This is a genomic window from Lysinibacillus sp. FW301-JW8, assembly GCF_058788755.1.
Genome location: NZ_JBYTBB010000003.1, coordinates 57,672 through 157,461, shown reverse-complemented (window position 1 = coordinate 157,461; position 99,790 = coordinate 57,672). Strand labels below are relative to the sequence as shown.

The 99,790-nt window shown below is 35.5% G+C and carries 97 protein-coding genes and 7 pseudogenes (1 of these 104 running past the window's edge); 80 read left to right on the top strand and 24 right to left on the bottom strand.

All coding sequences use genetic code 11. The annotated features are described in order from the left end of the window. Nucleotides 1-129: 129 nt before the first annotated feature. Entirely contained in the window at nt 130-1,068 is a 939-nt protein-coding gene (locus tag AC3WOM_RS02525) for a helix-turn-helix transcriptional regulator (protein WP_492444757.1), read from the bottom strand. A 118-nt stretch (nt 1,069-1,186) separates the two neighbouring features. Here AC3WOM_RS02525 and AC3WOM_RS02520 point away from each other — a divergent pair, with 118 nt between their 5' ends. Then, on the top strand, nt 1,187-1,636 hold the full coding sequence (locus tag AC3WOM_RS02520) for a VOC family protein (RefSeq protein ID WP_492444755.1): 450 nt from the start codon (nt 1,187-1,189) through the stop codon (nt 1,634-1,636). A 240-nt stretch (nt 1,637-1,876) separates the two neighbouring features. Here the strand turns inward: AC3WOM_RS02520 and AC3WOM_RS02515 are convergent, their stop codons facing one another. Continuing rightward, nucleotides 1,877-2,929: an NAD-dependent epimerase/dehydratase family protein gene (locus AC3WOM_RS02515; RefSeq protein ID WP_492444778.1), complete on the bottom strand. Its 1,053-nt coding sequence runs from the start codon at nt 2,927-2,929 to the stop codon at nt 1,877-1,879. A 907-nt stretch (nt 2,930-3,836) separates the two neighbouring features. Here AC3WOM_RS02515 and AC3WOM_RS02510 point away from each other — a divergent pair. From AC3WOM_RS02510 to AC3WOM_RS02435, 16 genes and pseudogenes are all read left to right on the top strand, one after another. After that, on the top strand, nt 3,837-4,346 hold the full coding sequence (locus AC3WOM_RS02510) for a GNAT family N-acetyltransferase (RefSeq protein ID WP_492444753.1): 510 nt from the start codon (nt 3,837-3,839) through the stop codon (nt 4,344-4,346). Nucleotides 4,347-4,373: 27 nt separating this feature from the next. After that, on the top strand, nt 4,374-5,174 hold the full coding sequence (locus tag AC3WOM_RS02505; RefSeq protein WP_492444752.1) for a MerR family transcriptional regulator: 801 nt from the start codon (nt 4,374-4,376) through the stop codon (nt 5,172-5,174). A 575-nt stretch (nt 5,175-5,749) separates the two neighbouring features. Then, nucleotides 5,750-6,796, top strand: a complete 1,047-nt coding sequence (locus AC3WOM_RS02500) for a serine hydrolase domain-containing protein (RefSeq protein ID WP_492444776.1) — start codon at nt 5,750-5,752, stop codon at nt 6,794-6,796. Between the two features lie 149 nt (nt 6,797-6,945). Next, nucleotides 6,946-7,207, top strand: a pseudogene (locus tag AC3WOM_RS02495) (GntR family transcriptional regulator); the annotation flags it as partial. Nucleotides 7,208-7,454: 247 nt separating this feature from the next. Then, complete coding sequence (locus tag AC3WOM_RS02490) at nt 7,455-8,834, top strand: alpha/beta hydrolase family protein (RefSeq protein ID WP_492444750.1); 1,380 nt, start codon at nt 7,455-7,457, stop codon at nt 8,832-8,834. 371 nt (nt 8,835-9,205) lie between these two features. After that, the gene (locus AC3WOM_RS02485) at nt 9,206-9,643 is read left to right on the top strand and encodes a GNAT family N-acetyltransferase (protein WP_427539008.1); all 438 of its coding nucleotides are present in this window, start codon (nt 9,206-9,208) and stop codon (nt 9,641-9,643) included. A 251-nt stretch (nt 9,644-9,894) separates the two neighbouring features. Next, nucleotides 9,895-10,323, top strand: a pseudogene (locus tag AC3WOM_RS02480) (agmatine deiminase family protein); the annotation flags it as partial. 49 nt (nt 10,324-10,372) lie between these two features. Further along, nucleotides 10,373-10,771 (top strand): cytidine deaminase family protein, encoded by a 399-nt coding sequence (locus AC3WOM_RS02475; RefSeq protein ID WP_492444749.1) that lies wholly within the window; start codon nt 10,373-10,375, stop codon nt 10,769-10,771. Between the two features lie 710 nt (nt 10,772-11,481). Beyond that, the gene (locus AC3WOM_RS02470; protein ID WP_427539003.1) at nt 11,482-11,868 is read left to right on the top strand and encodes an Rrf2 family transcriptional regulator; all 387 of its coding nucleotides are present in this window, start codon (nt 11,482-11,484) and stop codon (nt 11,866-11,868) included. 244 nt (nt 11,869-12,112) lie between these two features. Continuing rightward, nucleotides 12,113-13,009, top strand: coding sequence for an NAD(P)/FAD-dependent oxidoreductase (locus tag AC3WOM_RS02465; protein WP_492444747.1), 897 nt, complete (start codon nt 12,113-12,115; stop codon nt 13,007-13,009). A gap of 132 nt (nt 13,010-13,141) precedes the next feature. Continuing rightward, nucleotides 13,142-13,456: a thioredoxin family protein gene (locus AC3WOM_RS02460; RefSeq protein WP_492444745.1), complete on the top strand. Its 315-nt coding sequence runs from the start codon at nt 13,142-13,144 to the stop codon at nt 13,454-13,456. 27 nt (nt 13,457-13,483) lie between these two features. Further along, a complete protein-coding gene (locus tag AC3WOM_RS02455; protein ID WP_492444743.1) occupies nt 13,484-14,380 on the top strand; it encodes an NAD(P)/FAD-dependent oxidoreductase in 897 nt (298 codons plus the stop codon). Between the two features lie 612 nt (nt 14,381-14,992). Next, nucleotides 14,993-15,385, top strand: a complete 393-nt coding sequence (locus AC3WOM_RS02450) for an Rrf2 family transcriptional regulator (protein WP_492444741.1) — start codon at nt 14,993-14,995, stop codon at nt 15,383-15,385. Between the two features lie 137 nt (nt 15,386-15,522). Further along, entirely contained in the window at nt 15,523-16,467 is a 945-nt protein-coding gene (locus AC3WOM_RS02445) for a DMT family transporter (RefSeq protein WP_492444739.1), read from the top strand. A 385-nt stretch (nt 16,468-16,852) separates the two neighbouring features. After that, nucleotides 16,853-17,299, top strand: a complete 447-nt coding sequence (locus AC3WOM_RS02440; protein WP_492444737.1) for a GNAT family N-acetyltransferase — start codon at nt 16,853-16,855, stop codon at nt 17,297-17,299. Nucleotides 17,300-17,697: 398 nt separating this feature from the next. After that, a complete protein-coding gene (locus tag AC3WOM_RS02435) occupies nt 17,698-18,243 on the top strand; it encodes an NADPH-dependent FMN reductase (RefSeq protein WP_427538982.1) in 546 nt (181 codons plus the stop codon). Nucleotides 18,244-18,655: 412 nt separating this feature from the next. Here the strand turns inward: AC3WOM_RS02435 and AC3WOM_RS02430 are convergent, their stop codons facing one another. Continuing rightward, nucleotides 18,656-19,735 carry an MFS transporter gene (locus AC3WOM_RS02430; protein ID WP_492444735.1) on the bottom strand — a complete coding sequence of 360 codons (1,080 nt, stop codon included), beginning with the start codon at nt 19,733-19,735 and terminating at the stop codon, nt 18,656-18,658. Here AC3WOM_RS02430 and AC3WOM_RS02425 point away from each other — a divergent pair. Continuing rightward, nucleotides 19,677-20,156, top strand: coding sequence for an OsmC family protein (locus tag AC3WOM_RS02425; protein WP_492444734.1), 480 nt, complete (start codon nt 19,677-19,679; stop codon nt 20,154-20,156). The two genes, AC3WOM_RS02430 and AC3WOM_RS02425, sit on opposite strands and share 59 nt — an antisense overlap. 634 nt (nt 20,157-20,790) lie before the next feature. Here the strand turns inward: AC3WOM_RS02425 and AC3WOM_RS02420 are convergent. After that, nucleotides 20,791-21,126: a winged helix-turn-helix transcriptional regulator gene (locus AC3WOM_RS02420; protein ID WP_427538970.1), complete on the bottom strand. Its 336-nt coding sequence runs from the start codon at nt 21,124-21,126 to the stop codon at nt 20,791-20,793. Between the two features lie 170 nt (nt 21,127-21,296). Here AC3WOM_RS02420 and AC3WOM_RS02415 point away from each other — a divergent pair, with 170 nt between their 5' ends. The 6 genes and pseudogenes from AC3WOM_RS02415 to AC3WOM_RS02390 form a co-directional block, all read left to right on the top strand. Continuing rightward, nucleotides 21,297-21,920, top strand: a complete 624-nt coding sequence (locus AC3WOM_RS02415; RefSeq protein WP_492444733.1) for a flavin reductase family protein — start codon at nt 21,297-21,299, stop codon at nt 21,918-21,920. Between the two features lie 473 nt (nt 21,921-22,393). After that, complete coding sequence (locus tag AC3WOM_RS02410; protein WP_427538964.1) at nt 22,394-23,101, top strand: hypothetical protein; 708 nt, start codon at nt 22,394-22,396, stop codon at nt 23,099-23,101. Nucleotides 23,102-23,188: 87 nt separating this feature from the next. Next, nucleotides 23,189-23,554, top strand: a complete 366-nt coding sequence (locus AC3WOM_RS02405; protein ID WP_427538961.1) for a hypothetical protein — start codon at nt 23,189-23,191, stop codon at nt 23,552-23,554. Nucleotides 23,555-23,811: 257 nt separating this feature from the next. After that, a complete protein-coding gene (locus AC3WOM_RS02400; RefSeq protein ID WP_427538959.1) occupies nt 23,812-24,018 on the top strand; it encodes a hypothetical protein in 207 nt (68 codons plus the stop codon). 551 nt (nt 24,019-24,569) lie between these two features. Then, a pseudogene (locus AC3WOM_RS02395) lies at nt 24,570-25,201 on the top strand (transposase); the annotation flags it as partial. A 472-nt stretch (nt 25,202-25,673) separates the two neighbouring features. Continuing rightward, a pseudogene (locus AC3WOM_RS02390) lies at nt 25,674-26,009 on the top strand (transposase); the annotation flags it as partial. 181 nt (nt 26,010-26,190) lie between these two features. Here the strand turns inward: AC3WOM_RS02390 and AC3WOM_RS02385 are convergent. Continuing rightward, the gene (locus AC3WOM_RS02385) at nt 26,191-27,090 is read right to left on the bottom strand and encodes a PhzF family phenazine biosynthesis protein (RefSeq protein WP_492444730.1); all 900 of its coding nucleotides are present in this window, start codon (nt 27,088-27,090) and stop codon (nt 26,191-26,193) included. Between the two features lie 117 nt (nt 27,091-27,207). Here AC3WOM_RS02385 and AC3WOM_RS02380 point away from each other — a divergent pair, with 117 nt between their 5' ends. The 6 genes from AC3WOM_RS02380 (at nt 27,208) to AC3WOM_RS02355 (ending at nt 32,766) form a co-directional block, all read left to right on the top strand. After that, entirely contained in the window at nt 27,208-27,396 is a 189-nt protein-coding gene (locus AC3WOM_RS02380; RefSeq protein WP_492444728.1) for a LysR family transcriptional regulator, read from the top strand. 717 nt (nt 27,397-28,113) lie between these two features. After that, the gene (locus AC3WOM_RS02375; protein WP_492444726.1) at nt 28,114-28,500 is read left to right on the top strand and encodes an Rrf2 family transcriptional regulator; all 387 of its coding nucleotides are present in this window, start codon (nt 28,114-28,116) and stop codon (nt 28,498-28,500) included. Between the two features lie 410 nt (nt 28,501-28,910). After that, nucleotides 28,911-29,654 (top strand): GNAT family N-acetyltransferase, encoded by a 744-nt coding sequence (locus AC3WOM_RS02370; RefSeq protein WP_492444724.1) that lies wholly within the window; start codon nt 28,911-28,913, stop codon nt 29,652-29,654. A gap of 79 nt (nt 29,655-29,733) precedes the next feature. Next, on the top strand, nt 29,734-30,672 hold the full coding sequence (locus AC3WOM_RS02365) for a phosphotransferase enzyme family protein (RefSeq protein ID WP_492444723.1): 939 nt from the start codon (nt 29,734-29,736) through the stop codon (nt 30,670-30,672). Between the two features lie 537 nt (nt 30,673-31,209). Continuing rightward, nucleotides 31,210-31,674, top strand: a complete 465-nt coding sequence (locus tag AC3WOM_RS02360; protein ID WP_492444721.1) for a 2-thiouracil desulfurase family protein — start codon at nt 31,210-31,212, stop codon at nt 31,672-31,674. Nucleotides 31,675-32,169: 495 nt separating this feature from the next. Beyond that, the gene (locus AC3WOM_RS02355) at nt 32,170-32,766 is read left to right on the top strand and encodes a DJ-1/PfpI family protein (RefSeq protein ID WP_427538937.1); all 597 of its coding nucleotides are present in this window, start codon (nt 32,170-32,172) and stop codon (nt 32,764-32,766) included. 52 nt (nt 32,767-32,818) lie between these two features. Here AC3WOM_RS02355 and AC3WOM_RS02350 read toward each other — a convergent pair whose 3' ends face one another. Together AC3WOM_RS02350 and AC3WOM_RS02345 are read right to left on the bottom strand one after the other, a co-directional pair. Continuing rightward, nucleotides 32,819-32,986: a hypothetical protein gene (locus AC3WOM_RS02350; protein WP_492444720.1), complete on the bottom strand. Its 168-nt coding sequence runs from the start codon at nt 32,984-32,986 to the stop codon at nt 32,819-32,821. Nucleotides 32,987-33,161: 175 nt separating this feature from the next. Continuing rightward, nucleotides 33,162-33,293 carry a hypothetical protein gene (locus AC3WOM_RS02345; RefSeq protein WP_427538931.1) on the bottom strand — a complete coding sequence of 44 codons (132 nt, stop codon included), beginning with the start codon at nt 33,291-33,293 and terminating at the stop codon, nt 33,162-33,164. A 280-nt stretch (nt 33,294-33,573) separates the two neighbouring features. Between AC3WOM_RS02345 and AC3WOM_RS02340 the strand changes: the two genes are divergently transcribed. Further along, a complete protein-coding gene (locus AC3WOM_RS02340) occupies nt 33,574-34,965 on the top strand; it encodes a serine hydrolase (RefSeq protein WP_492444718.1) in 1,392 nt (463 codons plus the stop codon). A gap of 1,003 nt (nt 34,966-35,968) precedes the next feature. Continuing rightward, nucleotides 35,969-36,202 (top strand): hypothetical protein, encoded by a 234-nt coding sequence (locus tag AC3WOM_RS02335; protein ID WP_492444716.1) that lies wholly within the window; start codon nt 35,969-35,971, stop codon nt 36,200-36,202. A 988-nt stretch (nt 36,203-37,190) separates the two neighbouring features. Here the strand turns inward: AC3WOM_RS02335 and speD are convergent. Next, nucleotides 37,191-38,696 carry an adenosylmethionine decarboxylase gene (gene speD / locus AC3WOM_RS02330; RefSeq protein WP_492444714.1) on the bottom strand — a complete coding sequence of 502 codons (1,506 nt, stop codon included), beginning with the start codon at nt 38,694-38,696 and terminating at the stop codon, nt 37,191-37,193. A 349-nt stretch (nt 38,697-39,045) separates the two neighbouring features. Between speD and AC3WOM_RS02325 the strand changes: the two genes are divergently transcribed. Continuing rightward, a complete protein-coding gene (locus tag AC3WOM_RS02325) occupies nt 39,046-39,306 on the top strand; it encodes a hypothetical protein (protein ID WP_492444713.1) in 261 nt (86 codons plus the stop codon). Nucleotides 39,307-40,107: 801 nt separating this feature from the next. Here the strand turns inward: AC3WOM_RS02325 and AC3WOM_RS02320 are convergent. Further along, complete coding sequence (locus AC3WOM_RS02320) at nt 40,108-40,869, bottom strand: NAD-dependent epimerase/dehydratase family protein (RefSeq protein WP_492444711.1); 762 nt, start codon at nt 40,867-40,869, stop codon at nt 40,108-40,110. 119 nt (nt 40,870-40,988) lie between these two features. Between AC3WOM_RS02320 and AC3WOM_RS02315 the strand changes: the two genes are divergently transcribed. Next, nucleotides 40,989-41,870 carry a LysR family transcriptional regulator gene (locus AC3WOM_RS02315; RefSeq protein WP_492444710.1) on the top strand — a complete coding sequence of 294 codons (882 nt, stop codon included), beginning with the start codon at nt 40,989-40,991 and terminating at the stop codon, nt 41,868-41,870. Between the two features lie 430 nt (nt 41,871-42,300). Here the strand turns inward: AC3WOM_RS02315 and AC3WOM_RS02310 are convergent, their stop codons facing one another. From AC3WOM_RS02310 to AC3WOM_RS02300, 3 genes are all read right to left on the bottom strand, one after another. Then, the gene (locus AC3WOM_RS02310) at nt 42,301-42,417 is read right to left on the bottom strand and encodes an IS3 family transposase (RefSeq protein WP_492444775.1); all 117 of its coding nucleotides are present in this window, start codon (nt 42,415-42,417) and stop codon (nt 42,301-42,303) included. A gap of 446 nt (nt 42,418-42,863) precedes the next feature. Then, the gene (locus AC3WOM_RS02305) at nt 42,864-43,928 is read right to left on the bottom strand and encodes a C45 family autoproteolytic acyltransferase/hydrolase (RefSeq protein WP_492444709.1); all 1,065 of its coding nucleotides are present in this window, start codon (nt 43,926-43,928) and stop codon (nt 42,864-42,866) included. Between the two features lie 19 nt (nt 43,929-43,947). Continuing rightward, a complete protein-coding gene (locus AC3WOM_RS02300; protein WP_492444707.1) occupies nt 43,948-45,129 on the bottom strand; it encodes an MFS transporter in 1,182 nt (393 codons plus the stop codon). Nucleotides 45,130-45,498: 369 nt separating this feature from the next. Here AC3WOM_RS02300 and AC3WOM_RS02295 point away from each other — a divergent pair, with 369 nt between their 5' ends. The 6 genes from AC3WOM_RS02295 to AC3WOM_RS02270 all read left to right on the top strand — a co-directional run bounded on the left by AC3WOM_RS02295 (nt 45,499) and on the right by AC3WOM_RS02270 (nt 52,021). Next, entirely contained in the window at nt 45,499-46,794 is a 1,296-nt protein-coding gene (locus tag AC3WOM_RS02295; protein WP_427548455.1) for a hypothetical protein, read from the top strand. Between the two features lie 493 nt (nt 46,795-47,287). Beyond that, the gene (locus AC3WOM_RS02290) at nt 47,288-48,343 is read left to right on the top strand and encodes an LLM class flavin-dependent oxidoreductase (RefSeq protein ID WP_492444705.1); all 1,056 of its coding nucleotides are present in this window, start codon (nt 47,288-47,290) and stop codon (nt 48,341-48,343) included. 13 nt (nt 48,344-48,356) lie between these two features. Further along, on the top strand, nt 48,357-48,923 hold the full coding sequence (locus AC3WOM_RS02285) for an NADPH-dependent FMN reductase (protein WP_492444704.1): 567 nt from the start codon (nt 48,357-48,359) through the stop codon (nt 48,921-48,923). Between the two features lie 420 nt (nt 48,924-49,343). Continuing rightward, a complete protein-coding gene (locus tag AC3WOM_RS02280) occupies nt 49,344-50,663 on the top strand; it encodes a hypothetical protein (protein WP_492444703.1) in 1,320 nt (439 codons plus the stop codon). A 255-nt stretch (nt 50,664-50,918) separates the two neighbouring features. Beyond that, on the top strand, nt 50,919-51,722 hold the full coding sequence (locus AC3WOM_RS02275) for a hypothetical protein (RefSeq protein WP_427548449.1): 804 nt from the start codon (nt 50,919-50,921) through the stop codon (nt 51,720-51,722). A gap of 20 nt (nt 51,723-51,742) precedes the next feature. Further along, complete coding sequence (locus tag AC3WOM_RS02270) at nt 51,743-52,021, top strand: YuzB family protein (protein WP_427548447.1); 279 nt, start codon at nt 51,743-51,745, stop codon at nt 52,019-52,021. Between the two features lie 163 nt (nt 52,022-52,184). Here AC3WOM_RS02270 and namA read toward each other — a convergent pair whose 3' ends face one another. Together namA and proC are read right to left on the bottom strand one after the other, a co-directional pair. After that, nucleotides 52,185-53,195, bottom strand: coding sequence for an NADPH dehydrogenase NamA (namA, locus tag AC3WOM_RS02265; RefSeq protein ID WP_427548446.1), 1,011 nt, complete (start codon nt 53,193-53,195; stop codon nt 52,185-52,187). Nucleotides 53,196-53,241: 46 nt separating this feature from the next. After that, nucleotides 53,242-54,048: a pyrroline-5-carboxylate reductase gene (gene proC / locus AC3WOM_RS02260; protein WP_427548444.1), complete on the bottom strand. Its 807-nt coding sequence runs from the start codon at nt 54,046-54,048 to the stop codon at nt 53,242-53,244. A 345-nt stretch (nt 54,049-54,393) separates the two neighbouring features. Between proC and AC3WOM_RS02255 the strand changes: the two genes are divergently transcribed. The 4 genes from AC3WOM_RS02255 (at nt 54,394) to AC3WOM_RS02240 (ending at nt 59,838) form a co-directional block, all read left to right on the top strand. Continuing rightward, a complete protein-coding gene (locus AC3WOM_RS02255) occupies nt 54,394-55,383 on the top strand; it encodes an MBL fold metallo-hydrolase (RefSeq protein WP_427548443.1) in 990 nt (329 codons plus the stop codon). Between the two features lie 8 nt (nt 55,384-55,391). Further along, on the top strand, nt 55,392-56,144 hold the full coding sequence (locus AC3WOM_RS02250) for an SDR family NAD(P)-dependent oxidoreductase (RefSeq protein WP_427548442.1): 753 nt from the start codon (nt 55,392-55,394) through the stop codon (nt 56,142-56,144). Nucleotides 56,145-56,471: 327 nt separating this feature from the next. Next, nucleotides 56,472-58,625, top strand: coding sequence for an SEC-C metal-binding domain-containing protein (locus AC3WOM_RS02245; RefSeq protein ID WP_492444701.1), 2,154 nt, complete (start codon nt 56,472-56,474; stop codon nt 58,623-58,625). 418 nt (nt 58,626-59,043) lie between these two features. Next, complete coding sequence (locus AC3WOM_RS02240; RefSeq protein WP_492444773.1) at nt 59,044-59,838, top strand: MerR family transcriptional regulator; 795 nt, start codon at nt 59,044-59,046, stop codon at nt 59,836-59,838. A gap of 372 nt (nt 59,839-60,210) precedes the next feature. Here AC3WOM_RS02240 and AC3WOM_RS02235 read toward each other — a convergent pair. Next, nucleotides 60,211-60,639: pseudogene (locus AC3WOM_RS02235) on the bottom strand (HAD family hydrolase); the annotation flags it as partial. A 240-nt stretch (nt 60,640-60,879) separates the two neighbouring features. Continuing rightward, on the bottom strand, nt 60,880-61,068 hold the full coding sequence (locus tag AC3WOM_RS02230; protein ID WP_492444700.1) for an HAD hydrolase-like protein: 189 nt from the start codon (nt 61,066-61,068) through the stop codon (nt 60,880-60,882). A gap of 194 nt (nt 61,069-61,262) precedes the next feature. On the opposite strand from AC3WOM_RS02230, the gene AC3WOM_RS02225 reads away from it, so the two are divergent. From AC3WOM_RS02225 to AC3WOM_RS02175, 11 genes are all read left to right on the top strand, one after another. Beyond that, the gene (locus tag AC3WOM_RS02225) at nt 61,263-62,096 is read left to right on the top strand and encodes a CPBP family intramembrane glutamic endopeptidase (protein WP_492444699.1); all 834 of its coding nucleotides are present in this window, start codon (nt 61,263-61,265) and stop codon (nt 62,094-62,096) included. Between the two features lie 306 nt (nt 62,097-62,402). After that, the gene (locus tag AC3WOM_RS02220) at nt 62,403-62,858 is read left to right on the top strand and encodes a MarR family winged helix-turn-helix transcriptional regulator (RefSeq protein WP_427548432.1); all 456 of its coding nucleotides are present in this window, start codon (nt 62,403-62,405) and stop codon (nt 62,856-62,858) included. Continuing rightward, entirely contained in the window at nt 62,845-64,200 is a 1,356-nt protein-coding gene (locus AC3WOM_RS02215; RefSeq protein WP_492444697.1) for a serine hydrolase domain-containing protein, read from the top strand. Before AC3WOM_RS02220 ends, AC3WOM_RS02215 begins: the two co-directional genes overlap by 14 nt. 295 nt (nt 64,201-64,495) lie before the next feature. Further along, on the top strand, nt 64,496-65,689 hold the full coding sequence (locus AC3WOM_RS02210) for an argininosuccinate synthase (RefSeq protein WP_427548428.1): 1,194 nt from the start codon (nt 64,496-64,498) through the stop codon (nt 65,687-65,689). Between the two features lie 239 nt (nt 65,690-65,928). Then, nucleotides 65,929-67,302 (top strand): argininosuccinate lyase, encoded by a 1,374-nt coding sequence (gene argH / locus AC3WOM_RS02205; RefSeq protein WP_492444695.1) that lies wholly within the window; start codon nt 65,929-65,931, stop codon nt 67,300-67,302. A gap of 220 nt (nt 67,303-67,522) precedes the next feature. Next, nucleotides 67,523-67,900, top strand: a complete 378-nt coding sequence (locus tag AC3WOM_RS02200; RefSeq protein WP_492444693.1) for a carboxymuconolactone decarboxylase family protein — start codon at nt 67,523-67,525, stop codon at nt 67,898-67,900. A 405-nt stretch (nt 67,901-68,305) separates the two neighbouring features. After that, on the top strand, nt 68,306-68,683 hold the full coding sequence (locus tag AC3WOM_RS02195) for a GntR family transcriptional regulator (RefSeq protein WP_492444692.1): 378 nt from the start codon (nt 68,306-68,308) through the stop codon (nt 68,681-68,683). 7 nt (nt 68,684-68,690) lie between these two features. Further along, nucleotides 68,691-69,707 (top strand): DUF1648 domain-containing protein, encoded by a 1,017-nt coding sequence (locus AC3WOM_RS02190; RefSeq protein ID WP_492444690.1) that lies wholly within the window; start codon nt 68,691-68,693, stop codon nt 69,705-69,707. Beyond that, on the top strand, nt 69,679-69,768 hold the full coding sequence (locus tag AC3WOM_RS02185; RefSeq protein ID WP_492444771.1) for a hypothetical protein: 90 nt from the start codon (nt 69,679-69,681) through the stop codon (nt 69,766-69,768). The genes AC3WOM_RS02190 and AC3WOM_RS02185 overlap by 29 nt, the downstream gene beginning before the upstream one ends. 12 nt (nt 69,769-69,780) lie before the next feature. Then, nucleotides 69,781-71,073 carry an alpha/beta hydrolase gene (locus AC3WOM_RS02180; RefSeq protein WP_492444688.1) on the top strand — a complete coding sequence of 431 codons (1,293 nt, stop codon included), beginning with the start codon at nt 69,781-69,783 and terminating at the stop codon, nt 71,071-71,073. Nucleotides 71,074-71,202: 129 nt separating this feature from the next. Next, a complete protein-coding gene (locus AC3WOM_RS02175) occupies nt 71,203-73,176 on the top strand; it encodes an ABC transporter substrate-binding protein (RefSeq protein WP_492444686.1) in 1,974 nt (657 codons plus the stop codon). 76 nt (nt 73,177-73,252) lie between these two features. Here the strand turns inward: AC3WOM_RS02175 and AC3WOM_RS02170 are convergent, their stop codons facing one another. Next, nucleotides 73,253-73,741: a hypothetical protein gene (locus tag AC3WOM_RS02170; protein WP_492444685.1), complete on the bottom strand. Its 489-nt coding sequence runs from the start codon at nt 73,739-73,741 to the stop codon at nt 73,253-73,255. A gap of 243 nt (nt 73,742-73,984) precedes the next feature. Between AC3WOM_RS02170 and AC3WOM_RS02165 the strand changes: the two genes are divergently transcribed. From AC3WOM_RS02165 to AC3WOM_RS02115, 11 genes are all read left to right on the top strand, one after another. Beyond that, entirely contained in the window at nt 73,985-74,413 is a 429-nt protein-coding gene (locus AC3WOM_RS02165; RefSeq protein ID WP_492444683.1) for an SRPBCC family protein, read from the top strand. Next, a complete protein-coding gene (locus AC3WOM_RS02160; protein WP_427549726.1) occupies nt 74,410-74,856 on the top strand; it encodes an EVE domain-containing protein in 447 nt (148 codons plus the stop codon). The genes AC3WOM_RS02165 and AC3WOM_RS02160 overlap by 4 nt, the downstream gene beginning before the upstream one ends. Then, complete coding sequence (locus AC3WOM_RS02155) at nt 74,834-75,295, top strand: MarR family winged helix-turn-helix transcriptional regulator (protein WP_427549728.1); 462 nt, start codon at nt 74,834-74,836, stop codon at nt 75,293-75,295. Before AC3WOM_RS02160 ends, AC3WOM_RS02155 begins: the two co-directional genes overlap by 23 nt. A 175-nt stretch (nt 75,296-75,470) precedes the next feature. Beyond that, a complete protein-coding gene (locus AC3WOM_RS02150; RefSeq protein ID WP_427549730.1) occupies nt 75,471-75,830 on the top strand; it encodes a winged helix-turn-helix transcriptional regulator in 360 nt (119 codons plus the stop codon). Between the two features lie 97 nt (nt 75,831-75,927). Next, nucleotides 75,928-76,344 (top strand): pyridoxamine 5'-phosphate oxidase family protein, encoded by a 417-nt coding sequence (locus AC3WOM_RS02145; RefSeq protein ID WP_427549732.1) that lies wholly within the window; start codon nt 75,928-75,930, stop codon nt 76,342-76,344. 213 nt (nt 76,345-76,557) lie between these two features. Beyond that, complete coding sequence (locus tag AC3WOM_RS02140) at nt 76,558-77,280, top strand: ATP-binding cassette domain-containing protein (RefSeq protein WP_492444680.1); 723 nt, start codon at nt 76,558-76,560, stop codon at nt 77,278-77,280. Continuing rightward, the gene (locus tag AC3WOM_RS02135) at nt 77,277-78,026 is read left to right on the top strand and encodes an ABC transporter permease (protein WP_492444678.1); all 750 of its coding nucleotides are present in this window, start codon (nt 77,277-77,279) and stop codon (nt 78,024-78,026) included. The genes AC3WOM_RS02140 and AC3WOM_RS02135 overlap by 4 nt, the downstream gene beginning before the upstream one ends. An 8-nt stretch (nt 78,027-78,034) precedes the next feature. Then, a complete protein-coding gene (locus AC3WOM_RS02130) occupies nt 78,035-78,415 on the top strand; it encodes a group-specific protein (RefSeq protein WP_429990036.1) in 381 nt (126 codons plus the stop codon). Between the two features lie 7 nt (nt 78,416-78,422). Further along, nucleotides 78,423-78,926: an RNA polymerase sigma factor gene (locus tag AC3WOM_RS02125; RefSeq protein ID WP_492444769.1), complete on the top strand. Its 504-nt coding sequence runs from the start codon at nt 78,423-78,425 to the stop codon at nt 78,924-78,926. Further along, complete coding sequence (locus AC3WOM_RS02120) at nt 78,919-79,167, top strand: hypothetical protein (protein ID WP_427549742.1); 249 nt, start codon at nt 78,919-78,921, stop codon at nt 79,165-79,167. The genes AC3WOM_RS02125 and AC3WOM_RS02120 overlap by 8 nt, the downstream gene beginning before the upstream one ends. Before the next feature lie 110 nt (nt 79,168-79,277). Next, nucleotides 79,278-80,930, top strand: a complete 1,653-nt coding sequence (locus tag AC3WOM_RS02115; RefSeq protein ID WP_492444677.1) for a sensor domain-containing diguanylate cyclase — start codon at nt 79,278-79,280, stop codon at nt 80,928-80,930. A gap of 219 nt (nt 80,931-81,149) precedes the next feature. Here the strand turns inward: AC3WOM_RS02115 and AC3WOM_RS02110 are convergent. Further along, nucleotides 81,150-81,815: pseudogene (locus AC3WOM_RS02110) on the bottom strand (ABC transporter substrate-binding protein); the annotation flags it as partial. A 307-nt stretch (nt 81,816-82,122) separates the two neighbouring features. Between AC3WOM_RS02110 and AC3WOM_RS02105 the strand changes: the two are divergent. The 7 genes from AC3WOM_RS02105 (at nt 82,123) to AC3WOM_RS02075 (ending at nt 86,316) form a co-directional block, all read left to right on the top strand. Continuing rightward, complete coding sequence (locus AC3WOM_RS02105) at nt 82,123-82,773, top strand: SMI1/KNR4 family protein (protein ID WP_492444675.1); 651 nt, start codon at nt 82,123-82,125, stop codon at nt 82,771-82,773. A 152-nt stretch (nt 82,774-82,925) separates the two neighbouring features. After that, nucleotides 82,926-83,078: a YpzG family protein gene (locus tag AC3WOM_RS02100; protein WP_427549751.1), complete on the top strand. Its 153-nt coding sequence runs from the start codon at nt 82,926-82,928 to the stop codon at nt 83,076-83,078. A 244-nt stretch (nt 83,079-83,322) separates the two neighbouring features. Further along, nucleotides 83,323-83,988: a hypothetical protein gene (locus AC3WOM_RS02095; protein WP_492444673.1), complete on the top strand. Its 666-nt coding sequence runs from the start codon at nt 83,323-83,325 to the stop codon at nt 83,986-83,988. A 255-nt stretch (nt 83,989-84,243) separates the two neighbouring features. Beyond that, nucleotides 84,244-84,756, top strand: coding sequence for a GNAT family N-acetyltransferase (locus tag AC3WOM_RS02090; RefSeq protein ID WP_492444671.1), 513 nt, complete (start codon nt 84,244-84,246; stop codon nt 84,754-84,756). A 224-nt stretch (nt 84,757-84,980) separates the two neighbouring features. Next, entirely contained in the window at nt 84,981-85,517 is a 537-nt protein-coding gene (locus tag AC3WOM_RS02085; protein ID WP_492444670.1) for a hypothetical protein, read from the top strand. Between the two features lie 132 nt (nt 85,518-85,649). Beyond that, nucleotides 85,650-85,793, top strand: coding sequence for a hypothetical protein (locus AC3WOM_RS02080; protein ID WP_492444668.1), 144 nt, complete (start codon nt 85,650-85,652; stop codon nt 85,791-85,793). 184 nt (nt 85,794-85,977) lie between these two features. Continuing rightward, nucleotides 85,978-86,316, top strand: coding sequence for a cupin domain-containing protein (locus tag AC3WOM_RS02075; RefSeq protein WP_427550093.1), 339 nt, complete (start codon nt 85,978-85,980; stop codon nt 86,314-86,316). Here AC3WOM_RS02075 and AC3WOM_RS02070 read toward each other — a convergent pair. Beyond that, a pseudogene (locus AC3WOM_RS02070) lies at nt 86,317-86,532 on the bottom strand (GNAT family N-acetyltransferase); the annotation flags it as partial. A gap of 377 nt (nt 86,533-86,909) precedes the next feature. On the opposite strand from AC3WOM_RS02070, the gene AC3WOM_RS02065 reads away from it, so the two are divergent. Then, complete coding sequence (locus AC3WOM_RS02065) at nt 86,910-87,338, top strand: NUDIX hydrolase (protein ID WP_492444666.1); 429 nt, start codon at nt 86,910-86,912, stop codon at nt 87,336-87,338. 298 nt (nt 87,339-87,636) lie between these two features. On the opposite strand, the gene AC3WOM_RS02060 is transcribed toward AC3WOM_RS02065, so the two are convergent. The 3 genes from AC3WOM_RS02060 to mscL form a co-directional block, all read right to left on the bottom strand. Beyond that, nucleotides 87,637-88,797, bottom strand: a complete 1,161-nt coding sequence (locus AC3WOM_RS02060; protein ID WP_492444665.1) for an aminotransferase class I/II-fold pyridoxal phosphate-dependent enzyme — start codon at nt 88,795-88,797, stop codon at nt 87,637-87,639. A gap of 2 nt (nt 88,798-88,799) precedes the next feature. Beyond that, nucleotides 88,800-89,915: a methionine biosynthesis PLP-dependent protein gene (locus tag AC3WOM_RS02055; protein WP_492444663.1), complete on the bottom strand. Its 1,116-nt coding sequence runs from the start codon at nt 89,913-89,915 to the stop codon at nt 88,800-88,802. A 370-nt stretch (nt 89,916-90,285) separates the two neighbouring features. Next, complete coding sequence (gene mscL, locus AC3WOM_RS02050) at nt 90,286-90,675, bottom strand: large conductance mechanosensitive channel protein MscL (RefSeq protein ID WP_492444661.1); 390 nt, start codon at nt 90,673-90,675, stop codon at nt 90,286-90,288. 167 nt (nt 90,676-90,842) lie between these two features. Here mscL and AC3WOM_RS02045 point away from each other — a divergent pair, with 167 nt between their 5' ends. Beyond that, nucleotides 90,843-91,538: a lytic transglycosylase domain-containing protein gene (locus tag AC3WOM_RS02045; protein ID WP_492444767.1), complete on the top strand. Its 696-nt coding sequence runs from the start codon at nt 90,843-90,845 to the stop codon at nt 91,536-91,538. Between the two features lie 35 nt (nt 91,539-91,573). On the opposite strand, the gene AC3WOM_RS02040 is transcribed toward AC3WOM_RS02045, so the two are convergent. After that, nucleotides 91,574-91,831 (bottom strand): GlsB/YeaQ/YmgE family stress response membrane protein, encoded by a 258-nt coding sequence (locus AC3WOM_RS02040; RefSeq protein WP_054771849.1) that lies wholly within the window; start codon nt 91,829-91,831, stop codon nt 91,574-91,576. A 116-nt stretch (nt 91,832-91,947) separates the two neighbouring features. Then, complete coding sequence (locus AC3WOM_RS02035) at nt 91,948-92,496, bottom strand: cysteine hydrolase family protein (protein WP_427542704.1); 549 nt, start codon at nt 92,494-92,496, stop codon at nt 91,948-91,950. A 454-nt stretch (nt 92,497-92,950) separates the two neighbouring features. Between AC3WOM_RS02035 and AC3WOM_RS02030 the strand changes: the two genes are divergently transcribed. The 5 genes from AC3WOM_RS02030 to ilvN form a co-directional block, all read left to right on the top strand. After that, nucleotides 92,951-94,126, top strand: coding sequence for an amino acid deaminase/aldolase (locus AC3WOM_RS02030; protein ID WP_492444660.1), 1,176 nt, complete (start codon nt 92,951-92,953; stop codon nt 94,124-94,126). After that, nucleotides 94,114-95,436 (top strand): D-arabinono-1,4-lactone oxidase, encoded by a 1,323-nt coding sequence (locus AC3WOM_RS02025; protein WP_492444659.1) that lies wholly within the window; start codon nt 94,114-94,116, stop codon nt 95,434-95,436. The genes AC3WOM_RS02030 and AC3WOM_RS02025 overlap by 13 nt, the downstream gene beginning before the upstream one ends. 359 nt (nt 95,437-95,795) lie before the next feature. After that, nucleotides 95,796-97,466, top strand: a complete 1,671-nt coding sequence (ilvD, locus tag AC3WOM_RS02020; RefSeq protein WP_492444657.1) for a dihydroxy-acid dehydratase — start codon at nt 95,796-95,798, stop codon at nt 97,464-97,466. Nucleotides 97,467-97,940: 474 nt separating this feature from the next. Beyond that, nucleotides 97,941-99,707, top strand: a complete 1,767-nt coding sequence (gene ilvB / locus AC3WOM_RS02015) for a biosynthetic-type acetolactate synthase large subunit (protein ID WP_492444655.1) — start codon at nt 97,941-97,943, stop codon at nt 99,705-99,707. Further along, nucleotides 99,704-99,790: the 5' end (the start) of an acetolactate synthase small subunit gene (ilvN, locus tag AC3WOM_RS02010; RefSeq protein WP_427542719.1), read on the top strand. The gene runs 429 nt beyond the window's last position; the window shows 87 of its 516 coding nt (coding positions 1-87); it begins with the start codon at nt 99,704-99,706; the stop codon falls past the right edge of the window. Before ilvB ends, ilvN begins: the two co-directional genes overlap by 4 nt.

Below are 99,790 nucleotides of genomic sequence, written 5' to 3'. Positions count from 1 at the left end.
CTCGTTTTGAAAAAGGGCTATACTTTTTGATTTGTCACCTTGATGTCATTGACATAATAGTATTTCAACAACATGAGGAGAAAAACGTTTATTTTTTCTCCTTTTCTTTCTACTCTTTTTACCTTTAAGTTATAATTTTTCATAGTGTTTCAAAAGGTTTTGTATTTTATCTTGGATAATTTGTTTTAATGAATCAGGCTTAACAGTTTTAACATTATGACTGTATTTCAGAAAATAGTTGGCGATAAATTCCTCTTCACCAGGGTTATAAAATCCTTTAATGACTGTTCTACTACCAATTTCTATATTCATAGAAGGGTAGGGTTCTTTATAAAAAATATCCTTCGCCTGTGCTGAAATCTCAACTTCAAAGTCAGTACTTTTCTCCGATTGATAAATTTCTAATGAACGACTAATAAGGTCATCTATTGAAAAGTGAGAGTCTATATTTTGTTCTTCTATAAAGGTTATTTTATCACATCTAAAAATTCTATACTTATTCGTTTTGAACTCTATTCCTGTAACATACCATTGACCGAACCTGGCAGAAATTTTGAAAAATTGAACATGGTAACTTTTTTGCTCGTTATTTTTCAAATATTGAATCTTACAGGTGTTTTCATTAAGAATACTTTTTAAAATTTTATCTAAAAACTGACTAACATTATGATGTTGATTTACTTCAAATTGCAGAACTTTTTTCATTTGGTGAATGTGCTGTATTTGATTTTTAGACAGACAGTTTTCAAATTTTTCATTTAGTTTAGTAACACTTAAATGGAATGGTGTTGATTGATAAGATTCTAACGTTAGCATTGCAAAGTACAGAGCATACACTTCATCTAACGTAAAGATAATGGGGGATAACAGTCTATTTTTTAAGAGACCATAACGTCCATGCCTGCCATGCTCAGCAAAAATAGGCATACCTAATTGTTCTAATGAACTAATATCACGCAGAGCCGTACTTTTGGAAATATTGTATTTAGACATTAGATCAATTAAATTAAAGTACTCGCGATTATTCAAGTATCTAATCATGTCATTTAATCTTTCTGACTTCTTCATTATTATAACTCCTTAAAGGTTTCATGTTTTGATACCTTTACATCTTAAAATAGGGTCAAGGTAATATCAATTGATAAGATATTTACCTAAAATTATTATTTATAGGGAGATTGATACTATGAGTACAACACTAGAAGTAGCCATTTTTTTATCTATGAACGGAAAAGCAGAAGAAGCGGTCGAATTTTACAAAAAACATTTTAATGCAGAGGAATTGTTACTCGTTACCTATGAAGACATGGCAAAACGCGATAGCTCACTGCAACTTACAGAAGAGAATAAAAATTATATTTCTCACTCCGTCTTATCTATCGGATTAACAAAGGTAATGCTGGCAGAAGATACAATGGATGTTACAGAAAAATATGTAGTGGGGAACAACACTTCGCTGTGTATTCAAAGTGCGGACTTAGAAGAAATCAAACATTTTTATAAGAGCTTGACGGCAGATGAGAGAGTAAAAATCATTGTTCCATTGTCTAATAATGTTTTTAGCAAAGCATACGGTATAATTGAAGATCCTTTTGGTATTCAAATTCAATTAATGTTTGACGATAGATTACATTAACAAATGGTTGGGCAGTAAGAGTCCCTTAGCCAAAAAGTTAGATGGAGATACCTGTATGGAGATAACATCATGATTAACACAATAATCTTTAACTTTTAAGCATAACTATCAGAGGTGAAAAAATGCTGGGTATGGGAGTAATCTATACCCAGCTTATTTATTGCTTATCGTAAAGGATTGAGTCAGTAAAAAGTAGCAAACTTGATAATAATAGGTGGTTGCTGATTCTGGGTTTTTGACTTATAAATGTTGATCTGCACTAACTAATCCGGCTTTGCGCAATTCATTTAGCATCTCATCGTCCTTGTCATCAATATGATTAATTTCCTCAGGCAGATGAGTTAATTCCCAATCCAGTGTTTTTTTCAGGCCTTCCTTAAAAGAGTAAATTTCTCGATAACCTAGTTCCTCTCGAATTCGCTTGGATTCGACGATAATATTTTGTTCTGTACGCAAGGGAATACCTAACTCGTCTGGAAGGTGACCAGATGGAACTTGAATGATTTCACCTTGCCAATTCAATTGATTACCAATAGCTTGAATGAATTCCAACATTGTTCTCGTCTGAAGCTCTGCTATGTTGTATAGGCGTCCTGCTGCACGATCATTCGTAATCGCTAAAGCAATGCCATAAGCGACATCCTCCACATATCCGTGTGACCAAAGCCAATTTGCAAAACCTTCATCCAGTAAAATAAATGGTCGGTCATTATGCAATGGCTTTAATTTGAAAAAATGAAACAGTCTATGCTGCGGATCATTTGGTCCGTAAACCGCGGGCAGACGTACAATAGTTGCTGTAAAATAAGGGTCTTTCATGACTATCTCTTCTAGAGGGATTTTGTCATAACGATTGCACCAATCATCTGGATCCTTGGCTGGATCTTTGTAAGGGTAACGATTGTTTCTAACTGCAGAATCTTCCGAAATCGGTAACGGTTCTAACGGTCCATTGTCAGCTTGTCTGACTACACCATAGGCACGATAAACATCCTGACTACTGATCATCACAAGCCGTTTCGTAATGCCACGGAATGTATGCAATACGGGCTCGATATCTGTTTCAGTGAAGGCAATCATATCTACTACTACGTCGGGAGATAAAGATTGAAATGCCGCCCTATGTTGCTCCAAGTGCATTTTGTCCCCATATATGTGTTTTACGTTAGAAGGCAAGTCGACTTCAGTCTTGCCACGATGAAATAAGGTAATATCATCATAACCCATGGTATGAAGTTTGCGAATCACGTATGGTCCGATAAAATTGGTTCCTCCAATAATAAGAATTTTCATTCTGGACACCTCTACTTTCTATTGTTTGCCACTTATTATAATTTTGATTTCTAAGAGAAGGCAAGGACTAAGAATTGAACACATATTTTAGATATAGGAGAATAATCGAAAAGGAAGACTTTGGTACTAAGACCCTATATTTTCTCTTTATTGGGAAATTGATTACATTAGAAAACTATGGTGAAGAACTGCTCGGGCGCAAGATAAAAGTGATTAGGTTAGCTGAAGTAAAGTCTTGGGTCCTTTCTAATGAAAAAAACCTTGAGGTTAACACTGTGTGAAGCTTTATAATAACTTTAACGGGCAGTATGACTTCCGCCTATAAATCTAACAAAAACAGAGAAGGTAGGTAGGGTGGCCATAAAAGCCTAAGTAGTGAAAACTAATAATCATTGAAATGAAAAAAACACTGAATAAAGTTTCACCATAAAATGAATTACGCCAAGGTGAATATGATTTAGGGGATAGTATATGAGTATTAATTTCTTAGACAATTGATAAGCAAAAACTGGATTGAGAATTGGGGAAAGATGTATATATAATTAATGATGAATTAAAAACTAATTTACAACAATTATTAGTAAAGTGCTTTACAGAAGATCGAGTCTTTTAATAATGGGGGAACATGGTTAATAATAGACGATGAAAACAAACTACTTACTGAATAGGACATGAAAAATTAATGGACTTATGATTAAAGAAGTGAGCTACATAAAATTGGAACATGGCAGGAAAGACTTATTAGGATATCTTTATTTAGCGAATATTTTTGAAGCATAATAATTTTAGCTAATGTAATTGAAGTAATTGTTTTTAAAAAATCACAACTTTTTTTATTATTAAGTGGTAATGTAGTACCCCCATTACATTTTTATTTAAAGGTTTAAGATTAGGGAGATATGTGATTATGAATGAAAGAGAGTTTGATGAAATTTTTGCACTGATGGAAGTATCATTTCCAGAAAGTGAGCGAAGAACTTATGCAGGACAGAAAGGGTTGCTAGCCGAACCCTATTACCGTCTTATTACGGAAACGAATAACAACAACCAAATAGTTGCTTTTTTAGCAGCATGGGAATTTCCTTCGTTTCGGTTTGTAGAACATATTGCTGTCGATCCAATTTTGCGTGGGAGTGGAGTAGGTGGGAAAATGTTGACCGCTTATATGAAAGAGTCAAAAAAGCCCATTCTATTAGAGGTGGAGTATCCTGACACGGAATTGGCTCAGCGAAGAATAGGCTTTTATGAGCGATTAGGTTATCGCCTTAATTCCTTCGAATATGTACAGCCTCCTCTTCACAAGGGACAGGATGATTTACCACTAAAAATTATGAGCTATCCACAACTTTTAACGAACGAGGAGTTTATTTTATATAGAGAAATCTTGTATAGAAATGTATATAAGATAGTAGATTAACGTTGTGCTACCAAGGAGGTGTTTTGCTTGTATAAAATAGGGGAATTTTCGAGAATTAATAAAATATCTCAAAGAATGCTAAGATATTACGATGAGAAAGGTTTATTAAAGCCAGAAAAAGATGAAACGAATGGTTATCGATATTATACGAAAGAGGATATTGCTAAAGCGAATAAGATAAAATTATTGCGTAAATACCATTTCTCCATTGATGAAATAAAAAAAGTCTTGGAAATGGATACCTCAAGACTTAAAGAAAGTTATGAACAAAAGATTGCTGAATTGTACGAAAAAACAATTGAATATTATCAGCTTATTGAGGAGATGAAAACTTATATTGAACCGAAGAAGAAGATAACAAGGGTTAACACCTACGACGTTTTTCGGGGAGTTAGAAAATCATTTCATGCTATATGTATAAGAAAAAATGTTGATGAAAAAGGCTTGGAGTTGTTAATAGATCAACTTCTAATATCCATAAATAAAACGAATCCAATTTTGAGGGGCAAACATTTGGCAATTTTTTATTTAATGGAGGAGGGAGATTATTCGCAGTATGATGTAGAAGTATGCCAACCAATAATAGTAGAAGAGGAAGTAAAGGATACTAGAATAAAGTTTTTTGAGGAAGAAAATTATATCTATACAATACATATAGGTAATTATGACAGTATCAGTTATGCATATAGTGCCTTATATGATTGGGCAAATTTAAATGGATATCGTTTAGATGGACCATTTATTGAAATATATTATACAGATGCATTTATTACACTAGATAGAGCTGAATATGTCACAGAAGTTAGTATTGCTATAAAAAAACGCTAATTTGAAGAAGAGCCTTTGCATAGGGGTGTCGATCTGTTCGGAATGCAAACAGAGAGGAGCACAGTTTGCTATATACTTTAAAGATTTTTTTAATCTGATTATAGATATCACAAGTGTGCAATGTCTGTAAAGAGGGGAGAGTGTCATGCTTTAAGAATGCGCCATTATTGGTAAAAGGTCGGTTGGGTTGAATACTGCCTTTATATTTGGAAGATAATGGCGAGATGATTTATTGGAGCTGGTCATCCATTATTACCGTTTGTAGGAATATAGACCAAAATAATTATTATTATCATAAAATATGACTCTAAATTGGAAAAGTAAGATATGAATAGTCATGATTTAAGCGCAAAGAAATTAATATAAGGGAGTTTTTCACTATGAACCAAAAAAGTATTTTTACATCTACTGTGTCGCTCATGTTGTCATCTTCATTAATTTTAACAGCATGTTCCCCTTCTTCAGACAAAAAAACACAGGAGGATACAAATTCAAAGCCGATTGTTCAAAATTCTGAACAAAGTCACTCTTCTTCTAATTCAACGGAAAATGTAAATCAAAAGCCAAAAGGTACTGTGAATAGTACATACAATCCAACAACAGATGCTGCGATTAAACAATTATTTAATAAAATATCGATAGATCAACCCGGTTATGCTTATATTGCGAGCTTCGACGATGGGGCAACTTATAAAGGGGCGGTTGGTTTGGAATCGGTAGAGAAAAACCTGCCGATTACGACAAAAACGATTTTTAATATTGCTTCAGTCTCTAAACAATTCACAGCATTCTCCATTTTGCTATTGGAACAAGAGGGAAAACTGAGTCTAGACGATTCAATAATAAAGTACGTACCTTCCCTTGGTGCATATGCTGAACCTGTGACTTTGAGACATTTAATTCATCATACGGGTGGTTTAACAGATTATATGGAACTAGCTGTAAAAGAAGGGTTTTCAGATAAGGAAAAATTAACTGCTGAACAATCGCTAGAACATCTTGGAAATCATCAAATGGCAGATTTTCCGGTCGGAACAAAATTTGAGTATAGTAACACAGGATATTTTTTATTATCTTTAGTAGTTGAAAAAGTGAGTGGAAAATCTCTTCGCGAATTTTCGAAGGAGCGCATTTTTGAACCTTTAAATATGAATGACACAACAATCGTAGATAGCTATCCTACCAATATTCCAGTTGCTCGTGGGTATTTTAAGACTGAGCAAGGGGAATATGAAATTTATGAAAGTCCTTGGGAACATACTGGTGATGGAGCGGTTCATACAAATGTTGAGGACTTAGCAAAATGGGGACAAAACTTCACTACAGGTATTGTTGGTGGGAAGGAACTTGTAAAAAGAATGGGAGAGGTAGGACCAAAAACTACTCCAACTGGTGAGAACATTATTGATAATGAAGACTATGCTTTTGGCTTGTCTATTGGTGAAGATTTTAATAGTCATTACTTAGAGCATTCAGGAGGTTGGGCTGGATACCAATCGCAACTTATCCGTTTCTCAGGGGAGCGATTGACTATAGTGGTACTAAGTAATTATGAAGAATCTGAACCTTTAATATATGCTAATAAAATAGCAGAAATTGTTTTGGGAAAAAGTAATGATTGATTATTATACTTTTTTGAAGAATTCAGCGGACTGAGCATTGAAATTTTCTTAATCTGAAAATAGAAATTACTTCAATTCTTTGATACATGGGTAATGTATGTTGTATTACAAATATAACATGAATTATACAGAGAGGGGGGTGGATTCCTTTGATTATTCATTTAGAGTTTGAGTCTAAAACACCAATTTATATACAGCTTATCCATTGTATTATTGCGGGTATTGCAAAGTAGGAGCTTGTTCCAGGTGAACGATTACCATCTGTTCGTTCATTAGCAGCAGATATAGGAATCAATTTACACGGTGAACAAAGCGTATAAAGAGCTAGAACAAAAAGGATTTATTTTAAATCATCGTCAAAAAGGAGTTGTGGTTAATCCAGAGGGAGTTCCAAAGGCAGATGTATCTTTTCAGGAAGAAATGAAAGAACTTTTTCTCTTTTATAGTTTCTAGATTACAAATGGGCTGTTACATATATTGTGCCTGAAAACTTTCTTGATGAATTCACGCTATTAATAGTTAATAGAAAGAAAGACAAACAAGGAGTTTTGTCTTTTTTGAAAGCTTGAATCTGCCCCAACAGAAGAAGGTCTTATTTAATTTAGTAATTATGAGGAGGTCGGTAATAGAATCATGAGGTTTATTGAAATGTTACTAATTGTTTTCAATATTTTTTTTAGGATGGTTAATTTTCGCTAAAAACAAATCGCAGCGTCAGTTGCTTATTGGTTTTGGTATTTCCACCATCATTACATTGATGCATGGGGTTATTGAAGGTGTGCGTTGGCAAATGATTCCTGCCTATACGATGACAGTAGTCCCACTAGTAATTCTCGCCATCAGATTGAAATCCAAGCCTAAAGAGAGAGTAGCTAACAAGACCTCTACAAAGCTGATTACATTATCAGCGCTATCTGTGATTTATTCATCCATAGCAGTGGCTCTACCAATTATATTTCCAGTGTTCGCCTTTGAGAAGCCCACAGGTCCGTACAAAATTGGTACAGTTACCTATGATTGGCTGGATAGTCAGCGAGAAGAAACGCTGACACTCGAATCTGGCGACAAACGAGAGTTAATGGTACAAATCTGGTATCCTGCAGATGCAACGGTTAAAGGTGAGTCAGTTAAGTACCATTCTGATGGAGATGTATTTGCCGAGGCGTACAGTAAAGTGATGGATTTACCCAAACTTTTATTTACAACTTTGGGCTATGTCAAAACAAATGCCATTGAAAATGCGATGATATCCAATCAGGAATCCTCTTATCCTATACTTATTTTCTCACATGGTTTTAATGGACATAAAAATCAGAACATTTTTCAGATCGAACAATTAGTCAGTCATGGATATATTGTTGTAAGTATAGATCACACCTACAGTAGTGTAGTTTCTATTTTTTCAGATGGACGAGTAGCTAATTTTGTACCGCAAGATTCGGGATTAGTCACTTATTGGGATGAAGCTAATGAAGTTTGGGTAGAAGATGTAAAATTTGTACTGAGCCAAGTGAAAAAGTTGGCTAAAGCTGATCCAGACCATCGTTTTACGGCCCGTATTGATATGCAAAATATAGGCATGTTTGGTCATTCATTTGGTGGAGCAACAGCTACTCAGATGTTAATGAGGGATTCTAGAATTAAAGCAGCTATTAATATGGATGGTTTTCCATATGGTAAACGTCCAGTTACGGCAGCAGGGTTGAAGAAACCCTTTATGCTGATGAGTGCTGATGAAAGTAATGCTAATGAGGACTTTAGCGGACTTATAGAGTCCATTTTATCGAAGAATCAAGATGCTGCACTTCATAAAAATTATTGGCTTCAAATTAAAAATATGACACATATGGGTTTTACCGATTTTTACCTTTTTTTACCGTTATATGAAAAGATGGATGGAGTCAATATACGAAATGCTCACCACCTTATTAACGATTACTCACTAGATTTCTTCAATCACCATTTAAAAAAACAGCCATTTAAGTTATTAGAGCAAACCATTGGTGATTACCCAGAATATACTTTACAAACAAATTGATGAAAAATAGATATCCTAGAGCGCTTTACGGTATGTTCAACTGTTCAAAGCAGCTTATAAATACAGATGGATTTATGGACTTAGAATACAGCATAACGTATTGCACTGTTAGGGACGTTCGGTTGCAAACTACTTATAACCGACCAGAAAGTATTCTCTTTCAGTTAATTGCTTTGAATTAGCATATAATTTAGATTTGTAAAATTATATGGTTTTAGCTGAAAAGGAGGTTAGATAAGGAAGGGCGTGGTAAAAAACAGCAAAAATTATTTGGAAAAAGTGTAAAAAGAAATAATGATTATCTCTATGATAATACCTTTGTCTTTTCTGAGAAAGTGAGCTACTAACTATTCAAAAGGAGATTACATTAAATGAATATAACCCTTACCGATGTGGATAAGAATAATTATGAGGAAATTTGTGACCTATCTGTAGCTGAAAACCAGTATGATTATGTAGCAGAAAATATGTGGTCACTCGTTGAGTCAAAATTTAACCCATCTTATCAAACACGAGCAATTTGTTTAGAAGGTAAGCCTGTTGGATTTTTCATGTGGGTACCTGAAACAAAACAACGAATTTCAATTTGGCGATTTATGGTGGATCAAAATTATCAAAACAAAGGTATCGGGCGCAAAGCTTTGCTTCTAGCCCTTGATGAAATTAAACAAACAGATGGATTAGAAGAGATTGAAATCTGTTACGATTCAAATAATCCTGTAGCTAAAGACTTTTACGGAAGCTTCGGTTTCGTTGAAGCCGGCATGGATCCAGAGGGTCAAGATGTATTAGCTATTATAAAAATTTAGTTTCCTACCTATATAGGTGGGGGAATTAGAAAAGTTGTTAGACAAAGGAAATAGAGAATTTTTTCTCTACTTCCTTTTCTTTTTTATATCTTTTGAAAACCTCTTTTCGAATGGGTGTTTTTGCTTTGGTATAGGGGCAAATACTCCGCTAAAACTGAGGTTGAAAGCCATTGAAATGAAATCAAATAGACTTTGATTTGATCCTTGAGCTTGACACTGTGTGAAGCAATATAATGTAACCATACCCTAAGAACCAAGATATCAATATGAATATGATTGATTTTTTTATAGCTCCTACTGATGATGTGTGGTCAAGGGATAATGGTCCGATTTTTGTTTATGAACAACATAAGAATTTAAAAATTTGGGGGCCGAAATTTAATGGCTGGGGAGAGAAAACTCCTTTTGCAGAAGATGCTTTGATGAGTGAACGCATCAGTTGGGAATTAACCATTGGAAGAATTGTTATGGATGAATTTGTTATTGAAGGCGGAGCGATGGAGCTGGACGGAAACGGTACCTTTTTATCAACGAGAAGCTCTGTCGTCAACAAAAACAGAAATCCTGATTTATCTGAAGCGGAAATTAAAAAATATCTCAGTAGTCTTAACGTGACAAATTTTATTTGGTTAGACGGAGTCCCTGGTACAGATATTACTGATTTTCATATTGATGGATTTAATTTTTACCCAATCGATTTCATGTTTCTAGAAAAGGAGATTCACACTTATGAATCATAAAGAATTAAAAAAGATTGCAGCTGCAGTTACTTCACCTACAGAATTAAATGATTTTGTTCAGTATGGAAGTGTTGGTGCAGCCATTGAAACTGTAGATAGTAATATTTATACAGGAATTAGTATAGATACAGCTTGTTCCATGGGTTTTTGTGCGGAGCATGCAGCTGTTGCAGACATGTTAAAAAATGGCGAATATCAAATAAAGGCCTTTGTAGCAGTTGATTCGGAAGGAAATGCTGTTCCACCATGCGGACGGTGCCGGGAGTTAATCAGTCAGCTTTCAAAAGAAAACTTAGAGGCTGTTGTAGAAGTCGAAAATGACACGTTTGTTTTATTAAAAGAGATTTTGCCATATGACTGGAAAACCAATCGAGGAAGGGATTGGTAACTGGTTACTAAGTATTTATAAATATATTAATACAGAAAAAGGAAAGGTATAAATTCCCGATAGATACGGACCTCCAAGATTATCTTGAGCATATGGAACATCATATTCACAACCAAATCTTAATTGAAATTAAAGACTTATAATTCAAGCAAAGGGCGGAATTGTGGAATAACACTTAGATTATAGACGACTTTTTGTTATTGCGTATTTAAGCAATAACATCTTTGAATTTAAATTTTTAATTATTTAAAACGAGTGGAAGCGATAAAGGAGGCCGTGGAGTAGATCATTATGGGGAATCTTGATAAATTAACTAACGGAAATAATGTTGAAACAAATTAAATGATTATTTTATTGGTACACACACTTTATTTGAAAGTGGAGATAATTATGTTTTAATCACTTCTTTTTGAGAAGTTCAATCATATAATTAGAATGGATTGTCTACCTTTTTACAATTTAAAAATATGTATTCACTCAAGGTTATGTAGTTAAGATTTATAATCTGAAACAGAGCCTCGTCCCTCTTCAATCCACTTTTCAGTTTGTTACGCCCTTGCTCGTTTAGACATAAAATACACTGTCGGATGATCATATCAAACAGGGGAAAACCGTAATCTTTTTTCAACATGAGGGCATAAATATTGAAACAACTTAAATTCAGTGCTATTATGGATGTGTAAAGTCTTTTATTGGAGTGAATAATAGTAATGAAATATTCTAAGGCTACCAATTATGCACTACACACAATGCTTTTTCTTGCGAAGGAAACACCAAATAAACCAATGGGTGTCCAACAATTAGCTGAGATGCAAAATGTTTCTCCCACCTATTTATCTAAAATATTAACTAAGTTAGTAAAAGAGGGAATGATTAACTCCATATCGGGTGCTAATGGTGGATATACACTTCGTCACAATTGGGAAGCTATTTCATTTTTAGATATTATACATGCAATTGAAGGCAAATCTTCGTTGTTTGATTGTTGTTTATATAACGATCCTAATTGTGTAATAAAAGAAGTGATGCTTTCTGCAGAGGAAAAACTGGAGAATGAGTTAAGAAACAGAAAAATATCAGATCTTGTGAAAAAATAGTCGTGGATTTATAATCCACCATTATTTTTAAAATAATTAGGGATATGAAGAGTCCTTTAAGTCTGATTTAAAATCCTAACAACCCTATCTATTTCTTACTTTAAACAACTTTCGAGTGGTCATAGCTTAGAATCATTCTGTTTTTAAACTTTAATTTAAGCTAGAATGCATGTTGTAATGCTGAAATTGGCATTTTAACGAAGCAACATGTACTCTAAACAACTTATGGAGGAGATTCACACGGATGGAATTATTTGATTGTGCAGTTATAGGTGCAGGTGGCGCTGGTTTAAATGCAAGTTTGATTTTAGGGAGGTCCCGTAAAAAAGTCGCTTTATTTGATAATGGAACAAATCGGAATCGTGTGACGCAGGAATCACATGGGTTTCTAACACGTGATGGGATTAAACCAGCAGAGTTTAAAGAAATAGCTTTGAAAGATGTGAAAAAATATCCTTCAGTTCATTTTTATCAAAACACAGTTATGAATATAACAAAGCAATCTAACGGATTGTTTAAAATTGAGACGTTGGAAGAGGTAGAGATTGTTGCAGAGAGAATTATATTAGCAACAGGTGTTCAAGAGGGATTCCAAACGATTCCTGATATTAAAAATTATTATGGGAAAAGTTTATTTAGCTGCCCAACTTGTGATGGATGGGAATTAAGAGATCAACCCCTAATTATTATTTCAGAAAATGAAGAACATACTCTTTTTAAAGGGAAGCTTATTTATAACTGGTCAAAGGATTTAGTAATAGCGACAAATGGTTATGAAGTTTCTGCTCCGACATTGAATGAACTACAAAGAAAAAATATAACTGTTATTACTGAACCTATTCAAAGCTTAAATGGTGAGGACGGTTATTTAAACAAAGTAGTGTTTAGTTCAGGACTTGAAATCGAAAGAGTTGGAGGATTCATTGTACCTAATTTTGTGCGATCAAATCAATTTGCAGAGCAGCTGGGTTGTCAATTAAATGAAAATGGTAGCATTGTGACAGATGAGGCAGGGCGAACGTCGCAGGAAAATATTTATGCAGCGGGGGAGACAGCAAAATTAGGTCAATCTTCGTTAATAGTTGCTGCTGCAGAAGGATACAAAGCCGCGATGGCAGTTGTTTTCGATAGTACAATTTAAAAAATTTTAACAAAATTATCGATATTAAGGGTCCTTAATGTGTACTGGAAGGGGTGATAGTAGGTTTAAGTAAATAATACTAAAAGCATATCATATTTTTAAGATTTTTATTTCCATGAAGGAGGAAAAATTATGACAATAGCTCATGTAACAACAAAGCAAGAATTAGGAGAACACTTAAAAACTGAAAAAATGGTGTTAATAAATTTTTGGGCAGAGTGGTGTAGCCCATGTAAAATGTTCGGGATGGTTCTTAATCAACTTAATGAAGAATACAGTGATGAGGTGAAAATTTTAAGGGTGAACGTTGACAAAAGCCCAGATCTTGCAGCGGAGTACCAGGTGCTTGGGATTCCTCATTCCCGTTTGATTATTCATAATAAATTGCATGAACCAATTGTTGGATATATTCCTTTTGAAAATCTAAAGCAAATTATTGGAGTTTAATTCGTGATAAAAACTGGAGGAAAAAAGATGGAAATTTTTGAATGTGCAATTATTGGTGGAGGACCTGCAGGATTGAATGCTGCATTATTATTAGGTAGAGCGAATCGATTAGTAGCATTGTTTGATACAAATAATGATCACCTTGCATTCGAGCTTCAAGAAAGTATTTCAAGAAATGGAAATGCCGCTATTGAATTTATGCAAGCAGCAAAAGAAAAATTAAATCAATATCCTACTATTCATTCCATCGTTAGTCAAAACGTTAGGGCTATTAAACAATCAGACAATAAGCTTTTTAAAATTTATACAGAAGATGGTGAAAACTATCTTGCTGAGAAAATCCTTTTGACAGATGGTACTAAAATACAGACAGCTATCCCAAATATTAAGCAATACTATAATAAAAGTATTTTTACTTCTCCATATGGCTATGGTTGGGAATTAAAGGATAAAAAATTGATTTATATAAATGAAACAGGTGATGTTGCAAGAACTGCTAAAATAATTTTTAATTTATCAAATGATTTAGTTGTGGCAACAAACGGTCATGAAGTAAAGGAAAATGAAAAGAGAGAACTGGAAAATAAAGGGATAAATGTGATCACTGATAAGATTAAAGAAATGAAAGGACATAATGGGGTATTGAGTAGTGTCGCCTTTCAAGATGGGTTAGAAATTGAGCGGGAGGCAGGCTTTATTACCCCATCCATTTATACAACAAATTCCATTGGTCAAGGATTTTCTTGTGATTTAGATGAACATGGGTTAATCGTTGTTGATCATTTCGGAAGAACATCAGAAAAAAATGTGTATGCAGCTGGTGATGCTGCTCAGCCTGCACCAACAGAAATTGTTCTTTCAGAAGCAACGGGAATTCAAGTAGCAATAACAATTAATGCAGATATTTCAATTGAAAAATTTTAAAAAATTTAGACCTTTTTACTCAAAGGGTGGCCTTTACTCGGGATGGTTCGATGTGATAAAGATACCTGAGCACAAACAGTCACGATCATATTGTAGGGCTTGCCTCCATTTTTATCTTTCATGAACTGTGAGAATAAATTATCATCATTAGCATCTCCCATATTAAAAGGTGGTAAGATGAATCTGATTGTAATTCCAATTCAGTGGTTCTAAACACCTGCTAAAAGAAGGTAAAGCCTCTTGCTAATATGAACTAGTTATCATTGCAATGAACAATTGGGTGAAAGTTTTAATGAATTAGTGTTAACTGTAGGGGATTTTATAGGTTGGTATAACGAGAGGGTATTGGAATGAAAATAAATTCCATACTCTTTTGTCGATTTGAGGAAAATTCGGATGAGGTGCAAATGGGGATATTGGGGAAGCTCATGGGAAATTCTTTAGAAAAGAATTGAATGCATATTGGACAGGGATTTTCGGAAGATATACTTCTGTGTCTTGAAGTAATCAAGTAAAAGATGAACAATCGTTCAAGACCTATAATCGGACGCGTTTAAGGAATAAGAAAATTTTTTAGGTGGCAATCCCGCCACTGGAGGTGATTCAATCATTATGAAATTTTCAAAAGCTACAAATTATGCTCTTCACTCCATGCTTTTTCTTGCAATGGATACATCCAACAAGTTTGTTGGTGTACAGGAGCTAGCAGAAAAACAAAAAGTTTCTCCAACGTACCTCTCTAAAATATTGACTAAATTGGCTAAAGAAGGAATGATTATTTCTGCTTCAGGTGTCAATGGAGGTTATTCCATTAGCCGAAAATTGGAAGATATTTCGTTTTTGGACATCATATATGCTATTGAGGGTAAATCATCTTTATTTGATTGCTGTTTAGATTCTCTTTCAGTATGTGCTTTAAAAAAAATAATGCTTTCAGCAGAGAAAAAAATGGAGGAAGAATTAAAGAATCAGAAAATATCAGCTCTTGTTAAAAAAAATCTGTGAAAATAATCCACCTTAATTTTTTTGTTAATCAGGGATATAAAAAGTCTTTAAAGTCTTTAAATATAGTTTCAAATTAGTATAAAAAATATCAAATTTAATTAATACTTTTCAATTTTAAAAATAAAAGGGGTAAATTTATGCAAATCATCATACTTTACTTAATTATGGGGATAATTATAGGTATGCTTTTCCCTATTCAGGCATCTATTAGTGCTCGTTTAGGTTCTTATTCAAAAACACCTTTAACAGCTTCGTTCATCGCATTTTCTTTGGGATCAGTGATACTACTCATAATTAATTTAATAGTAAATCCTGCAGGAATCAGTGTTGGGATTGATTTTTCATATCCATTGTATGTTTTTATCGGTGGAGCAATAGCTGGTATTGGCTTTCATGTGGCTAATGTTATTCTTTTTTTAAAACTAGGTGCTTCAGTTACAACAATAATAACTGTAACTGGGCAAATGATTGTAGGAGTTTTAATTGATCACTTTGAGTGGTTTGGTGTATCAGCCAATCCTATTAGTACTACTAGAATAATCGGGACTATCATTATGATTTTAGCTATTTCATTGGTTCAATCTAAAAAGCAAAGAGATTTAACTGCATCGTCAGAAGAGAAAAAGGATAGTAAAATCATTTGGGTAATTCTAGGGGTTTTTGCTGGGTTTTTACCACCATTGCAAACCGCCATTAATGGAGAACTTCGCGTTGCAACGGGCTCTCTTTTAGGGGCTACTTTTATTTCTTTTTTTGTTGGCGCGATTATCTTGCTAATTATGATTTTGATTACTAGACGTCGCTTAGAAATTCCTTTGTATGATACTCAAAATAACCGTATTCCTGTTTGGGTATATATGGCGGGTATATTTGGCATATTCATTGTAACAGGTAACATTGTCTTATTACCTGTACTTGGATCGGTTCTAACTACTATGGTTTTTCTATTGGGACAAATGATTATGGCTGTAATAATCGATCAGTTTGGAATATTTAATTTACAAAAAAGGAAAATTGATAATAGAAGAATTGCCGCTATAGTATTGACTATTATTGGAATAATATTTGTTAAGTTCTTGTAATTTTTTTAAGTGGCTAGGCGCATATTCAATAATTCAAAACTACAAGCGAACGTTCGGGCATTAAACTACATGTTAGCTTCACAAATCGCATGGGGATGCCCCTGACGAAGAATGCCGTATTTAGCCAGCTTTTTTCAGCGTTAATTGCTTATGTGTTACTAAAATTTCTGCATATAGAAGGACACAAGAAAAACAACTGCAAACGCTTATCTTTTCGCTAATTTTACACGCCAATTTCTTTGTGCTACCTTGCCGATTGAATGGCGTATTGGTTTGAAAGAAATACTCGCATTTCATTGGGAACTGAATTCATTAAATATTGTGTACTTTTGGTTAATCAACACATGTGATATATATACATTAAATTTGATGGAGGTAAGTATTTATGGGATTAAAGGCAGATTTATATTCATTGAAAGTTGACATAATTGATGACTGTGTTGATTTATTTATTGATACTTTCTCAAAGGAACCTTGGAATGATGTATATGAGTCAAGGAAACAAGTTGTAGATTTTTTTGAAAATTACATGAAAAACGATTATTTTATTGGATACGTTCTAAAAATAGGTGATGAACTTGTTGGATTGAGCATAGGGGCAAAAAAGCCATGTCTAAAAGGAATGGAATATTTCATTGATCAATTTTGTGTAAGTGAAAAATTTCAAAAACAAGGAGTAGGTAGTAAGTTTTTAGAACTTATAGAATCTGACATTAAAAAGAAAGATATAAATACTATTGTGCTAACAACTTCTAAGGGATTTCCGTCAGAAAAATTTTATATTAAAAATGGATTCAAAGTATCTGATAATGCAATTCTTCTTGCCAAGTGAGCATACCTAAAAAGGATGAATAGTATTTTTCCACCTAAGGAATAAGGGCATAGTTAAAGGGGAAATGTTCCCGTTAACAGTTGTAAAATTTTATTATGGAGTTAATCGGTACAGCTTGCACTTTAGGCTTTCGGAGGTAGGTCGGTGCGGTGAAGGTTTCCTCCCTTGGTTATTTCTCACAACAATTAATAACCAGGACAGATCAACGACCAACCAGCGCCTCATAAACTTGTTTGGGGAATAACACATGGCCAGCCTATATTTTTTAAGAGATTTAAGAAACCTAATTACAAATAAGTTGATTTTTTATTGTAAAAGTTGACAGATTTTCATAAGATAATTCAAAATCTTTGATTACTATGTATTTGAACAAGTATTCTATTTATAGAGGTGATAGAATGGGCAAACATAAAAAGATAATAGCTATTTCAGGTAGCATTCGAGAAGCTTCTTCCAATACTAATATATTAAAGGCTATATCTGCTTTTATTCCTGAAGGTATTGATTACTCAATTTATAACGGAATAAAAGACCTTCCGCATTTTAACCAGGATATAGATGCAACGGAACCACCAGTTGTTGTTGAGAATTTTAGAAAAACGTTAAGTGAATCACATGCGCTTATAATCTGTACGCCAGAATATGCAAAAGGTGTACCAGGAGTCTTGAAAAATGCGCTAGAGTGGCTTGTTTCATCTGGTGAACTTTATAAAAAACCAGTGGCTGTTATAACGGCTTCACCGTCGATTACTGGCGGAGACAAAGCTCATGAATCTTTACTGCTTACGCTGGAGATGATTGATACTATTATTGTTGAGAATGGGTCGTTGCTAGTTCCATCTGTCGGAACTAGATTTAACAATAATGCTACAGTGAAAGACGAGAGTACCAAGCAATCAATCATTGACCTTATCAATAGTTTAGTGTACGAGATTAATAAATAACATAATCAACAAGTGCAGGGAAACACTTTTCTGCCTTACAAACATGTCCAGCTCAACGTGTATGTGAGAAATGAGCTAACTCGATAAAAAATAATTATGCCACAGAAAAAAGCCTTATCATGCACGATAAGGCTTTTTATTATGCCTAGTACAAGATATACCAGAGTTAAAAGACGATAGTTCGATGTTTTAATTTTAAAAGCGAGTATCGAGCAGAGTTTCCTCCTACTTGATTCGTTGGTACTTGCTTTTGAAGCAAAAAGTTTTTGAGGTTTAAACAGTTTGGATATATATGACAGCCTTACTATGGAATATAATTTTTAAGCCTCCAGTGAATATAACAGAATCGGAAAGCAGTTCTTTGTGCAAGTATAAGTCGAATCTGGGTGCAATTATACCGTGACAGAATTGATCACCATCTATTTTTTTGCCAAATATAAACTGCACAACATAAGATTAAAGCACTTTGCATTAGCCAAATTCCTATTGTTAATGAAGTCCACTTCGTAAGTACAGGTAATAGTAAAAAGCCTATTAAAAACCCAGATCTTGTAGCAAGTGTGTTAAGACCGAGCAAGCGACCTCGCACATTCTCGTGGCTGCGCTGTATAAGTGTATAGTGATTCACTTGTACGAATGCTTCAGAAGCTCCTATTAGTAATAAAATAAAAAACGTGAAGGACGTTATTTCATAAATAAAGGTTAATGATACAAAAAACGCAAACAATAGTAAGCTTATAATATAACGTCGTTCGTTTACAGCTTCTTTTTTAATAAACAACGTAGAAAGGAAAGAACCAATAGCAATCGTTGACCACATCAAGCCGTTATAAAAATCACCATTTTCTTTTATAGATGTGAAAAGCGGCAGGGCATATTGATAAGCAGAAGCTGCTAGTGGATAGACAAAGCCCATTATAAGCAAAAACAAATATCCATCTCCCATTATAATGTTTTGGCTAGCTTGTCTTTGTTCATTTGTTCTTAGTAACAAAGATGGTTCTATCCAGCGAACTTTTAACAATACGATTGCTGATCCGATATACATTATTCCATCAAACACAAGTAAATACTTGTAAGAAAAAAATGCAGAAATAAAGCCACCAGCCGTAAAGCCAATAATACTCATGATTGCTCCAAATCGTACAAGAAGAGTATTAATTTTCGTAAGATTTTCTTCATCAAACATTGAGGGAATGGATGCGCGATAACTCACATCGAAAAATACATATGTTATTCCAAGAAAAAAAGCAATTAATACAATAAACAACGGATGTTCTAAAAAAATTAGACTTAATACAATTCCACCGCTTGCAAACTCCGAAAAAATCATTGTTCTGCGTTTTGAAAAACGATCTGCAACTATACCTGCAAGATAACTTATCATCAAGCCCCCAACTTGTCTCCCTATAAAAAATAAGGTCATATATAGCTTGAAAACAAACGTTAATACGGTCTGGTACCGAAATATTAAAGGTAATGGGAGAATCAAAGCTAACCAACTGCAAACCCAAATTGCTATTCCGGAATCATTCGGCGGCAGCGGGGAAGGTGCAAATCCGATGGAAATACTTGTATCTGCTGCGGCAGCTTGTTATACCTCAACACTTACTATTACACTCGATACTCAACAATTACCTATTGCCGGATTGACTATGGATACGGAGGCAATCCAATCAGAAGAGGGAGTGAGAATCGTTCATTTTCCACACATCGTTTTGGCTCCAGATGCAACAGAAGAACAAGTTCAATCTGCAAGAGAAGCAGTTGTGACTGCAGAGCAAAATTGTTTTATTGGAAATATGTTAATAAAAGGAGGCGTTCAGATTGAGGTGAAAGGGGAAGCATCATTAAGCTCAGAGGCAGATGTCATTCGTCAATACATGAAAGAACACGCTTTGGACTCATTTTAGAACGAATGAGGATATAGAGGAAGTGATATTTTCCGTTGCCTTTGTACATCCCCCCAGCAGGTGGAAGGCTGAAAATGGTGAAGAATTTTATGGAAATTTATCATGCAACGGATGCGTTTTTCAAGAACAAGATGAAATGCAACAAACTCTTTTTGTACCCAATAATAGATATAAGAGATCTAAGAAGTATGAGATGGAATTTCAAGATTGGATGATAAATACAGGGAGGAAGATGATCCCCATGATTTGTTATTTGATAGATAGTATAATTAAACACGATTTGCGAGCTAGGGGGTTACGCGAGTCAACTTCTAAGTAAAATCGTACTTGTCTTGTTGCATGTTCTGTTCCAAATACGACGGAAGGTTATGCTCCGGAGTTCGGAACTGCAGGTATCGTGTTTGTGTTGCGATCGTAGCAAGCACGCTGCTGTTCCGAAAGTCTGCTGTTGTAAATTTAAAGTAAAGTCATACCGTAAAACAAAGCGTAGTTTTGCCCCTTTAGATATGTTTTGTCTAAAGGGGTTCTGTGCTGCAATATCTTCTTTAATCAACATGTTTTAGTTTAATTATTACTTTACGATCTATCGCTAAAATTATTTATATAGAATTTTTTCCCTTATAAAATTAAGTTTTCATATTTGATTTGCCACACCCCATTTGCACATTTCCTCTAATATTGGCATTAAGCTCTTTCCTTTTGGAGTTAAGGAGTATTCCACTTTTGGAGGAATTTGAGGATATTCTTTTCTATGAACAATTCCAGAGTTCTCTAGTTCACTTAACTGAGAACTTAACATTTTGTGAGTGATAGCAGGAATTTTCTGCTTTAACTCTCCATAACGTAAAATCGTATCGGAAGATAATTCATACATTATTTTCATTTTCCACTTGCCACCGATTAACGATAATGTGAAGTCAAATGGTCTTTGTTTGTTGCGCCTTATAAAATTATTACTTAACTCTGGCAATAATATCACTCTCCTTTAAGTAAGTATCTTACAAAAAAGTGCATACTAGTTTTATTTGTATTCGTGTTTATAATTTGGGATAGATTCATGAGTAATTCAGAAGTCAATAATAATTCTATTATAGACTCGACATATTACTTAATCAAATATAGTTGAAGGAGAATGAATAGATGTCTAAAGAACAGAAACTCATATTTAATACAATTGATTTGAGTGAGGATGAGATGTATAAATTGTTAATTGGCTCTGTAATACCAAGACCGATTGCATGGGTTTCATCAAAAAGTAAGGATGGCATTTTAAATTTAGCGCCATTCAGCTTTTTTACTGTAGCTTCTCGAAATCCACCAACCCTTTTGATCTCAATAGGACCGGGCGTTAATGAACGAATGGGAAGCATTAAGGATACGTTAACGAACATTCGTGAAGTAAAGGAATATATAATTAATATGGTTCCTGAGTCGCTTGGGGAAGCGATGTATCGTTCATCGGCTAGTGTAGAGCCAGAAAAAAATGAGTTTGAGCTTGCAGGAGTGACTGTCCAGAATGGTAAAGTTTTGAATGTGCCGGCAGTGTTAGAAGCGCCAATCTCAATAGAACTTAAGTTAGACCAGATTATTCCTGTCGGTGGAGATTATCTAGTGCTTGGAAAAGTTGAATGTGTCCAAATAGATGAAGCAATCTATGCAGGAAACTATAAAATAGCTATCGATAAGTTTAAGCCGCTTGCTAGTTTGGCAGGAGACTTTGCCGGACTAATGCCTTCATTTTCATATGGACAGAAGGATACATAAATCATTTTGCTGTATCTTTAAAACAAAGTTGTACCGTTTTGAAAAAAGTTATACCGTTTATAAAAAAGATGAACTGTTTTTTAGATCTTAGAATGATAATTTATAAAAGTTTGATCAAAAATCCTGTTATATGCAGGATTTTTCCTTATTCAGCAATTGGGCCATATTGTTGGTGCGACACGTTCTTAGGCTTAAATGAGATGTGGTTAACACAATCTCGGTAAAGGCTAGGCAATTTATATTGAAGGATATTATCAAGGAGTCGAATGATGAGGTAACTGAAGCGGACGTCCCCAGGAAGCTCTGCTCTGCGCGAAAACGAAGCGTCAGCGGAAAAGCACACTGGTAGAGCGGAAATCAACCCCTAATCATGGTGAATAACCCATGTTTTACAATTTGTGGTTTAAATATATGGTTTTTAATGTTAATATATAAATGTAGTAAATAAATATATAATATAGGGAGTGGTAAAAATGAAGAGTAAAATACGTTTAATTACAGTAACCGCTTTATGTACAACTATGTTATCGGTTCCATTATTTTCACCAGTTTCTGCTCAAGTAAGTAACTCAAAAGAAGTGTTTGAACTAAGTCAAAATCAATTAAATGCACCTATTAATCTTCTAGAAGATAATCCTATACCAGGTGTTATTATTAAAGATATCACTAGAGAAGAGTATGTAAAGAACGTTGCAGAAAATGAAAATATTACTTACGATGAGGCAGATCAGTTAGTTTCGACAAGGACTGCTCAAGGATTACAGTCTATAAATAATAAAAGAGGTACTCTGGCTCTGGCACAAGACGATGGCATTAGTTGGAGACAAGCTTCATGGACACAAGCATATTCTAAAAACTCTAATTATAAAGCTACTTTAGTGGCATCTTTTGAAATTTTCTCTAATGGTTCCTTCAGACAAATTAATAGTGCTACTTGTGGTTCTTCTCTTGCTGCTGGAGAATACTCGCCGACATGGCAACAAAGTAATTCTTGGAAAACTACAGTTTATCCTGTTTCTAAAGCCACAGTTGGAGTAACTGGTAATTTTTATACAGTTTATAACAACTCAGCTGGTGTTAGTGGTGGACTTCCTGGATTTAATGTAAGTGTTTCAACTAGTACTAGTATTACTTATGTTTCAGATCCTATGACGATCCAACGAGAATATTCGCTTTACTAATTTATGAAAAAAGTATTTATCATAGTCCTATTTTGCTTTATATTATCAGGATGCATCCCTAAATTTGATCAGACTGAATCTGGCATTATGGATGATATTACATTTGAATTAATTTCAAAAAACATTAATCCAACCACTAGGATAGAATATATAATTAAACTAACTAATAAGAGTGATTACACAATTGTCCAAAATAGTGTGTTATTTGGCTTTATCAATGATCCTGAAGAGCAGGGAGAAACAACTAATCCGTTTAGAGTGCTTGCGGCAGGCAATCAACTAAATATTAAGTCCGGCGAAAGTGTAGAACTGTCGGTCTCCTTTTCACCTACTTTCTATAAAAAATTTACAGAATCCGAAGTAAGGATAGCGAATATTTATATTGTTGGCTATGTTAATCATTTAAAAGAGGAAAATCGTTTTGAATTTACTACGAGTTTAGCATTACAATAACTTATGTATATAAAAAACATACTAACATTAGTAGTACAAACCAAGGCATGGTTTGTGCTACTATTTTTTTATAGTAGAAGTGAAGTAAAGCCGACCAGCCTCTGGGACCATTTGTGAGTCCGTATATAAAACTGGCTAACTTCACGCCCTTAAATGAATCAGTTTAGTATGTTGGGTCCAAAGAATTGTGTATAAGAAAGGGGAATCGATAAGGTATTGTGAAGGCTTCTATAATCTGTAATAAGGCGAAGGTTAAAATGAAACATGTGATTGCGTTAGATATAAGTAAAGGGAAAAGTACCATTGCAATTTATGACGGCTATCGTCAATGGGAATTTGAAGCGACAGGCGTCTATTCAAAACCAGTCGAAACGTTTTTTAAAGATTACGGTATGCATACTGCGGCATGGATTTCCTGTACCAGGTGCACACACAATTCGTTACACATGCAAATAAATGAATGAATGAGAGAACATTATGTATCCTAAAAAATAAATTCCCCCACGCTCGCCATCCCGTAATTTTTTCCTGGTGCCGGAAACAACCGTATCGGCGCCTTACTATCACGCCATGCCCTACCCCTGAAAAATTGAATAATTTACCAATGACGGTTTGGGGACTTTTTATATTTCTACTACCACTACAATAAGGTTACTTTCCAATAAGCATGAAACTTATTTCTTTACGGGGTCCCGTCAGATTTATGCGGATTTACAATGTTAAGCGAAATAAAGTTCCCAAATAAAAGTTTGGAAACACACTTTAAAGCCACAAAATGAAGTTTAGTTATTCCATTAAAGGGCGCAATTCTTGAATAACACAGGTAGAAAATAATCAAACTTTTTTATAAAAACAAACTTAAAACTGCTAAAGAGGAATCCCTTTTGATCAATCTTTTTTCAAAAGGGATTCTTTTCGTAAAATAAGGGTTTGCGAGGTATTTTTGCTCAAACTTAATTTCAAAGCAAGGGGTCTGTGTAGCAATGGAACCAAATCACGCTATAAGCATTAGCGGACGATGGAAATCCCCGAGGCATACATAGGTCAAAATCAGAAGCTTCCGGCACGTATTATTATCCATCGTTTAACAGACAATCAAACGCAAACACGCCTTAAAAACCAAGCCATACGAGAAAAGAAGAAAGGCATTAAGGAGAAAAGTAAGCACTTGATGGGGATGAATGTCTATATCACGAATACATCGCCAGAAGAAGTCCCCACTGATTATGTCCATTCCCTCTATTCCCTGCGTTGGCAGATTGAGATTTTATTTAAAACATGGAAGTCATTCTTTGAAATTGATGAAGCAAAACAATTAAAAAAGAACGCCTTGAGTGCCATTTATATGGCCAACTTATCGGCATTCACATCTGTTCTTCTACCATGTTTCAAATGCGGCAGCTACTGCTTGAAAAGAAAAAGCAGTAGTTGAGTGAATACAGGGCGATTTATATGATTAAAGATTACTTTCCATTAATATTTCAAGCAATGGCAGTTGGCACAAAAGAACTTTTGAAAATTTTGCATCGCCTTTATCATTTACTCAAAAAGAATGGTCGTAAATGCCATCGGTATAAGAAGATGACTGTCTTTGATATTCTTGGGGTTGTGTATGAAACGACGGTGAAGGACAGGCAAGCTGCCTAGAAAAAAATTGTATTTTTATAGGCTTCTTTGTCATGCCTAATTTTCTATTTCTGATAGTTTTGAAACCATGATCTTTGGTATCTAGTAATTTACGTTGTTAGCTTGATGGGTATGGGGTAGCATCAAATACCCATCAAGTTAATATTTTTTAATACCCCAAAACAAAAATATTGTTTTGGGGGTTATCTTGTTTCTTAGCTTGATGGTGATGTGGCGGGACCCCTATTACAGGTGTGCATGCAGTAGAACGACCTCTGCATATTTTATTATATAGGTTATTCAGTCAATATAACCATACGCTTTTTCACTTAAGTCTATTGTATTTCTAAGAAATACGACTTTATATTGATCTTTTTATAAGATTAGAGAGTATAAAATATTTTGTGTAAATGAAATAAGACGACAAAAAAAGAAGACCTTTTCTTGGTAGAATTAAGTCACCACAACCAATCCTAGAAAAGAGGTCTTCCCTATGAATCAGTTTACAACAGAAATCGTCGAAGCTCTAGTAAAAAAACAAGATATTACCGAAGTTTTTCGTTCGCATTTAGAAACAGCGGTCAATACGCTACTTGCGACAGAACTAACGGCTTTTTTAGATTACGAAAAATATGATCGAATTGTCTTCAACTCTGGCAATTCACGCAATGGTTCGTATTCACGCACGTTACATACAGAATACGGTGATTTAAACATCCAGATACCATGCGACCGCAACGGTGAGTTCAAGCAACAGACCGTCGCACCCTATAAACGTTCAAATGACACACTAGAATCAACGGTCATTCATCTCTTCCAAAAAGGGGTTTAGATTTTTTTCTACCTTTTTATTTCATGAATTTTTTTATTAGTATCAATACTCCACCGGTTTGGCTAAAAAATAACAAAGGGTAAAGTTTTACAACGAAAGATTTTTTTAGTGTCTATCTTATAGAGTACATTTTATTGTTATGAGATTTTATGAGTAAGGAATTGTTCTATATAGGTCTCTATACTAATATTTCTCCCTCTATTGAAACAACTGCTGGTCCTGCTACTTCAATAATAGGATTCTCCCCATCAGGAGTAATCGTTACATAAAGAATCCCAGGTCTATTGATAGCATGACCTTGACCTATAACTAATTGATGTCTCTCTCCGTTAGTTAGGATGTTCTCTAAATATAAATAGCCACCTAATGCACCGTTTGCAGCTCCTGTAACGGGATCTTCATCAATTCCTATATTTGGACAAAAATCCCTTGTGTAAATATCAAATTCCCCATTTGTATCAAAGGTAAAGAGATGTGTGGTGGATATGTTAAAGTCATTGTTCATCTTTTTAAGTTCCTTTAATTTAGGTTCTGCTCGGTCAATTGCTTGTCGTGTTTTAACTGGAACCAAAAGATGGGAGACTCCAGTATTCCCTATTTTTATTGGATATCTATTATCAATATCTGTATCATGTATACCAACAAGATCAGCGACTATTTTGGGGTTAATGTCTATACTTTTTATTTGAGGACGTACTTGAGTCATGGACACTTTAGTTAATTGGTTGTTTTCCATAATCCATTTAACGGGAATTAGTCCTATGTTAGATTCAAAGATTATTTTTTCATCCTTATTGATCCAATTGTTCTTAGTAGCCATTAACCATGCTGTACCTAAAGTGGCGTGACCGCAAAAATCAACTTCTTCGGTGGGTGTAAAGTATCTTATTCTATAATCTGCATTTGTATTTGTTGACGGTAAAAGAAAGGCGGTTTCTGAAAGGTTTAATTCATTAGCTATTTTTTGCATTTCTACGTCTGTTAAATTTTCTGCATTCGGTATTACGCCAGCAGGATTTCCCCAAAAAGTATCCGTTGTGAAAGCATCCACATAGAAAACCTTTATCTTTTTCCTCATTATATCTCCTCCTCTTTTTCTGAGATTATTGTATTATGATAAAACGAATAAGTAAAATTCATATTTTTGAAGTGAAGAAGTCGAATGGAAAGATAAATCTTACATGGGGATTATATAGTGAACCTTTTTCAAATAGAAATATTCGTCAAAGTAGTCGATATTGGAAATTTCACAAGAGCAGGGGAGAAATTGGCTATGACACAATCTGGGATAAGTCATCATATTGTTTCTTTAGAATCGGAACTAGGTATTCCTCTTTTAAATAGAGGAAGAAACGGTATCTCATTAGCGAAGAATGTATTATAAAATATATGAGAAATATTTTATCTGAAGTGGAAGGCATTAATAAGAGACTGCTTCTATTTTAGGTATTGAAATGGAAAAATAAATATTGGTAGCTTTTCAAGTTTCTCATCAAAAGTGTAGCCTAAAATAATGTCAATGTTTTGAAGAGAATTTAAGGAAATAGAAATGAACTTTTTTGGAAAGATGTTGTAAATGAAATGCATGCACTCAACTATTTATGGGGCAAGCTTTTACTGTGTATGACACGTAACAATTCATGAATCCATACAAAGGAAGTGTATTACTACTTCTTAGTGACTTCGATTATTTGTAAGCCCAGTGAGTTTATTGAATACAATACAATGATTAATTACAATACAACGACAGTGATTAAATTTCAAAAAAGTGGACATAATCCGATGCTTGAATAAGTATTCAAGTAGGGATGCGACCAATGCCTAAAGACGACTATGTTTTCATGATTAAATAAAAAGGACTTTATATAGCGGTTATGCATTCAGTAATCACGTTATTTCCTGTAATTAGTAAAGTAATTACGAAGGAGATTATGGATAATGTGCAGTTGGAAGAATTAGAGAGTTGCCAACTATCTCGTTTAATACAGTAAATGAAACAGTACATCTTTTTTCCAACATGAAGACATAAATATTATTGAAACAACTTAAATTCAGTGCTATTATGGATATATAAAGTCTTTTATTGGAGTGAATAACAGTAATGAAATATTCTAAGGCTACCAATTATGCACTACACACAATGCTTTTTCTTGCAAAGGAAACACCAAATAAACCAATGGGTGTTCAACAATTAGCTGAGATGCAAGATGTTTCTCCCACCTATTTATCTAAAATACTAACCAAGTTAGTAAAAGAAGGAATGATTAACTCCGTGTCGGGTGCTAATGGTGGATATACACTTCGTCACAATTGGGAAGCTATTTCATTTTTAGATATTATACATGCAATTGAAGGCAAATCTTCGTTGTTTGATTGTTGTTTATACAACGATCCTAAGTGTGTAATAAAAGAAGTAATGCTATCGGCTGAAGAAAAACTAGAGAATGAGTTAAGAAATAGAAAAATACCGGATTTTGTGAAAAAATAGTCGTGGATTTAATCCACCATTATTTTTTGAATGTTCGAGGATATAGAGAGTCTTTTAAGTCCTTTGAAGAAATTTAACAAGCGATCTTAGAATTTTTACACTCTGAACTAAGAACTCTTCTTGGTTGCTTACTTCTATAAATTTTCAAGTAGTTATAGCTTGTTCTTTGGAGGCTACGGGAATTCAAGTAGCGATAATAATTAATGCAGATATTTCAATTGAAGACTTTTAAAAAAATTTAGCCCTTGAATGGGGGAAGGCTGATTAAATAATTAAAATTTTGAAGTAGAAGTATACCAGAATATAGTAAAGGGGGAGGTTTAGAATGTGAAAAAACAAGAAATCAAAATGAGATGATAGGATAAATATATATTCTTAAATAGAATTTCAATTATAGGGAGGAAATAAGTATGCCATTATTTTCACAAACGATAACTGACTTTTGGGAGTCACAATTTTTAAATGGAGACGTTATCTACAACGATGAAAATTTTACTGTCACCATCAACCATGACCTGATTGAAGACAGTCGGGTCATGGTGCTGGAAACAGCTGATGGTCGGGTTTTGACAGTCTTAACACCTGAAATGGCTGAGAAGTTAGACCTTTCTAAAGGACAAGACCTTTCTGATCTAGCCTTCCGCCAGAAATTGAATGAGGGAGGAGTTACACTACATGGCGCCGATTATCTTTTTTATTTTTCGGAAGCAGAAAAGAGCGTCTTGCTACAAGAAAACCAAGAGGGAGCATTGCGCCGATTAACAGAGCAGGATAATGCGATTTTCTCAGAGTTTGAATCCTCCGCCACTGAACAAGATTTGGATGACGCTTCTGTGGAGTTGGATCATTGGGCAGTGTTTGGTTCTTTTGAGCAAAATCGCTTGGTCTGTGCTTCCAGTATGTATCCTTGGGAAGAAGATGTACAAATAGCGGATCTCGGCGTATTAACTCTGTCATCTTTTAGAGGAAAAGGTCATGCTCGTAAAGTGGTGCGTTCAATCTGCAAATACGCCTATGAGCACGGTTACGAACCACAGTATAGATGCCAGCTCGATAACGAGGCTTCTATATTCTTAGCTAAAGCTGCAGGTTTAACACTGTTTGGAAAGTGGGATGTAATTTCCCCTGACTGCACTGTCGGAGAGTCCGAGTAGATAGGGATATATAAAATAATATAAAGTGAGTGACCAAACGCTAAGCCAATAAAGATAAAAAAGATAAGGAAGTGAGTTTATGAGTAATGAAAAAGTGTTAAAAAAATTTCTGTTTGATGTAACTGAAGAACCAAAAAGTATTTATCCTTACGCTCCTGTTTATAAGGTGGAACAAGGCGGCGAGTCTTACATTGTTAAAAATACGGTATCGCCAATTGAAGAAGCAATGAAGCTTGCGAATTTCGTAGGAAGATTGCATAAGCTTGGGGTTCCTATTGTAGCTCCAGTCCCAATGAGTGTTGACAATCCTCAACAAGTAGATGAAACAGTATGGGTGGTTTATCCGTTTATAAAGGGCATGTCCTATACGGGGAAAGATGATGAAATTTATGAGGCTGGTAAGTTACTTGGGCGTATTCATTACTTATCATCGGAGAATAATGAAGAAGGTCTGGATATCTATGATGAGTTTGATTTTGAGGAGCAGGAAATAAAAGAGGATTTAGAGGAAATAATAGGTCATGCTGAGAAGAGAGGAATTTCACTGGATGAAGGTCAATTAAGTGAACAAATACTCAGAATTATTGAACAGCAAGGGGCCTTAAAGGTTTTGAAATTACCATCAGTGGCTACACCCTATGATTATAAGGCAGATAATCTAATTTATAATGACTACGCAAAGCCTTATCTCATTGACCCGGATAACGCTACCTTTTTACCAAGAATCTATGATTTAGCATTGGCATTGCTTCTATTTCACAATGCATTGGATACAGCCCCTGACCGTATATTTGATATCAAACAATGGTCCTTATTTAAAAAAGGATATTTTGAGTTTGTGGAGATTACAGATATGGAAAGAAAGCATTGGCAAGATGTTGTAAGGCATATTTTCTTGGATGAAGTAATCTGGTTGATGGCTGATTTTGAAGAAGGCTGGGATGATCAAAGGCAAGTTAATTTTTTCAATTCTCTATTATCACTAATCAAGGATATGGAATCCTATGATTTAAAATAATGAATTCAAGGTAACAGTAGAAATCTCAAGAAAAAGGATTATCTTCCTAATCAAAGCTAGAAAAATCAGCTTTAAATTAAGAAGAAGACTGAATCAATCATCAAAATCCTTATCCACTTAATCTATAAGAATAGTCACTTTGTATCTCAAAATCACAATCTATCAGCTTATTCAATATAATAAAAAAAATCATATGCTGATGCGTATGTGCCGAGCAGTAGCGTAAAAAAAGAGGACAAAGAAATCTATCCCACTACATTTTTCAGGCGCAACTTCGAATGCATTTTCTCTCTACATCCCGAGTAAACGGTCAAAGGTTTTTTTCACCTTTGACGGGCTACTCGTGATGTGAACAGATGTTGCGCAACACAAAAAATTAACTTGAGTGTGTCTAAAATCTCGACGTAGAACCAAGATGATTACCGCACAGAGGGAACAAGGTTAGAATCATTAGCGATATGATAGTAAGAACTGCTGATGGATTTTTTATTGAGCTATAGTTGTACTTATACGAACGCTTAAAAATGAGGTGTGCATATGATTTTAATAAGTGCCTGCTTAGCAGGATTAAAGGTACGTTATAACGGAACAGATAGTTTAGACGAAAGAATTCAACAGTTTGTGTTAGAAAATAAGGCAGTAACTGTATGCCCTGAACTTATGGGAGGTTTTTCGACGCCACGTGAGCCCGCTGAAATAGTCGGCGGAGATGGTGAAGATGTTCTTGATGGAAGAGCGAAAGTGGTTGAAAAATCTGGACGAGATGTAACAGAGCTTTATTTAAAGGGAGCAAATGCAACATTACAGAAAGCGCTTGAAGTAGGCGCAACTAAGGTTATTTTAAAAGAGTATAGTCCATCCTGTGGTAGTGCAATGATTTACAATGGTGATTTCAATAGTACAAAATTAGTAGGTGTAGGTGTAACAACCGCATTGCTAAGAAGAAATAATATCGCCGTCTTTTCCGAAGAAGATTTTTCTGAGTTATTTATGCAAATTTGATAGTGAAATATGTATTTACCATAAGAACAAAATTAATAGATCTGGAATAATAATGGTTCCAGTGCTAAATCTATCAAATAATTTTAAGCAACATCGAATAGACCTAATAAAAAAGCGGTCATTAAGAATATAACAGTAAGATGGTATTTGTTATGAGTACTGCTTGAGAAATAGGACATCTCAAGCCATTGCATTTAGAAAATGGGATGAATGTACTCGGTTTTGAATTAGAAGAGCAAGGGATATATTCTTTTAGTGGAAACTTTTCTCAGAATGAAGATGTATTCACAATTATTAAATTTTAATTAATATATAGGTTAGATGGAGCGTGTATTTATTTTTAAAACACGTCCTTTCACTGCTATTTAAAGGACCAGATTATTGAAGAAACTTTTTGAACAGGGCAGAATCGTATGGAAGATTAATTTAACTAAAATTGTGAATTTTCTGGTAAATTAAACGAAGATAAAATAAATAAAAAAAGAGGAATCCTATATGAATAAAAGACAGTGGAGAGTAGGAATTTTTTTATTTGATGATGTAGAGGTTTTAGATTTTGCAGGTCCATTTGAAGTTTTTTCTGTCACAGAATTAGAAAATGGTCATCAGCCATTTGTAGTAGAAACAGTATCAGAAAAAGGGAACATGGTAATTGCATGTAATGGGTTAAAGATACAGCCAGATTACAGTTTCGAGACTATACCTAGATTTGATATTTTAATTATCCCTGGTGGTCTAGGTGCTAGGGAGCATGAAGTACGTAAAGATAATGTAATCAAGTGGATTACAAATCAAATGAAAACGGTGCAACTAATGACATCTGTATGTACAGGTGCTTTATTATTAGCAAAGGCTGGTTTACTTAACGGTAAAATGGCAACGACTCATTGGGCAAGTATTGAAAGATTAGAAAAAGAATTTCCTCAAGTCGAAGTACAACGAGAAGTTAAATTTGTAGATGAAGGCAATGTCATTACGTCAGGTGGGATTTCAGCAGGCATCAATATGTCATTTCATATTGTAAAGCGATTATTAGGTTCTGAAGTTGCTCGAGAAACTGCCAAAATTATGGAATACGATATTGTTATTTAAATCATTATTGAACGAACGGGCGCGATTGTTGAAGATCGAAGGTAGAAAATGTTTAAACTTTTTTATAAAAAGTGACCCCTAAAAGTGACCCTGAATATATCATAAAGTCTAGTTCTCCTAGGTCTAGACTAACAACGTATGAATCAATCACTCGCACAGGATTATCAATATGGACAAAGTCCTTCAAGATATAACGGTCTTCTTCTCCAACAAATGCCATGTGATCAGCTCCTTTTTACTTGTATGGCTAGTATTTGTTTAATGTTTTTTTGGATGCAACGGATCATGTTTGTGAAAATACTGGAGGTATTCTTGGATTGTAGATTCTTCTATATTAAATAGAATAGGATTCACTAGATTTTTTTGATTGTCAACAAACCAAAATAATGAGGACTTTAACTTAATTTTTCATACAGAATGTTTAGTACGTCGTAGCGATAGGTTTCTAGATTTGGATTAATCTGTATGTTTGCTAAAGTTTGAACTGCACTTAGTATTGCATTAGAATCTTGGGTAGTTAGATTCATGGAAAATCCCCTCCTTAGCTATAACAGATCGGAAGCTTTCTCCTGTCGGTCTCCTATCTGATATTACATTAACGACGGAGAGAAACTTAGACGAAGACACGGGAATCATCCCCCAGGCTGCTGCCATGAATCTGTTATCCCTCGTATTAATGGGGATAAAGATGAAAAATCAGGAGCGAATTCAAGCTCATCAGCAAAGTTTGGAACAATTATACTCCACTTATGATGTGTATTTAGAATAAACTTATGTATTCCTATCTTGAAGGAGGAGAAATACGCTATGAATCAGGAGATTGAAAAGAGAATTGAACGAATCGTAAATGGCTTACTGAAAGAGGGTACTCTTAAGAACCAATATGAAAAGGCTACGCTCACAGAAAGGTTGAATGCTACCAATACACCTGGTGTTAGTATCGCTGTGATTAACAACTATGAGATTGAGTGGGCATGTGGATTTGGTGTAAAGGAGTGTGGGAAACCTGAACCTGTCACCACAGATACACTCTTTCAGGCCGCATCTGTCAGCAAACCGATCTTTGCCACAGTTGTGATGAAATTGATACAGGATGGCAAGCTTGATCTCGACGAAGACGTCAACAACTACCTCACTTCTTGGAAGGTTCCAGCTAACGGTGCTTGGCAGCCTGCAATCACTCTCCGCCAATTGCTTAGCCATACAGCGGGACTTACTGTTGATGGTTTTCCAGGCTATCTAAGAAATGTTGATGCACCAACCGTTGTACAAATTCTTGATGGAGAAAGCTCTTCCGCCACTCCTGCCGTTCGGGTGAACATAATGCCCGGAACCCAATTCCGTTATTCTGGAGGCGGCACAACTGTCGCTCAGCAGGCTGTATCAGATTATTTGGATAAGAGTTTTCCGGACATTATGCATGAATTATTACTGGGTCCTCTGCAAATGGATAGAAGCACATATGAACAACCTCTTCCTGAGAAATGGCATGATTCTGCTGCTACCGCACATCCTTGGAAGTCTCAACCAGTTCAAGGTAAATGGTATGTCTATCCGGAGATGGCAGCGGCAGGTCTTTGGACAACTCCCTCTGATCTTGCTCGTGTTGGCTTGGAATTGCAGTTAGCTTTGAAAAATGAATCAGGCCAGTTGTTTTCAGCGGATATTATTAAACAGATGTTAACTCATCAGGTAGAAAACGATATGGGAATTGGCTTTTTCTTAGAAGGGGACGGAGAAAATACCCGTTTTGGTCACGGCGGATGGAACGAAGGTTTTGTCTCCCAGATGATGATGTACAAGAATCACGGTATGGGAGCTGTCATCATGCTGAACTCAAACGAAGGTGACGATATACTTCGGGAAATTGAGCGAGCTATCGCCCGAGAGTATAATTGGCCTGGCTATTTTCCAAATGAAAAAATAGTAATCGCCGTGACTCCAGAGATTTTAGATACATATGTAGGCGAATATGTAACACTATTTGGTTTGAAACTAGTAGTTACTAAGGAAAATGGTATCCTTTTCTTGCAGCCTGCTGGTCAAGCTCCTATAGAGCTGTATTCTGATTCAGATACGAAGTTTTTTATGAAGGTCATAGACACTGAAGTTACATTTGAGACGGTAGAAGACAAAGTAACGGGATTAGTTCTTCTTCAAAGCGGACAACCAGTTCCGGCTGAAAAGATGAGTGGATAGGTAAGTTGGAAGGAAAAGCAAACAGTCGTTTTTTTCGCGTTTCTTTGTATAGTAATTAGGGCTGCTGAACATTAACTTCTCTCAGCTTTCACAAGGATTAAGCCGCAGTTTCATCATTCTCTCATGACGCATTTTCGTAAACACCTGGGTGCCGATGTCATCAAGCAAATCAACGACTGGATCTTGGAAGAAGAAGCTACACGCGACAAGTAAGATCGTGATGACGACGGCTCCAATCGTCCTTCGGGCGGACATACTACCGATGATCGTGCTGACGATTCAAACGAAGAGCAGCGGAAAAACACAGTTACACTCATGCTGGACGCCAATTGCACCCCAGTGGATATCTCGTATCTGACCGAGCGTTAAAGTGAACGCTCCGGTCGAATTCGGTGCCAACTGGCGATCAGTTTGGTCGAAGGCTATGCGCGAATGGAGAAGCTGTCTTTGGACATACGGTCGGCTGGCGAAGCGTAGTATATCGAGAGACAAGGTTGTTATGTTGAACCTGATTCCCTGGATCCTTACAAGACAAGTATGTCAGCAAGCGCTGCTATTAATTAGTACATGAAGCATATAAATTTCTGGGGAAATCTGAGAAGATTATAAAAAGTAATTATCCAGAAATAGCGAAGTTTATTTCTGATTCAGCGAAAGAAAGTATATCTGAACAAAAGTTAATAAGAAGGGCAAATCTAGAAAAAGCAATAATTCATATTTATAATCATTATGGTAGGGTTGATTACTCTCTTTTAAGTGAATTTTTAGGAGTTACAGAAAAGACATTAACGAGTTCTTCAGGAGTATATAAAGGAATCGGTTCATTGATAAAGCGTACGTTAGCTGACTTAGGGGAAGATGAAAGATTCTATACAAACATTTGATAACAGGGTCTTTTAGTAGATTGGATGCTCGTCGATGTGCGAGATGTAATAACCAAAAAGACCGCCCTAAAAATGGTAGAAATAGTTTATGACAATATGAATTATAGAAATATGGAATTATGACAATTTTTATTATAAATAGTGTCACTATTTCACTGGATGAAGGTCAATTAAGTGAACAAATACTCAGAATTATTGAACAGCAAGAGGCCTTAAAGGTTTTGAAATTACCATCAGTGGCTACACCCTATGATTATAAGGCAGATAATCTAATTTATAATGACTACGCAAAGCCTTATCTCATTGACCCGGATAACGCTACCTTTCCACAATGCATTGGATACAGCCCCTGACCGTATATTTGATATCAAACAATGGTCCTTATTTAAAAAAGGATATTTTGAGTTTGTAGAGATTACAGATATGGAAAGAAAACATTGGCAAGACGTTGTAAAAACATGTTTTCTTAGATGAAGTAATCTGGTTGATGGCTGATTTTGAAGAAGGTTGGGATGATCAAAGACAAGTTAACTTTTTCAATTCTCTACTATCGCTATTCAACGATATGGAATTCTATGATTTAAAATAACGGATTCAAGGTAACAGTAGAAATCTACAAGAAAAAGGATTATCTTTCTAATCAATGATAGAAAAATCAGTTTAAGAAGAAGACTGAATCAATCAATCAAAATCTTTATCCACTTGATTTATAAGAATAGTCACTTTGTATCTTAAAATCAAAATCTATCAGCTTATTCAATATAATAAAAAAAACATATGCTGATGCCTACGAAAAAATGTGCTGAGCAGTAGTGTAAAAAAGAGAACAAAGAAAACTATCCCACTACATTTTTCAGGCGCAACTTCGAATGCATTTTCCACTCTGCATCCTGAGTAAGCGGTCAAAGGTTTTTTTTCCCTTTGACGGGCTTACTCGTGATGTGGAAAACTCCAAAAATGGCCGATGCGCAACACAAAAAATTAACTTGAGTGTGTCTAAAATCTCGACGTAGATCCAGGTTTATCTTAGTATAAAATAATGAATAAATATAATAAGGCATAGAAAGCTCAAGAGGTTATCCGTTTATTATTTGAAGTGTATGGTATCAAAATGGAATGGGAAAATAGAGGCCCATGATAAGTTGATAGCGTGTAAAAATTTATCTAAACTCAATAAGCAACTTAAAAAATTATCGGGGAATGGTTAATCGATAATCATGCTGACCTTAGAACTCTAACAGGAAACAACAGTTGAATAGAAGGCAAATTCTATTCAACTGTTATACTAGATAAATTCTAGATGTTTCGGTTTGCATTTTAATGGCTTATGTTACGCATTTTCTATTTACCTCGATGTACGTAATGCTGTGTGGCATTTCCAGCATTAAATTGCTCAGTAATATATTGTACAGCCTCTTGTAAAGCTAATTTACTGTTACAAGTGAAAACATCTATTGCCGCGTAACCAAATTCTGGCCATGTATGAATCGTCAAATGTGACTCTTGTATAATGACTACACCGCTAACTCCATAAGGTGAAAAGTGATGGAAATGCTCCGTTACAATTGTTGCCTTTGCTTTGTGGGCAGCTTGACACATAATTGTTTTAATTTTTTGCACGTCATTAAGTAATGCAACGTCGCAATCATGCAACTCTAATAAAATATGATGACCTAATGCATGATGGGACTGTGTTTTTTGTACTGTTCTCTTTATTTGTGAAAACTTTTTATTTTTGCAGCTTGGACAACCACTGGATTGGAGCTGAGTAATCGTAGTGTATTCATTGCCAGCTCCGATTGTAAGTGAGTTCCTACAATGATTACACTGATAAACAACAGATTTCCGCTCAACTTCACCTGTGTAAATTGGTCGCATAAATTTACGCTGATTAGGAATATAGGAAATCATTTGGTCTGTTGTTTGTAATACGAATAACTGACTTGTAGCTCCTAAAATCTGTGCACCTTCATACTTGTTTATGTCGTAATGAATATTATTAATCACAAAGCCCATAGCATGTAAGCTTTGCTGTAGCTCCCACTGCTTTTTATAGCTACGTTTGGCGTAGGAAAAAAACACATGCCGCATTGCTTCTGGCTTTAGTGCATTAATTACACGTGATAAAAAGAGCTGTGTGCCAATCAAGGTATACGGTGTGTCTGTGTATACGCAATCAAACTGATGGGCGTATGTTTTAGGCAAGGGCTCCTGAACGTTATAATAATCTACTTTAATCGGAAGCCCATAGTCTTTTGCTATTTTGCTAATCGTGCTTAAAACTCGTCTATCAATATCTAATACAACAATTTTAGTTGCAGAGTGTGGAGCGATTTTCTTTAGTAAAAATGCTAATGCAATACTGATGAAATCATCATCACCTAAACATAAAATGCGCTTATTAAGTAGCATCGTATAATCTAGTGCGAACAATGCTCGTTTTAAGGCTGTCTCAACTGTACATTTAGCTTGATCTATTGCTACGTCGGCTGTTGGCCTAGCATCATAAATAGTGCTTAACTCGCTAATATTTTTTGTAATCCATTCAGAACGAAAAGCTTGATCAGTCGTTAATTGAAGGTAAAGTTCAGTATCAGCACCTGAGAGTTGAAAATACTGTGAGATAGCTAGCTGTCCCTTTTTCGTTAAGCTATGTTTACCCCAGCCTTGCTTGGCAAATTCTTTCTTCATTGCTGAAACGATAGGTATTGGTAAGTCTGTCATATAAGCTAAAGATTTAGTTGTACAATTTTTATGGAAATATAAAGCAAGTAATGCCTTTTCTAATGTTTGATAATGTTCTTCAAGTTGCATATCAGCTGTAATTTGTTGTAATTGTTTTTGCATTGTAGATTCGTCCTCTCAATTTTAACTGGAAAAAATTAAAATTGTCTAAATCAACGAATAGAAAAAGCGCGACTAAAATTAGTCGCGCTAAATGTTTATACAAAGCTAACTAATTCTAATCTTGCTTTTTTGCACAACAAATAACACCTCGTATAAAGGTGGTTTGTTCAACAAAAGTAAGCTATTACGTTGATTTAGATTAGAATGCTACATTTAACAAAAAGTTCACCCTTTAATAAAATTATATATTAACTATATAATAGATATAGTAATCTTTCAAGTTTTAGTAATTCACGCTTAACAGTGAATATAAAATGAGGATAGTAATTTATAAAAGGGACCACGTGGATTGGAGCCCCTGACTAAGGGCATTTCTACAAGTCACAGCTTTACCACATATCGTGGTGAAGGGGAATCAAAGTTTTTAATGGAAGAAACCTTGATTATCTACGAAAGGGAGAATGTAGAAATTGAAATATTTGAAGCGATAAAAGAGAATAAGGTAGCCATTGCATTATATAAGAAATATGGCTATGTTATTGCAAATCAATTACTATTTTTAAGTGGCGAAAATGAAGGAAGTAGAAAATACAAGCGCCATTCGCATTGAAACCATTCGTCCAGAGAAGCTATCACATTTTTCCTTTTATCAGGAAGAAGTTCTTTGGCAATGTAGTTGTCACAGTCTTACGCAGGGAGAAGCTAAGGTTTTCTATAATGGCGAAAATGAAGTGTTGGTTATATGTTATATAGAACAAATTTGGATGAAAAAGGTGAGGTAGAGCGTATACTACTCTACCAATTGGTGCTGCTAGAAGAAGGTACCGAAATAAAGGATAAGAAAATGTTTTTCGTAGAAGGGGATACTCAAAGTTCAACCCTCAGTATGTGATTTATTTGCGGAGGATTGGTAATAGTAGAATAATTATCGGGGAAGTCAATTCTTGAATTTTGATTTGACTTATTTTTGTGAGGGAAAATGTTATGAAGTTTGAAGAATATAACAGTAAGATGCTATTTGTCATGAAAAGATATGGGTTATATTCTTTAAGTGAAGACTTTTCTAAGGTAGAAGTTGTATTTGCAATTATGAAATTTTAATATATAGATTAAATGGAGCGTGTTTTTTAAAACACGCTCTTTCACTTTAGCTAATTGCTATTTCTAAAAACAAATCAATTGAGGGAAAATTCTGGAAATTGAAAATAGAACATTTTACTTAGGAGATATTAAATGATTAAATCAAACTCGCTAAAAAATTTACTTAGTAACAATGAGGGCTTTAATAATTTCATTCCAGTAATCTTTAAAAGTTTTTTTCCTTTTAGTTGAATGATTAATCTTTTTCTTTTTGGCGTTTTTTGTTAGGCTTTTCACAGAAATTCTCCTTTTAAATATGTTATATATTTGTTTAACGGTCAAATAACTGAATTCCGCACAATTTAAACGCATCTGAATACGGAGTATATTCTACTAATCTTTTTGTCTCTTCAATATTTAAACGTTTAAAACGATTATCAGATATACCATGTAAGATAGAGAAGGGAGGTAGGTTTTTAGCAGTAATCGTTTTAAGGAGAAGATCACTAAAATCTTCTGGACTTATATACGCACTCATATCTCTAGCTGAGAGTGGCTGGCCCTCAGATTTGTAATCGTCATAAGCACCAATACGGATAGTGATACTTTGTAACTGTTTTTCATAAGCGAAATATGATGCTAGTGCTTCCACAAAACATTTGCTAACTCCATACATATTCTTTGGTCTAACAGGTGAAGAATCGGTTACCTGGAAGTCTAGTGGATATCCTTCAACTGTTTGAGCACTGGAAGCAGCTACGACCCTAGATACACCGTTATCCGATGCGGCTTTAAAGATATTATATGAACCTTTAATAGTATTCTCTAATAAAGAACTATAAAAATCTGCATTTGGAGAAGGATCTCCTGCTAAATGGATAACAATATCTATGTTTTTACATGCTTCCTGGCATTCTTCTAAACTAGATACATCTAGATAAATAACTTCATGTTGTGACGATTCCTTAAATTTTTCTAAAGGTAATAAATTAATATCTGCCAATCTTAATTGAAAGTTTGTTTGTTTCATTAAAGTATTGGTTATATGACGACCAATCTTCCCAGCAGCTCCTGTAATTAAAATTTTTTGCACCACAATTCAGCTCCTTTTAATCATTTGTTAAATGTAATCCTGATTATAAGTACATGTTTGTCATTAGTACAGCGAATAATTATAATGAAGTACATGAAAATAATTCAGGGGGGTCAACGATGAGTTTAGTTAAGTATGAAATTTTTAGTAAAGCAGCAGAGGTAAATAGCTTTACAAAAACTGCGGAAGAATTAGGACTAACGCAATCTGCTGTAAGTCATGCCATTACTAGTTTAGAAAAAGAGTTTAACTTTCCTCTATTTATTCGTAATAACTCAGCAATAAAGTTAACTCAGAATGGAAAGGATTTATTAATCACTATTCGAGAGATTCTTTATTATAACGATATGTTAAAACAGGAAGTAAACGCCATTAACGGCTTGAATAAAGGAACAGTAAAGGTAGGGATATTTAGTAGCATATCTACAAACTGGATTCCTTATATTATCAAGGAAATGGAGGAGAAATATCCTGATATAGAAATAAAACTAATAGAAGGAAACTATGCTGAAATAGAAAAATGGTTACTAGATAGTGAAATAGATTGTGGTTTTGTTATTAACCAATCAACCTCATTACATTCTTTCGATATTGTAGAGTTAAAAACTGAGCCACTTTTATGTGTAGTATCAGAGCAATCACCCTTACACAGTAACAAACATCTATCGGTGGAAGATATTGAAAATGCCCCCTTTATTATGCCAACTTATCAATGCTTTGAAGATATACATTTATTTTTTAAAGAAAACAACATTGAGCCAAATATTCGATTCGAAAATATGAACGAAAATTCTATTTTTTCGATGGTTGAGAATAATTTAGGTATAAGTATTTTACCAGAAATGATTATCCCTAAAGGATTAAATTCCATCAAGGTTATCCCACTTGAAATAGCGCAAACACGAACGATTGGATTAGCGATTAGAATGCCAATTTCACCTGCAGTTAAAAAATTCACTGAGATTACTGAGAATTGGGTAAAAAAGCTGGGCTATAGTTGATTAAATTAAATAATTTTGTAAGTTTGTTACAGTAGTGAGCCTTTAAATAACTAATAAAATTAGGATAACAAGTAAATTTGTGTTTCACACCGTATAAAAGCTTTATAATACCACTTATTCGTCCTCGTTTTTTAAGGTTAAATTCCTGAAAAAATCTTGGCGAAAAAATAAGGAATAGGAGTGCATGATTAAATAGTTACAATTTGATGTAGATGTTTAATTTTCATAAACGATAACGGACTTTTGGAAATCATAATTTTTAAATGGGGTGTTATCTACAACGATGAAACCTTTCTATTATCATCAAACACGGCCTGAGCGAACAGCCGGGTCATGGTGCTAGAAATTATAACGACCAGGTTTTGAGGTCTTAATACCTGAAATGTGATCTGACCCCAAAAATTTGAACTTTTTAAGAAACCTTTCGAAACTAACTGGGCTTTTTCCGTTGAGTTTTATTTTTATCTGTTCCATGATTGTAATAGTGGATATAGTCTACTAACGCTTTTTTGAATTCTTCATAGTTCTTAAACGTAGTCGTGTACAGAAATTCTGATGCCGAAGGGAAAACCTATCCATTAAAAGAATCAAAAACTGAAAAAATTATGAAAAGAGGAAGCATTGATTATTCATAGAGTGATGATATTTGGCTTCTGGTGAATTTATTAAAATCAGTTGGAGATAAATGATAGATTAGGAATTATATTAAGGGGCTGGGATATAACCAGTCAAAACCCTTAAAAACCACGAGAAATCAACGTTTTTAAAATTGATTTCTCGCAGTTTTCTGATGTGAATTTTTTATTAGCAATATATAGAGCGCTCTCTAATAAAAGTACTTAAACCTCGTTTATAGAGGGATAGGGGATATTTACAAGCCTTGTGATCAATTCTATAGTGAACAAGGATTGGTAATTTACCAGTATTTTTATGCAAATTATAGAAATAACTCCATGGCGATTTACTCGCTCCATGGAGATTTCATTTGGGTAGTTATAATGAAAATGTGCTAAAAGGGGCACAGCATGGTTGACCAAACGCGATTTCTAAACGAAGTTCACTTAGATTCATAATAATTGAAAACAATGTATCAGATGGAACTTCTCTCCCTAACATCGGAGCTAATGTTTCGCCGTGACGACAAATGCTATCTGGATAATTCACATGATCAGACAGCACACGTTTAAAGGATTGTTCGTTAATTTGTCCATAGTCGATTCGCAATAATTTCTCGGCACGTCCGTTGCGGAAATGTGTATCTGGGAATTTATAGCGAGATGTATCTTTAATAAGAATGGACTTAGGCCCATAAAAATGATTTGAATGTGTAATGATGTCTTGATTTGGATAAATTGCATCATAGTCATTGCATGTACTTTCAACGCTTAATGCTTCGCCCTCTTTAGAGGCAATTAAATAATTTGCTGCCGTCCCGCGTGGCAATCTAGAAATTTGTCCAACTGCTTGTGAGTATAGCTCACTATTTAAAATACCACGTAAAATAACATGTACAGGTACACCATATTGTTGTCTTTCTTCACTTAAAAAGTTTAAACATACACCAATACCCTTATTATTCATGCCAATTTTGCCGATAATACCTGCTTCCGTACACATTAAAATTTGGGGACGATTTGTTTGCCGGATTTCCACAACAATTAAACATCCCTTTATTGATGTTAGCCAGTCCCAATTTTGTCCTACTATTGTCTTGTGACCATCAGTACTTGGGGGAACCGCTGCCAAAGAAGTACATCCATCATTCGTTGACATAATTTCACTCCGAGCATTAATTGCCACAATATCAAGGAACGGTACGTCGGCACCATCACTAATTCCTTGCATTTCTTCCACAAGTGTTTGGTCATATTGTTGAATCCAAGGTAAATACTTTTCAGCCTCTTGCTGGGCAAAAGTCCAATCATTTTTGTTAAAGGTTTGAAAAATTTTTTTATATGCTTTAATTGTTTTACGAATTTCTTCCTTAGCTTCAATACCGAGTTGATGTCCACATTCGTAAGCTGTTCCAGATACTTTAATATGTTTTATTTTTGGCATTATCATTTCTCCCACTTTATTAATCAAATAATCTTTGAAGCTGATTAACCGATTTATTGTTAATAGCAAATGCATACAGAATGGCTGCAAGACCAGCGACAATACCAGCAACCACTAATGGAGCAATAAAGTTACCCGATTGAACTAGTAGATAACCTGTTAGTATTGGTGCTACCCATCCTGCAATATTACCAAAGAACCCTTGCACACCTGCCATCGTTCCGACTAAATTTTTTGGCGCGATATCGGCAACCGTTGCCCATACACACGCTCCAGCCAATGCTGCGCCACCTAATGAGATAGAAATCCATACTAGCGCTGCAACTGCACTTTCTACAAAAGCAGCGAAAATAATCGTTGTGGATAAAGCCATTCCGATGGCCATAACAGTACGTCTTGCAATTAAAGGTGACATTCCTTTTTGGATAAAGTAATCAGAAAGCTTTCCACCTAATAATGCACCAATTGTCGTTACAACCCATGGAATTACTGCGTTAAATCCTGCTTTTAACAATGACATATCTCTTTCTACAACTAAATACGTAGGTAACCAGGTAAGCATTAAATATAAAATATAGTTTTGCGCAAAGTAGCCGAAGTACAAGTACCATACTGTTTTATATTTTAATAAAGAAGACCATTTTACTTTGGGGCCGTCTGCTTCCACAGCTGTTTCTTGTGTAGCAGAGCCTGCTAAAATATGCTCTAGTTCGGCTTTATTCACCTTTGGATGCTCGGATGGATGTTTTTTATAGAATAGTCCCCATGCAATGGCAAAAATAATTCCTAGCAAACCACATAAATAAAAGGCGTATTGCCAGCCATAGCTATTGATAATAACAGCAAGAATCGGTGTGAAAATACCTGCGCCACATGCAATTCCTGTCGTTAATAATGAATTGGCAATCCCTCTTTCATGAGAAGGGAACCAATCAGAAATAACCTTAGTGTTTGTAGGGAAAGAAGGTGCTTCTCCAACCCCCATTAATATCCTTGCACCAATTAAAGCACCAAATGAACGCAATGATCCAGTTAAAATCGTTGCGATAGACCACCAAATGATTGCAATAATGTATGCCAATTTAGTTCCCAATTTATCGACTATCGCCCCAACTGGTAGCTGCATTAAAGCATATGACCAAAAGAATGCTGATGATAAAATCCCAAACTGTGTTGCATTTATTGATAAATCCTCCATCATTGATGGTCCTGCAATTCACATTACTGAACGATCCAAGTAGTTGATAGTTGTTGCAATTAATAAAAAAATGCCTACCCACCATCGAATATTTGTCTTTTTCTCCAAACATACTCCTCCTTTTTGGTTGATTAATGGTCATGACATTAATATATGAAATACAAATAATGTTGTCAATAAAAATTTTCAGACTATTGGAAAATCCCTCGTTTATTAACGCATACACAAAAAACACTCATTCGTTATGTCAACGAACGAGTAGGATGGATTTTAAACAGCCTATTAAGAGGGTTTCCGATGTGTTCTTTGCTATCTATATGAGCTATAATTACAGTAATGTTAGAGTTTATACCGAAAGGACACATTCACATTATGATTACTTTAGGCGTCTTTGGTTCAAGAGATATGGTCGATAAAATATATGAAGTTGCCATAGAAAATGGCTACTTCAAACCTATTAAATTTTACTGGACACCGGAAATAGGAAGTGATGGGGAATACTTAAGGAATAAAGAAAGGGAAATTGATTTGTGGTTATTTTCAGGCTTGGTATCGTATTCGATTATTACTAAACAAGTCTCTTTAAGTAAACCTACTTTTTATATCGAATATACAGGTTCTTCGATTCATCAAACGTTGTTAAAAGCATCCTATACAAATAATTTAAAAATTAATGATTTAAGCTTTGACTCTATATCTGTGTCGGATCTTACGAATATATTACGAGAAGTAAATATACAAGATAAGCCTATATCCATTAAACCATTTAACGAAAACTTAGAATTAGAGGATTATATTAATTTCCACCAAAATGAATTTCAAAAAAAGCATGTTAGAGGTGTTGTAACTTGTATTCCTCAAATCGTCTCTAAACTACAGACATTAAAGATTCCAACATTTCAAGTATTACCTACTAAATCAGCGATTAATAATAAATTAAATACACTAATGCTTAATTTTGAATTAGAAAAATCACAAAAAGCACAAATAGCTGTACAAATTATTGAATTTGATTTAGAAAATAAAATTCCTAAAAATTTATATTTTGCAGATGAGTTTTTAAATTTGGAAATGAAAATCACCACAAATTTACTTAAATATGCAAAAAAATTAAATGGCTCTTTAAAAAATGGAGGAATGGGTAGATTTTTAATTTTTACAACAAAAGGAATTTTTGAAGAGCTAACGGATGAATTTGAAAATATTCCTGATATTGATTTAGATGGTATAGATATTCAAAATATTACGTGTGGAATTGGTGTCGGCTTTTCTGTATATGAAGCTGAGTTAAATGCAATAAACGCATTAATACATGCAAACGAAACTAAGAAAGGTACATGGATGGCACTACTCAATGATGGTCGCTTAATCGGTCCACTGAATACGAAGGATAAACGAATATATTCAGTTAACAACCAAAAATGGCAAAAAATCAGTGATGAAACCTCCTTAAATATTATAACGATTAGTAAGGTAGCTAACTTTGTAGAAGTTCATAATAAGAATGAATTTACGGTCAAAGAGTTAAGTAATTTTCTGCAAATATTGCCAAGGAGTACACAGAGAATTATTACAGCCTTAGAACAATTTGGTTATGTTCGAGTCCTTCGTACAGAAAGTCCACATTCTCGAGGCAGACCAAAGAAAATTTACGAAATTACGTTTTAATATAAGCATCTCTCCATTTTGTATGCATTGACATATAAAAGAGGAGGTGCTTTTTTGTGCAAACCTTAGTTTATATTAAAGTGTTCCCTTTGTAATATTTTTATTGAATCATATGAAAGTAGCCGTTGATAGATATATGTATTTCTACAATAATGAGAGTACCAATTCAAGGAACATCCTGAATTTAAAATAGGAGATATTTGGATATACTTATTTAGATTTAATGAATGTAGATATATATGAGTTTAGGATTTATATTCGATGAAAAGCGACATCTCAATTTAAATAAAACATAGATTCCTATACACGCTCGCCTAGTTTTTATTAGCCTCACCTAGCCCCAGAGCAAAGCTATTATATGCAGTATTCTGCATTATAAAGAGTGGGGTGAGATTTCCTAAACCATTGACATATCAATGGTTAATCAATTTTTTATGTTCACTTTGCACCCATTCCACATTAGAGCCATTAGAATAAGGAGAGAAAACAAATAATGGAAAAATATCGTATAGATCAATCAAAGGGAATTGAATTTGGACTGTATTCATTAGGAGATCATATCCCAAATCCATTAACGGGTGATCGTATTTCTGCACAGCAGCGTCTTCAGGAGCTAATTGAAGCAAGTCAGTTAGCCGAGCAAGCAGGAATTGATGTATTCGGTGTAGGTGAAAGTCATCAATCTTATTTTACAACACAAGCACATACGGTTGTTTTAGGGGCAATTGCGCAAGCTACGTCAACAATCAAGTTAGCAAGCACTGCAACAGTATTGAGTGTTTCTGATCCAGTACGTGTTTATGAGGATTTTGCGACAATCGATCTAATTTCAGATGGGCGTGCAGAAATTGTGGCTGGGCGCGGCTCTCGTGTAGGCGCATATCATTTACTGGGGGTTGACCTACAAGACTATGAAGAAATCTTTGAGGAGAAATTAGAACTGCTAAAAAAAATTAATGAAGAGGAACTTATAACATGGGAGGGACAATATCGAGCATCACTGCACAATGCTCAAGTTTTACCACAACCGAAAAACGGCTCTTTACCAATTTGGCGGGCTGTTGGTGGTCCTCCTGCAAGTGCCATAAAGGCAGGCTATATGGGCATTCCAATGATGTTAACGACATTAGGGGGTCCTGCTATGAATTTTAAGCCATCTGTAGATGCCTACAGGGAAGCAGCAGAACGCAGTGGCTTTGACCCTGTCGAGCTACCGATTGCTACAACTAGTCTATTTTATGTTGCTGACTCGACGAAGGAGGCCCTACAAGGAATGTATCCACATCTAAATGGGGGATTCCAGGCAATTCGTGGCGGAGGTTATCCAAAGCAACAATTTGCACAAGCCCCAGATACACGAGATGTGCTAATGGTTGGCAGTAAGGAACAAATCATTGAAAAATTACTCTATCAATATGAGCTGTATGGTATGCAGCGATTTATGGCACAAATAGACTTTGGTGGGGTACCTTTCGAAAAATTAATGAAAAACATTGAAATCATTGGTAATGATATAATACCTGCAATCAAGAAATATACAGCAAAATAAGGAGATGTCCAACATGAAAATCGTCGCATTAACTGGTTCAATTGTCGGCTCAAAAACGAAAACAGCCATTAGTAAAGTTGTTGACATTTTACAAGAAAAATATCCAGCGTATGAGGTTACTTTACTTGATCTTGCTGAATACAATATGGCGTTTAGTGATGGGCGTAATTATTTTGAGTATGATGGAGATACAAAATATGTCACAGAAACAATTATGGCTGCGGATGCCTTAATAATTGGAACACCTACATTTCAAGCATCTATTCCAGCAACATTAAAAAATATTTTTGATCTGCTCCCTGTGAATGCCTTTCGTGATAAGGTGGTGAGTATGGTTGTTACTGCAGGTACAGCTAAGCATTATCTCATGGTTGAGCAGCAATTAAAGCCGATTCTAGCCTATATGAAGGCACATATCGTACCAACCTATGTATTTATAGAGGAAAAGGATTTTTTACGCAAGGAAATCGTTAATGATGATGTCCTTTTCCGTCTAGAACGTTTAACAGAGGATACAGTTATGGTAACAGATGCATTTGCCGAAATTCGTGCTAAAAAAGATGCGGAATATGATTTCTAATTTTTTATAAAGAGGGGCGTTGCCTGAGAGGAATCTTAGGCAACTTCCTGTTGTAATGTCCATAAAATGTTTTGTGGAAAACCATTATATTAAGTACTAATAGCCTCCTATCTAGTACAAATGCTTGTCAATCGCGCATTTATTCCCATCAATTCAGCAATCCCCCTCTCAAAATGGAAATTTCCATATGTAATCGACAATACAAAAGGCCTCGCATAACATTAAGAAATTAAGATATCTAATATAATAGAATGGTAATCATCTTCACAATGTCACAACTTCACCACGAATGCAGACAGTAATTGTATAGTCATGTCTCTTTGGCCAGCTTTACCTTTGTATCAAAAAAATAGTATGATAGAATATTTTTTAACAAGCTATTTTTACAATAGTTTATATATAAAAATTGGAGGGGAAAATATGAAGAAATATTTAATGGTACTGTTGGTCGTTCTGGCTTTTTTACTAACCCCCACAACCTCTAAGGCAGCAGAGGTAAAGTGGGATGGGGCACAGGTTGTTAAAGGACAAGCAGGGAAGATGACCTTTACTAAAGATGTAAAAGTATATAAGAAAAATACTGATGGTAGCTTTAGCTCGTTAACAGTGAAACGAAACAACTACTTCCGCGTATATGATATTGAAAAATACGATAATAAAATATTTTACTGGATGAGCTCAGGATACCGTGTACAGGCAACTGATTTAGTTGTTTTTAAGGAGGTACCACTCGATATTCGGGCTTCTTTTTATGATAATCCAGGTTTAATTTATATCAATCGTCAGGGCGGAAAGCCTCTAGGATATGGTGACTATCTGTTAAGCAAAAATGTCCCTGGTAGCGCCGACTATAATCCTTACAATGATATCGTACAATTTAAAATTGGGAAGAAATTATATTACTATTTCTACGCTGCTCCATTTGAAGGTAACCCATTGGAGGTCTATATTGATAGCTCAGATATTCGCATTGCGGAAGCAACACCTCATGTTAAAGATTATTATACGTTAAATGCTGATGCACAGCTGCTCAGTGGTCCAATGATGGGTGCAAGAGTGCTAGAACAAGCATCAAAAGGAGCGGCTTTTGAATTACTAGGAATCGAAATAAATGGCTATCTCATGGTGAAATCGCCAACAACCTGGAGACATGGCTATATCCCTGTTAAAGCACTTCAGTCTGTACAAAAACAAGGTAAACGATTTATTCGTTATGGTGTTTATGTTGGAGGTAAGCATGGGGAGTTAAAACGTTTTGATGAAGTCACATTTTTATCAGAAGATACTACGACAGCTTTAATTGAATTCAAGGGAGAAAAATATACAGTACCTAAAAAAGCGTTAGCTACTATACGACCAAATGAATCACCTGTCATTACATCTGGTTTTTTACCAAGTGATGCGCTTCAGCATTTAACCTATAATACGGTATATACGAGAACTGGTAATCAACGCTTTGACACTGATTACGACTTCCAATATATTACCTATCACGAAACAGACCAAGCCTTTTATTATGAGAGGGATGGCACGCAATATATATTTGAAAAACCAATTACAGAGGGATCGAAAGTTACGATAGGGGATAGTAAAGAGTTTGTTCGTGCCATTCACTATACACTTACAACACCAGCAGGCACATTTACCAATGTTGTCGAAACATCCACTAGTATATTATATGCACCTGGCTACGGTGAGCTCGGTTCAGCCTATGACCTCCAGCTAAGGGCGTTTAAATAATTATTACTACGCTGCATAAGAGTAATTCTTGTGCAGCGTTTTTTGTGGTAACCGTTTAGTTTTGATTGGACCACTTGAACTACAATGCATGACTATCCTTCTAAAAAAAATTTTTCCAAGTGTCCGTGTCCCAGAAGAATTACTTCAATTTTTCCAAACTAGAGATTATTTTGAAAATTGATAAAAATTTAACCGATTTGAAACCATTTATGGAAATAATCGTATAGATAGTGATGGGACAATCGGAGGTTTACGATGAAATTATACTATAAAACGTTTTGGATTGGGCTTGTATTAATGGGGATATCTTGTATAGTACTGCTGTTGCAAATCAATAAACAGGAGCGGCTTGTTGCAGCAGATTTCCCTATTCAAATTGAACAAGCATGGACATTTCATGATGCTCATCGTAAAGATGAAAGATTTTACGATTTATCATCTATTTTTTTGATTAATCGTATTCAATTACAGGATATTGAGATACTGCAATCCATTATAAATAATGCCAAAGAGGCCTTCATACCAAATCAGAAGCTTCGCCAAGCTCAAGATGTATGGCTCTATTTACAAAATGGGGAAAAAGCATATGTAAAATTCGGCTATATTACCGACGAATATGTGATGCTAGATATGAAAACGAATCATACATATTACATTTCACTCGAAAACCAGATAACTTTATGGGAATTGTTTGATGGATCAAAACATAATATTGCCTTTTGGAAAAGTGCTCTTTTTTTTATTGTTTATTTGTCAATTTGTTTGGCTATCATCATCCCTATTAATCGATTAAAAGTGGTAAGCGATGATTCGCCGAAAGTGGAAAAACCACAAGAGCAAGGCCAAAGTTTTTTCAGTTTTTCTACGCTTTTAGCCATTATCATTTTACCTAATTTATATGGTGCAAATCATTCTTTATTCATGTTCACATCGCTTATGCTATTATATGGGATAAGTGAAATTATTTATAAACAACATCAAGCTTATAAAAATATGATTTTTGGTATGATCATCATTCTTTATTATTATCTCTATCATTTTTATACGCTATTTGTTTAATAGAGCAGGAGGTTACTAAGATGGTATTTTCTCTTTTTAAGAAAAAGAAAGAGCCACAGCAATTAAAAAATAGAGTAGAATTTTGCATGACAAACTTATCACTTGGAGCAGCAGATGCCTATGATGTACTGGCCGAACGATCTGATATTGAAATAGAAGAATCTGGCTGTACATCTCATTGTGAAATTTGTGAACAGGGGATATTTGCTATTGTTAATGGTGAAATTAAAACGGCAGAGGATGCAGACGCATTAGTGCAAGCAATTGATGAGGAAATTAAACAAAATCCTCTGTATTAATCAAAGAACTATGGGATGTGAAAAGGATGATTCTCTTTCATAGTAACTTCTTTCTCTATGAGCTGGTTTCAATCAACAATAGTTTATCAGTGTGATAGAAAAGTACTGTAAAAAGTAAAAAACAGCTAGTTGGTTAATGATCAACTAGCTGTTTTTTATGGATTTACCAACCACGTATATACTGGGTCGGAGGTTTGACTTCTTCTCCTAAATCCTTTGCAGCATTTAGTGGCCAGTACGGATCACGTAATAGCACACGTCCTAGAAAAATTAAATCAGCACAATTATTTTGTAAAATTTCCTCTGCTTGAATGGCAGTTGTAATTAGACCGACCACACCTGTTGGAATATCTGCCCCATGCTTAATTGCCTCTGCGTGAGGTACCTGGTAGCCTGGGAAAACGTTAATATGAGCTTGCACTACACCACCAGTAGAAACATCAATTAAATCGACACCCTGTGATTTCATCCAGCGGCTAAAGATGATAAAGTCTTCCATTGTCGTGCCATCTACTGCATAATCTTCTGCAGAAACACGTACAAGTAGAGGACCCTCCCATACACTACGAATGGCATCAATTACTTGACGTAGTATGCGGTAGCGATTTTCCTGCGACCCTCCATACAAATCATTACGCTTATTAGTTGCTGGTGATAAAAATTCGCTAATAAGATAGCCATGTGCGCCATGAATTTCAAGGACATCAAAGCCAGCTTTAGCAGCACGAACAGCTGCTTTCTTAAATGCTTCTACAACATATTCAATGTCTTCTATTGTCATTTCAGTTGGTGTTTGGTAGTCATTACTAAAAGCAATAGCTGAAGGGGCAAATATTTCTCCCTCTACAGTTGCTTTACGTCCAGCATGTGCTAGCTGAATGCCCGTTTTTGCTCCATATGCCTTCATTCCATCGACTAATTGACGTAAGCCTTCAATATGGGCATCATCCCAAATACCAAGATCTTTATTGGATATACGACCTTCTGGTACAATACCTGTCGCTTCAAGAATGATTAAACCTACTTGGCCAGCAGCTCGTGTTGCATAATGAACTTGATGAAATGGCGTGACAAGTCCATCATCCTGCGCAGAGTACATGCACATTGGTGCCATCACAACACGATTTTTTAAAGAGATAGATTGTAGTTGATAAGGTTCAAATAATTTAGTCAAAATAAAGCCCCCTTAATTCCTAGTGATAAACTCTATTTTGCACATGTTACTTACTATTTGCAAGTGAACGAGACCGAGCCTCTGCTTCCTTAATACATGCTTCAATTGCTTCATTAAATTGATATTGTTCAAGCGCTTTAATCCCGGCTTCCGTCGTACCTCCTGGACTAGTCACTTTTTTGCGTAGTACATCCGGCTCATCAACAGATTGCTTCAGCATTTCAGCAGTCCCAGCCAGTGTTTGTGTCATTAATAGTCGTACAGTATCTTTTGAAAGCCCAACCTTTGTGCCGACTCTTTCAAATGCCTCCATTAAATAATAGATATAAGCAGGGCCACTTCCTGAAAGAGCCGTTACAGCATGTAATTGATCCTCATCCACCTCAATGACTGAACCAACCGCCTCAAGCAATTGTAAGAAAATCGTACGCTGTTCAGTAGTCACTTCGTTATTAAAGGCAATACCACTAGCGGACATTCCAATTGTCGCTGAAGTATTAGGCATAACTCTAGCAACTGGACGCGTGCCTAAATGCTCTGTAATGGTTTGAATGGCTATACCCGCTAAAATAGAGAGGATGGCTGATTGCTCTGTGATCTTCGCTTTCAACTCATCCATCGCTGCAACGGCATCCTTTGGTTTCATAGCTAAAATAATTAAGTCTGCTTGTTTAAAAATTTCTGCATCAACTAAACAATTAACACCATAAGTTTCATGTAAAAATTGTAAGCGTTCTTTGTCTGAGCGATTGGTGACGTAAATTTCTTGTGCTGTAAATACCTTTTGGTTAATCCAGCCCTGAATCAATGCCTCTGCCATTGAGCCTGCACCGATAAATAGTATTTTCTTCATGAACAAAACCTCCAGTTCAAAATAAAAAGCGCTCCCGTCCTTATCAATTAAGGACGAAAACGCTGTTGTTTCCGCGGTACCACCTTTGTTTGCCAATTGGCACAACTTTTAGCCCTTTTATCGCAAGGGAAACGGTTATGTTTGCATAACTGCTCAGAAGTAGGTTCGGTAATGGGAGTGGGTGATGTTACTTGCAGCAAATGTAACACTCTCTGGACACCTTCACCAAATACGTACTTGGCTTCATCAACGCACATGAATAATTAGATTATTCAAAATTATATTGATAATACGTCAACCTGTCAACAGGAGGATGACGAAAAGAAGAAAAACTTGTAAAATAGAATGAATTGTTATTCACTAGTAGTACAAAAGGGGGAAACAACTTTGTCTATATACAAAATAGAAATACCAACACCCTATGAAGTAGGAGATGTCAATGCATTTGTTGTTAAGGGCGATGCACTAACACTCTTTGATGTTGGACCAAAAACAATGGAAGCCTATGACGCATTGAAATGGGGGATTCGAGCAGCAGGCTACGAATTAAGGGATATTGAACAGGTAGTTCTCACTCACCACCATCCGGACCATGCAGGTTGGGTAGATGCCTTTCCACATGCAGAAATTTTGGGGCATGCCTATAACGATAAGTGGCTTCGTCATGACGAGGAGTTTTTACAATATCATGAACGGTTTTATAGTGAACGCTTATTTGAGCATGGCGTTCCTCAGGAATACATCCAGCCGAGTGTACATGTACGTCGTGAATTAGAGCTTGTTGGTGAACGACCATTAACACAAATTCTAGGTGATGGGGATGAGGTGCCTGGTCATCCAGGATTAAAGGCGATTGAAACATTAGGTCATGCACAAAGCCACTTAATCTTCTGGGATGAAAAAACGCATCATGTGATTGGTGGGGATTTATTGCTCGAGAAAATTACACCGAATCCATTAATTGAACCGCCATTGGATCGCACATTAGGACGTGCAAAATCATTACTTCAATATAATGAATCACTTGAAATTTTACGACAATTGCCAGTAAAAATGATGCATACTGGACATGGTGGAGAATTAGAGAATATCCCTTTATTAATCGATAAACGTCTAGAACGTCAGCATCAGCAATCAATGAAGGTATTAGAATTATTAGGTGAAGATCAACTAACGGTTGTTCAAGTCACAATGCGCCTATATCCTGCTATTTTTCAGCGTAAACTAGGTTTGACCCTGTCCAAAACACTAGGACATTTAGACTATTTAGAAGCTAATCATTATATTACATCTACGAAAACTGAAGAAGGTATTTATGTATTTAAAAGAAAGTAGGTGTTTGCATGGCTGATAAAAAGACGATCTTCGTTACGGGTGCCACAAGCGGAGTAGGGTTGAAAATTACAGAATTATTAGTAGCACAGGGTCATACAGTATATGCAACAGGGCGAAATGCAGCTGCATTAAAAGTATTAGAACGCTTAGGTGCGAATGTGATCCAAGCTGATTTAACAAATTTAACGACTATTGATGAAGTTTGCGTCCAGCTACCACCTCTTGACGTGGCGATACTCTCCGCGGGGATAGGTAAATTTGGAATCGCACCTGCATTACCTGATGAGGCTATTTCCCAAATGGTGAACTTGAATGTTAGTGTGCCAATGTATTTGGCCAAGAGATTAGCATTGCCAATGATACAGCGCCAGCAGGGGCATCTTATTTTCATTGGCTCACAGGCAGGGAAGGTAGCGACACCAAAAGCTAGCGTTTATGCTGCAACAAAGCATGCTATAGTCGGTTTTACCAATGGACTTCGTATGGAACTAGCGCCTTATCATATTAAAGTGACAGCGATACATCCGGGTCCAATTGATACACCATTTTTAGATAAGGCGAGTGATGAAAGCGGCTATCGAGCTTCGTTAGGAAGATTTTTATTAACAGCAGAAGAAGTAGCTCAGGCTACGATTAAAACGATTGAACGCCCTGTTCGAGAGGTGAATTTACCAAAAATTATGGGATTATCCAGCAAGCTATATGCTATGGCTCCTGCAACCATTGAGTACTTAGGTAAATCATTTTTCAATAAAAAATAGCAGGGATTAAACTGTAACCATTCTCAAAAAAGCAGGAGAGAGTGTTTACAGTTTTTTATTTAAAGTATCAGATAGTTTCTATATGGTTCAGGTGAAATGGTTGTAAAATATAAAACTAACCTGTGCCAGGAGCTCCAAAATAGATTTAATTAATCCCTCTATTTTTTCTAATGCATCTAATAATTCAAAGAATAATTGATTACTAATGAATGAGTTCTATTTTAGCTTTCATTTAATGCGTGAATGAGAGGGGCGCTAAATAATTTACAGTCATGTTAAAGTTAGTTATGTATAATAAATACAATAAGTTGGAAAAGGTGTGGAAATATGCAGTCAAAGAACACTCTTTGTGTTTGTGGATCAGGGAAAAAGTTTAAAATGTGTTGCATGAATAAACAGATTATTGAAATTCAAGACTCACATTTTAATCCTCCCAATATAGATGCAGCAAGAAAAGAGTTACATCGTAATATTCATTCTCAATTATTTGAAAATATTCTTCAAGAACATCAAGGTATGGTTGGATTAAATTTACCAAGTGGGTTACGCTCGCTTGTTTTATACCGAATGCATCAAATACTCCAAGAATTGAAGGAAACTGTGCCGAATGATTCGAAAATCAAGGCTTACTTAGCTGAGATTTATTGGATTTTCTATAATGGTCAAAAAGATTATAAAGACAGCATTCAAAAAATAGCAAAGCTGTCAGATACAAAACAATTAATGATTGTTGAAAGTGAACATTTAAGTGACCAAGCAGTTGAAATTATATATGAACAGACAGCTGGTGCTATTTTATTAGACTATGCATTTAAAACAGTTGATTACGGTGCATTTAAAGTACTTATTCAATTCTGTATTCAATTTTTACAACTTTCAGCACACCAGATTCCTGTATTTAATCATGTACGGTTATACGTAGGAACAGAGGATGAACTTGAAGATTTTGAGCTGTTGCAAACAAATTCAGTTTTTTCAAATATTTATTTTGAAATGATTGCAAGTGATACTATCTATAATGAATTACAAATTGCAAAATTAAATTACATGGGCTTAAGTGATGATTCATTAAAAGCCATTGCAACTGCTATTGCTTCAGAAAAAACATTAAATACTAACCCCGAATATATTTCATATACGGGGATGTGTATGAGTTACTTTGGCGTTATAGAAGACGAACTACGAAGAATGGTATATAACAAGATGCTTAAGCTTCAAAACAAAAAAATTATGTGGGCAGAGTTAACAGGAATATTACCACAAATAAAGTTACCTATATTAGAACAAATGTACCCGCAATATATTGATCAAATGAAAAAATTTAATCCACTACGTAACTTAGCTGCACATGGGAAACGTATTTCTACAGAAGAGTTTTCTAATTTAAAAAAATTTTTATTTGAGGAGAACTTCTTAATATATCTATCTTGGCAAGTTAATGAAGAGGTTCCTACAAAAATGTTAGATAACCTTGTCGAAGGAACAATAGATGTTTCAAAAACTAGTATTACTGTTGACGAGACCACTTTAGTGAAGAGTGAACAAGAAAATAAAAAAGCACAGAACATAAAAAAGAAACAGGATCATGAAGCATTACTCAAACAATATGAAAATGAAATATTTACATTGTTTAAGTTCCCACAAAAAACTCTTACTATTTCTATTCATGATTTATTGAATGAAAAAGTAATTCATCAAATTATACAAACACATAATGATGCAGATATAGCACTGTTGGAATTAGCAAGGAATTTTGAAGATTTCGATTTGTTACGTGCAAATTGTGCTTCGTTAAGTCGAGCAGGTTTGTTTATAGCAAATCTGATTTTGGGTGAATGCCTAATTAATAAGGGCAATAAAGAAGAAATCCAAGAAGGAATTCGAATTTTAGAAAAGCTAGAAGCTACAGATAATACAACTGCAGTTAACTTTTTAATACTATATTACAGTCGTATCATGAAGGTAGAAACAGACGAGGACCAAACTTTACAAATTGAGAAAATAAAATATTATGCTAATCGTCATGTACAACTAGGGAATGAACTCGGATATGCATACCTAGCAGATATTTATCTTTATGAAGACAAATTTGAAAAAGCTTTAGAATATGCGCAAAAATCCCTAAAAACAAATGACCCTGTAGCGTATCAAACAATTGGAAAAATCTTATTAGCTAGGGGGCACAATATAGACCAAGCTATTGATTATTTGAAAAAGTCACTAGCACAACAAGAATATTATTCTACAGCATTACTATTATGTGAGGCAGCTTTACATGATACGATACGAGACATTGAATTGGCTGAAAAATGCTTATATCTAGCGTTGGATTTATTTAAACCAGATGACTTCAAGGAAACAAAGACTCTTGCTATAAACTTTGAAGAATTGGCTGGGGCAATAAAAAAATATAAAACAATAGATTCTTCTGCAATTCAAAAATTGAAGACAATCCAAGCAACTTATTTACAAAATAATTAAGTAGATAAAAAAACTAGTTAATCGTACATGTCCTACTGACGCTACGTTAGCACTACGCTTTCGCGCAAAAAACATCTGTTGGTCTAAAGCCCCAGCCGGATGTCACGGATTTTGAAGAGGAGCTTTTCGAGTGAGCTCGAAAAAATCTGGAAGCAAGCGTAATTGATAGACCATCTCACCTGCTCAAAATCAACGTTTGAGCAGATCTATTTTATGCCCATGTCGGCACAAACGGGTCTGCTTTTTTGTGCTGGTCTACCAATTGAATGGTGAGTTCGTGTGGAAGAAATACTGGTATTTCATCAAGAACTACATTATAGAACTATTGTATAATTTTGGTTAACCAACATATGTGTTTAAAAGTATCCGATAGATTAATACGGATTAGGTGAAATTCTGTATAGTAAAGGAGAGCATGATGTACACAATTGGACAGGTAGCGAAATTTTTAGGCGTTTCAAGAGATACTTTAAAGTTTTATGAGGAAAAGGAGTTAGTAAAGCCAAAGCAAAATAGTGAGAACGGGTATAGAGAGTATAATCGTTTTGATATATATGATATAACAACAGTTAATTTCTATCGGGAAATGGATATTGAAATTAAAAAAATTCAAGAATTAAGAAAAGGCAAGAGCATTGAGGACATACAATCACTATTCAAGGAGAAAATGCAGGAGGTTATTGAAGAAATCGAGTATAAAAAATTGCTAGTAAAAAAACTTCATATTGTTCAAGAAGATTGCGAAAAAGTTAAAAAATTTCTGGGCACATACACCATCAAAGAAATGAAGCCGATAGAGGTAAAGGGAGAAATTGAGCATCATACTGCATATGATAAATATGAAATTATAAAGGACAACATAGATAATTTAAAACAAGCAGTGACACTTACCTCTTTAAGGAGGGTCATTCAATTCAATGAAGAAGGTATGCAAGAAGAGAAATTTATCATTGTAAGAAAAGTAGAGGACTTTGATACAGAAATAGCAGGTGAAATTATATCCTATCCAAAATGTCTGTATACAGTTATTGAAGATGGAAGATGGTCAACTGGTGGAAAAAATACGGACCATAAAGTCGAGGCTAGTATAAAAAAAGCTGCCAAAGAAAATGACTATGAACTTTTGGGACTAGTGTATATAAATCAATTACTTACTACTTATGAAGATGGCTTAGAACGTGTCTTTTTAGAAATTTATGTACCTATTAAGTGAAGGTGATTTCCGTTCCAGACTACTAGAAATATCAATACTGAGTTAGGCGAGAGATTTTTTTGTCGAATACATTATGAAATCTTTGTTTTGAATCGGGGATTGCTGAATAGATGAGAATATGTGCATGATTGACTAGTATTTATGCTAGATAAAAGACTGTTTGTACTTAATAGAATGCCCATTACAGGCTTGTTAATATGAATGCTTACTTTCCTGTGGCAAGGTATCTGTATAAAAGCGTAGAGAAAGCAACAACTTATTCTAAATGCTTCTGCCACAGAGCAATCATATGTATAGTTTCATTGACATAAGATCTTTTTCAAAACATGAACCATCCACCGACGATAATGGTAGATGGTTTTTTTGTAGCTTTTAAGAATTAGTAAAGCTATTTAAACATTTAATAATTGAAGGTAATTCAGACAAATCATGAACGATGGCATCTGCTTCGACACTGTCCCAATGTATATCCTTTTTCCAAATGCCCTTCATCCCTACATTTTGAGCACCTTTGACATCATGCTCGGGATGATCTCCCATAAAAATGCATTCATGAGGGGAAACATCAAGCTTTTCTAAGGCTCTATTGAATATTTGAGGGTTTGGCTTTTTAATGCCTTCCCATTCAGATACAATTATCACATCAAAATACTTCTCAATCTCTAAAGCTCTCACATTATCCATCTGAAATTGTCCGTAACCATTCGTAACTATCCCTAAAACAAGATTGTCACCTTTCAATGCCTCTAACATGCTAATAAGATTAGGAAAGCCAACACAGTTATTTTTGAACTCATTTATCTTCATTCAGCAGAAGACTCCCATCTCTACAGGTGGAGAGATGAATGCGGTTTTGGTTCCTTTTCAGTGGGTGTTCAGACACCTACTGAATGAAGATAAAGCCTCTGGCGGATGTCACGGATTTTGAATTGTGCTGGCACAATTCAAAATCCGGACGCAATTACGCCAAGGCGAAATTGATTAATCTAGAAGAAGCTCTTCCCAGGTTATAGTGACAATTGAAAATTCATCAACTAATTGCTAGTATACTTTATCTTTCCAAACGTATCCTCGGTTATCTAATTGGATAAAACGTGATATATACCCTTCTTTTGAAATAGAATTTAATCGATTATGCAATCGGTCATATTGCTTTTCAATAAATTTTTTGACAGATTCATCTCTATCTAACAAAGTTCCATCTAAATCAAATAATGCAGCTTTAATCACCTATGACACTCTCCTAACGATAGTTGTTCTTAATACTATTAATACATAAAAATCCAGGTTTTAGCATCCTTTTTAAGTAACTATTTTATTTTTTAGACCTTTTCTATGTATTGACCTGTGGGTAACTCCTAGGTTTAAGCTGAAGGTATTCGTAATTTGATGCACGAAATACTTAGTTTGAAAGGGGAAAATTCATGAGTAAAGAAAAGAAATTAAAAAAACCAATAGCAAGTTTTATCCTACTAACCAATCTCATCTTCTTGCCACTTTTTTGTCTTGTGGGAGCCATTAAGTTATTAGGTTTGCCTGCATGGTTATTTGTTATAGTACATTGTATTTCATCATGGGCCTCAACCTTTGCATTTGCTATGCTTTTTAAGAAAATCTATCCTGGTCAGAGTTTTATACAATTTGTAAAAAATAAATTCAAACATAAAATTAAAGTTTCTGTGTTGCTTTCTGTAAGTACAATTCAAGCTCTTATCTTTTTGATGATAGTATTGATCGTCGTAAGCAAGGGTGAAGTAGACTCAATTTTCACTTTATCCTCATGGGGTATGCTGCTCTATTACTTTTTGAAAACACTACTGTCAGGACCATTAGGTGAAGAATTAGGATGGAGGGGCTTCGCGCTCATGGAGCTCCAAAAGAAGTATTCACCATTAAAAGCGTCTATCATCATAGGATTCTGGTGGGGGCTGTGGCATCTACCCATATGGTTTACTACAGGATTTATGGGCATTGATTTAATGAAGTATATTTTATTCTTTATGATTTCAATTAAATCCACAACAATCCTCATGGCAACATTTTATAATTTAAATCAAAATTTAATTATTCCGATTATCATCCATCATAACTTTAATTTTTTTATTGGCATCATAAACGGAAATCTAAGCGATTTAATTCTGTATAACGCTATTTTTTATGGAATAGCCGCAATTTTAATCATCATTATCAATCCAAAGAAGGTGTTGTATGGTAGGCATGAGAGAAGCCTTCTTAATGGAAAGCATACTGTAATTTAGGTCAGAGGCTGTACAGCTATAACTAAAACCATCCTTAATGTGGGCACTGAAAAAGTTCATAACTTAAATTAGGTAATTAAAGGTACGATTAAATCGGATATTTAACTGCTAGTAAAGGAGATAGAAAAAGACAACTTCTTGTTGAAATCGAACAAAAGGTTGTCTTTTTCTAAAGGTTTCATAAAAACTTTAAGGTTTTCAGTGCTTTCTGTCATGGTGGTAAGCCTTTTTAGAATTCCTTTTTATTGACAAAATAATTTATTTTAATTAATATTTAAGTTAACTAAAATATTAAGGTTGGTAAAGATGAATAATAAAATTAAGCAAATTATTGGTGACATTCATCATTATACGTATGAAATGAATGTAAAATTAGCGAAAGCACAAGAAGCTCTATTTAAAGATGATTTATCGATGAAACAAACGATGGTACTTGATTTTGTACATAAGCATGCAAAGTGTACAATGGGCGAAATAGCTCACTATATGGAAATTACTCCGAGTGCAATCAGTCAAATTGTGACTCGACTTGAAAAAGAAAACTATCTTAAACGTGACATTAATCCAAACAATCGTCGGGAAGTAGTGGTAATGTTGGATGAATTCGGACATGCTTATTATCAACGTGATGAACAAATTAACGAGCTTATTATTAAAAAGATTTATAGCAAAATGCCTGTGGAAGATTTAGAACAACTGCGTAACTTAATTCAGCGGTTGTATCAAATTACTGAGGAGGAAATATCAAATGGATTGGAATAAAGTAAAAGTACAACTTGAAAATACGTTTAATGGTACGGTGTTACTTGCACAAGACGAGAAAATTTTATTACAAGGTGCCTATGGCGAAGCTTCAATTCAAACACATGCATCTATGCATCTTCATCAACGTTTTAACTTAGCTTCTGTATCAAAACCTATTACAGCATTAGGAATCTTACTTTTAATACAAGAAAAGAAAATAACATTCGATGATGATATTAACAAATGGTTCGATAATTTGCCCTACACAAATATAACAGTACGTCACTTATTACAACATACATCAGGTTTGCCTGATTATATGGCATTATTTTCGAATTGGGATGAAACAACAGCTGCCTCAAATGAAGACGTGTTACAACTATTAACTCAATATGCACCACCTCGGCTCTTTGAAGCAGGGGAACGAATGGAATATAGCAACACGGGTTATGTCTTACTAGCTCTATTAATCGAGCGTGTGACCAATAAAAGTTTTACTGAATACTTGGATGAAGCTATTTTTAAACCGTTAAATATGATGAATACAACTGTAACGTCTTCTACTTTTATCAAACAATATACGAATGAAATTGCACATGGCTATGTGTTTGATGTGTATGCAGGACAATATGTGGACCCATCAGAATTTGAAGAAACGAAAGGTACTACTTGTTTGAATTATATTACTGGCGATGGTGGGATCTATTCTACAGTAGAGGATTTATGGAAATTAGGGTGTGCAGTTATTCAGGCAAGGCTTTGGGAAGAAGCTTTACTTGAGCAAGCCTTTACTCCCTCATCTCTTACAGCAGAACAAACTTTTTCTTACGGTATGGGCTGGATTATAAACGAGGATGAACAACTTGGAAAATGTGTATGGCATAACGGTGGATGGCCAGGGTATGCAACTACATATAAAATTTATCCGCAATCTAAGACGATCTTTGTATTTTTACGCAGTAAAGAGCAAGAAGTGGACTATGAATTAGCTGTCGGTGAAGCAATTGAAAAAGCACTTACGACTCATGAATTTCATTTATCGAAAAAACCTGTGCAATATAAAGCTATGCATTTACTAGTCGATACTTTACAGGGCTATGAAGGTAAATACCAACTACAAGAACATCCCGAACATACAGTAGAAGTAGCCTTACAAGAAGATAATCGCTTGTATATTTTCCTACCATCTACAATGCCACTTGAGCTACATGCGATAAAAGAAGATGAATTTTTCTTACGTGGTATAGGTGTTCTAGTGACGATAAAGCAAAACAAACTAACTATTATCAGTGAAGGACAAACAACAATCGCTAATAAAATAAACGCACCAAAACTTAATGAAAATAACATATCTTTGTAATTACAAACTGTCTGAAAGAATTCATTTTACACAATGGGTTCTTTTTCTATTCCCTTTAATAATGTATACATCCATATAGAAAGTAAAAAATCATTTTTTTGAGTAAAAATATACATAGATTGTACAACGGCTTTAAGTATTGAAATGACTTACTTTTTACAATAAACATTAATGTCTAGAAATTTATAAAAATACACTTGTGTTTATTTTTATAACGTGTTACTATTCGTGTATAAACTTTTATATGAATGTATAAACATACATATCTCATAGATTAATTGGAGGCGCATTTTTAATGGCAAATAAGAAAGTAGTATTAGCATACTCAGGTGGTCTTGATACTTCTGTAGCAATTCCGTGGTTAAAAGAACAAGGTTGGGACGTTATTGCAGTATGTCTTGACGTGGGTGAAGGGAAAGATCTTGAGTTTATTAAAAATAAAGCTCTTCAAGTAGGGGCAATTGAATCTTATATGGTAGATGCAAAGGATGAATTCGCTGAAGGTTATGCATTGATTTCATTACAAGCACATACTTGGTATGAACAAAAATATCCATTAGTATCAGCGCTTTCTCGTCCATTAATCTCGAAAAAGTTAGTGGAAATTGCCAACCAAGTGGGTGCGGACGCAGTAGCTCATGGTTGTACAGGAAAAGGAAATGACCAAGTTCGTTTCGAGGTTTCTATTAAAGCATTAAATCCAGATTTAGAGGTATTAGCACCTGTACGTGAATGGGGCTGGAGCCGTGATGAGGAAATCGAATATGCAATGAAACATAATGTGCCGATTCCTGCAACATTAGATTCACCTTTCTCAATTGACCAAAACTTATGGGGTCGTGCCAACGAAGCGGGAATCATGGAAGATCCATGGGTTTCACCGCCAGAAGAAGCTTACGGTTTAACTGTTTCTGTTGAAAATGCTCCAGATGAAGCAGAATATGTAGAAATCGAATTTGTGGCTGGTAAACCAGTTGCATTAAACGGAAAAGAAATGAAGCTTGCTGATTTAATTCAAGAACTAAACGCAGTAGCTGGTGCCCATGGTGTTGGTCGTATTGACCATGTAGAAAACCGTTTAGTGGGTATTAAATCTCGTGAAGTATATGAAATTCCTGGAGCAAAAGTGCTGTTAACGGCTCATAAAGAGCTTGAAGATTTAACACTTGTAAAAGAATTAGCACACTTCAAGCCAGTTATTGAGAAAAAACTATCTGAATTAATTTATGATGGTTTATGGTTCTCACCATTACGTGATGCACTTGAAGCATTCCTTGCACAATCACAGCAGTATGTGAATGGTACAGTACGTGTGAAACTATACAAAGGTCATGCGATTGTAGAAGGACGTAAATCGCCAAATTCACTATACAGTGAAAAGCTAGCAACATACTCAAAAGAAGATCAATTCAACCACGCTTCAGCAGTAGGCTTTATCGAATTATGGGGTCTGCCAACAGTAGTGAACTCTTCTGTCAATAAAAAATAATTTTAACAAGCAAGGTGTAGTGTAGCAATGCGCTGTGCTACACCTTTTAACTTGCTTACAGCAATGTGCTCAAAATCGCTGAAAGAGTGAACTCAGGCTAAGAATTTTATAAAACGCCTGAGAGACCAACATCATGCTGCTGACGCTTTGCTATCGCGAAAAAACGTTTGTTGGTCTAAAGCCTTCGGACGCAATTAGAAGCATAATTGATAAAGAAATAAAGGAAAAGGTGAGCTGTTATGACAAAACTTTGGGGCGGACGTTTCCAAAAATCAGCCGAAGCATGGGTGGATGAATTCGGCGCATCGATTGGCTTTGACCAACAGCTTGTTCTAGAAGACCTAGAAGGTAGCGTTGCACATGTTACGATGCTTGGTGCAACAGGTATTTTACCAGCAGCTGACGTAGATGCTATTCTTGGCGGTCTTGCACAGCTAAAGGAAAAGGCAATTGCAGATGAGCTTGAATTTACTGTTGCTAATGAAGATATCCATTTAAATCTTGAAAAAATGCTGATTGACTTAATTGGCCCTGTAGGCGGAAAGCTTCACACAGGTCGTAGCCGAAATGATCAAGTAGCTACTGATATGCATATTTTCTTAAAGAAACGTGTTAATGAAGCCCTTGGATTAATTGAAACTTTCCAAAAAACATTACTTGAAAAAGCTGAGGAGCATGTAGAAACAATTGCTCCAGGCTATACACATCTACAACGTGCACAGCCAATTTCATTTGCACATCATATAATGGCCTATTTCTGGATGCTAGAGCGCGACAAACAACGTTTCACAGAATCGATTAAGCGCATTGATATCCTACCTTTAGGGGCAGGTGCCATGGCTGGGACAACTTTCCCAATCGATCGATTAAAATCAGCAGAGCTTTTAGGCTTTAGTGAGGTTTATGCAAACTCCATGGATGCGGTAAGTGATCGTGATTTTATCGTTGAATTTTTAAGCAATTCATCATTATTAATGGCGCATTTATCACGCTTTGCAGAGGAAATTATTTTATGGTCAACAGATGAATTTAAATTTATCGAGTTGGATGATGCCTTTTCAACAGGTTCTTCCATTATGCCACAAAAGAAAAACCCTGATATGGCTGAGTTAATCCGTGGAAAAACAGGACGTGTTTATGGAAACCTAATGGGCTTACTAACGGTTCTAAAGGGCACGCCATTAACATACAACAAAGATATGCAGGAGGATAAAGAAGGTATGTTTGATACAGTTCATACCATTCTTGGCTCACTAAAAATCTTTGAAGGTATGATTCGCACGATGACTGTTAAGACAGAGCGCTTGCATCAGGCAGTACATGCTGACTTCTCCAATGCGACGGAGCTAGCAGATTACCTTGCAACAAAGGGTATGCCTTTCCGTGAGGCACATGAAGTAACTGGAAAGCTTGTGTTCACTTGTATTCAAAAGGGCATCTATTTATTAGATTTATCACTTGAAGACATGAAACAAGAAAGTGAACTAATTGAAGCAGATATTTACGATGTGTTAGCACCAGAAGCGGCAGTTCGACGTCGTCATTCTTTAGGTGGTACTGGCTTTGATCAGGTAAAAATTCAAATCGACAAAGCAAAGGCCTGCCTTACTTAAATCCAATTTTGCGTGCATGTCCCTGTGACTTTTGCATAGATATTCATTAAAGCTGTCCCGTGAGGCACTATGAAAAAACTACTTCCTTTTTCAACGGAGCCAGAGGGTGAAGTGAAAAAGAGACCCTTACATATGTGAAGGACAATCCCCAATTCTGGAGACGCGGAATTGGGGTTTTTGTATAAGGAAATACAATGATTATCTTTTGGGGGGATTGGAAATGAATGATCGTTTTAAAAAGGGGTTAGAAACAATTAAGCAATATGTTACGGAGCAAGAAGCAGACCAAATGATTGAATCAGATGCACTGGCTGACGTAGCACCAGATTTACGTAAAATGATTATTGAATTTGCCTACGGTGTTGTCTATTCGCGTCCAGGACTAGATGCTAAAAGCCGAGCACTCGTTGTTATTACCGCAGTGGTAACACAAGGCGCTGCACCACAAACAAAAACACATATAAAACGTGGCTTACATGCTGGCTTAACACAGACAGAAATTGTGGAAGCCTTATTACAGCTAGTGCCTTATATTGGCTTCCCGCGTGTTCAAAATGCATTAACTATTGCACAACAAGTTTTTAAAGAAAAGGCTTAAAGCAACTTTTTTGCTACAATAAAATGTAGATTTCATGAATAAATAGTTCATATGTGGCTCATATTAAGAACGGAAACACTTATTAATCTAATCTGATGAGGAGGATGTAGAATGAGTAGTCAAACACCCAAAGACCAGGAATCTCAGGAAAGTCCGCCACAACTGTATCAGGTGAGCTTCTAAAACTTAAGTAATAGGTGAGGCAGAAAATTCTGTTTTGTTGTAGCTTAAGATGAAGCAAAAAACAATACAGATAAAAATCAAATAGAAGCCATAAGTGTCCAAGGATCCAGAATTATTCTGGGTCCTTTTTTTTATTGTAATTTGACTTTAATTAAAAACTGTATTACCCTATGTATGACAGATTTCTGTTTGGTGATAAGTGATACAGATTGGAGGAATAAGATGCAAATACAATTAGATCCAAGCAGTGAATTGCAACTTTATAAACAATTAGCCAATCAATTAATTGAATTAATTGCTAAAGGAGAGCTCAAAAACGGTGATACATTACCATCTGTGCGTACTATGGCTACAGATTTAGGAATTAATGTTAGTACAGTGAGTAAGAGTTATCATGAACTTGAAGAAAAAGGCTTGATAGAATTAAAGCCAAAAGCAAAAGCGATCATTATTGGTGGCCAAAAGCGAGAGCTAGAAGAAGTCGAAGTTGAAAAAGTAGAAAATGCTTTAAAGCCGATTATGGCTGAAGCGTTTGCACGGGGTCTTGAAAAAGATCAAATGTCAAGTTTGTTCCAGCGAATTTTAAAACAATGGAAGTAGGGATAATATGCTTTTACTATTAAGCATCTTTATCATAGTTGGGGTAGTGGGATCAATTACACCACATTTGACGAGAAAAACATCGGTGTTTGGTGTTTCCATTCCAGAGCCCTACGTACAGCACCCACAATTACGTTTATTTAAAATGCACTACAGCATGTTGGTAGGAAGCATAGCAGGAGTACTTGTTTTTGGCCAAGTTTTTTTACTGTTTATGCACATACAAGAAGAAAAATTTAGTTTATTAACCTTTATCCTACTTTACGTCACGCAACTTTTATCAGCTGGTCTCTATATGTTTTATCATATGAAAACTAAACACCTAAAAAAACAAAAAAATTGGGAAGCCCATGTGAAAACTGTTTATGTCACGGATCTTTCGGTAAGGGAAAAAAATGCAACGCTTTCATCTATATTTTTTACATTTCCTATTATTATGACATTAGCATTAATAACCTTTACATACATGAACTATGATTCCATCCCAGACACGTTTGTAACCCATTGGAATGCAGCGGGTGAAGTAGACGGTTGGACAGAAAAAACATGGATATCTGTTATTGAATCGCCGCTTATTTTACTAGGAATCCAAATTAACTTTTTCATCATGAGTAGAGGTATGATGAGTGCCAAAATACAATTGAGTGCCCAAGCGAAAGAAGCGTCTGTCAATAGAGAGCTAAAACAGCGTAAATATGGAAGCTGGTATTTCGTTGCAATTAATTTTAGTATGACCATTCTTCTAGTTATCTTACATTACTCGACGGTGATTTTCAAAAATCAAGCAGCTTCTTACTTTTTCCCACTTTTTATGATGTTTAATATCATTTCATTTGGTGGACTAATATTCTTTATTTGGAAGTTAAGTAAAAGTAATGAACGCTTTGATGAATTACATACAAACGAAACTTCTGCAAGTGATGATCGATATTGGAAATTAGGCATTTTTTACATCACTAAAAATGATCCTTCATTTTTAGCAAAAAAAATTTGGTATTGGTTGGACCGTGAATCTTGCGAATAAATGGAGTTATATCATTGTACTCGTCATATTCTTGCCGATTTTATTAATCATTTTTATATAGGGGGGAGATTGTATGAAAAAGCTTTTATTTCTTTGCTGCGCACTCTTATTAGTAACAGCCTGCGCTCAGAAGGAAAATAACACAAAAGGATCAGAAACTAAAGGAGGACATGACATGAACACATTATTTATTGGAAAATGGGAAGGAAATATCGAGACGCCAAATGGAGCACTTCCGATTATTGTTGATTTGCAAGAGGATAGTGGAACATTATCAGTTCCTGTACAAGGATTATCCAATTATCCATTTCAGAACATTCAATATAATGGCGATCAAGTAAAGGTTTCTATCAACTTAAGTGGCTCGGCTGTTGAAATTAACGGGACATTAAAAGATGAGCAAATTGAAGCAACATTTCAACAAAATGGTGGGAAATTGCCACTGATATTAAAACCCTATAAAGAACAACCTAAACAACCTGTTACGTATGAAACATTGAAAATTCCCGTTCAAAATGGTGAGTTAACAGTGGCCCTTCAAAAGGCTAGTAAAGAGCCATCTCCAGTTGCTCTTATTATAGCAGGCTCTGGTCCAACTGATAAGGATGGTAATTCTGCTATAGCTGGTAAAAATAATAGTTTAAAAATGATTGCGGAAGGATTGGCCGATGAGGGCATCGCAACAGTTCGCTATGATAAACGTGGACTTGACGATAATATGTCCCTTTTAACAAAGGAAGAGGATATTACCATTGATCAATATGTGGATGATGCGGTTCAAGTGATTAATACTCTATTGGCTGATAAAGCTTATACAAGTGTTCATATTATTGGTCATAGCGAAGGCTCGCTTATCGGTTTACTAGCAGCCCAAAAAACAAATGTAGAATCCTTCGTTTCAATAGCAGGTGCTGGAAGACCAGCAGATGAAATTCTATTAGAGCAATTGAAAGGCCAGTTAGCGCCTGCGCTTCTAAAAGAAACGACAGATGCCCTTACATCCCTGAAAAAAGGTGAACAAGTAAAGAACGTTTCTCCTGAGTTACAGTCATTATTCCGTTCTTCCGTTCAACCATACATGATTTCTTGGTTAAAGTATAACCCTGCAAATGAACTTGCAAAAGTGAATTGCCGCGTTTTACTTATTCAAGGAACGAATGATATTCAAATAGTAGCAACAGATGTAGAAGCGTTAAAGAAAGGTAAACAAGATGCCGAGCTGCATTATATGAAGGACATGAACCATGTGTTGAAAAAGGCCCCAACAGATCGCGCTGGGAATTTAGCAACCTATGCAGACCCTACATTACCGCTACATGAAGAATTGCTACCAGCACTTCAGCAATTTATTAAAAATGAAAAGTAAGACCTAGCTAGATGAAGTTGTACAGTAACTTCATCTAGGTTTTTATATGAGAATCATTATCAATTATTTGAATTTCTGTTAAACTAGTTAAATGACAATGGTTCAAGATAGAAGGAGTGCTTTACCTCGATGAAATTAAGTGATCATATATTTTTGTGGAATCACGCATATATCAAAATTATGGATGTACGCTTTACTATAATGGAGAAAGGGGAGGACTTTGGTCCCTACCGATTGCCATCCAGTGCCTTTCTCTATACAAAGAGAGGCAGTGCACAAATTTGGATGGACAAAAGCAGGCATATGGTACAACCATTTTATGTCCTTCATGCAGGAAAAGGGATACATATAGAGATTGTCGCAGAGAAAGATTTTGAATACTTTATGATTTTCTATAAAGCGATTCTCCCATTACCTAAACGACAAGATATTGAAGCCTTATTGGAAACAAATAATCCATTCCAATACCAGTATGCTTTTGCACCCCATAATCAACTTGCTCTTTTTGACAAAGCTGAGCAGATGAATAGTATTTGGTTACAATCATCTGACAAAGAGCTGAAAAATTTACATATCAAATCATTATTTTATCAATTTGTCTATGAGCTTGTACGGCAGATGCAGACACAGGAAATTCGTCCATTAAAGCCAGATATAGTGGAGGAGGCAGTTCGCTATATAAAAGAAAATTATTATAAACCCCTGACGCTTGAAATATTAGCACAGGAATTAACCTGTAGTGTAGGCTATTTATCAAAGCTATTTAAAGAAAAAATGCATACGAGTCCTATTCATTATTTAGGCGAAATAAGGGTAAATAAGGCAGCGAAATTACTTTTGGAAACAGAAGCTACGTTACAGGAAATTGCAGAGCATGTTGGGTACCCTGATGGACATTCATTGAGTCGTAGCTTTAAACGACATAAGGGCGTATCCCCAGCTCAATATAAAGTAGAATGGAGACAAAAACGGCAAGGTGAAGATTTGCCACTTTGGAAAAGAAGATATGCTATTCTCCCAGATCCATTCGAGTGGTATATTGATGATGAAATTGAAAATCATTATCAACGAAAGGGAGCAATGGAAATGTCGAAGTACAAAAACATGAAATTAAAGGCCATGACCTTGTTTATGTGCCTCTCATTGTTGCTAGCAGCATGCTCAAATGCAACAAATACAAATACTTCACAATCAGCATCAAATCAAGTGGAAACACAAGCAAATAGCGGACAAGAGGCTGTACAGGAAGGTAAAACAAGAATTGTTTCTACACCAAGAGGTGATGTAGAAGTGCCTGCACAACCACAACGAGTAGCCTCAGATCAGTATATGGGACAACTATTAAAGCTAGGTATTATTCCAGTTGGTGTACGAGAAGGGATGTTACAGGAGGCTTGGATTGAAAAATCAGATATTTCTAAAGAGATATTAGCTAAAATAGAGAATTTGGGTAATTTTCCAATGAACCCTGAAAAACTGATTATGTTGGAGCCAGATTTAATTATTGGGTCCATAGAAGAAAATATCGAGCAATATGAAAAGATTGGCACAACAGTCTTTATCCCTTATTGGGAGGAGCTTTCGACTGCAGGGCCATTAGAAAAATTCAGAAGAATTGCAGAAGTATTTGGAAAGGAACGAGAAGCAGACCAGTGGATAGAGGAGTACAAGAACAAGGTTGAGGAAGCTCGTAAACAAATAGATGGTATTATTAAAGAAGGAGAAACCGTTTCAGTCGTTCAATTAAGCCCTACAGGTTTGTATGTGCTAGCTGCTGATGGTGGAAATTATGGTAGTAATACGATTTATCAGATGTTGAAATTACCTCCTACTGAACAAGCGTTAAATATGAAAGAAGGATTTGAAAATATCTCTTTAGAGGTATTGCCACAGTATTTAGGTGATCATGTATTTGTTTATGTAAATTCACAGGAAGATGCCAAAGAAATTTTAAACAGCCCAATTTGGCAGGGAGCTCCTGCTGTTAAAAATGGCAATGTATATATGTATGGTGAATTTGAAGATGAATTTGTCATGGAAGATCCATACTCATTAGAAATGCAGCTTGATAAAATTGTTAAGGTTTTATTGGGAAAAAAGTAAGTTCATTTAAATAATCGTTAAAAATAGACTTGCTAAGCTAAGAGGCAAGTCTATTTTTGTATGCATCCATACTAAATTAGCGCATATTGCCGATAATGGATGATCGACTATCCTGCATTTTCTTCACAAAATTTGTCATTGCATCAAAAGCTTCATTTCGTTTATTGTTCATACTTTGCAGGCGCAGCATATCCATTTGCTGTGAGTTGCTTAGTGTATCGATTTGACCTTTTACTGTTTGAAGCTGCCCATTAATTTCTGCTTGCCTTGCTGTATCAGTTGTAGCTGCTTTTTCTACATTTAATTGGTTAATCTGGTCATTTAAGTTAGCTAGTTGTTCATTTCTTGCTTGAACCTCTGTCAATTGTGTTTGTAATTGGTTCTCTAATAGGTTTGTTCTTTGCTGTTGAACCATTATTAAGGCTGTTTCTAAATCGACAGAAGATAAATCAATGGGAGCCATCCCCTGATTGCCTACTCCTTGAATGGAAGCTGCAGATGATTGGTCTGCTCCTGCAAATAATAAACCAACGGCTAATGTGCTACCAATAACTAATTTTTTCATAGAATATCCTCCTAAAAAATGATCAGGGAAGAATTAAACACTTTTTCTACATTCCCTAAAAAAATAGTTTAGCGTATCAAGGTTAAAATTAGTTTAAAAAAAATTAGGACTTTAGAAGGGAAATTATGAAAAAACGTTCTCGCTTATGATTACCCTCTACATCAAATTTTATTGACAAAGATGATAAGTGCGCTTAGTATTATTGATAAGTGCACTTACTAATTTAAGAATGGGTGAATAATTATGTGGAAATATGAGAATTCGATTATTACTGAAGCTACACCAAAAGCTATTTGGAAGCTATATAGCAATGTTGATAAATGGAAAAAATGGGACGGTAGTATAATGGAAGTGAAAATTGATGGGCCATTTGAAGAAGGTATCACAGGGTATTTAACACTTCTAGGACAGGAACCTTTGCTATTTACGCTTACAGAAGTGAAAGAAAATAAACTTTTCACCAATACAACAATTCTCGAACAGTTAAGCATTAAGATGGATTTTCGTCATGAAATAGAAGTTCTTGGTTTGCAGACAAAGGTGACACATAGTGTAATCCTATCAGGACTGAATGCGGAAATGATTGGGAATCAAATTGGTCCTATGATTACACACGAAATTCCGAGTAGTATGTCCAATTTAAACCAGCTTGCTAGTGGTGATATCTCATGAAGCAAAGATTTTGGATAGGGGTTGTATCAGAAGAACATGTTAAAATAGGTGAAAAAGGTGGGTTTGCACAACTTTGTCATGGAAAATATGCACCTTTAAAGAGAATGAAAGCAGGAGATTGGTTAATATACTATTCGCCAAAAACCAAATATCCAGACGGCAATCCTCTTCAAGCCTTTACTGCTATTGGAACGGTTAAGTCAGGGTACATTTATCGAGTGGAAATGGCTCCTCAATTTATTCCCTACAGGTTGGACATATTGTATCAGCCCTGTCAAAGTATAAGCTTTGCACTTATCAAATCAAAGCTAACATTCGTATCTGAAAACGCCAATGTAGGTTTATTATTTCGTAGAGGACATTTTGAAGTAACTAAACAAGATTTTATGACAATTGCAAATGCAATGGGGGTGGATTTTAGTGGATTGGAAATCGAAGTTTAATGATCCAAAAGAAAGCTCAGGTTTTTTATTATGGCAAGTTACGCAAGCTTGGCAGAGGATGATTATAAAGGAACTGAGCAAGATAGATCTGACACATGTCCAGTTTGTACTATTAACTGCTTGTGATTTTCTACATGTAAATGGTGAGACGGTTACTCAAAAAAAACTTGCGGATTTTACAAAATTAAATAGTATGATGGTTTCAGATGTTGTCAGAACACTTGAGGCTAAAGGATTTATTTGTAGAAACAAAAACCCTTTAGATAAGCGCGAAATACTACTTTCACCAACTGAGGAGGGGTCAAATAAAATTAAAATTGCGTTACCGATTGTTGAAAATACGGATGCCCAATTTTTTAAGCCTATTCACGATAAGCAACATAGTTTTAATGAGGAGCTACTCTCACTGCTATCTCTAAAAGCAGAAGTGGATGAGTGAGAGTTTTAATGTAGAGAAAAATCATTTATGTAAAACCTAATTTGCGTGAGAAATCAATTTGAGAGACGTTGATTTCTCGCGCTTTTTATTTAACAGAAATATACATATTCCAACCTCTTTTATGATACGCTAAACCAACATATTAAAATACAATAAATGGCGGAGGTGAACATAGATGAAAATGAGAAATCAATATACTTGTCCGTTAGAATTAACCCATGATATAACACGAGGAAAATGGAAGCCTATGATTTTATGGCAACTTGCCAAAGGACCTGCATCTCTTTCACAACTTGTTAAAGATATTCAAGGAATTACTCAAAAAATGTTATTAGAGCATCTAAACGATTTAATGGAATTCAACATTATAGAAAAAACCTCTTTTGAAGGTTATCCATTAAAAGTAGAGTATCGTTTAAGCGAGAGAGGTAAAAAACTCTACGAAGCAGTAGAAATTATGCAAAATGTGGGCATTCAATTAATGCAGGAGCATGGAATGGAAGATTTCTTAAGAATGAGGGGATTCATTGAATAAAAAAGATACTTACGAAAAAGTGGGTACTGTTCGATAGTTTCAAAGCTCCGTATACTGTTTCTAGACAGCATTGAATCAGAAAGGAGTATATACTTAAATGAATAATTTACAGAATTCAGTTAACAGGCTGCTAGAACAGCAAAATACGGCATTCGTAGGCTCCATCGATCATGAGGGGTTTCCTCAAGTGAAGGCCATGCTTGCACCACGCGTAAGGGAGGGCTTTCATACTTTTTATTTTACAACGAATACGTCCTCTATGCGGGTAGCCCAATTCCGGAATGAACAAAGGGCAAGCATTTACTTTTGCGATCAAAAGCGTTTTGAAGGGGTAATGTTCAAGGGAACTATGGAAGTGTTAGAGGATCTGGCATCTAAGGAGTTAATCTGGCAAGATGGCGATACACTGTATTATCCACTTGGTGTAACGGATCCTGATTACTGTGTATTAAAATTTACCTGCTTGTCTGGAAGATACTATAACAATTTTTCTTCCAAAACCTTTGAAGTGTAATGGAGTAGAAAATTCTTGGTTTCACAATATGTTAGAAGCTATGAAGTCTGCACAAGCGTGTGGGCTTTTTTTAATGCTTCTTCCTATTGAACGTGAAGGATTGAGTGCGTAATGGTGATAGAAAAAACTTTTTTTGTTTTTTAAAAAATAAAATGAACTTTTCATGATCCCTGTTTGTATAGTAAGTGAAATACAAAATAGGGAGGTTATATTTTGGAACTTATTGTAAAGGATATTGTGAAAAAATTTAATGGTGTAAACGTATTGAACGGTGTTTCAGCTACATTTAAATGGGGCCACTGCTATTTATTGCTTGGCCAAAATGGAGCGGGGAAATCTACATTATCAAAGTGTATAGCAGGCGATCTAAAATCAGATAAGGGTACTATGCAAATCCAGGGTTCGTCCGTTAATGTACACGAGCAGGTAGCGCTGCAATATCAATTTTTTTCAAGCTATCAGCATCTTAAAATTCGTGAAGTGATTGCTCTTTTTACTACATTGACAAACAATAGGATTGATTTGGGTGAGCTATATGAAATATTAGGGTTACCAACGTATGATCATATTTTGTTGAAAAATGCGTCAGGCGGTCAGCGAAAAGCAGTATCCATCTTTCTTTCTTTTTTATTAAATAAACCAATCATTATATTAGATGAGCCATTTGCTGATTTAGATTTAACAAAGAAAAAGCAATTGATGTTTTACCTACAGCAGGAAATTAGTCAGCGTAATAAATTGCTCATTATTATTAGTCATGAGGTGGCAGGATTAGAGCCATTATTTGATTATGTTGTCATCTTGAAAGAGGGTAAAATCATTGAAAATGCTACACAAGATGAGCTCTATAATAAATATACTGACGCAAGATTGCCAGGAATTGAAGGTCTTTATTACGAAGCGACAGGTCAAATTTTAGGAGGAAAAGCAGGATGATCAAGCAAATTGCACGTATGTATATGTTGGAAAGTATTCGTAACCCAGGAATGGCTATTGGAAATTTGTTACCAGGATTTATGTTTATGATCGTATCATTTTTTGCTAAAACCGTGATGACTGAAGAATCATTTAATTTTTTGATTAAAGGTCAGTTTTTACCGATTTCTATAATAATGCTAATCTTTTTCTTTTCTTTTTCTAGTGCTACAATTTATTTAGCAGATATGAAAGCCAATAAAACCCTACAATGGGTGCAGCGTACAGGCATTAAGCCACACACTTACTATATAGGGATGGGAATTGGTGTCTTTACATTATTAAATCTATTTTTAGTGTTACTACTCACTGGTTATTCATTTATAATTGATATTTCTTTATCATCATTTCTGTTAGTTATTTTAATGAGTAATTTTGTATTAGTGGCAATGTATCCATTGAGCTTTATATTGGCAGGTCTATTCAAAAATGAAAAAGTGGCAACAAGTATGCTTGTACCGATTATGATGTTATTTATGTTTTCCATACAAATGTCAACGATGTTTTTAACATTAGCGAAAAAAAACCCCCAGGATTATTTTATTTTCTTAATCTGGAACCCGATGCTATATTTATTTGATAGCTTGCAAGTGTCTTTAAATTTAATAGGAGAAACTTGGCTTCCGCAATATCAGTATTTTATGATTTTAACAATTCTTAGCTTGGTTCTAGCAGCCATCGCTAAAAAAGTATATACCAGTAAGTAGGTGATTTAATGGGAATTGGATTTATTGTATCTTTAATTGTTATTGGCATTTGGTCGATTATTATTTCGGGAATTACAATCCAGATGAATAAAAAATATATTGTTCGCGAAAATGGAAAAATTAATTATAAAAAAACAACAATTTATTTACGTTGGAATGTATTTGATACGTTAACGCTCGTTTTAGCCATATATACAATACTTTGTATGCAGGCATTAAATATGCTTTTGTCTTTCTCACAAACAATCGAAAATCCATATGTGCAGTTTTTTACAAATCAATCGCAAGCATGGGTCATTGTAATAGTCGCAAACTTAGTTACACGTGTATCCATGACATTAAAGTCCATTAAGGCTCATTGGGGGGATGAGCTAGATGATGAGCAATGAGGAGTGGATGGAGGTCTATAAAAATGGCGGTATTGAGGGCTTTGAACAGCTCTATAGTTGTTTGTATGAGCCTCTATACTGCTTTTTATTTCGCTATACTCGTGAGGAGCAGCTAAGTATTGATATTGTACAAGATACCTTTGAGCGTTTACAATATATAAAGCAGGATTTTGATCAGCAAAAGGGAACGGTTAAAGCATTTTTATTTCAAATCGCTTATCGCTTAATGATCAATAAATTAAATCGACGTAAAAAGTGGCGCACACTCTTTCCGTTTTTAGTACCAACAGAAAGTCGTCGTCTATCGACTGATGAAAAATTAACGATACAAGAAGCCATACTTCAATTACCTGATAAGCAACGAGCTGTTATTTTGCTTGTGTATTATCATGATTTGCCACAGGAGGAAATTGCACAAATTTTGTCCATCCCACTTGGTACCGTTAAATCAAGATTACATAATGCGATAAAGGCTTTAAAGGAAGAGCTAAAGGAGGATTTCGATGCTTAAAAATGAATTTAACAAGGAGCAATGGCTAAAAGACAGCTTAGATCATGATAAAGTGGAGATTCCCAAGCAGCTAATCACATATAAGAAAAGTCGCTGGCAACGTTTTATCCAGTATTTAGCCTCTCCTACGAAAGATCCATTAGAACCTATTTGTTCATCCTCGGTCGGCTACACTTCTTTGAAACTATTGCCTATCGTCACAGCTGTATTTATTACAATTCTACAAATTTTGTTACAATAAAATGAATAACTCTTAAATATTTCACTGCCACAGTCATTAGATTGTGGTATTTTTAATGAATAGAGTACTATTTATTGTATTTTAGATTTATTTTGGGGGGGTGAATATCTTTGAAGGTTTTTAGAAATATTCCACAGCCAAACAAGATAAGAGGTCAGCTTCATAGAGCACTTATACTCATTACTTTTATCATTGGACTTTGTATATTTATTCCAACTCTTTTCATTGAGTTCCGACAAACCATTCAACATCAAAATGAAGAGATGGTAAATTATTTAAATGCTCAAACATATTTTTTTGAAAGCTGGTTAACAGAACGTTCCGGTGATATACATACTATTGCTAATTTAGACTTTGTAAAAGGTTATCATTATGAAAAGGCACAAGCTTTTTTTCAAGATTTTAAAGATAAAACAGATTTTGCGGACTTGATCTTCGTCAATAAAAAGGGCATTGTGCAATTTGATACAGTTACTGAGTTCTCAACAAATGGGACAGGTGTAAATGTACAAAATCGAGAGTATTTTCAAATTGCTAAAAAAACACAACAACCCTACATCACAGATATTTTAATCAGTAAGGTTACCAATCAGCCTATTGTTGCATTTGCCTCACCCATTTTAAATGAGCAGCAACAATTTAATGGAGTAGTTTTTGGAACCGTGAATGTCCAGACAATCAATCAGCTACTTCATGAATCAAGGGTCGGCTTTCTTGGACATGCCTATATTATGAATCAGGATGGCATGATGCTGACTGCATTAAATGTCGGAAAAAATGATAACTTATCTGAACAATTCAAAGTGGATGAGCATATTCTTAATTTCGCTGTCAATAATACTGCAAATGACCTTCATATTTATAAAGACATGAACAGGAAATGGGTGTTTGCGAAAAGTAAGTCGATCAATCAAGGGAAATGGTTTATTATTTCAGAAATTGGTTTATTCGATGCATTAAAGCCACTCATTATTCGATTTCTTCTCATAGCCATATGTATTGTCATAGGGTCATTCTTTACCATTAGAGTTATGCTACAGCTTTCAAAAAAAATTGAAGAACCCATTCAACAGCTTCTGACAGGTGTTGGAAAGGTACAGCAAGGAAATTATGAGTATCAAATAAATGAACAGCAGCTGGCGCCTTATGCACAGGAATTTCAGGAGCTTTGTTCATCCTTTAATGACATGAGCACCAAGGTCAGACAGGATACAATTTTATTGAAGGAATTATCGGTAACCTGTCAGCTGACAAAGCTCTATAACCGCCGTTACCTGATTGAGCAGGGAGAGCTTGTTTTTGAGAAATGTTTAGAAGATGAAAATGCTTGTTCATGTATAGCCATTGATATTGATTTTTTCAAAAAGGTTAATGATACTTTTGGACATTTAATTGGTGATGAAGTGTTAAAGCATGTGGCCAACATCATTTCTAATTCTGTGCGAAGAGTTGATCTAATTACAAGGTATGGGGGAGAGGAGTTTGTTATTTTATCACCAGATACATCAATAGAAAGTGCCATAAAAATTGCAGAAAGAGTTCGCGAAAATGTAGAAGCGAATCCATATACAAATGACCATTTAAAGATCAATGTAACGGTGAGTATTGGCATTGCAGAGTATGGTCAAATCAGCGATGCTTCAACATTTTATGAGCTACTTGATAAGGCTGATCAAGCTCTTTATATTGCCAAGGAAAGTGGTAGAAATCAGCTTAGAGTGTATGATAGCACAAATCAAGTAGATTCGAACTTAAATAGCTAAAAGGAGAATCTAGATGAAGGAGATTATATTAAATGAATTACAATAAATTGGAAATGATTATAAAATAAAGATTCTTTAGGAAGTATAATATTAAAGGTATGGTTAGTGCCTTTATAAAGTGGTTTGAGTGGGGGTTAGTTATGAACTAGCCCCACGTTTAGCCCCATTTTCGATAGCGCGCTCAAGGATGGGAAAACACTCACTGAGTGAAGTTTCACTTTATTGTTTTTGTACTAATTCAATAATTTGTTCTGCCATGTGCTCTGCTTGATTGATAACAGAGATTGGATCTGCTGCGAAGAAGTACTTCCCATCGAATGTAATCACTTTGTTATTTTTTACGACATCCAAATTACTCCATGTAAAAGTCGTTTCATATTCTTGATCATAATCTAAAATCCCCACATAATCCCCTACATAGTCACCTACAATTTCCCATGAAATACGTTGCTTCTGCCAATCTCCGTTACTATCTTCTATTAGTTTTTGAATAGATGTTGGTGCTGTAAGTTTTAATAAATCATACATCGCTTCACCGCCTGAGTTACCACTTGGAATCACCGCAATTTCTTTCTCTGTTAACGTAAATAGTGAGAATGTTATGCCTTCTGGGATTACGGCTTTAATTTTTTCTTCAGCTACCTTTGCACGTGCCATGTAATCTGCTATAAACTTCTTCGCATCCTCTTGGTGATTTAACATCTCGCCGATTGCTGTAATTTCTGCTTCCACGCTGTCGTAGCTAGCTGTACTGAACACAATCGTCGGTGCAATTTTTTCATATTGCTCTACATTTTTTTCGGCAAACGTAATAATTAAATCTGGTTTTAGACTAGTAGCTGTTTCTAAAGATACAGCATCTTCATTTCCAAGATCTACAATGTCCTGCCCTTGATAGTAATCTTTCTACAGATCTTATGTCCCAACAGAAACACTAGGAATACAGCTGATAAGTTTCTTATGAGTGCATCGATTGAGCCAATTTGTCTAGACAACAAATACGATCGTGAGTTTTCGCTTTTCTTCTATAGGAGAATGCGAAATTTTTGAATAAAAGGGAAATCAACCACAAGTTATGGTGAAGAACCTTAATATTAACTCTTCAAAATGTTATGATAAAACTTAAAAAAGCATTGAATTTTAACAACTTAAACTTTTATATAACTAAATATAATAAAATTGGAGTGATAGGATGGATTACGAATTAGTAAAAGAAAGAATAAAACTTATTACTTTTAGAATTAGAGAGATAGGCGGAGAAGTTCAGGAGGTCATTATTGATGAACCATCTTCTCTTGAACAAATACTTCAAACAGAAGAAAGCTTAGGGATTAAACTACCTATTAGTTTCAAGAAAGTTTTAACAGAATTCTCAGGAAATTTTAGCTTACGTTGGTTTTTACCTGACGATATGGAACAACCGAATGAATTTAGAGAATTTTTTTGTGGAACACCTCACTGGAGTTTGGAACTTCTCCCTCAATTTGAAGAAGACCGAAAAGGTTGGATAGACAATGTATTTCCGAACCCTGAAGACGAATATGATGTTGTGTGGCATAATAAATTAGCTTTTTGTGAAGTGGGAAATGGCGATTATTTTGCATTTGATATGAAAGATGATATTGATGCTCAGATAGTTTATCTTAGCCACGATGATGGAAAAGGACACGGATTTAAGATTGCAAATAATTTTATCGAATTCATTGAGAATTGGTCAAGAATAGGTTTTGTAGGGTGTGAGGATTGGCAGTGGCTACCTTTCACAACAAGTTCTATAAGCGGTATAAATCCAGATGGCGAAGCAGCAAAAAGCTTTAGGACTTGGTTGGGACTAGATATTTAATTATTTAAAAAAACATTGAATTTACTTCCAATGCTCTTTTTGGCTGTTAACTTGAATTTCTAGAAGTGTGGGTAAATGAATAATTTTTAATTAACAGGTCATACTAAAACGGATTTCACTTATGAAATCTATAATGATGAGGAGGATGGAAAATGAGTAGGTTTGAACAATTAGACCCCAAATCTCAAAAAATCCACCGCAACTGGTCAAGGATTAAGCATTCTAAATCTCAAGTAAATGGTGAAACGGAGATTACCCTCCATAACCGTCTCTTGAGAAGTGAAGCAAAGGCCCGTCAGTTTTAATCATGCTAGAAAAGTAAGTGTCATCAAGCCCAGAATTTATTCTGGGCTTTTTTATTTTGCAAGCTAAAATAGATCCAATTATTATTTTAACTTCAATTATTTTGTAATTAATTCGATATAAACTCTAACGAATTTAAAAGGGAGAGGGGGATTATGAGAAGGAAATTCACAAGCCTTAAAAAAAGATCAGGATGTTGTCACAATCGGAAAGGAAGCGCGTCGTTTATTCGATTCTCAAATTCAATTGCAAGAGGCACCAGAGGAGGTAGCTCAAAAAATAGCCTCTATGTTTAAGGATGGAGGGAAATTAAACTACATAGAAAGTGAGGAGCAGCTGGCTATTCGTGCGGAACAGCAGGCGCGATTGGATGAGGAAATTGAACATAATGTTCTTGCCATCATTATCCCGCATATTCAAACAAACGAGAAACTTGTCAATAGCTTAAAAGGTGCAAGTCAGCAAGCACTCGATGCTACATATTCAACAATATCTCAAAACCTCTTAGTGCACAATGTTGGCAATATGACGGAAGAACAGCGTCAAGCCATGATTTCACTTGGTTTAGAAAAAGCGCAATTTATTGCAGATAACTACTTAGAGGGAAAACAGGTAAAAGATTTTATGGAGGCTATGACAACAATTGCAAAATTTGCAGTCAATGGCATGAAAAATGACAATGGTACTGTTTCATATGCCATTGAAAAGGGTCCATTAGTACATGCACAGGATGATTATATCCATATAGATGATTTAGTAAAAGAGGCGTACCCTGAAAAATGGCAGAGCTTTAAAGATAAAATAGTAGCTGCTACTGAAAAACAGGATAAAGATGCCCTTGTGGAAGCATTCAAGGAATATAATCAACTGGTTAAATCGATTTATACAAACCAACCACATCTTGTGCAATAAAAATAGAAAATTATGGTAATTGGCAAGAGGACATTAAAAATACAGAGGTTTCCAAGCAATTTAATCAATTAGATAAAACCTCGCTTTCTAATTTTATGGAGGATATCAAGACAACAAATGCTTGGTTATCCAATGAGTTTTTAGCAAAGGATTTAAAATTTCCAAAGATATCTGACTAGAAATCATTAAAAGCATTTAGTCTCCATTATGTCCATATAAGGAGACTATTTGTACTGCCATGAAGGGAGAGACTAAATGGAACAAATCAAAATTAGAGTCGCCACTGAAGAGGATGTTGAAAATATGCTGGCAATACAGAGTGAAGTTTTAGTAGAAGAAGATTATCTAATCACTACGTTTGAGGAATTTCAGCAAACAATTGGAGAGCAAAAAAATTGGATACAAGCAAAATTAACAAATGAACGAGAATTAATCTTAATTGCACAATATCAAGAAAAAATAGTTGGTTGGCTTGTGTTTCAATCACCAAATCGAAAAAGATTAGCTCATACAGGTTCCTTTGGCATGATGATATTAAAAGAATATCGTGGGTTGGGGATTGGAAAACGTTTGCTTGAGAAGCTACTAAAGTGGGCAGAGCTCAATCCATATATTGAAAAGATTAGTCTTGGCGTATTTTCAACAAATGAAAGTGCCATTGCTCTATATAAAAAGATGGGATTTGTGGAGGAAGGAAGAAAAATCAATGAAATTAGGTTACATGATAAGAAATATATTGATGATATTTTAATGTATAAGATGGTTTGATTTCATTAAAATAGCTAATCAAATTCTAGGTATTAGATTTTTATAAACACAAATATACCCATTTTCAACTGGCATTGTTATTTGATTATCCTTCATTTCAACATGATCACTTGACCATCTTCATTTAGCTTAGTTACAACATTTCAAAATTCTTCTTTAGATAAAGTTAAATGTTTTCTTATATTATAATATTGTTTAAGGATAATTAAAAAGGAGAGAAAGCGATGAGTATTCCAATTCCAACCTATTTACAGCAATTTGCAAAAAATGCTCAACAACTGGGCGATATTGAATCACAATTCCAGCTTTGTTCTAGCACTGGCAATCAACAATTTGAAATTTGGTATTATGGTGATTTGTTGTCGCTTGAGGGGGAGGTAATGCCTTTCATTACAGGCTCAACCTTTAAAATCGTCGCAAAGGACCCATTAACTGCAGAGGAAATTTTACTGTTTGATGGAACCATGCATGGCTATAATGCGCTGTTTTGTGATGAATATACAGAAGAGCAACGTGTTAGCCGTTCACTTCAAAAATATAACATGCTCGCAACAGAGATTGTGTTATCATTTTTTTATAATATTGATTACGATGAAGAAATGGACGACTATGAGGTAGATGACCAAGGTTATGTACAATTAATGAGCGGAGAAACAGCAGACTGGGAAACAATAAAAAGAAATGGCTATGATGCATTTGCTTTTTACTTCCAAACAGAAGATGGGACTCTGTTAGCATTTGCACAGGAAGAATTAGCATAGCCTACAATTTAAAAACGAGTAGACACTCCAATATAGCAATCTCCTTACTCGACCGATTTAAAAGAAATTTTAAATAAAGAGGAGGTTGATAGCTATATAGATCTTTCATATAAGTTGATGGAGGAAGGTGATATGGTTACTCACCCCATTGATGGTTATCCAGTTACCATTCAAGGCGATATGTATTTGGAATGTCAACTTGTAACAAATGGCTTATATTGTGGCGACTCATCAAGTTACGATGACCCGCGCAGACAGGAATTAGAGGTTGGGTGACTGATTGGCGATTATTGCAACAAATTGTTTCTGAGGATGAGCTCGGGTTTGAGAAAGTGGTAGATTGTATTTTTGAATACGTGAGGAACATTATAAAAATAAACAATTTGAGAAGGCATGGGCTGTTTTACAATGCTTTTGAGAATAATATAGTTTAATTTCATGAGGAGGAAATATAAACAATATGAAAATACTTAATTTCACACAAGAGTTTGCCAATCAAATTATAAATTATGATTCAGTAGACGCTTTCTATAAGAGAATAATGAGAACTGTAGAACCAACGAGTATTGGCTTTATGTATATAGAGCCGGGCGGTGTCGTTGGAATGCATGAGGCCCCTGTACCACAGTTATTTATAGTCATTCAGGGGGAAGGATGGGTTTGTGGAGCAGATAAGGAGAAGGTATTTTTAAAAACAGGAGAGGGTGTTCTTTGGCAAACAGGACAAGCACATGAATCTGGAAGTGACACGGGATTAACAGCACTTGTCCTCGAATCTAAGCAACTTAATCTTACATAGTCACGAATTGAACGGAGTAGCTTTTTTCTCTACACATACACTAAGTGTGATTTCTGAAAGCATATGGATACCCTGCTGTAGTAGCGCTGAACCAATATCTTTACCCTGTGTTTCAGGAAGTACATAGATTGCCAATAGCTCAGCTTCGTCATTCTTACCATTTGAAAAATTAGCAAAGCCTACAATTGATTCTTCTAGTTCAGCAAAAAAAACGGACTGCTTTCTAGACGTTCTTTCAAGCGTGCTCTGCTATAAGAAACCTGTAGAAAACGGTCCTGAACGTCGAGAAGGGCACTGAAAAACTAAAAAAATTCACTTTTTTATATTAGAAATTTGTCTTTTGTTAGATTTGAAAACTTAAAAAAGTCGATTTGCATCACAATTTTTGTGGCAAATCGACTTTTTCAGTGCCCTCAACGTCAAGTGGGATGATATTTTCGTTATATATGATGCCAGCTTCTCGTGGCAATTTCTTGCACGAAAAAGATGTCATTCTATTGCATCTGTCGTATAATTAATGTCAACACTTTTCACCTACAATTCCAATTTTTCTATTTATTGTAACATTAAATCATACGAGAGGAGATGTCTTCATGCAGGTTGTTGAAAAAGCATTTGGCTATATTACGAGAGAGCATGAGAGGCAGTTACAGGTGCTAGTATTTGAGCAAAATACAGAAGGAGCAGGCATCCAAATTCCGAAAGGCACAATAGAGGAAGGGGAAACCCAGCTAGAGGCTGTAACTCGAGAGATGTTTGAGGAGACAGGCTTATCGCATTTAACAGTTAAGGGGTTAATTGCTGAAGATTATTTTAATCATTATTCAGGAACTTTACAAAAACGCTATTTTTATCATCTAATGACAAATGAAAAACGAGATACATGGCAGCATCATCCGACAGGCTTAAATGAAACAGGTTTTATATTCTCCTTTTATTGGATAACGGATGAGCAGGAAGTGACACTAGCAAAAGGGCATGGAGATTATTTGTATCGAGTAATGGCCCGTGTTAATCATTAAGTGTATTCCCGTTATAGAAGAATCATTTGTAGAAAACCGAAAACCAGCGAGAGACGAAGTCCGCTAGTTTTCAGCTTTAGTATTAGAAATGATCGTTGGAAAATTTAGGGGCAGCTAAAGTTTGAAAAAGTAAACCGCAACTATTTAATAAAACGATTTCATTGCCTATTTCTCCTAAATATCTTTGCACGCCTGAATGTTGAATCCCGAGCGGAAGCAGTTGCTATGGCAAAAGAGTGAAGCAAATAAAACAACCGCGTTTTTAGTTATGAGACGCGGTTGTTCTGTGTGCTAGTTTTTAAGCCTTTTCGGCAATTTCTAATGCTTGTGTGAAATCAGCGATCAGATCGTCAACATGCTCTAGTCCTACTGAGAAGCGTAATAGTCCATCAGTAATACCACGTTTTGCACGTTCCTCTGGCTCCATCGCTGCATGACTCATTTTAGCAGGATAGGATAAAATTGATTCAACACCACCAAGAGAAACAGCGAAAACAGGAATTTTCATTGCTTCTACAAGAGCTTTTGCTGCTTTGTAGCTTGGCAGGCGGAAAGATAGAACGGCGCCTGCGCTTGTGCACTGACTACGATGAATATCATAGCCGGGATGGGATTCAAGCCCAGGGTAATATACTTGCTCCACAAGAGAGTTCGCAGATAAAAATTCTGCAATTTTTTGTGCAGATTCAGCTGAGCGACTAAAGCGTACATCAGTTGTCTTTATATTTTGCAATAATGTAAAGGAATCCTGTATACCTAGAATATTGCCAAATGAATTTTGGATAAAGTAAAGGTCTTGTCCAAGCTTTTCATCGGCTGTAACAGTCAATCCTGCAATAATATCAGAGTGTCCAGATAAAAACTTTGTAGCACTATGGATGACAACATCAACACCTAGTTCAAGTGGGCGTTGGTGTAAAGGTGTCATAAATGTATTGTCTAAAAATGTTAAACAATTATGCTGTTTGGCTAAGGTAACTACACCTCGAATATCTGTAATGCCAAGAGTTGGATTCGATGGTGTTTCCATATATAGCAATTTAGTTGTAGGTGTGATAGCCGCTTCAACTGCTGCTAAATCTGTGAAATCAACAAAAGTATGCGTGATGCCAAAACGAGGTAATACTTTTGTAACAAAACGGTATGTTCCGCCATAAACATCTTCAGTCATTACAATATGATCACCCTGAGATAATAGCATCAAGGCCGCGGACACAGCGGCAATCCCAGAAGAAAATGCATGTGCACGTACTCCGCCTTCAAGTTCTGCAACTGCTTTTTCTAATGCATCTCTTGTAGGGTTACCTGAACGAGCATAATCATATTCACCAAACTCATCAATACTCTCCTGATGAAACGTCGATGATAAATACATAGGCACATTAACTGCACCTTTTTTATTAGCGTAGCCGTCACGAACACCTGCGTGAATTAGGCTTGTTTCAATACGTTGCTTCATATCTATGCCTCTTTTCTAAGGATATCGAATACTTGTTTTAAGTCAGCAATTAAATCATCAGCCTCTTCAATTCCAACTGAGAAGCGTAGTAATTGATCACATACGCCACGTTCAATACGTTCCTCATATGGCATATCTGCATGTGTTTGAGTAGCAGGATACGTAATAAAGCTTTCAACACCGCCAAGGCTCTCAGCGAACGTAATTAATTTTAAGTTACGAAGGAATGGATCAATCCAGTCAGCCTCCTGTAAACGGAAGGACAGCATACCACCTTTTCCTGTATATAATACGTCTGTTACAAGCTCTTCCTCCTCTAAATAGGCTGCAATAGCTTTAGCATTTGCATCATGCTGCTTTAGACGAAGATGCATTGTTTTTAAGCCGCGAATAAGTAACCAAGCATCCATTGCCCCTAATACCATTCCGCTGCCATTATGAAGAAAGGCAATACGTTCTGCTAGTTCAGCGCCTTTTGCAACAACTAAACCTGCTAAGACATCATTATGACCACCAATATACTTAGTAGCCGAATGAATAACAATATCTGCACCTAATTCGATTGGGCGTTGGAAATATGGCGTATAGAATGTGTTATCAACAATTAACCATGCACCATGCTTGTGGGCTAATTCCGCGTATGTTTGCAAATCAAATTCCTGCATAAGTGGGTTTGTCGGAGTTTCAATAAAAAGGGCACGCGTATTGTCATTGATTAAAGCTTCAACCTGTTCAACGGTTTCAAATTTTGAGTAAATAGGCTTAATATTATATGTCTCTTCGAAGAAATTAAAAAGTCGATATGTACCTCCATATAAATCATCAGGCACGACTAATTCATCACCAGGCTTAAATAATGATAGAATTAGCTGAATGGCTGCCATACCTGAGCTACAGGCAAAGCCCATGTCCCCACCCTCTAAATCTGCAATTCCTTCCTCTAGTAAGGTACGGGTAGGATTTTTTGTACGTGTATAGTCAAAACCAGTGGATTCTCCAATCCCTGTATGCTTGTACGCTGTTGATAGATGGATCGGTGGGCTGACAGCGCCTGTTCTTGGATCACTTAAATTGCCAAGCTGTACAAGTTTTGTTTCAATACTTCTGTTGATTGTCATATCGTCACTCTTTTCTTCATCATAGTCATGGAAAGAGTCAAATTTTCTCTTTATCCATATTCTCAATAATTGTTACCAATTTAACATGTATAGTAAAGAAGAACAAGATGATTTCAGAAAATTAGCTAGATTATTTAAGGTAAATCGCCTAGGAATAGTAGGAGATGATAGAAGGAGGAGTATCCTAGAGTAATAGGTGGAACAGGAATGCTAAAAATGTGTCCCTATTGCTAGTAAGGCAAGGGATTATATTTCCGTCTGGTATTTAAATCATGACACTTTACTCAAAAAGCTTCCATAATTGTTGTTTTAAAAATAAAAGAATCTGCCTGCTTCCTAATAGGAAATGCGACAGATTCTTTTAGAAATATTATGCTTGTTCTTTTTTTAATAAATCTCGAATTTCCTTCAGCAGCTCTTCCTTCGTATCTAATTCAGGTGCTGGTTCTTCCACAATTGCTTCTTCTTTTTTACGAGAAAACTTGGTCATAATTCGTAATGCCATAAAAATTGCGAAGGCAATTATTAAAAAGTCAATAATCGACTGTAAAAACTCACCCAATTTAACGGAGGCATCTCCAGAGCCATAAACAAAGCTTTCTGTTAGATCGATACCACCAGTTAAAATTCCGACTAATGGCATAATAATATTTGCAACTAAGGAGGTAACAATTTTACCGAAAGCACCACCAATTACTACTGCTACAGCAAGATCGACAATATTGCCTTTCATAGCAAACTCTTTAAAGTCTTTCCACAAAATAAATTCCTCCTATAATTATCCATACAAAATAATCAAAATATATTTTACTATATTTATCCCGATCTTTTCAACTGTTAAAATAGTGGAAATTATATATTTGAAAAACCTACTACAAAAAACGACAAATTTGGTAATATAGAAAGAGAAAAATTAATTAGGTGTGAATTATGAAAAACATGAAGAAAAAACCATTATCAACATCCGTTCAATTGGGAATGATAGCACTATTAGTACCAATAGCAATAACCATTTTTGTCCTTGCTTTTTTTGCTTGGAAGGAGCTTCAAACACTACCGATATTCGAGAAAATTGCTCAACAACGGGCAATAGAAGAAATTCAACAAAATTTTGATATGAAAATTCCTGAACAATTTATTCCAATTTATGTAGCAGCAGAGGAGCGATATGGTGTGCCATGGACTTTACTAGCAGCCCATCATCGAATTGAAACTCGCTTTTCCTCCATGAAATCCCTTGTTTCACCAGCAGGGGCTGAAGGTCACATGCAATTTATGCCTTGTACATTCGTGGGCTGGAAACATCCTTCCTGTTCAGGCTTAGGGAAAGGAAATATTTCAAAAACAGAACTAATGAGTCCAGAAGCCATAAAGAAATACGGTGGATATGGTATTGATGCTAATGGTGATGGAATTGCTGATCCATATGATATTGAGGATGCTGTTTATAGTGCGGCAAACTATTTATCAAAATACGGTGCAGCAGATGGAGATGTAAAACAGGCTGTTTTTCAGTACAATCATAGTGATGAATACGTTGAAAAGGTGTTACATTATTTCAATTTATATAATGATTATCATGATGAGTTGAAACAAGCAATGCTGTTAAATGACAAAAAGTAAAGAGCCACCAAAATTGATGGCTCTTTCCAACATATTTAGGTTGCTTTACGCATACTCTTTAAAATAATGCTTACGATGAAGATAAGCACAATCGCACCAATTAATGCTGGGAATACGTAAAAATCACTAACTCTCCAACCCCAGTTGCCCAGAACCATACTACCAACCCATGAACCGACAATCCCCGCAACGATATTTCCAATGATGCCGCCAGGTACATCTTTTCCTAAAATGACGCCAGCTAACCAACCTAAAATACCGCCGATGATTAAATACCAAATGAAGCTAATCATTTTCTTCATCTCCTTAAAATTAAGATATAATGGCGATTACTTAGTTATACCCTGAAAAGGGCATATTAAACGCACCTAGCTTCTATGGTTTTTATTACAAATCCATGATATGGCTTTTATTTTTGAATTACTGTTGCACCTAATGTATGTTCAAAATGACGTAATGCCCATTCATGACCTGCAGTATCAAAACTTGCAACACCACGTGCATAAACAACTGTGGAAATACCCAAATTATAAGCATCGACAGCTGTATGTAATACGCAAATATCCGTACATACACCAACTAAATGAATTTCTTCGATGCCACGTTCTTTCAATAATATGGATAAATTGGTGCCTGCAAATGCACTATAACGTGTTTTATCAAGCCATAATACCTTATCTTTGTAAAGATTATACATTTCACCTGTTTGCCCATATAAATGGCGTCCCTTTGTGCCACGAATATTGTGTGGAGGAAATAGCTTTGTTTCAGGATGAAAGCTATCATTTTCCTCATGTAAATCATTGGCAAAAACAACGAATTCTTGATCAGCAATAAATTGTTCAATTAAGGAAGCTATTTTTTCGTCTAATGCTTGACCGGGTTCACCACATGTTAGTTTTCCGTCAGAGGCTACAAAATCATACGTATAATCGATAACTAATAACGCTTTTTTCAATTTTTCCACTCTCCTAATAGGTATAATTTCACTTTTATCATGCCATATTTGGGCCTGATTGTCAGAAAAATGATTATATTTTAATATTAAGAATAGTTTGAAAATTGGTTTTCGAGTGAGTATAATATGAAAAAAGGAGAGTGTTATTTATGGATATTACAATTATGAAGCGTTTAAATCGACAAGGTTTACTTATTGCAGGTTTACATTTAGTTGTGATGCTAAATATAGCAGCAGATTTTATTTTCGCCTCTTAAGCTAATAATAATAATATAGAAAGGTGAGTTTAATGCTTGTCGAAAACTAAAGCAACCGTGATGGCTATTCTGATGATATGTCCACGGTTGTTTTTTGTTGTCTTGAACTATTATATGAAAAACTTTTGAAATCGTGATATGAAAAGGAATTTTTTAGACAATTAACAAATACATAGTACATGTAAAGGAGTGATTGGATGACAACAAGATTTGACCAAGCTTTTCAAGAAATAGAGCGGCCATTTGCTTGGATAGATTTTGATGCTTTAGATAAAAATATTGCAACTGTTCGCAATGATTGCGGAGAAAAAAATATCCGAATTGCTACAAAATCGATTCGCTCTGTAGAGATACTACGTTATATACATGATAACCTTCCAAATAGTATTGGATATATGACGTTTACAGCTGCTGAGACTCTTTTCTTATTGCAGCAGCATTTTGACGATGTATTACTTGGCTATCCAGTAATGGAAGAAGACTCAGTACGACAGTTATTACACTTCGTAAAAGCAGGAAAAACGGTCACTTTTATGGTGGATAAGCAGGAGCATGTGACATTTTTAGCTGGGCTAGGACAAGAGCTTGGCGTTCGTGTGCAGGTATGTATAGATATTAATGTGTCCAATGATTTTAAATTTCTTTATTTCGGTACAAAACGTTCTTCACTTTATTCATTAGAGTCATTAACACCGTTTTTGAAATTTATAGAACAACAGCCATATATCGAGATAGTGGGGGCTATGGGCTATGAGGCACAAATTGCTGGAGTGGGCAATCGCCCTGCAAATGCTATAAAAGGAAGAATAATAGACGCTATGCAGCAACAAGCTAAAAAACAAGTTACTCAGTTCCGCCGATTAGCCATTGCTCATATAAAGGCGTATTTTCCTAAAGTGCGCTTTATCAATGGTGGCGGTTCAGGAAGTATGGCGTATACTGCTCAGCAGAGAGAAGTAACGGAAATAACAGTGGGCTCAGCATTTTATGCACCAGCACTGTTTGATCAGTTCACACATTTACAACTTGAAAAGGCAGCTGGATTTGCTTTAAGAGTAACGAGGAAGCCAGAAGAAAATATTGTTGTTTGTCATGGAGGAGGATACACTGCCTCTGGAGCAATCGGTGCTGATCGTTTACCGGTATTCTACGAGCCTGCCTTTTATTCATATCTTAGCTTAGAAGGAGCAGGGGAAGTTCAGTCACCGATTAAGGTAAAGCATAAAAAAATTAGAGTAGGTGATACATTGTATTTTCGACATGCAAAGGCAGGAGAGCTTTGTGAACGGTTTCAAAAGCTGCATGGTATACGAGGGGACGAATATACAGGGGCTTATAATACTTATAGGGGGGATGGACAATGTTTTCTTTAGAGAAATGGAAAAATGGTGAAAAATGGACAAATTGGGCTGGCAATGTAATCTCTTATCCAGGCGAGATGTATTTGCCCCAATCGATTGAGGATATAGTCAATATAGTGAAGCAAGCACGTGAATCGGGAAAAACAATTCGTGTCACAGGTGCGGCTCACTCCTTTAGTGCTGTAGCTATGCCTGAGCATATCGCACTTTCTTTACATAATATGCGTGGGCTTATAGCTGTAAATGAGGAAAAGCAAGAGGCAACTCTATGGGCTGGAACCTATTTATATGAAATAGGACCTTTGCTTGCAAAACATGGCTTTGCTCTTAGTAATATGGGAGATATTCAGGAGCAATCCATTGCAGGAGCTGTGTCAACAGGTACACATGGAACAGGGGTAACACTAGGCTCGTTATCTTCAACAGTAACAAAATGGGGGTTTATTGACGGTACTGGGACTTATCTAGAGCATACTAGAGGCTTGGATGATTTATCTGAAGCTTTACATGTATCACTTGGTATGCTTGGTGTGCTTGTGAAGGTGACCATTAAAGTAATACCTCTTTATGGCTTACATTATGTAGGAACAAGGGATAAGCTGACAAACGGACTGACAAACTTTGCAGAGGATATTCGACAGCATCGTCATGTGGAATGGTTTTATTTTCCTGGAAGTGAAACCATACAGGTTAAACGCATGAATGTGGTAGACCCAGTTTATCAGAGTGATTGGAGCAAGAGAATTGAAACAATGAAACTTCAAATAGTAGAAAACGGTGCTTTTTTTGCAATGTCTGAGCTTTGTAAATGGAAACCTTCGTTAAGTGGTGCTATGAGTAAAATAGCTGCAGCAAATGTTGTAGAAGGGGAGAAAACAGGTATTAGTTATGAAATTTATCCATCCCCAAGAAGCGTAAGATTCCAAGAGAGTGAATATGCTATTCCATTAATATATTTCGAAGCCTGTATGGAGGAGATACATGCAACTTTCAAAAAGGGGCATTTTAATGTTCATTTTCCATTAGAATGTAGAACTACAGCGGGGGAAGCGGGTTATTTAAGTCCTACACAGGGACAAGAATCAGCCTTTATTGCTTTTCATATGTATAAAGGAATGCCTGAAGGACCTTATTTTGAATGGGTTCATACGATGATGAAGAAATATAGGGGACGTCCACATTGGGGAAAACAAAACCATTTAACAGCTCAATATGTGTACGAACTATATCCAGATATCGAGAAGTTTTTAGCGATCCGTCGTCAGTATGATCCAGATAATGTGTTTTTTACTGGTTATTTAAGTAAATTATTTACATTATAGACGTTGTTTTATACTGTAGTTTTCCACTCATCTTTAAATGAATTAGGGAATCTGCACGAAGATAATTTATGAAAAATTTAAATTTGAACGAAATGTCAAAAAATTTATCAAAACGAGATAAAAGTGATGCTTAATCAGCATGAAAACGATTTCAAATTTGACGAATAATTTAAATTGTTTAAACAATTCAAAAAATACTGTTGACGAGACCTTTTTTTCGTACTATGATAACAACAATTTAACACGTTCGTTATAGCAGTTAGCTGTCTTTTCAGGCAGATAACATATAGACAAAAACAAAATAGACAGAACATTTTGTATATAGCAACGAACATAGCAATAAATGAGGGGCGTTTAAAATGAGAAGTGACATGATAAAAGTAGGCGTAGATCGTGCGCCGCATCGAAGCCTTTTATATGCAACAGGCAAAGTAAAAGCAAAAGATTTAGGCAAGCCATTTATTGGGGTTTGTAATTCTTACATTGACATTATACCAGGTCACGTTCATTTACGTACATTTGCTGATGTTGTCAAAGAAGCCATTATTGAAGCAGGAGGAATTCCATTCGAGTTTAATACTATCGGTGTAGATGATGGAATTGCGATGGGGCATATTGGTATGCGTTATTCCTTACCGAGCCGTGAAATTATCGCAGACTCTGCGGAAACTGTAATTAATGCACACTGGTTTGATGGAGTATTCTACATTCCAAACTGTGACAAAATTACACCGGGGATGCTAATGGCAGCAGTTCGTACTAACGTACCATCAATTTTCGTTTCTGGTGGTCCAATGGAGGCTGGTACTTCTGCATCAGGCAAGCAACTATCATTAACTTCTGTATTTGAAGGGGTAGGGGCACATAAATCAGGGAAAATGTCAGCTGAAGAGCTATTAGATATTGAAAATAACGCATGTCCAACATGTGGCTCATGCTCAGGAATGTTCACAGCAAACTCTATGAACTGCTTAATGGAAATGTTAGGTGTAGCTTTACCAGGTAATGGTACAATCGTTGCTACATCTGAAGAACGCCATCTGCTTATAAAAGAGGCGGCTAAACAGCTAGTTCGTATGATTAAAGAAGATGTTAAGCCTCGTGACATTATTACAAAAGAGGCAATTGATGATGCATTTGCACTGGATATGGCGATGGGTGGATCAACAAACACGGTCCTTCATACGTTAGCCATTGCTAATGAGGCTGAAATCGATTATAACATTGAAGATATTAATAAAGTGGCAGAACGTGTTCCATATCTAGCAAAAATTATGCCAGCTTCAGATCTTTCAATGGATGATATTAATAAAGCAGGTGGCGTTAGTGCCATTATTAATGAATTAGTATCTATTCCGGGAGCTATTCATCCGGATCGTCCAACAGTTGCTGGTGTAACTATGGGAGAACTTGTAAAGGATTATCACATCACAAATGATCAAGTTATCCGCACAAAAGACAATCCATATAGCCCAGTCGGTGGCTTATCAGTTTTATTTGGTAATATCGCACCAGAAGGCTCTGTTATTAAAGTAGGAGCTGTAGACCCTTCTATTCAGGTATTCAGAGGCGAAGCAATCGTCTTTGATTCACAGGAAGCGGCACAAGAAAATATTGATAATGGAATAGTGAAAGAGGGCCATGTAGTCGTCATTCGCTACGAAGGACCTAAAGGTGGCCCAGGGATGCCTGAAATGCTCGCACCAACATCTGCGATTCAAGGTCGAGGTCTTGGCACAAAGGTTGCATTAATTACAGATGGACGTTTCTCAGGTGCATCTCGCGGTATTTCAATTGGACATATTTCACCAGAAGCAGCAGAAGGTGGTCCAATCGCATTAGTTGAAAACGGTGATATCATCACAATTGATCTACCAAATCGTACAATTAATTTAGAAGTTTCAGATGAAGTTTTAGCTGAACGTCGTGCAAAACTACCAGTATTTGAACCAAAAATTAAACGTGGTTGGCTTGCAAGATATTCGAAATTAGTAACAAACGCTTCTACAGGTGGCGTGATGAAAATTTAACAATTTGATATGTTAAAACGTTGATGAGGTTAAAGGTTCTAGAGCCTTGTATCTACCAGAGAGCCGGTCGTGCTGGAAGCCGGCGATACAACTAGATCCGACATCCCCTCGGAGTGAGCTATTAAACGCAGTTGCCATTAGATAGCTCCGGGCATAATCGAAAGTGCTCGTTATTAATGAATAAATGTTTTATGACGCCGTATTGGATGCGATGATTTCGCATTGGTCCATAAATGCTTTCATTTATTCACGAGGTAGCAAGTTTTTTGCTATAAAAAAGGGTGGTACCATGGAAAGTCTTTTTCATCCCTACGTAAGGTAGTTCTTTGCGTGTGGAGAAAAAGGCTTTTTATTATTTTTGTCGACGTTTCAGAAGATCTCTTACTTTTTTAGGAGATCTTCAGCCAGTTATACTTCACTGATGCGCATCGCTAATGTGAAATTGAATGAATTAAGAAGAAGGAGGCATATTTGATGAGTGCGAATGTTTCAATCAATGAAAAAGAAGAATTAGCAACAACAGCAAAGGCTGAACAAACCTATCAAGCGAAAGATGGTGCTGACGTATTAGTGCAAGCATTGCATGATCAAGGTGTCGAAATTATTTTCGGTTATCCAGGTGGAGCTGTTCTACAAATTTATGATGCAATGTATAAAAATCCAATTCGTCATATTTTAACTAGACATGAACAAGGTGCAATCCATGCAGCAGAGGGATATGCACGGGTTTCCAATAAACCAGGTGTTGTCATTGCCACTAGTGGACCAGGAGCAACAAATCTAGTAACAGGTATTGCTGATGCCATGATTGACTCGATTCCGTTAGTTGTTTTTACAGGTCAAGTGGCCACATCTGTCATTGGTACAGATGCATTCCAAGAAGCTGATATCATGGGAATTACAACGCCAATTACAAAGCATAACTACCAGGTACAGGATGTCAACGATATTCCGCGTATTGTACAAGAGGCTTTCCATATCGCAAACACAGGCAGAAAAGGTCCTGTAGTAGTGGATTTCCCAAAAAACGTGTCTCAAATGCTGTTTGATGTGGAAAATCCTCCACAAGCTCCAAATGAAATTTATTTACCAGGTTATCAACCAACCTATAAGCCGAACTATTTACAAATACAAAAAGCGATTCAGGCAATTTCATTAGCAAAGAATCCCCTTATTTTAGCTGGTGCTGGCGTTCTCTTTGCGGATGCACGTGAAGAATTAACAACATTTGCTGAAAAATACCGTATTCCAGTAACAAACACGCTTTTAGGGCTTGGCTCCATTCATGGAGAACATGAATTATTTATCGGAATGGCTGGTATGCATGGTACTGTTACTGCGAATACAGCTATTACAAAATCTGATTTATTAATAAATATCGGCGCCCGTTTTGATGATCGCCTAACTGGGAATTTAGCAACATTTGCACCAAATGCAACAATCATACACATTGATATTGATCCAGCAGAAATCGGGAAAAATGTACCAACTGATATTCCAATTGTGGCAGATGCAAAAGAAGCATTAAAAGCATTGTTGAAAAAGGATTTTGAGGGTCCTGATACAGCAGAATGGTTGGCATACTTAAGAAATAATGCCAATGAATACCCTCTGTGGTATTGTAAAGATTCTGAAGAAAAGGAAGTTTTACCACAGGAAGCATTAGAGCTTGTGCATAAAATTACAGAAGGCGATGCAATTGTTACAACGGATGTTGGGCAGCATCAAATGTGGGCTGCACAATATTATCGCTTAAATAATGATCATGGATGGGTAACGTCTGGTGGACTTGGTACGATGGGCTTCGGCTTCCCAGCTGCAATTGGAGCCCAGTTTGCGAAGCCAGACAAAAAGGTTGTTTCTATTGTAGGGGATGCAGGATTTCAAATGACTGCACAAGAGCTATCCCTACTAAAAGAATTCAACCTACCAGTAAAAGTGGTTATTTTAAATAACAGCTGTCTTGGAATGGTACGCCAATGGCAACAAACATTCTATGAGGAGCGCTATTCATCTTCATTAATGCCAATCCAACCAGACTTTGTTAAATTAGCTGATGCATATGGTATTAAGGGCTATCGTATTAACACAATCGATGAAGCAGAAAGCATTTTCCGTGAGGCCCTTCTTTCAGATGATCCAGTATTGATTGATTGTCGTGTTAAACAGCTTGAATGTGTTTATCCTATGGTAGCACCTGGTAAAGGCTTGCACGAAATGATTGGGGTGAAAAAGAATTGAAACGAGTAATTACAGTAACAGTGATTAACCAAAGTGGCGTATTAAACCGTGTAACAGGCTTGCTGATGAAACGTCAATTCAAT

Coding starts and splice junctions, on each gene's coding strand:
- AC3WOM_RS02525 (WP_492444757.1), bottom strand. CDS start 1,068: ATGAAGAAGTCAGAAAGATTAAATGACATGATTAGATACTTGAATAAT.
- AC3WOM_RS02520 (WP_492444755.1), top strand. CDS start 1,187: ATGAGTACAACACTAGAAGTAGCCATTTTTTTATCTATGAACGGAAAA.
- AC3WOM_RS02515 (WP_492444778.1), bottom strand. CDS start 2,929: ATGAAAATTCTTATTATTGGAGGAACCAATTTTATCGGACCATACGTG.
- AC3WOM_RS02510 (WP_492444753.1), top strand. CDS start 3,837: ATGAATGAAAGAGAGTTTGATGAAATTTTTGCACTGATGGAAGTATCA.
- AC3WOM_RS02485 (WP_427539008.1), top strand. CDS start 9,206: ATGAATATAACCCTTACCGATGTGGATAAGAATAATTATGAGGAAATT.
- AC3WOM_RS02475 (WP_492444749.1), top strand. CDS start 10,373: ATGAATCATAAAGAATTAAAAAAGATTGCAGCTGCAGTTACTTCACCT.
- AC3WOM_RS02470 (WP_427539003.1), top strand. CDS start 11,482: ATGAAATATTCTAAGGCTACCAATTATGCACTACACACAATGCTTTTT.
- AC3WOM_RS02465 (WP_492444747.1), top strand. CDS start 12,113: ATGGAATTATTTGATTGTGCAGTTATAGGTGCAGGTGGCGCTGGTTTA.
- AC3WOM_RS02460 (WP_492444745.1), top strand. CDS start 13,142: ATGACAATAGCTCATGTAACAACAAAGCAAGAATTAGGAGAACACTTA.
- AC3WOM_RS02455 (WP_492444743.1), top strand. CDS start 13,484: ATGGAAATTTTTGAATGTGCAATTATTGGTGGAGGACCTGCAGGATTG.
- AC3WOM_RS02450 (WP_492444741.1), top strand. CDS start 14,993: ATGAAATTTTCAAAAGCTACAAATTATGCTCTTCACTCCATGCTTTTT.
- AC3WOM_RS02445 (WP_492444739.1), top strand. CDS start 15,523: ATGCAAATCATCATACTTTACTTAATTATGGGGATAATTATAGGTATG.
- AC3WOM_RS02440 (WP_492444737.1), top strand. CDS start 16,853: ATGGGATTAAAGGCAGATTTATATTCATTGAAAGTTGACATAATTGAT.
- AC3WOM_RS02435 (WP_427538982.1), top strand. CDS start 17,698: ATGGGCAAACATAAAAAGATAATAGCTATTTCAGGTAGCATTCGAGAA.
- AC3WOM_RS02415 (WP_492444733.1), top strand. CDS start 21,297: ATGTCTAAAGAACAGAAACTCATATTTAATACAATTGATTTGAGTGAG.
- AC3WOM_RS02410 (WP_427538964.1), top strand. CDS start 22,394: ATGAAGAGTAAAATACGTTTAATTACAGTAACCGCTTTATGTACAACT.
- AC3WOM_RS02405 (WP_427538961.1), top strand. CDS start 23,189: ATGGATGATATTACATTTGAATTAATTTCAAAAAACATTAATCCAACC.
- AC3WOM_RS02400 (WP_427538959.1), top strand. CDS start 23,812: ATGAAACATGTGATTGCGTTAGATATAAGTAAAGGGAAAAGTACCATT.
- AC3WOM_RS02385 (WP_492444730.1), bottom strand. CDS start 27,090: ATGAGGAAAAAGATAAAGGTTTTCTATGTGGATGCTTTCACAACGGAT.
- AC3WOM_RS02375 (WP_492444726.1), top strand. CDS start 28,114: ATGAAATATTCTAAGGCTACCAATTATGCACTACACACAATGCTTTTT.
- AC3WOM_RS02370 (WP_492444724.1), top strand. CDS start 28,911: ATGCCATTATTTTCACAAACGATAACTGACTTTTGGGAGTCACAATTT.
- AC3WOM_RS02365 (WP_492444723.1), top strand. CDS start 29,734: ATGAGTAATGAAAAAGTGTTAAAAAAATTTCTGTTTGATGTAACTGAA.
- AC3WOM_RS02360 (WP_492444721.1), top strand. CDS start 31,210: ATGATTTTAATAAGTGCCTGCTTAGCAGGATTAAAGGTACGTTATAAC.
- AC3WOM_RS02355 (WP_427538937.1), top strand. CDS start 32,170: ATGAATAAAAGACAGTGGAGAGTAGGAATTTTTTTATTTGATGATGTA.
- AC3WOM_RS02350 (WP_492444720.1), bottom strand. CDS start 32,986: ATGGCATTTGTTGGAGAAGAAGACCGTTATATCTTGAAGGACTTTGTC.
- AC3WOM_RS02345 (WP_427538931.1), bottom strand. CDS start 33,293: ATGAATCTAACTACCCAAGATTCTAATGCAATACTAAGTGCAGTTCAA.
- AC3WOM_RS02340 (WP_492444718.1), top strand. CDS start 33,574: ATGAATCAGGAGATTGAAAAGAGAATTGAACGAATCGTAAATGGCTTA.
- AC3WOM_RS02335 (WP_492444716.1), top strand. CDS start 35,969: ATGACAATTTTTATTATAAATAGTGTCACTATTTCACTGGATGAAGGT.
- speD (WP_492444714.1), bottom strand. CDS start 38,696: ATGCAAAAACAATTACAACAAATTACAGCTGATATGCAACTTGAAGAA.
- AC3WOM_RS02315 (WP_492444710.1), top strand. CDS start 40,989: ATGAGTTTAGTTAAGTATGAAATTTTTAGTAAAGCAGCAGAGGTAAAT.
- AC3WOM_RS02305 (WP_492444709.1), bottom strand. CDS start 43,928: ATGCCAAAAATAAAACATATTAAAGTATCTGGAACAGCTTACGAATGT.
- AC3WOM_RS02300 (WP_492444707.1), bottom strand. CDS start 45,129: ATGATGGAGGATTTATCAATAAATGCAACACAGTTTGGGATTTTATCA.
- AC3WOM_RS02295 (WP_427548455.1), top strand. CDS start 45,499: ATGATTACTTTAGGCGTCTTTGGTTCAAGAGATATGGTCGATAAAATA.
- AC3WOM_RS02290 (WP_492444705.1), top strand. CDS start 47,288: ATGGAAAAATATCGTATAGATCAATCAAAGGGAATTGAATTTGGACTG.
- AC3WOM_RS02285 (WP_492444704.1), top strand. CDS start 48,357: ATGAAAATCGTCGCATTAACTGGTTCAATTGTCGGCTCAAAAACGAAA.
- AC3WOM_RS02280 (WP_492444703.1), top strand. CDS start 49,344: ATGAAGAAATATTTAATGGTACTGTTGGTCGTTCTGGCTTTTTTACTA.
- AC3WOM_RS02275 (WP_427548449.1), top strand. CDS start 50,919: ATGAAATTATACTATAAAACGTTTTGGATTGGGCTTGTATTAATGGGG.
- AC3WOM_RS02270 (WP_427548447.1), top strand. CDS start 51,743: ATGGTATTTTCTCTTTTTAAGAAAAAGAAAGAGCCACAGCAATTAAAA.
- proC (WP_427548444.1), bottom strand. CDS start 54,048: ATGAAGAAAATACTATTTATCGGTGCAGGCTCAATGGCAGAGGCATTG.
- AC3WOM_RS02255 (WP_427548443.1), top strand. CDS start 54,394: ATGAATTGTTATTCACTAGTAGTACAAAAGGGGGAAACAACTTTGTCT.
- AC3WOM_RS02250 (WP_427548442.1), top strand. CDS start 55,392: ATGGCTGATAAAAAGACGATCTTCGTTACGGGTGCCACAAGCGGAGTA.
- AC3WOM_RS02245 (WP_492444701.1), top strand. CDS start 56,472: ATGCAGTCAAAGAACACTCTTTGTGTTTGTGGATCAGGGAAAAAGTTT.
- AC3WOM_RS02240 (WP_492444773.1), top strand. CDS start 59,044: ATGTACACAATTGGACAGGTAGCGAAATTTTTAGGCGTTTCAAGAGAT.
- AC3WOM_RS02225 (WP_492444699.1), top strand. CDS start 61,263: ATGAGTAAAGAAAAGAAATTAAAAAAACCAATAGCAAGTTTTATCCTA.
- AC3WOM_RS02220 (WP_427548432.1), top strand. CDS start 62,403: ATGAATAATAAAATTAAGCAAATTATTGGTGACATTCATCATTATACG.
- AC3WOM_RS02215 (WP_492444697.1), top strand. CDS start 62,845: ATGGATTGGAATAAAGTAAAAGTACAACTTGAAAATACGTTTAATGGT.
- AC3WOM_RS02210 (WP_427548428.1), top strand. CDS start 64,496: ATGGCAAATAAGAAAGTAGTATTAGCATACTCAGGTGGTCTTGATACT.
- argH (WP_492444695.1), top strand. CDS start 65,929: ATGACAAAACTTTGGGGCGGACGTTTCCAAAAATCAGCCGAAGCATGG.
- AC3WOM_RS02200 (WP_492444693.1), top strand. CDS start 67,523: ATGAATGATCGTTTTAAAAAGGGGTTAGAAACAATTAAGCAATATGTT.
- AC3WOM_RS02195 (WP_492444692.1), top strand. CDS start 68,306: ATGCAAATACAATTAGATCCAAGCAGTGAATTGCAACTTTATAAACAA.
- AC3WOM_RS02190 (WP_492444690.1), top strand. CDS start 68,691: ATGCTTTTACTATTAAGCATCTTTATCATAGTTGGGGTAGTGGGATCA.
- AC3WOM_RS02180 (WP_492444688.1), top strand. CDS start 69,781: ATGAAAAAGCTTTTATTTCTTTGCTGCGCACTCTTATTAGTAACAGCC.
- AC3WOM_RS02175 (WP_492444686.1), top strand. CDS start 71,203: ATGAAATTAAGTGATCATATATTTTTGTGGAATCACGCATATATCAAA.
- AC3WOM_RS02170 (WP_492444685.1), bottom strand. CDS start 73,741: ATGAAAAAATTAGTTATTGGTAGCACATTAGCCGTTGGTTTATTATTT.
- AC3WOM_RS02165 (WP_492444683.1), top strand. CDS start 73,985: ATGTGGAAATATGAGAATTCGATTATTACTGAAGCTACACCAAAAGCT.
- AC3WOM_RS02160 (WP_427549726.1), top strand. CDS start 74,410: ATGAAGCAAAGATTTTGGATAGGGGTTGTATCAGAAGAACATGTTAAA.
- AC3WOM_RS02150 (WP_427549730.1), top strand. CDS start 75,471: ATGAAAATGAGAAATCAATATACTTGTCCGTTAGAATTAACCCATGAT.
- AC3WOM_RS02145 (WP_427549732.1), top strand. CDS start 75,928: ATGAATAATTTACAGAATTCAGTTAACAGGCTGCTAGAACAGCAAAAT.
- AC3WOM_RS02135 (WP_492444678.1), top strand. CDS start 77,277: ATGATCAAGCAAATTGCACGTATGTATATGTTGGAAAGTATTCGTAAC.
- AC3WOM_RS02130 (WP_429990036.1), top strand. CDS start 78,035: ATGGGAATTGGATTTATTGTATCTTTAATTGTTATTGGCATTTGGTCG.
- AC3WOM_RS02125 (WP_492444769.1), top strand. CDS start 78,423: ATGGAGGTCTATAAAAATGGCGGTATTGAGGGCTTTGAACAGCTCTAT.
- AC3WOM_RS02120 (WP_427549742.1), top strand. CDS start 78,919: ATGCTTAAAAATGAATTTAACAAGGAGCAATGGCTAAAAGACAGCTTA.
- AC3WOM_RS02105 (WP_492444675.1), top strand. CDS start 82,123: ATGGATTACGAATTAGTAAAAGAAAGAATAAAACTTATTACTTTTAGA.
- AC3WOM_RS02100 (WP_427549751.1), top strand. CDS start 82,926: ATGAGTAGGTTTGAACAATTAGACCCCAAATCTCAAAAAATCCACCGC.
- AC3WOM_RS02090 (WP_492444671.1), top strand. CDS start 84,244: ATGGAACAAATCAAAATTAGAGTCGCCACTGAAGAGGATGTTGAAAAT.
- AC3WOM_RS02085 (WP_492444670.1), top strand. CDS start 84,981: ATGAGTATTCCAATTCCAACCTATTTACAGCAATTTGCAAAAAATGCT.
- AC3WOM_RS02080 (WP_492444668.1), top strand. CDS start 85,650: ATGGTTACTCACCCCATTGATGGTTATCCAGTTACCATTCAAGGCGAT.
- AC3WOM_RS02075 (WP_427550093.1), top strand. CDS start 85,978: ATGAAAATACTTAATTTCACACAAGAGTTTGCCAATCAAATTATAAAT.
- AC3WOM_RS02065 (WP_492444666.1), top strand. CDS start 86,910: ATGCAGGTTGTTGAAAAAGCATTTGGCTATATTACGAGAGAGCATGAG.
- AC3WOM_RS02060 (WP_492444665.1), bottom strand. CDS start 88,797: ATGAAGCAACGTATTGAAACAAGCCTAATTCACGCAGGTGTTCGTGAC.
- AC3WOM_RS02055 (WP_492444663.1), bottom strand. CDS start 89,915: ATGACAATCAACAGAAGTATTGAAACAAAACTTGTACAGCTTGGCAAT.
- AC3WOM_RS02040 (WP_054771849.1), bottom strand. CDS start 91,831: ATGATTAGCTTCATTTGGTATTTAATCATCGGCGGTATTTTAGGTTGG.
- AC3WOM_RS02030 (WP_492444660.1), top strand. CDS start 92,951: ATGACAACAAGATTTGACCAAGCTTTTCAAGAAATAGAGCGGCCATTT.
- AC3WOM_RS02025 (WP_492444659.1), top strand. CDS start 94,114: ATGTTTTCTTTAGAGAAATGGAAAAATGGTGAAAAATGGACAAATTGG.
- ilvD (WP_492444657.1), top strand. CDS start 95,796: ATGAGAAGTGACATGATAAAAGTAGGCGTAGATCGTGCGCCGCATCGA.
- ilvB (WP_492444655.1), top strand. CDS start 97,941: ATGAGTGCGAATGTTTCAATCAATGAAAAAGAAGAATTAGCAACAACA.